Raw genomic sequence first — 113,520 nt, forward strand, 5'->3', positions numbered from 1 at the left:
ACTTCTTCCTGAAGATAAAAGCAGCGTTTCCCGGTAAAGCGCGATGAACCAAAAAATAGCCCAAAGTAACAATGGCGACGGAGGCAGAAGCATAAGTCACAAAGAAAATGACTCCGCGCCATGCTTCCGGCGCGACCAACCAGGCTATAGCCAGTAGCAGGAAGTAAATGCCGTAGAGAATGAGGTAAATCCGATCAGGCTTCATGATTCAGACAGTTCCCGATCATCTGATTCATCGCTTCCAGGGCCATCTCCTCACTACGTTCGTATGGTCCTTCGACCGGCACCACCGCCCGAAAGAACTGAAAGTCCTCCCCGTCCCACTGACCATAGATTGCCCGTAGATCCCTGTGATCACCAAAGACGGTATCGAAGGTGGTAACCAGGCGGCCACCCAGCTCATGGAACCTAATATCGGACATGGCGTCGTAAGGCATCTGCTCTTCCAGATGGGCCATGAAGGAACGGGTAAATTGCTCAGACAACGCCTTCCCCTGGAGGGAGGGTGAGATATCCTCAAGCAGGGTATTGGTGGGCGCTGTCCCGAAGAACTCAAAAACGATTCCAATCCATTGGTTGTCGCTGTCGACTGGAGTGAATTCGAATCTTGAGTACTCGTTCGTGTCTGAGTAAGAAATGGACACCTCAGTCTCGGTCCCCTCAGACTGCTGGCACATTAGCGCTGCCGTGGCGGCCTGTGAACAGGCCAGGCATGCGACAGCAAGTAGGGGGTAGAGGGCGCCTGTCCGATTGATAGCCATCCTGGGGCTTACCTTTTCAACGAGAAATAACGAAAGGCGAGGTGTCCGCCATAGAACATCCCAGCGATCCAGGCTCCCCAGAACAGGAAGGCCCGAGTCTCATTACTGGAGACAACCCAGGCCCAGACCACAAAACCGGTGATAACAAGCTGAACCAGAGTGTTGATGGCGGCTATAGATCTCATTGGTAAAACGGCGAATCCCGAAGTTCGGATCGACGATCCAATTCTGCCTCGAGTTTGTTGAGGCGGGAGTAACTGGACGCAAAAGATAGCCATATCACTATGGTGGCCATCCCGCCTTTGGTGATGCGTCGGTTTCTTCCGACCTCACGCACGAAGTCTTTCAGACTTGAAGCAGAGAAAGTCACGCCAATAAGGGCGCCAATTTCCTGGAACAGTTCGAGGAATTCCTGATCTTCAAGCAGCTCCTCGTTGGTCATGGACCAGACACCCCAGCGCTTGTTCACCAGTGCGGTATCAACAGCCTTTGTCTGTAGCCGATTTACCAGATCCTTATTGTCCAGCGAGTGAATCACCTGCATGGCATCGTATCGCTGTCGCCTGTCGAGGTGCCGGTACATGATGGTCACGGACATCGCGGCCAGGCCCTTTTCGCCGGTGGGTTCTACCATGGCGAACGGCAGGTCCAGAATTTTGGCAAGTTCGCGAAGTTGTTCGGTCGTAGTGGTAGGAAGGCGGTACGGCAGGTCTTTTGTAGCGGGCATTCCGGTCATGATGAATATCCTTATCCATGTTAGGGAAACTGAAACCTATCAGTTTTGGTCATGTTAAAACAGTTCGCAGCATACGACGTAAAACCAGTTAGCAGTTTAACGCATAGCTAACCGGCGCGAGGTACGAGCGTCCGGTTGAGCGCCGTGTTACATCGGTCATTTCGAGTGCTGTGCCAGCTGAGAGCCATCACGAAATTGCCTCGATGATCAAATGAGAGGCGTTGCCGTTGCCCCGGACGGCGGCTAGGGCAGTTCCGCACGAACACCGGACATTCCCGACGAGCGTTTCCGCGAGTGGGCCTGTCACCGCAAGCGTGACCGTCAGCGGCCCATCGTGACACGGCGACACGTTGGCGTGTCCTGACTCCAAAATCTCCGCGACAGCAGCTTCGATCGCGCGTATGTCAGGCTCCGCAGTGCATTCATCCCAAGTGAATTCATACTTCATGTAGATCTCCCTTGGCCATGTAACCAAGCATGAACAGACACTCTCAACAGAATCGTCCTGGTACTACTTACTGGTTTCCCACCCGCGACGCCCAGACCGGATGCTCAGCAAGCCGCTCCTCCAGAAACGCGACGAACGCCCTTACCCTGGGCGGCACCAGTCGCCGCTGGGGCATCACTGCGTGGATACCGGTTTCCATTAGCCGGTAGTCCGGCAGCACCACTCTCAGTCGACCGCTGCTCAGGTGCTCGTGGATATGCCACACCGAGTGCTGGGCGATACCCAGACCACCGAGTACCGCCTCGGTGAGCATTTCACCCTGGTTACTGCGTACGCGGCCGCCTACCTGTACCGCCTCGCTTTTCCCCCGCCTGTCAGTGAGATGCCAGACGTCCTGCCGCTGCCGGCTGCTGGAGAGCACCAGGCATTGGTGGTCGGCGAGGTCGGCGGGACGTTGCGGGGTGCCCTGGCGATCCAGATAGTCAGGGGCGGCGCACAATACCCGCCGGTCGTCGGCGATACGCCGGGCTACCAGGCTGGAATCCTCCAGAACACCGACACGAATGCCCAGGTCATAGCCATCACCGACCAGATCCACTATCTGGTCGGTGAGGCTGACGTGCACATCGAGCCGGGGATAGCGGTTAAGGAAGTCCGGCAGTAATGGCGAGATGTACTGCCGCCCGAAGGAGTGGGGCATGGTGACACGCAGGGTGCCGGTGACGTTTTCGGCGCTTCCGCGCAGGTCCTGGGTGAGCGCTTCCAGGCCCTCCACCAGGTCGCGGCCCTGATCCGCCAGTGCCAGGCCTTCCGGGGTCGGGTGGAGGCGTCGGGTGGTACGGTGCAGCAGCCGGACGTTGAGGCCTTTTTCAAGGCGCTGCAGGCGCTGGCTGGCCACCGCCACCGACAGATCAAGGCTGCGGGCGGCGGCGCTGATGGAGCCCAGATCCACCACGCGCAGGAACAGGGCGATGTCGCTCAGACGGTCCATGGCGGATACATTATCAATAAAATCTTGAAAATGCTTAAAGATAATAAAGGTATCACGGAAAGAAGGCCGGGCCTAGTATGCGGGTCATCACTCTCTGATGGACGTTACGATGACTGCTTCAACCTCTTCGCGCCCGGTGCCCTGGGCACTGTATGCGCTGACCATCGGTGCCTTCGGCATCGGCACCACCGAATTCGTGATCATGGGTGTGCTGGAGCAAGTGGCCACCGATCTGAACGTGAGCATCGGCCGCGCCGGCCTGCTGATTTCCGGCTATGCCCTGGGCGTGTTCGTTGGCGCACCGCTGCTCACCATCGCCAGTGCCCGCTGGCCGCGTAAGACGGTGCTGGTGGCGCTGATGATCATTTTCACCCTGGGTAATCTGGCCTGCGCCCTGGCGCTGAACTATCCCATGCTGATGGCCGCCCGGGTGGTGACCTCCCTGGCACACGGGACCTTTTTCGGCGTTGGTTCGGTGGTCGCCACCGGTCTGGTGGCGCCGGACAAACGGGCCGGCGCCATCGCCATCATGTTCACCGGCCTGACCGTGGCGACGCTTCTGGGCGTGCCCGCCGGTGCCTGGCTGGGGCATGAATACGGCTGGCGCACCACTTTCTGGGCGGTCACTGGCGTGGGTGTGCTGGCGACCCTGGTGATCGCTCTCATGGTGCCCCGCGATAGTGGCGCCGGTGAGGAAATGGGCTGGCGCGACAGCCTGGGGGTGATCGGCCGGCCGCCGGTGCTGTTGGGGCTGCTGATGACGGTGCTTGGCTTCGCCGGGGTGTTCACCGTGTTCACCTATATCCAGCCGATCCTGACCGGCATCGCCGGCTTCTCCCAGGATGCAGTGTCGTTGATTCTGCTGGTGTTCGGGGTCGGCATGATCGCAGGGAACCTGCTCGGCGGTCGTCTGGCCGACCGTGGCCTGGCGCCGGCGCTGCTGATAACCCTGTCGGGGCTGGCCGCCGTTCTCGGTCTGTTCTCTTTCGTGCTTGATCATCAATGGGCGACGGTAGCCTTCGTGGGTCTGTTGGGTGTAGCCAGCTTTGCCACGGTGGCGCCCTTGCAGCTGTGGGTGCTGAACCGGGCAACGGGCGCCGCCAGCCTGGCGTCGAGCTTCAATATCGGGGCGTTCAACCTGGGCAACGCCCTGGGCGCCGGATTGGGCGGTGTGGTGATCGAGCAGGGTGGCGGCTTTACCGCCGTACCCGGCGCCGCCGCCCTGGTGACCCTGGCCGGGCTGGCAGTGGCCGCCTGGGCCATAAAGCGAGAGCGGGGCGAGGCCATGGGGCCCCTCCCGCCAATGGTCTGCGAACAGGAGCAAGTGTGATGGAATATCGTTATTTGGGACGGTCCGGTTTCAAGGTACCGGCACTGGGTTTCGGGGCCGGCACCTTCGGTGGCAAGGGGCCGCTGTTCAGTGCCTGGGGCAATACCGACGTGGCGCAAGCGAAGCGGCTTATCGACATCTGCCTGGACGCTGGCGTCAATCTGTTTGATTCTGCGGATGTCTATTCCGACGGCGCCTCGGAAACGATTCTTGGCGAGGCGATCAAGGGCCGCCGCGACCGGGTGATTGTGTCCACCAAGATGTCGCTACGCACTGGAGAGGACGCCAATGAGGCTGGTAGCTCCCGCCATCACCTGATCCGCGCCACCGACCGCGCACTGAAACGGCTGGGAACCGACTATATCGATGTACTGCAACTGCATCACTTCGACGCCATGACGCCGGTGGAAGATGTCATGTCGGCTCTGGATGATCTGGTACGGGCCGGCAAGGTACGCTACCTGGGTGCTTCCAATTTCTCTGGCTGGCAGTTGATGAAGTCCCAGAGCGTCGCGGAGCGTTATGGCTATGCGCGCTTCGTGGCGAACCAGACGTACTACTCCCTGGTGGGCAGGGATTACGAGTGGGAACTGATGCCCCTGGGGCAGGACCAGGGCCTGGGCGCCCTGGTGTGGAGTCCCCTGGGCTGGGGCCGCCTGACCGGCAAGATCCGTCGTGACCAGCCGTTACCCGCCGGCAGCCGTCTTCATGAGACGGAAGGATTCGCGCCGCCGGTACCGAACGAGCGACTGTATCGGGTGCTGGATGTTCTTTTCGAGATCGCCGAAGAAGTCGGCAAGACCGTGCCACAGGTGGCGATAAACTGGTTGCTGCGACGTCCGACCGTGTCGTCGGTTCTGATTGGTGCGCGGGACGAAACCCAGTTAAGGCAGAATCTCGGCGCGGTCGGCTGGTGCCTCGACGAATCCCAGGTCGCACGTCTGGACGTGGCGAGTGCAGTAACCCCGCCCTATCCCTATTATCCCTATTGGAATGGCCAGTTCGCCGAACGCAATCCACCACCGGTATGACTGACGGGCTCGAAAACCCACCTGCACTCAAACGACGCCCGGGATCTCTGACATCAGACACTGTGCCGTGGCTTCCGTCAGCCATTCCTCAGGACCGAGACAGGGACAATCACTTTCAACTGACACCGGGCAGTCTGTCGATCAGGCATAGCTCCATGCGACTACAGGGTATAAGTAAGCAAGCAGGAGGATAAGCCCATGAGAAAAGTGATAGTCGGTGCCATGGTTTCACTGGATGGCGTTATGCAAGCACCCGGCGGCCCCCAGGAAGACCCGACAGGCGGTTTCAGCTACGGCGGCTGGGTGGCGCCGATGGTGGATGAGGTGTTCGGCGAGGAAATCGACAGGCTGTTCAGTCCGCCATTCGACCTGCTGCTCGGACGGAAGACCTATGAGATCTTTGCGGCACACTGGCCGTATGCGGAAGGCGGGCCGGATGACGCCATCGCCAGAACGTTCAATTCCATCCGCAAGTATGTTCCGACCCGGAAGGGGCTGGAGTTGACCTGGAACGGCTCGGTGGCCCTCCGGGATGCGGCGTCGGATGTGGCCAGGCTGAAGCAGGAGGATGGGCCGACACTGGTCACACAGGGCAGCACTGACCTGATCCATACGCTGCTTGCGAGTGATCTTGTCGACGAGATCAACCTGTTCATGTTTCCGGTGGTGCTCGGGGCGGGCAAGAAACTGTTTGATGATGGCGCGAAGGCGACGGCGTTCAGACTGACCACCAGTCGGGTGTCACCCAACGGTGTTGTGATCGCGCATTATGTGCGGGATGGCGCGGTAAAAACCGGCGACTTCGCCATGGATCCTCCCACGCCGGCGGAGCTGGCGCGGCGTGAGAAGATGCAGCGGGAAGCAGACAACGACGGAATCCGTTCACGCTGAGCCCGGTAGCCAAGCAGATTACTCCGCCATGCTGACACCGGATCCACCGATGTCTTCAGGCACATCCCGAAACTTCGGCAGTCCGTCCCGGATTTTCAGCACTGTCTCCTGGTAATGCACATGCACGCCCGGGTTGAACGGAAGTCCGGGCAGAATTGCCACATAGACATCCGTCAGGCCGAGGTCCGGGTGTTCGGTGAGAACGTGTCCGCCACAGGTTCTGCACCATTTTCTAAGGCTTTGGGGTGTTTTCCGATAGGTGCCGATGTTGTCCTCACCCCTGGTGATCCGGACGGCTTCCGGTTGCCATAGTGAAAAGGCGTTGACCGGCCCGGCTGACCAGTGCCTGCAATCATTGCAGTGGCAGTAACCCATCACCTCCGGTTCGCCGCTGACAATCAGTTCCACGGCGCCACAGAAGCAGTGTCCCCTGTAGACTCTGGTGCTGTTCATGTCTCCTCCTACAACGCGGATTGTTGCGCGTTGGATCCAGTGTTACCCAGGCAGGTCTTTTCGCGTAGTGGCGGAGGCGACACAATACAGGGGTGATACAGACACCGGAGGTGGGGCATGATCGATGTCACCGTTATCCTGGTAGAGGGCGGGATGCCATCCACGGCCGTTGCGCCGCTGGAGGTATTCAGTACGGCGGGCGTGCTTTGGAACAGTATGCGTGGAGAGCCGGCGACGCCGCATTTCCGGGTGCGCACGGCGTCCCGCGATGGCCGCCGGGTTTCCACGGCGGTAAACCTGAACCTGGAGCCTACCTGCGCCTCCGACGACGTGGAATCCACCGATCTGATTATCGTATCGGCGGTGGGTGCGGACTTGGAATCCGCCTGTCCGGCCAACACGGGCCTTTACCCGTGGCTTAGGAAATGGCACCAGCGTGGCGTGACCATTGCCGGTGTTTGTGCCGGCGTGGCGCTGGTGGCCGAAGCCGGCCTCCTGGATGACCGCCCTGCAACAACCCACTGGGGCGTAGTGGACGCATGCAGGCGCCGGTATCCGCGGGTTCGCTGGCAGCCAGAGCGGTTTCTGACGGAAAGCGGCAATGTGTTGTGCAGCGGCGGTGTCTATGCCTCCGTGGACCTCAGCCTATACCTGGTCGAGAAATTCTGTGGCCACAAAGTGGCCATGGAGACGGCGAGGGCGTTGTTGCTGGAGACACCGCGTGTCTGGCAGGCGGGGTACGCGGCGGCTCCCCCGGAGGTATCCCACGAGGACCGGCAGATCCGCCAGGCCCAGGACTGGCTGTTTCACCATTTCAGTGAACCGGTCCGACTGGATGAACTCGCCGGGCACATCGGTATGAGTCCAAGGAACTTTGCCAGGCGCTTCAAGCTGGCCACCGGGGAAACACCGACAACCTACCTCCAGCGCCTGCGAGTCAATGCGGCCCGCCACCTGCTGGAGAACGAGCAGAAGACGGTTCAGCAGGTAAGCCGCGCCGTTGGCTACGATGACCTGGCCTTTTTCCGGCGGCTGTTCAAACGCCATGTGGGTACGCCACCACAGGTATATAGCGAGCGTTTTGGTATCCATCCATCGGAGAACGTCGCAATCGCCGGGCGTGCTCCGCATCGGTGAATCGGGGGTGAACATCCTTATTCACTTGCAGGAAGCTAAAAACTATCAGCTTTGGCCTTCCTTGAGCAGGCTTCAGACTCTTCAGGCAGGCGAAGCCCGGCACGAACGACCTCGCTGGTTGAGCGGTATCGGCCACTTTTGAGCTGTTCTGCAACGAACGCATCATGAAGTTGGCTCAGAGTGATGGTGGTGTTCTTTCTCACGTCGTCCACTCCAGCGGCGCGCGGGGATCGGGCTCGTACGCGAAGTAGGTGCCGGTCCGTATGGTCCGTGTCAGGTGTTCGCCCAGACGGGGGTGGTGCCGGGCGATTCGGTCAAGGGCGTAGCGCAGCGAGCGGGTTGCGCCGGTGCGGGCCCGCTCCACGCCGTCGCCGACGGTCCGGGCCCGGTGGTTCAGGCCAACGCCGCGGCGTAGCTCGTCCACCAGGAACTCGCGATCGGCACGGGCAAGTTCGGCGCGGCGGAAATCGTTCTGGCTCTCGGCGTCCGCGATGTCCTCTTCCACCTCCGCCAGCCGCTGCCGGTAAGCCTCGCGGGCCTTTGAGTCGAACACTTCCAGGCCACACTGCGCCGCCATACGGGGCGCGTCCGATGTGGTCTTGGAAGGAAGTGCACCGCGTTCCACCGCCACCAGGTCCAGCACGTGGAACTCCCGCCCCGGCTCCGCCAGCAGTCGTTCCAGGTAACGCATGCCCTTGAGGTCTTTCAGGCGCACGGTGGCGCCGCCGAAAGTCACCGTCCGCATCTCTCCCTCGCAACGGAAGACGCCATGCCCGGTGTCGGTGGACGCTGGTTTCGATGTCGATGGTTCCTGCTGGCGGGCCAGTTCCGCCCAGGGTTTTGCGTTGAGGTCCTCAAGCGTCCGGCAGGCAGCCTCCAGCTCCATGTCCGCTGTCTGCTCGTCGCCGACGTGCCGGTGCGCTGCGGCCAGCACAACACGCAGGCTTGCGGCGTCGTAGGGCATTCGCAGTTCGGCCCATTCCATGACGGCTTCGGTGAGCAGCCGGATAGCGTCGTTCGCTCGACCGTCGCTAAGCGCCAGTCGTCCCAATGCGGCCAGCGAGGAGTTCTGTAATGTGCGGCTTTGGTATTTCCCGGCGATGTCGGCCAGCTCGGTGGCGGCGGCGCGAGCGTCGTCGTCCTTGCCGGCCGCCAGCGCGATGACCACCTGGGCTTCGAGCAGGGGGGCCCGCTGGAGGCTGCCCGAGGGCGGACGTTCCTTGGATGGGATATCGAAGGGGTGCTCAAGGGCCGTGTTGATCATCGCGGCTGCTTCGTCGACCCGTCCCTGTGCCAACCGGAGTAGGGCGAGCCCGGGCTGCGGCAGCCAGGCATTCTGGTGGGCGGCGAGGAAGGCTTCTTCGGCGCCGGCGAAATCGCCCTTGCGCAGCCGCGCGTTGCCCAGCTCGGTCAGTGGCCAACCGAATTCCCGCCGCATCCAGGGGCGCAGCTCCTCACAGGCCTGCAGCGCCTCTTCCTCGGCGGCGTCACAGGGCCCCCGCAACCGCATGATTTCCGCCCGGTGTACCCGGCAGCGGCCATTGAGTCCCCCGAATGCCGCCCCCTGGCGCCATCGTTCCATGGCTTCGGTCCATTCCTCTGCGCGGTCGTGGTGGCCGATCCACTGCATCGCGCAGATCACCTCGCACCACATCTGCCCGGTGGTCAGGGGATCGAGATGACCGGCGCTCAGTTCCACGGCGACATCGTCGAGTGAGCTCAGACCCTCATCGACGTCGCCGTTGTAGATGCAAACCCTTGCCAGGGCCACCTGGCCAATGATGGCAGGCGGTGCCACACCGTGCCGGTGCCCTTCATCCATGGCCCGACGGGCCCACTGGCCAGTGCCCGGCATATCGCCACACATCAGGCGTTCGTAGGTCCGCACGGCGGCGAGCCATGCCCACACCGGGCTGTCCGGCGCATCGCCCACCAGGCGTTCCGCCCGCGACAGCCAGGCACGTACGGTGGCCATCAACCCGGTATCCATCATCAGGTACATGCCCACCATAACCGCAGCGAACGCCGCCGCGTGGGTGTCACCCCCATCCAGTTGAAAGCGGTAGAGGTCACCATACGCCGTCAGCGTGCCTTCCAGGTCACCGTTCCCGTAGGCCGCCTGGGCCCGCAGCTCCAACAGCTCGGCGGACGGCGCAACGGACAGAGCAGCGAGCCTGTCCCTCGCCCCGGCGAAGTCGCCGGCGTCGAGCGCGGCCTGTATCGGAGAAAGGTCCGCATCCTCCATCACTCAACCCTCCCTGTTCCAATGTAACAAGGATTGTTACGCCCATCAGGGTAGGTGCCCGGAGCACCTGTCCAAAACCCCAAGGAAAAGGAGTAACTGCCATGAGCGAAACCCTTTATGACAGACTCGGCGGCCAAGCCGGTATCGACAAGCTTGTAAACCGCATTGTCGACCTGCACCTCCAGAATAATGTTGCCGGCCCCAGGTACCAGGCCCTGACCGAGGAGGCAACGGACCATGCCCGCGAAAAGGTCAAGGAGTTCCTCGCGGCTGGTTCCGGCGGCCCCGTGGAGTACACGGGCCGGTCAATGCTGGAGACACACACCGGGATGAACGTCAGTGCGGCCGAATTCGTGGCCGTGGTCGACGATATCATGCAGGCCATGAACGAGATGGACTACCCGGGCCCGGTCTGCGATGAAGTCCTGGGTATTGCCTATTCCCTGAAAGGCGAAATCATTCACAAGTAGGGAAACGGCGCCTGTCCGTTTGCAGCACAGTCGGGAGTGGGCACGGGGAGTTGCGTTGTCCCCCGGAGCCCCATTCCCGTTTCCAACACTCATCCCGGCACAATTATCATAGTCGACATTCCGTAGGGGCAAACGTTACTTGCGGTTTTTACGTTCTCCACCCTCGTCCCAGGCTCGTCACTCCAGCAACGACACCCCCAGCTTCATCGCCGTTTCCGTCACCACCTCCACCGGCTGCGCGTAGCCGTTCGCCATCCAGTGCAGGGCAATATGGATAACGCCGCCGAGTATGCCCGCCTGTAGCATCCCGTCGAAGTGCTGGCCCGGCTGGGCGAGGGCGCGGGTCATGTCTTCGCTGCTGGCATGGAGGGCACGCCCGATGGCCCGGTCCACCTGGGGGCTGATGCCGCGGATGTCGATCAGCATCAGGCGCGCCAGGTTGGGCTCATCCTTCAGGAACTGGAAGTAGGCCCGCAGCATCGCGCGGCTGCGCTCCATGGGGTCACTGCCGGCGGCTTCCGCAGCTGCCATGTTGATGTCGCGCACCCGTTGGGCGGTCTGCTCGTAGCAGGCGATCAGCAGCTCGTCGCTGTGGCTGAAGGATTCGTAGAAGTAGCGTTGCGTCAGCCCGGCCGCGTCACATACCTGCTTGACCCCGGAATGCCGGTAGCCGTTGCGGCCGTATACCTCGGTGGCGGCCTCGATCAGCAGGCGCCGGCGTTCTGCCCGGCGCTCCTCCACATCGGCACCACGATATCGTCTTCTGGTACTGGTCGGTGTAGTCATGGATATCATTCTGACAACAGGGATTGCCAAATCCTACCTGACAATCTAGATTGTCACTATTACCCCAGTCACGGGATGACAACATGAACCGCACACAAGAACAATTCCAGCCCTCACCGCTGGACGTCCTGATCATTGGCGCCGGCCTGTCCGGTATCGGCGCGGCCCACGCCCTGACAGATCAGTGCCCCGACAAGCGCTACCTGATCCTCGAGCGTCGCCAGGCCATCGGCGGCACCTGGGACCTGTTCCGGTACCCGGGCATCCGGTCCGACTCGGACATGTACACCCTCAGCTACAGCTACAAACCCTGGACGGGGCGCAAGGCCATTGCCGACGGCCCGGACATCAAACGCTATATCGAGGAGTTGGCCGAAGAGTCCGGCGCCATCCACAACATCCGCTTCCAGCGCCGCGTGGTGTCCGCCAGTTGGTCGAGCGAGGACGCGCTGTGGACCGTCACCGCCATGGCCACCGACGACGCCGGCCATGAGCACGAGGAGCAGTACCAGGCCCGCTTCCTGTCCTCCTGCTCCGGTTACTACAGCTATGACGAAGGCCATCGCCCCTCTTTCCCGGAGGAAGAGTCGTTCGAGGGACAGATCGTCCACCCTCAGTTCTGGCCGGAAGACCTGGATTACTCGGGCAAGCGGGTGGTGGTCATCGGCAGCGGTGCCACCGCCGTCACCCTGGTGCCCGCCATGACGGAGAAGGCCGCCCATGTGACCATGCTGCAGCGCTCGCCCAGCTACGTGGTGTCACGCCCGCAGACCGATGGTATCGCCCAATCCCTGCAAACCGTGCTGCCCCTGCCGCTCGCCCACCGGGCCACCCGCTGGAAAAACGTGCTGTTGGGCTCGTTCTTCTATGGGATTGCCCGCAAAAAGCCGGAGATGTTCAAACAGCGGCTGATCCACATGGCGCAGACCCAGGCCGGCAGTGACGTCGACATGAAACACTTCACCCCCAGCTACAAGCCCTGGGACCAGCGCCTGTGTGCGGTGCCGGACGGGGACCTGTTCCACGACCTGCGGGCCCGGCGGGCCTCCGTGGTGACCGATACCATCGAGCGCTTTACCCCCAGGGGTATCCTGCTCAGTTCCGGGGAGGAACTGGAAGCCGATATCATCGTGACCGCCACCGGCCTGAAGCTCAATGCCCTGGGCGACGTGACGCTGACCGTGGACGGTGAACCCATCGTCTTTGGCGATTGCATGTCCTACAAGGGCATGATGCTCAGCGACATTCCCAACATGATCGTGACCTTCGGCTATACCAACGCCTCCTGGACCCTCAAGGCGGAGCTGACGTCCGGCTATACCTGCCGGCTGCTGCGTTACATGGACCGGAAAGGCTACCGTATGGCCGTCCCACGCCGCGAACCCGCAGTGGGCGAAAAGCCGTTTCTCGATTTCACGTCCGGCTATGTGCTTCGGGCCGCTGACCTCCTGCCCAAGCAGGGCGACCGGGCACCATGGCAGGTGCACCAGAATTACCTGAAGGACAAGCTCACCATCCAGTACAGCCGTATCGATGACGGCGTCCTGCAGTTCAGATAGAACCGGAACCAGCATGCAAATCAACGAGAGTGTTGCCGTACTCACCGGCGCCGGCAGTGGCATCGGTCGCGCCCTGGCCCTGCTGATGGCGGAGCAGGGCTGTCACCTGGCCCTGGTGGACATTAATCCCGCCCTGCTGGAGGAAACCGCTATCCTGGCCCGTGCCCATAATGTCCGGGTCAGCGAACATCCGATGGACGTCTCCCGGCGGGAGGCCATCGCGGCCCTGCCGGACTCGGTCATGGCTGAGCATGGCCGGGTGGACCTGCTGATCAACAATGCCGGCGTCGCCCTGGGCGGGCACTTCGATCAGGTCACCACCGAGGACTTCGACTGGCTGATGGCCATCAATTTTGATGCGGTGGTGTGCATGACCCGCGCGTTCCTGCCCCTGCTCAGACAGCGCCCGGCGGCACGGATTGTCAACGTGTCCAGCCTGTTCGGCCTGGTCACGCCCGCCGGTCAGACCGCCTACTGCGCCAGCAAGTTTGCCGTGCGCGGCTTCTCCAACGCCCTGCGCCTGGAGCTTCAGGACACCCCGGTGGGTGTCACGGTGGTACACCCGGGCGGCGTTGCCACGGGCATCGCCACCAGTGCGCGATTGCCGGCAGGCGTCAGCGATGCCGAAAAGGCGCGGGAGCTGGACAGGGCAAGCAAGTTGCTGCGCATGCCACCGACCCGTGCGGCGGAGATCATTCTCGCTGGCATCTGCAACGACAGGGCCCGCGTACTGGTGGGTAACGATGCCCGCATCCTCGCCTGGCTTGAGCGCCTGATGCCAGTCAACTACTGGCGTCTGATTCCGGGTCTGGCCAGAAAGCCAGGCTGATTCCGACCCACTGACCAAGGACTTCCACCGTGAGTTATCTGTTCAGTATTGTACTGATCGTCGTGTTGGCCCTCGTGATCGGTCTGTCTCTGTACACGCTGTTCATCGCCAAACGCGTCGAGCTTGGCATGCCCCCGGAAGGTCGATTCATCACCGTCATGGGCAACCGCATCCACTACATTGAGCAGGGCAGTGGGGACCAGACCATCCTGCTCATCCATGGCCTCAGCGGCGTGGCCCAGCACTTCGGCTACAGCGTTATGGGCCAGCTGGCGCGCCACTACCGGGTAGTCGCCATCGACCGGCCCGGCAGCGGCTATTCGGTACGCCCGGGGCGCGCTTCCGCCTCGCTGGCCGTACAGGCGGACGTGGTCGCCGGCGTTATCGACGCGCTCAACCTGGGCAAACCCATGTTGGTGGGCCACTCGCTGGGGGGTGCGGTTTCCCTGGCCACCGCCCTGCGCCACCCGGACAAGGTCAGTCGCCTCGCCCTGATTGCGCCTTTGACTCACCTGCCTGAACGTCCATCCGAGGCCTTTGCCGCACTGAACATCCGCCATCCCTGGCTGCGCAAGCTGGTCGGCTGGACGCTGGCAATCCCGCTGTCCGTCCGGCGCAGCGACCAGGTACTGGACATCGTGTTCGGGCCCGAGGACGTCCCCCATGACTTCGCCGTGCGCGGTGGTGGCTACCTGAGTATGCGCCCCAGCCACTTCATCGCCGCGTCGACGGACATGCACGCGCTGGAAGACATCCTGCCCGCCATGCAGCAGCGCTATGACGATCTGAAGCTGCCCATTGGCATCCTTTACGGTCGTGATGACCGCATCCTGGAGCCACAGGAACAGGGGCAGGCCATGGCCGACCGGGTGCCTGGTGTTGAACTGGAGATGATTGAGGGTGGCCACATGCTGCCGATTACCCAGCCGGATATCACTGCCGGATTCATTGAGCGGCAGATGCGGCGGGGAGGCCATCAGGCTTAACTGACGGCATACTGCACCATGAGGAAAGCAGGAGCTTTCGCGCAGTACCCGGCATCCCTGTCAGGACACCGTCTCCGCCACCTCCCACGCACTGGTCAGCGGGTCAGTTTGTTCAGCCAGGCCAGCACATCCTCCTGCACCTGCTCACGGTTGGTCTCGTTGAGCAGTTCATGGCGGGCATCGTCGTAGAAGTGGTGTTCAATCCGGGTCAGTCCCCGCGCTTTGTATCGCTCCAGCAGGGCGTTGGTGGCCTCCAGATTGTTGCCAACCGGGTCCAGCTCTCCCTGGATAACCAGAACAGGCAGGTCCTCGGGAATCTCCTGCTCACGGGCGGGATCCCGCAGGTCCGCCATGCCGTAGAAGAAATCCTTGACCAGATCGTTGCTGAACGCGAACCCGGACTGGGGATCGTCCACATACTTCTGGACCTCGGCCTCATCACGACTCAGCCACTGAAAGCCGGGCTCATCACTGAACGGTTTGTTGAAGTCCATGAAAATGCCGGCCCAGATCTGGGAGTCCGCCAGGGGAGCCTCCCCGGCGGCCGCATCCACGGCGTCCAGCAGGTCCTGGGGTGGTGGCGGGCCATAGGCAGTGCCGGATAGAACCAGACCGTCGATCAATCCCGGTTGGCGGGTGATGTAATCCTGCGCGATGAATGAGCCCATACTGTGACCGAACAGCACCAGGTCCGCATCGGGGTGTTCGTCATGAATGATGGTGCTCAGTTGCATCTCGTCCATGACGAAGTGGTTCCAGGCATCGGGGCCGGCGTCGCCCAACTCTCCGGAGCGCACGCGGGTGCGGCCGTGACCGCGATGGTCCGTGGCATAAACCGCATAGCCATGCTGATTCAGGAACCGGGCAAAACGATCATAACGCCCACTGTGCTCCGCCGCCCCATGAATCACCTGGACCACGGCATGGGGGTCGGAATCTGCCGACCAGTACCGGTAGTGAACCTCCGCACCATCAGAGGCTTCCATCACACGCCATTCACTGGCATCCGCCATTGCCATTCCTCCCGACAGCACTATGCTGATTACAGCCATGAAACACCTTCCAGCGAGGCTGTTGCCCCTGGGAAACCCTGTACCTTGCATCGTCGTTCTCCGGTTATTGTTGTTAGCGTTACCGAGCCGAATGCTTTCGATTATTTTCGTTTTTCTGTACTCGTATTCGATATCGAATATAGCAGGGGGCGTCATGAAATCAACGCGGCTATCGATAAGGACGCCAAACCTCAGGCCATCCTACGAAGACAAGCCAATTCCTCCTTGCCTTCGTACAGACGTCCAATAGACTGAGAACAACTGTCGTCAAAATCACTTACGGTCTTGCGGCAGCATAGAAACAGCGAAACTCCCCAACGACCAAGAGGAATGGCCGTGTCCCCACTCTCCTGCTTACGCCGCACCGCGACTGTCATCCTTATGCTGATTACCGCGCCGGCCATGGCCGCCGATCCGGTGGTGGTGTCGTCCAAGATCGATACGGAAGGCGCCGTGCTGGGCCAGATGATTCTGCAGTCCCTGGAAGACGCCGGCATTCCGGTGGAGAATCGCCTGCAACTGGGCGGCACCAGCATCGTACGCAATGCCATCAAGGCCGGTGAGATCGACCTCTACCCGGAATACACCGGCAACGCGGCCTTCTTCCATGACCAGGCCGACCGGGATATCTGGAAGGACGCCGACAAGGCCTATGAGCAGGCTGCAAGCCTGGACAAGGAAGCACACAACATCATCTGGCTGACGCCCGCCGAGGCCAACAACACCTGGGCCATGAGTGTGCGGGGGGATCTGGCGCGGGAAAACAACCTGAAGACACTGGAAGACCTGGCGACCTATATCAACGATGGTGGCGCCTTCAAGTTTGCGGCCAGTGCGGAGTTCGTCGAATCCGAGAGCGCCCTGCCTGCCTTCCAGGAGGCCTACGGTTTCACCCTGGGGTCCGACCAGCTGCTTATCCTCTCCGGCGGCAACACCGCCGCGACACTGCGGGCGGCGGCACTGAACGACAACGACGTCAATGGCGCCATGACCTACGGTACCGATGGCGGCCTTGATGCCCTGGACCTGAAGGTGATGGAGGACACCCTGGGCGTACAGCCGGTCTACCAGCCGGCCCCCATTGCGCGCGCCGAGGTGCTGGAGACCTACCCGGAGATCCGTGAGGTCCTGGCACCCATCTTCGAATCCCTGGACCTGGAGACCCTGCAGCGCCTGAACGGGCAGGTGGCGGTAAATGGCGTACCCGCCAAAACCGTGGCCCGGGATTACCTGGATTCCCTGGCCAGGGACTGAGGTTTGTCGGTTATCCGGCCTGATTCAATCCGGACGCTGCCCAACCGGGTCATTCCGGCACTCGGCCTGTTGGCGCTGGCACTCGTCTGGCTGCTGGACTTTGGTACCATCCAGCCGAACCGAATCGTGTCCGGCACCGGCCACGGTCTGTTGTCAGCCGTGGGCTGGGCCGGGGCTGTGGGTGTCACCGGGAGTCTATCGGCCTGCGTTGTGCTGTCCGTCCTGCCGATGCGTCAGCGTTACGGGATGCTTCTCGGTCTGGTGGGCCTTTCACTGGCGATGCTGCCGTTACTGCTGGACGTGTTTGCTACCCGGCATCTGCCAGAGGGCTCACCCTATGCCCGTTCGTCCATCGGGCCAGGGTTCTGGTGCCTGTTGTTCCTGCTGTCCCTGATGATGATCGAAATACTGGGTCGCCTTCGCGCCGATCGGTGGCTGCAATTCCTGCTGCTGGCGGTGATCGTGGGCAGCTGGCTGGTCCTTTTCCGCAGCGATGGCCTGGAGAGCCTGTCGCTGGTACGGGAATACAATGCCCGGCCCGATGCATTTGCGCAGGCCCTCCGGGCCCACCTGGCGCTGGCATTCGGGGCCGTGGGCATCGGTGCGGGGCTGGCCTTCGTGCTGGCCCTGAAGATGATCCGCAGCCCGGCCTGGCAACGCCCGATCCTCGGGGCCGTGAGTTTTCTGCAGACCATTCCCAGTCTGGCGGTATTCGGGCTACTCATTGCGCCGCTGAGCGCGCTGTCTTCAGCGTTCCCACTATTGCAATCGCTGGGTATCCGCGGCATTGGCTGGACACCGGCCCTGCTGGCGCTGATCGCCTACAGCCTGCTGCCCATGGTGCGCAACACCTTCGTGGCGATTACCGACGTGCCGGAGCATCTGGTGGACGCGGGCCGGGGCATGGGCATGACCGAGCGTCAGCTGTTCTTCCAGGTAAAGCTGCCACTGGCGCTGCCGGTGATGATCGAGGGTGTGCGTATCACCACCATCCAGGCCATCGGCCTGACAGCGGTCGCGGCCCTGATTGGCGCCGGCGGGTTCGGGAGTTTCATCTTCCAGGGCCTGGGGCAGGCGGCCATGGATCTGGTATTGCTCGGCGCCCTGCCGACCATCGCCCTCGCGCTGCTGGCCGATGCCTTGCTGACGATGCTGGCCGCCAGCCTACGACCGACCCCGGCAACGGCCTGACATGGAAAAGGAAACGTCCGGATGATCGAACTGAAGAATGTCACCCGACGCTTTGGCGATGCCGTTGCGGTGGATAACATCAACCTGACCATCGAGACGGGGGAGGTCTGCGTACTGGTGGGCAGCTCCGGCTGTGGCAAGTCCACCACACTTCGCATGATCAACCGCCTGTTGCCCCGCAGCTCCGGTGAGATCCTGGTGGATGGCGAGGACATCGCCACCATGAATCCCCAGCAGTTACGCCTGAACATGGGTTACGTCATCCAGGGTACCGGGCTGTTCCCCCACTGGACCGTGGCCCACAACATCGCCATGGTGCCCCGGCTGTTGAAGTGGCCGAAAGAACGGATCGATGCACGGGTTGAAGAGCTGATGACCCTGCTGGATCTTGATCCGGCCACCCACGCCGGTAAATATCCCCAGCAACTGTCCGGCGGCCAGGCCCAGCGGGTAGGCGTCGCCCGGGCCCTGGCGGCGGACCCCAACATCCTGTTGATGGATGAGCCCTTCGGCGCGCTGGACGCGATCACCCGGGAGAACCTGCAACTGGAGATGCTGCGGATACAACAACAGGTCCGCAAGACCACGGTGTTCGTCACCCACGATATCGATGAGGCCCTGAAGCTGGCCACCCGGATTGCGGTGATGGATCAGGGCCGCATTCTCCAGCATGACACGCCGGAGAGTATCCTCCGCCGACCCGCGTCCGGGTTCGTGGAGAACCTCGTCGGCAAGCAGGATCGCGGCCTGAAGCTGATGAGCCTGCGACCGGTGCGCGACCTGATGACCCGCCATGGCTCACCAAAGCCATCGGAGACCGGGACAGAGGGGGTCAGGGAAGACGACAACCTGCGCCTCGCCCTGTCCATCATGCTCTGGCAGGACCTGCCACAGGTGGCGGTGTTCAATGCCCAGGGTCAGGAGACCGGTGTGATCAGCCGCGAACGCATTATACAGGAAGGTACCTGATGCGCGTCTGGCTACCCTCCATACTGCTCGCCCTGGTGCTGTGCGGGCTCAGCGCCGCCATGCCGGTACTGGAGCCGCTCTTTCACTGGGTGGAGCCGGACAGGCAGCGATTGATCTATGACCGGGAAAGCTTCCTGTTCCTGCTGCAGAATCACCTGACGCTGGTGGTTATCTCAGCGGCTATCGGCAGTCTTGTTGCGGTAGCCGGCGGTATCTTCGCCACCCGCCCGTCGGGCCGGGATTTCCTGCCCCTGGTCAGTCAGGTGGCATCCATTGGCCAGACCTTCCCACCCGTTGCTGTCCTGGCCCTGGCGGTGCCGGTGCTGGGCTTTGGCGAGGCGCCGATCCTCGTGGCCTTGGTCCTCTATGGCCTGCTGCCCATCCTGCGCAATACCCTGGCGGGCCTGGAAGGCATCGACCCGGCGGTACGGGAGGCGGCCAGGGGTATGGGCATGTCACCGATGCAGGTCCTGGTCCGGGTGGAACTGCCCCTGGCCGGTCGGGTCATCCTGGCGGGCATTCGTACCTCGGTGACCATCAACATCGCTACCGCCGCCATCGGCTCCACCATCGGTGCCCGCACACTGGGCGACCCGGTCATTGCCGGGCTGGTGAATGGCAATACCGCCTACGTGCTACAGGGCGCGATCCTGATCGGGTTGCTGGCACTGACCACCGACAGCCTGTTCGAGGCACTGGAACGTACCTGGGACCGTCGGTTTTCGCCACAACCCGCCATGACCTGAATCCCCGTCGCCACTCACCTGTTACAGTACCGGTCTGGCGCTTCGGTCGAATGCCAGATGGATACTCACAAGCTGAAGGCACGCACGGCGGTAGATTCATGACGATTCCCCTAAAAGACGTAAGCCTGCCGGAAGTCTCCTGCTCCAATTGCCGGGCCTGTTGCTGCCGTCTGGAGGTCCTGCTGATTACCGACACCGGCGTTCCCGAGCGGCATATCGCCCGGGATGAGTGGGGTGGTGAGACCATGCGGCGCCTGGAAGATGGATGGTGCTCCGCGCTGGATCGGGATACATTCCTGTGTACCATCTATGAGAATCGCCCCTGGATCTGCCGGGAGTTCGAGATGGGCTCCGATGAATGTCTGGATGAAAGGGCGGAGATGCTGTGAGTCAGCAAGGAGAGCCAAATGCTGGAACTAAGACCCAACTGTGAGTGCTGCGACAGGGATCTACCGCCCGAGTCCACCGAGGCCGTGATCTGCACCTTCGAGTGCACCTTTTGCCGGTCCTGTGCCTCGGGCGTCCTGAACAACCAGTGCCCCAACTGCGGCGGTAATTTCGTGCCCCGGCCGATTCGTCCAGCCGCGCATCTGGAGAAATTTCCGGCTTCCACCAGGCGTGTCCTGAAAGCCGGTGGTTGTGCTGAAGGCACATAACCGATTCCAGCAGCCCTTGGTTAATGGGCTCCTCCAATCAATGGATGAACAACGGAGAACAGGTAGTAGCGTGGATAATCGGGCAGAGGCGGTTTGGATTCGGGGTGCTGCCAAGGCAGATGCCGAGGCCGTTGCAGAGTGCGTAGCGGATGCCTACGGACACTATGAAGAGCGCATTGGCCGTCCACCGGGACCAATGGTGCAGGATTATCACAAGGTCGTCCGAGAGTGCGATGTCTTTGTCGCGGTCGCAGACCAGGAGATTCAGGGAGTTCTGGTTCTGGCCCAGACCCGGGAAGGGTTCTTGCTGGACAACATTGCCGTGAATCCAGGGATGCAAGGCAAGGGTGTCGGTCGGGCGCTTCTGGAATTCGCCGAGCAGCGTGCCCGGTCTGCGGGTTACGATTCGATCTACCTGTACACCAACGCACTGATGTCGGAGAACCGGGAGCTGTACGCCCGGATTGGCTATAAGGAATACGACCGCCGCAGCGAACAGGGGCTGGATCGGGTATACATGCGAAAGTCCTTACCTCGTGGAACAGTTGATGAAACCGCACCAGATAAATGACCTCTGACTGCCAGAAAGGAGCCGGTACCAATGTACGTGCCTGAACATTTTAAAGAAGCCAGCAACCAGCAGCTTCACCAGTATATCCGCGAGTATGGTTTTGGCCTGTTAGTTGTCGCAGACGGGGAAGGCATTGAGGCAAACCACGTTCCTTTCCACCTGAGCGATACGGACAACGGATCTCTCGGCCTTTTACAGTGCCATGTAGCACGTAAGAATCCGGTCTGGCAGCGCCTGCAACACGGCGCCCGGGTCCTTGTCGTATTCCAGGGACCTGATGCATACGTTTCGCCGTCATGGTACCCAACCAAGGAGGAGACCGGCCGGGTTGTACCAACCTGGAACTATCTGGCTGTCCATGCGGAGGGGCGTGCCCGGAGCGTCGAAGACCCGGCATGGCTGCATCAGCACCTTCGACAGCTCACAAAGCAGCACGAGGCGGAGATGGACGAGCCTTGGGCGGTGGACGACGCGCCTTCAGATTTCACCGAGCGCCTGGTTCAGGCGATTGTAGGCATCGAAATCGAGATTGAGACGTTGACCGGCAAGCTGAAGGCTAGCCAGAACCAGCCGGAGCGAAACAGGCAGGGAGTGAAGGCTGGCCTAGAAACGGAGGACAAGGCCCACAGCCGCGCCATGTCCGATTTCATAGGCTGATCACAATGGGGTGTGCCAGAGATTCACGAAGAAAAGGGCAGATCCATCCAACCTGAAATCGATTCTTCATCCGTACGAACGCCAGACGCAGGGAGGTCAGAAGGTGATATTGGACTTACCGGCACCAGATACACAGGGCGACCATTCGCTGGTCGAGTGCACCAGAACCCGCCAAAGCATTCGCGAATACTCAGACTCACCCATCCCCTTACAACACCTGTCTCGGTTACTGTGGTCCGCACAGGGAGTGACGCGATCGGACGGCAAGCGGACAACGCCGTCCGCCGGTGGTCTGTATCCCCTGCAACTCCGCGTACTGGTCCGTCGTGTTGAGGGGCTGGAACCAGGAGTCTATGACTACCTTGGCGACAGCCATTCGTTGCGCCTTGTGGGCAGACTGCCATCGGATGAAACCATGCAGTCCGTGGGTATTGGCGATCAGCCATGGCTGGCGGAGTCCGCTATCGTGATAGGCGTTGTCGCCGATCTGGCCGGTACCGTTCGACACTTCGAATCCCAGCCACCTGTAGGGGAACGGGGCAAACGATACGTTTATATGGAAACCGGCGCATTGACCCAGAATGTTCACCTCCATGCCACCGACCTTGAGCTCGGCTGTGTTCTGGTTGCGGGATTCGATAACACCAGGGCCACGGAGGTATTCAAGCTATCTCCGAAACTGGAACCCATGGCCTTGCTTTGCCTTGGGCATGGGCCATCCAAATGCCAGGAATAGTTCTGAGAGGGCACATCGTTGTCCCGCTTCATGATCTCGAACCAGTCCTTCAGGAGCTGCCAGTCCACATTGAGTTGACCCGGAAGGAGCCAGGATGCCTGATCTTTGACGTCAACCAGGACTCTGAAGTATCGACAATTTTCCACGTCTACGAGGAGTTTATTGACCGTCAGGCGTTTGAAGCTCACCAACATCGGGTACAGAATTCGAATTGGGGGCGAGCCGCAGCCAGCATAGAAAGGCACTACACCATTCATGAAATCGACTGAAACCAATGGTATAACCCACACATAGAGGTGTCCGACACAGCCGACACGTACACCGGAGTTCGCTATACAAAGGAGGTAACACCGTGGCAAAACAGTTCGAGGAACTGCTCCCGGAGCATACGGATTTTATCAATGCCCAGCACCTGTTCTTTGTCGGGTCCGCTGGCGCCGAGGGGTTTGTGAACGTCTCGCCAAAGGGCATGGACAGCCTGAGGATACTGGGCCCCGACCGGCTGATCTGGCTGAACCTGACCGGCAGCGGCAATGAAACCGCTGCCCATGTGCTGGAGAATGGCCGCATGACGATCATGTTCTGCTCCTTTGACAAGCAGCCCCTGATTCTCAGGGTCTATGGCAGGACGGATGTGATTCACCCGAGAGACGATAGCTGGGACGAGCTTGTCGACCAGTTCCCGGACTATCTCGGGGCGCGGCAGATTTTTGATCTGGATATCGAGCTTGTGCAGACCTCCTGCGGATTCGGCGTTCCCTATTATGACTTCCAGGGCGAGCGGGACACCCTGACCAACTGGGCCAGCAAAAAGGGAGAGGAAGGCCTGCAGGCATACTGGACGGAGAAGAACCAGTTGAGTCTGGATGGGAAAGCCACAGGCATCCGCTAAACTGGAACTATCGCCCCTTCCAGACACCCGAAGGATCAGCCAATGAAATACTCTGCCAAGGGAACCCTGTTGTGGGCCGGACTGTTCCTCGCCTCTGCCACCGGCTGTGCGGTTGGCAATGGTGACGATCGTTCGGCATCGGATTCGACCGCACTGTGCAGCGAGGCCTGGTATGAAACCGTCGAGGCGGAAGTCCCCACCGGCGACGGTCATGGACATGGTCCAGATGTCGGCTCGGAGGAATGGAAGTCGGTAGTCGAGTTCAAACTCGGTATTCGTGGACAACCGGATGTGCCGGCAAGGGACAGCGACGCCTGGTGTCGTCATATCGATCAGGTTATTTCAGAATAACCTGGCGGGGCAGCCGAATGAAAAGATCGAGTTGCCTCGACAGAAGATCATTGTCTGGTCACGGTGTTCATACGCGGTGACATAACCGCTGAGTCAGCGTCCGACGGTCTCTCACAACGCATTAACCAACATCCGCCCCGCCACCACCAGCAGCAACCCGCCAAAACACCGTTTCAGGGTTGGCGCCGGGATCTTGTGGCTCAGGGACACACCCACCGGGGCCAGCAGCACCGTGAACACGGCAATCAGTGCCACCGCCGGCAGGTAGACGTAACCCAGGGACCAGTCCGCCGGGGACTGGCCCCAGCCGGAGATGACGTAGCCCAGCGTGCCCACCACTGCCAGCGGGAAGCCCAGGGTGCTGGAGGTGGCCACGGCCCGTTGCATGGGGACGTTGAAGAACACCATTAGCGGCACCATCACATTGCCGCCACCGATGCCGGCGAGGCCGGATAGCACGCCGCTGAACAGACCCAGGCCGGTGGTGCCGGCCCTGCCGGGCATGGTGCGGGCCGGGTCCGGTACCCAGCGGCTGAGCATGATCAGGGAGATCACCAGCAGGAACACCGCGATACCGATCTCCAATACGACCGCTGGCAGGCGGGCGGCGATAAAGCCGCTGAGGAAACTGCCCACCACCACCGTGGGCGCCCATAGTTTGAAAATGGTCCAGTCCACCGCTTTGCGTTTGATCTGGGCCCGGGCGGCTGAAACCGAGGTGAAGATGATGGTGCACAGGGAGGTGGCCACCGCCGTGATCACGATGAATTCCGGCGGGAATCCCTGGGCCGAGAGTATCAGCACCAGGGCTGGCACGATGACGACGCCGCCGCCTATCCCCAGCATGCCGGCCAGTATGCCGGCGACGATTCCCAGGGCGGAGCAGGCGATGATCATGTCCATGGTGTTTCCTTTTAACGGTTGCTTTTCAATGAGAGTGAGTGATTACTGACCCAGCGCGGTGCCTTCCCCGCGGGGGTCGTGCATGGCTTCCCGGCAGCCGTCCGGGTATACCGCAATGGCGCCGGCCAGACCGGTGAAGGGGCTGAGCTCGGGGATCCATTCTATAGCGTGGCCCTTTTGCATCAGCACCTCGCCGACGGCGGGCGGAATGTTCCGTTCCAGCTTGAGGTTTTCGCTGCTGCCGAAGAAGCTGCGCCCCTGCAGGAAGCGGGGCACCTTCAGTGCACGGTCAATGGGCTGCCGGTAGTCCACCAGTTGGGTGGCCAGAACCATCTGGGTCTGGGGCTGGCCGTCGCCACCCTGGGTGCCGAAGTAAAACTGTCGACCATCGTCCGCCAGGTAAGCCGAAGGGTTAAGGGTGTGGGCCGGTCGCTTCCCCGGAGCCCAGGCGTTGGCATGGGCCGGGTCCGGGTGGAAGCCGGCGGCCCGGTTAAGCCAGAGGATGCCGGTATCGCCCACCATGCAGCCGGAGCCAAAATCGTGGAACAGGCTCTGCATCAGGCAGGCGGTACGGCCTTCGGCGTCGGTGGCCGCCAGCCAGACGGTATCGGCTGGTCGGCCTTCCTCCTGCCAGGGCACCGCCACCTGCGGATCAATGGCGGCGTAGTTTACCGCTGCCCGTTCGCGGCTGAGCAGGCGACGGGTGTCCAGGGTACCACCGGCAGGGTCGCAGAGCTGACGGTTTCGTTGCTTGAGTTGGGCCTTGATGGCCTCCACCAGGTAATGGACGTAGTCCGGGCCACCATTCTCCAACGCAGGCAAATCCACAAAGTTGAGGGCGTTCAGGGCACTAAGGGTGTACAGGCCCTGGCTGGGCGGCGGGAAGTTGTACAGGGTGCCACTCCGGTAGCGGATGCTCAGGGGCTCACTGTGCCAGGCCTCCGTGCGGATCAGGTCGTCCCGGGTCAGGCCGTTGCCGAGTCGTGCGAACCCTTCCGCCAGCGAGGTGGCCAGTTCGCCTTCGTAAAAGTCTTCGATACCGGCCCGGGCCAGGTGTTCCAGGGTGCCAGCCAGTTCACGCCGGGTTACCCGGGTACCTTCCGGCAGGAGTTCACCCCGGGCGTCACAGCACAGGGCGGTCAGGTCCGGCAGGTCGCGGATCAGATCACGGCGCTGATGCTGCCAGAAGGCCTGGTTGCCGGAAACCTCGTAGCCATCCCGGGCCAGGACAATGGCCGGCGCCAGCAGATCCGGCCAGGTCATGGCGGAACCCCAGCGATGTTGGCTCCACTCATGGGCCAGGGACCAGCCCCTCAGCGCACCGGCGGTAGTGGCCGCCGAAGCCGGTCCCCGGGTGGCAATGGCGCCGTCGTCCGGCAGCCGCCGGCCGGCCTGTCCCAGCCCCAGCAGGGTATCCACCTGTCGACCATCGCTGAGCAACCACAGGGCATCGCCACCGAGTCCGGTCATATGGGGGCATACCACGGACAGCACCGCTCCGGCAGTGGTGGCGGCATCGATGGCAGTGCCACCGGCATTGAGGATTGCCATACCCGCTTCGGTGGCGCGGGCGTCCGGTGTGCAGATCACACCAGCGGTGGACTGGGCCTTCATGGGCTGGTCTCTCCCCGGGTACCCATTGGCAACTGGTGCTCTGCCACAAATTCAGCGGACATGGCGCTGACGGTCTGCACATGCAGGCGCATCAGGCGGGCCACGCCGTCGGCGTCACCGGCCAGGATGGCTCGGACAATGGCGTCGTGTTCCTCCCAGGACTTGCTGACCCGGTTGGTGAGGCGGAACTGGGCCCGGCGGAACGGCGCCAGCCGGTGCCGGGTGGCTTCCGCCAGCTGCTGGAGTTGACTGCTCTGGGCACCTTCGAAAATCAGGGCGTGGAAACGCTGATTGTAACGGGCATAGTCATCGGCAGTGCCATCCCGTACCAGGTGAACGGACTCCTGGTGCAGTTCAAGCAGGGCCTGGCGTTGGTCGCTATTCATGCGCAGGGCCGCCAGCCGGGCCAGCGCCGCTTCCAGTTCGGCCATGGCTTCATAGAGATCACTGAGGGCATCGGGTGACAGGGTGGCGACAATCACTCCCCGGTTGGGGCGGTGGGTCACCAGCCCCATGGCCGCCAGATGACCGAAGGTTTCCCGGATCGGTGTGCGGGACACGCCGAACCGCTGGGCCATGGCCTGGGCATCCAGTTTGGTGCCCGGCGTCAGGCGACCACTGATGATGTCGTCCGCCAGGGTCTGCACGATACTGTCCACCACGGTGCCCTTGCCGGCACGCTCCGGTTGCAGGGGAAGCCGGGTCATAGCCTGCCTTCCTCAACGACCGGGATGGTTTCCGGTGGGTGGGGAATCGCCGCCAGCAGGGTACGGGTGTAATCGGTGGCAGGGGCGTCCAGCAGTTGGCCGGCGTCGCCTTCCTCCACCACCTCGCCGTTCTGCATCACCATGATGCGATCACACAGCAGGCGCACCACGTTGAGATCGTGGCTGATGAACAGGTAGCTCATCCCCAGACGATGTTTCAGGTCCTCCAGCAGGTTGAGCACCACCGCCTGCACCGAGACATCCAGGGCGGCGGTGGGTTCATCCAGGATCAGCAGCTTGGGCTCCAGGGCAATGGCCCGGGCGATGCCCACGCGGGCCTTCTGGCCCCCGGAGAGCTGGTGGGGGAAGCGGTCCAGCAGGTGCACCGGCAGACCCACCAGGCCGGCCAGTTCGATCACCCGCTGATCCCGGTCCCTGCGGCCCATGGCCGGCGTGAGCCGACGAATGGGATCACCGATGGACTGGGCCGCGCTCCAGCGGGGATTCAGGCTGTCGGTGGGGTCCTGGAACACCATCTGCAGTTTCCCCCGCAGCGGATGGGCGGCGAATTTCGACGCCGGGACGGGCGCGATATCCTCACCAAGGAATTCGATGCGGCCACCACTGGTATCCAGCAGTCGCATGATCATGGCGGAAGTGGTGGACTTACCGCAGCCACTTTCCCCCACCAGCCCCAGACTCTCGCCTTCGCGGATCTGGAACGACAGGTCCCTGACCGCCAGATGGCTACCGTCGGACCCGGGCTTACCAAACTGCTTGCGCAGATTGCTGACCGTGAGAATCGGCTCACCGGTCCTGTGTTCCTCCGGCAGCGGCATGGCCTGGGCCTTCATCGCCGGCGGCAACAGGTCGCGCACGTGGGAGTCCCGGTGGGGCGTCGCCTGCAGCAATTGTCGGGTGTAGTCCTGGCGGGGCCCGTGGAACAGTTCCGCCGAGACGTTAGCCTCGATAATCCTGCCGGTCTGCATCACCACCAGCCGGTCGCAGTAGGCCGCCGCCAGTCCCAGGTCATGGGTGATCAGGATGGTGGACATGTCGTACTCGCGGGTGAGCTCGACAATCAGGTCCATCACCGCCTTCTGGGTGGTCACATCCAGCCCGGTGGTGGGCTCGTCGGCAATCAGCAGGCGAGGCCGACAGGCCAGTGCGATGGCGATGACCACCCGCTGGCACATGCCGCCGGACAGTTCGAAGGGGTAGGCGTTGTAGCGCTGCTCCGGGTCGCGGATTTTCACCGCCTGGAGCATTTCGATGGCTTTTTCCCGGGCGTTACCCCGGGTGGCCTGGTTGTGCTCGATCAGTACGTCCGCCACCTGCTGACCGATACGTCGGATCGGGTTCAGGGCCGCCCGTGGGTTCTGGAAGATCATCGAGATTTCGCGACCACGAATGTCCCGCATGTCTTTTTCCCGGGCCTTGTGCAGCGGCATACCGCCGTAGGTGATGCTGCCGCCGGCGATGCATCCGGCCCGGTCAAGGATGCGCATTACGGCGTAGGAGGTGACCGACTTGCCGGAGCCGGACTCACCGACAATACCCAGTGTCTCACCCTTGCCCACGGCCACGGAGATGTCGTCGACAGCACGAATCGTGCCCTTGCGGGTGACGAAATCCACGCTCAGGTGCCGGACATCCAGCAATGGTATGGTTGAAGTGTCTCTCATAGCCGGGATCCTCAGGTACGGCGCTGGGGATCCACCAGATCCCGCAGACCATCACCGATCAGGTTGAAGGTAAACACCGCCAGCATCAGGGCCATGCCCGGGAAGATCACCAGCCACCACTCGCCGGAGATAATGAAGTTGGCCCCTTCGGCCACCATGATGCCCCACTCCGGGGCCGGCGGTTGCACGCCCAGACCGATGAATGACAGGCCGGCGGCATTGAGGATGGCCCACCCCATGTTCAGGGAAATCTGCACCATCATCGGCGGCAGGGTGTTGGGGAAGATATGGCCGAACAGCACCCGCAGCTCGGAGTTACCGGACAGCCGCGCCGCCTGCACGAAACCGGCATTACGGCGAATGCTCACCTCCGCCCTCGCCATGCGGGCGTAGAAAGGCAGGTTGATGATGGCGGTGGCGTAGACAATGTTCTCCACCGTGTTGCCCGCCGCTGCCACAATACCCATGGCCAGCACGAACAGCGGAAAGGCCATGATGGTGTCCACCACCCGGCCGGTGATGCGGTCGGTCCAGCCACCGAAGTAGCCGGCGAACGACCCCATGATGGAGCCCAGCACAAAGGAGATGGCCACCGCCGATACCGAAATCATCAGATCCAGTCGGGTGGCGACCACCACCCGGGAGAAGACATCCCGCCCAAGCTGGTCGGTACCGAACCAGTGGGCGGTGCTCGGCGCCTGCAGCGCCGGCCCCACGCCGGTATTCAATGGATCGTAGGGCACCAGGTAGGGGCCAAACAGGGCCATGCCGATGAACAGGGCGAACAGCCCGAAGGCCAGCCCGGTCACGGGGTTTTCCGAGGCCACGTGGCGCAGGTGCTGCCAGTAGCTGGTGCGGGGCGGGCCTTCCAGTGTCGGGGAGGCGGGTGTGCTCATACTGGTCATCTCAGGCCTCCTCGCCCACGCGGGGATCAATCAGGGTATAGATCACATCAATCAGCAGGTTCAGGGCCACGAACAGCAAGGCCATGGACAGCACAAAGCCCTGCACCGCGGCGTAGTCCGAGACCACCAGCGCCTCCACCGCGAAGGAGCCAATGCCGGGCCAGGCAAAGACCTTCTCCACCAGTACATTCGCCCCAAGGACAAAGGAAAACACCATGCCCAGGGTGGTCACCACCGGCAGCAGGGCGTTGCGGAAGGCGTAGGTCACCAGCACCCGGCGCCCGCTGAGGCCGGCCGCCCGGGCGGTACGCACGAAGTCACTGGACAGGGTCTGCAGCATGGCGGCCCGGGTCATGCGGGCGATGGGCGCCAGGGTGAACAGGGCCAGGGTGATCAGCGGCAGCGCCAGTTGCGCCAGGGCCGCCCCCAGAATCTCCCACTCACCGGCGATGATGGCGTCAATGGTGAGGAACCCGGTCACCGGCTCCGGTGGCAGGTACATCATATCCAGCCGGCCCATGGGGGCGGGGGCCCAGCTCAGCAGGTAATAGAACACATACATCAGCGCCAGCCCGGTAAAGAACGTGGGCAGCGAGACCCCGGCGGTCACCAGGAACCGGCAAAGATGGTCGATCCAGGTATTGGGCCGGGTGGCCGCCAGCACCCCTAGTGGCACGGCAATGATGAATGACAGCAGCAGCGCCCCCAGGGTCAGCTCCAGGGACGCCGGCAGGCGATTGGCCAGCTCCGACATTACCGGCTGTCCGGTGGACACCGCCATGCCCAGGTCTCCCTGGGCGAGGTCTTTCACATAGGTGAGAAACTGCATGGGCAGCGGCTGGTCGAGCCCCAGGTTGCGGCGCACCTCTTCAATAGAGGCCTCATCCGCCATGGGGCCGGCGAAGTACGCCGCCGGATCCCCCGGCAGCGCGCGGGTCAGCAGGAAGCACACCACCAGGATACCGAATACGGTGGGTACCGCCTGCAACAGGCGCAGAACAACGCTGCGCACTTTCAGCCATATGGGTGACAAGGGAACGCTCCTGTGGATCCAGTCAGACGGGCTTCAGGGCACGGATGTCCATCTGGCGATGGAACCAGTACTCGTAGCCCCCCACCGATTCGTTGAGCGCCACATTCAGGGTCGGCTGCCACAGCGGGATCCGCGGGATCTCGTCGAAGGCCAGCTCGATCATGCGCTTCACATTGGGGGCGTAATCCGGGTGGTCCATGGCCATATCCAGGGTGTTGTCCACCAGCTTGGCCATTTCCGGATTGTCGTAGTTGTAGGAGTTGAACAGGTTGCCCTTGATATAGGCCCAGTAGAAGTAATAGTCCGGGGTGTTCAGCCAGCCGCCGAAGTTCTCCAGGTGCAGGGGCAGTTTCTTCTCCACCAGGGCGATGGTGCGCCAGTTGGCACCGGGGATCTTCTCGATGGTGGCATTGATGCCAATGTCCGCCAGCCCCTGCTGGATCAGCAGTGCTGCCGGTTCCGCCCAGTCGGCGTGGGACAGGTTGAAGGACAGCGGCACATCGAAGCCATCCTCGTAGCCCGCTTCCGCCAGCAGGACCTTTGCCTTCTCTACATTCCGGGAGTAGGGAGACTTCTGCGGCCAGCTGATTTCGTCCACGGTGGGGGTACCGCCCCACATGGGCACACCCTGCTCATAGGCGGCCTGCTCGAAGATTTTCTCGTAGGGGATCGACCAGGCCACGGCCTGACGCACCCGCTTGTCCTTGAACGGCTCGAAGTCAACGTTGGTGCACAGGGAGAAGATGCAGTTCTCAATCGGTGTGCTGACCACTTTCACTCCCGGCTTGCTGGCCAGTTCCTTGGCATCCTTGTTGGGAATGTTCTGGGACACGCTGACACTGCCCCGTTCGATCAGCGCGCGCCGGGTGGACTGGGCGGGCACTTCCCGCAGGATAACCCGCGCATACCCCGGTACCGGACCACCGGCCCAGTTGTCGTTGCGCTCATACACCAGTTGCTGACCGGCATCCCAGCGGGCCACCTTATAGGCGCCGGAACCGGCCGGAGTTCGGTGCAGGTACTCGGTGGCCCAGGGATCGTCCCCGGTGGCATTCGCTTTCGCCACTTCCGAGTTGATGATGATGGGGATGGGCGTGGCCAGGTCCGGCAGTGCCAGTTTGGAAGAGAACGGCAGGGTGATACGGAAGGTGCGGTCGTCCACCGCCTCGAACTGCTCCGGCGAGGACAGGCGACCCGCCTTCATCTGGACCGTCGGGAAGCCACCCAGGGAGACCGCCCGGTCCAGGGACCACTTTACGTCATGGGCGGTAACCGGCTTACCGTCCCAGAACGTGGCGCCTTCGCGAATGATAAAGGTCATCACCGTACCGTCATCGCTGATTTCCCAGGATTCCGCCAGTTCCGGCTGCACATTGCTGTAGTCATAGCTCAGGGAGCCGTCCGGCATCTGCTTGGTACCGAAGGACACCAGCCGGTCGTAGCAGTTGATCGCCACCTGGTAGCTGTCGCGGTTGGTCCCGCTGCGGTGGATATCCAGGCTGTTGATGGTACCGCCCATCACCACCACAGCGGTCTCCTGACTGGCGGCGGAAGCCGGCAGTACCTTGAACAGTGGCAGTATGCTGGCCCCGACGGAAAGCGATGTGGCGCCCTTGAGAAAGTCCCGACGATTCATTTTGCATGCTCCATGGTATGAATAGTTACCAAAGTGCATGCAATCGATAAGCCAAGGATATGTCGCCTTTTCAAAGTCCAAAAAACCCTATTTAAATCATAAATATAAAGGTTCCATGCAGAGCCATGACCGGTCTATAGCCGGCGTCATGATCAGGTCCTTCACTTATGCATGCACTATCAGGAAGCAGTCGTGCCCCAGGGAGGGCCGGGGGTTTGCGCTTGAGCCGTCGGGGGAAGATAATACGAAGCAGATAGATTGCTAGCGATAATGCGGCACGCACGCCGATCCTTTTATTCCAACGGACCAGTGAACCAACAACCCATGGGCACCCCGCTACACACCCGTAAACAGAAGGAAGTCGAACGGATTATCGAATCCCTGTCCCGGGCCATTGCCCAGCACCTGCTGCCCCCCGGCACCCGTCTGGTGGAAGCCCAGATCGTCGATTCCCTCAAGGCCAACCGCAACCACGTACAGGCCGCGCTACAGCGCCTGGCCCTGCAGAAGATCGTCACCATCGAGCCCAACCGTGGCGCCCATGTGTCCCAGCCCACAGCCCGTGAGGCCCGGGAGATCTTCGTGGCCCGTCGTGCCATCGAAGGGGCGATTGTGGCGTCAATCACCCCGGAGCGCATGCGCAGGTTCGCCCGCCAGGTGGATGCCCACATGAAGGCTGAAGCAAAGGCCACCCGGGACAGTGACCGCCGGGCTATCGTGGGGGAATTGAGTGCCTTTCATCGCTTATTGGCAAAGATCAGTGGCAACAGTGTACTGGCGGACATCCTGGAAAACCTGATGGTACGCAGTTCGCTGATTGTCGCCCTCTACCAGCGCAACGACGAGCCCACCTGCCAGCACGATGAGCACCGTCATATCCTGGAGGCCCTGAAGACGGGCGATGGGGAGCGGGCGGTGAAACTGATGGAACACCATCTGGATCATCTGGAGGCGGAGCTGGCCCTGGATGACGACCAGCAGCGGGAAATAGACCTCAAGGCGGTGCTTGCCAGCGTCTGACGCCAGCCGTAGATAGCCGGTCTTTCGGTTCAGGGGCGTAACAGCATGGCCGGGGAACGCTCGAAGGTCTGTCGCCCGGCCTTGAACCCCATCAGCGGTTGACCCAGCTCACTAATTACATGCGCCGGCGTACGGACATCCACCACCAGGAAGTCAGCATGGCAGCCCGGCGCCAGTCCATAGTCTGGCAGGCGGATCATCCTCGCGGATTCCTCCGACACCCAGGCCAGGCAACGGGCCAGCTCCGCCGGTGTTCCCAGGTGACAGACGTTGGCCAGCAGGTTGGCCTGTCGGATCAGCGAGGCGTCGCCGAACGGGGTGAACGGGTTGCCCACATTGTTGGTGGACAGGGAACAGGTGACACCGCACTCATGGAGTTTCGGCAGTGGCGCCACACCCCGGGGCACGTTATGGCTGGCGTCACGTCCGGTCAGGAACAGGTCGGTGGCGGGCAAGGCCGTAACCTGAACGCCGGCGTCGGCCAGGGCCAGGGCGGTTTCCAGGAAGGTCTCCGATGGTAACGCCGACAGCTTGGTGACGTGGCCAATGGTGACACGGTGCTGCCAGCCATATTCACAGGTGCAGCGGATCACCTCCGGAATCGTCATGCCCTCCGGGTTCAGGTCGAAATCCAGGTGCAGGTCCAGGTCACAGTCATAGTGCCGGGCCAGTTCGAACAGCCGGCGGATCTGACCCAGGGGATCGCTGTCCATATAGGGGCAGCCCCCCAGCACGGTCGCACCACTCTCCAGGGCCTCACACAAAAGCGCCTCGGTGCCCGGATTGTTCAGCAGCCCTTCCTGGGGAAACACGCAGATCTCCAGGCCGATGGCCCAGGCATAGTCTTTCTGCAGCCGTCGAATGGCGTGGAAACCGGTCAGGCCGATGCCCGGGTCCAGTTCCACATGGGTGCGCATATGGGTGGTGCCCTGGGTGATGGCCTGTTCCAGGATCCTGGCCCCCCGCTGGTAGACATCAGACTCGGTAAACCCGGCCTTGGCCTGACTGGTGCTGGACACTGCTTCTTCCAGAGTGCCTTCGCTGAGCCGACAGCGATCCATGATGCAGGCCTTGTCCAGATGGATGTGGGTCTCGATCAGCCCCGGCAGCACCAGGTGGCCCGCCAGGTCGACGGTTTCAGGTGACGCCCCTGGACTGAAATCACTGACGAACCGGCCATCTTCCACCTTCAGTCCAGCGAGCTGTTGCGGGCGCTCCGGCAGGCGCAGGTTGATGAATTGGATCGCTGTCACGCCACATTCTCTCCCAGGTAGGCGGCTTCCAGTTCGGGGTCGTTACGCAGGTCTTCGGCGCTGCCGGAGTGCACCACGCGTCCGGTCTCCAGCACATAGGCCCGGTCCGCCACCTGCAAGGCCAGGTTGGCCATCTGGTCCACCAGCAGCAGGGTAACCCCCTCATCCCGCAGTGCCGCCAGCGCATCGTAGAGTTCCGCCACCATGGCCGGCGCCAGCCCCAGGGAGGGTTCGTCCAGCAGCAGGATCGACGGCTTCGCCATCAGGCCACGGCCGATGGCCACCATCTGCTGCTCGCCACCGGACAACAGCCCGGCAGGACTGTCGATACGGTCCCTCAGGCGTGGGAAACGTTCCAGGATACGTTCGATATCCTGGTTCAGGTTGCCCTGATCCGTCCGGGTATAGGCCCCCATCAGCAGGTTGTCCCGCACGCTCAGCTCCGGGAATACCTGGCGGCCCTCCGGTACCAGGGCCAGGCCTTTACCCGCGATACGGGCCGCATCGAGGCTTTCGATACTCTCGTTATTGAGCACCACCGAGCCACCGGAGGCCGGATGCAGGCCGGCGATGGCCTGCAGGATGCTGGACTTGCCGGCGCCATTGGCGCCAAGGATGGCGATCAGCTCCCCGGGATTCACCACCAGGCTGACACCCTCCACCACCGGCGCGGCGCCGTAGTCGATCACCAGACCCTTGACGAACAGGGTGGCATCGCGGCTGCCGTCCCAGGGTTCCGGTCGGGGCGGTGCCTGGTAATCGGTACTGCCCAGGTAGGCCCGCACCACATCGGGGTTGGCGCGCACCTCCTCCGGTGCACCCCAGGCAATGGGACGGCCGGAGTCCAGCACCAGGATGCGATCGGACACCGACATCACCATGGTCATGTCGTGCTCCACCAGGATCACGGCGATGCCATAACCAGCAATGGTCCTCAGCAGGTCGGACACCCGATCGGTGTCGGCACGGCTCAGTCCCGCCGCCGGCTCATCCAGCAAAAGCACCCGGGGCGCAAGGGCCAGGGCCCGGGCAATCTCCACCAGACGGCGGTCCACATGGGGCAGGGCCTCAGCCGGTGTGTGCACCGGGCCCCGGTAACCCACCAGGGCCAGCAGGTCCATGGCCAGGGCCACCTGGTCCGGATCCGGTCGGCGCCAGCACCCCCCCAGCCGTCCCTGCTGCATACCGGCCAGCAGGTTCTCCAGCACGGTCATTCCGGCAAACAGCTGGGTGGTCTGATAGGTCCGGCCAATGCCCGCCCGGGCGATTTTCCAGGCCGGCAGGCCAGCCAGGTCCGCGTCCAGGGTGATCCGGCCGGTGTCCGGGGCATAGAAGCCACTGACCATATTCAGCACGGTGGTCTTGCCGGCGCCATTGGGGCCGATAATGCTGGTGACCGACCCGGGCGGGGCGCTGAAGCTCACCCTGTCCGCAGCCTGCACGCCACCAAAACGGATACCGATGTCTTCCACCACCAGACCGGCATCCGGCCCGTGACGGGTGAGGAAATCCGCAAGGCGTTGCTGGTCTGGCCGCTCAGATGGGGTGAGCCTGGCGGGTCGGGCAAACCGGGCCTGCAACACACCCAACACCCCGGTAGGCGCGATCCACAACACCGCCAGCAAGACACCGGAGAACAGCAGCAGCCGCATCTCCGCCATACTGGACAGCAGTTCCGGCACCAGCACGATCAGGATGGCCCCCAGCAACGGTCCGAACACCGTACCGGCACCCCCTACAATCACTGCCAGTACAAACAGGATCGACTGGGTGAAGGGAAAGGACTCCGGGTTAATGAACATCATCAGCGGCGACAGCAAGGACCCGGCCACGCCGGCAAACAGGGCCGACAGGGCAAAAGCCAGGGTCTTGGTCTGCAACGGGCTGAAGCCCAGGGAGCGGGCCGCGATCTCCGTGGCCTTGACCGAACGGATGGCGCGTCCCCAGCCACTGCCCGCCAGACGATGAAAGAACACCAGCGACATCACCATCAATGCGCAGGCCATCACTGCCAGACCGGTATCCGCCGGTAGCGGCCCGGTCTCCGGCATGGGGACGCCGGCCAGACCATTGGCACCGCCGGTCACGGATCGCCATTCGATCAGGCCGTGGTGAATGATAAAGCCAAAGGCGATGGTCACCATCGCCAGGTAGGGCCCACTGACCCTCACCGCGGGCAATGCCAGCAGCGCGCCGACAATCGCGGTCGCCATGGCGGCGGTGACCATGGCCAGGGGAAGGGGCAGGCCAGCCATGGTCATCAGTGCCGAGATGTAGGCACCAATGGCGTAGAAAGCCACGTGACCAAACGAGATCTGACCACTGAGACCAATCAGGATATTGAGGCCACTGCATACGGTAGTGGTCAGGGCAATCAGTGTCAGCACCAGCAGCCCGTATCCACCGAGGGTGAACGACAGTACGGTGGTCACCAGCGCCAGCAACATCAGCAGCCCCGGCGCCAGCCAGGGTCTTGTCGAAACCGTCATACTTTCACCAGCGTTCTGGTCCCGAACAGACCGTTGGGCCGGATGGCCAGGGCAACGATCACCAGGGAAAAGGTCACAATCTGGGCCACCGTCGAGCCCAGATAGACTATGATCAGCGCTTCCGCCAGACCGAACAGCAGGCCGGCCATCACCACGCCATTGGCACTGGCAATACCGCCCAGGATGGCGACCGCGAAGGCCTTGAGGCCAAACAGCGTACCCATCTCGGAATGCACGCTCACCAGCGGGGCGATCAACAGTCCGGCGATACCGGCAAACACCGTGGAGATGGCAAACGACACCGCCACGACCCGGTTCACATGGATACCCATCATTCGAGCCGCCGACGGGTTCTGGACCGTGGCGCCCAACACCTTGCCCAGTCGCGTGTAGCGTCGGATCAGAATCAGTGCCACCACGATGACTGCGACCACCGCCGGAATGATCAGCTGCATCAGGTCGACCCCGGTGCCGAACAGCTCCAGGCGGATATCCACCGGCTCCAGCAGGAAGCGGCGCGGCTCCTTGCCGAAGGTGAACATGACCAGGTTATCCACCAGCAGACCACCCGCCACGGTGGCCATCAGCCAGGCTTCGGAGTCCCGGCTATGGAAAGGACGCACGAGGAAACGCTCGATGGCCAGGCCGTAGATCGCACACAGGCCCAGGGCGAGGGCAGCCGCGACAATCCAGGGCAAGCCAAGCGTGATGCAGAAGGTGTATCCCAGCACGGCACCCACCATCATCGCGCTGCCCTGGGCGAAGTTGACGGTGCGGGACACAATAAACGTGATGTGGAAACCCAGGGCCAGCAGGGCATACATGCTGCCCATGCCCAGGCCACTGATGATGCTTGCGGTAATCATGTGGTGTCCTCCGCCGGCCGGGTCAGGCCCGACCGGCTACGGGGCCTATCGATCAGGGGTGTTACAGGTCGAGGGGTACGATCTGACCATCCACAAAATGCGTGAACACATAGTCTTCCGGACCCACGGCGTCGTGCTGATCCGGTGAGAAGGGCGACTGGTAGGTCTTGATCAGCCCCTCGTAGGACTCGATGTCGTAGTAACCCTGACGGATGGCAGGACCCTCGGTGCTGCCGGCATTCTCGATGGCCAGCGCGGTCAGGTGCATGGCGTCATAGGCGTTGGCGATGCCCACCGCCGGGGTAACGTCCGCCAGGCTCTGGATCTCGGGATACTTTTCCTTCAACGCCGCCAGGACATCGGCACCCTTGCCCTGCTGGTTCTCCACAAAAGTGAAGGTCTGAATAAAGTGGACCCTGTCAGCGTTCTCGCCGGCCAGTTCACTGAAACGACCGCCGGCCGGGCCCCAGTGGGAAACAATGGGCACGTCCCAGCCCATACGGTCCAGGGACTTCACCACCTGGGCGGAGGGAGACACATTGGCCACCATCAGCAGGGCATCGGCACCGGCGTCCTTCAGACGGCTGAGCTGTGGCACGACATCGGTATCGCCACTCTCAAAGCGTTCGATACCAGCCCATTCCATATCCCGGGATTCCAGCGCCTTGCGGAAGCCCTTCTCATTGGACTCGCCCCAGGGATTGTTGATCAGGATCATGCCCGGCTTCTGCATGTCATAATGGTCAATGCCGTATTGCACCAGGGCTTCGTCCACCAGTTCATCCACGGCGGATACCCGGAACACATAGTTCTCCTCGGCGCCGTTGTGGGTGATGGGGGTACCTGCCGCCCAGACGCCCATGAACGGAAACTCCATACGGTTGGCAAGCGGCACGATGGCCAGGGACACGGGGGTATCCAGGCCACCGAACAGTACCGCCACCTCTTCCTTCTGAACCAGTTCCCGGGCAGCGAGCAGGCCCTTGTTGGGATTGCTTTCGTCATCCCGACGCAGCAGTTCCACCTGTTGGCCGAGGATGCCGCCGTTGGCATTGATCTCATCGATGGCAATGGTCAGTCCTCGGGTAATGGCCTCGCCGGACTTGGCCGACTGGCCCGACAAGGCGGCCACCAGGCCCACCTTGAGGGTTTCCTGCGCCTGGGCCAGACCGGCCAGGGAAACCAGACCGGCGGTGGCCAGGGCCAGGATCCCGTGTTTAATACGTGTTTTCACACCCATCGTCTTTCTCCAGTTTGCTAGCGTTTGTATGAATGTTGCTAGCAACATGGATGCCAGTAAAATGGGGCCTATCTCGAAGGAAAATCGATAAACTGGCACCCTGAAGGCGCTTCAGGTGTTTTTATGCACCGAAAAAGAGCAATTAACAACCAATCCCAAGCCATTACCCTGGAGAAAAGTGTATGTCTGATAAAGAAGAAGCCATATCGATTGTTAGCAATTTTCTGGAAGCATCCATGGCGCCGGACCCAGAGCTTGCCGCCACCTATATGGCGGCGGACGTGCGTATTACTTTTACCGGTGGACGTGCGATGGCCAGCCCCCAGGCAATCACCGATTTCAACAGCAGTCGCTACGGGTGGGTGAAGAAGGCCCTCGGGCCCTTTGACTGGACCGAACATGAGGACCATACCGTGGTCTACTCCAACGGCACCCTCTACGGGGAGTGGCCCGATGGCCGCCCCTTCACCGGCAACCGCTACCTGGACCGGTTCGAGGTGCGCAACGGCAGGATCACCCGGATGGATGTCTGGAACGACAGTGCCGAATGGCTGCTGACGCCGGAACTGAACCGGGAATCATAAGCCGATAGGCCCACCAGACCCGGAGACTGGTACCCGCCGTGACCGGTCCCCGGTTTCCGTCTCCGGACACCAAATTTACACCGACCCCGTGTTATCATCAGATGCAATTCGAACGCGCCACAGGGTCCGCTCCATGACCGAACAGACATCCTCCATCCCCGACCACAAACCCCGCCCCTGGGTCGACCTGCTGGTCAGCATCGTAATCCCGTCTCTGATCCTGATGAAGCTCAGTGGCGACAACTATCTGGGCAGCACCTGGGCCCTGCTGATCGGGCTGGCGTTTCCCCTGGGGTGGGGCCTGTTCGAGCTGATCCGCTATCGCAAGAAGAATTTTATCGCGGTACTGGGTGTCATCAGCGTGGGGCTCACCGGGGGTATTGGCCTGATGGAGATCGACGCCCGCTGGCTGGCCATCAAGGAAGCCGCCGTGCCACTGGTCATTGGTCTGGCGGTACTGATCTCCACCCGTACAAAATATCCGCTGGTACGGACCCTGCTGTATAACCCCGCTGTGCTGGATGTCCACAAGATCCAGCAATCCCTCAAGGAAAGAAACTGCGAGGATGAGTTCGAAAGCCGCCTGATGAAGGCCAGTTATTTCTTCGCCGGCACCTTCCTGTTCTCCGCCATCATGAATTACATCCTGGCCCGCTGGATCGTCACCAGCCCCTCCGGCACCCAGGCGTTCAACGAGGAGCTGGGGCGCATGACCCTGGTGAGTTACCCGATGATCGCCATTCCCTCCATGGTGATGATGATCGCCATTTTCTTTTATCTGTGGCGCAGCATCCGCCGCCTGACCGGCCATACCCTGGAAGAAGTGATAGCGCCCGGCGCCGGCGGACAGGGCAAGGGCAATAGCTGAGAAGGCTTTTGCCCGGCGCGACGCATCTTCGACCAAGGTCTAAAAGTGAACACTCACTGACCCCTCATCCCCTCCAGGAAAAGACTTCGGGTATTTTTCTTTTTTTCCTGGAGCTCTTCATAGCAAAAATCAATGGCGTTCTCATTTGAATATGTCGAACGCTCGCTCTACGTTCTTTTAAGCCCAGACAACAAAAACACGTAGGGGCCAGCCCAACACAGACAATAACGGTTACACCCATGAACAAATACAATGAACTGGGTAAAACCGTGGCCAACTACGCCCCCCTGAGCCCGGTAAGCTTCCTCAGGCGTTCGGCCACTGTCTATCCCTATAAAACCGCTGTCATCGACGAGGACATGACCCTCAGCTATCGCCAGTTCCTGGAGCGGAGCTGCCGTCTGGCCAATGCCCTGACCGATGCCGGCATCGGTCGGGACGACACCGTGGCCATGCTGTGTCCCAACAGTCATGAGATGCTTGAAGCCCACTACGGCGTGCCCATGGCCGGCGCCGTGCTCAACACGCTCAATATCCGCCTGGACGCCGCCACCCTGGGATTTATCCTCAACCATGGCGAGGCCCGGGTGCTGGTCTATGACACCGGGTTCGAGTCCCTGGTACGGGACACCCTGGCGTCGGTGGACGAGCGACCGATGCTGATCGCCGTGGAGCGGGACGCCGGCGCCAGCGACGGCCTCGCCGACCAGGGTTATGAAGGCTGGCTGGCCGCTGCCGATACCGGGGACAATGGGCCGGGACCCGGGGATGAATGGGACGCCATCAGCCTCAACTACACCTCCGGCACCACCGGTAACCCCAAGGGCGTGGTCTACCACCATCGGGGCGCCTACCTGGCGGCCATGAGCGATGCCATGGCCTTCAATATGAACGATCGCACCGTCTACCTCTGGACCCTGCCCATGTTCCACTGCAACGGCTGGGGCTACACCTGGGCCATCACCGCGGTGGGTGGTACCCATGTCTGCCTGCGGCAGGTGGACGCGGAGGAGATCTACCAGCGCATTGAGCGATATGGCGTCACCCACCTGTGTGGAGCACCCATTGTGCTGAACATGGTGCTGACCGAACTGGGCCGGCAGGGCAGGCGGCTGTCCTCACCGGCACAGTTTGCCCTCGGCGGTGCGGCGCCCCCCAGCGCGGTGATCCGCAAGGCCGGGGAAATCGGTTTCCAGATCACCCACCTCTACGGCCTCACCGAGTCCTACGGCCCCGCCAGCCTGTGCGTGCCGCAACCGGAATGGGCGGATCTGCCGCTGGAGAAGAAGGCGCTGAAGATGGCCCGCCAGGGGGTGCAGACCCTGTCGGTGGACGACATCACCGTGCTCGACCGAAACACCGGCGAGCCCGTGCCCCACGACGGCCAGACCCTTGGCGAAATCTGCATCCGTGGCAACACCATCATGAAGGGTTACCTGAAGAACCCGGATGCCACCGACCGGGCATTCCACCGGGGCTGGTTCAATTCCGGGGACCTGGCCGTGGTGCACCCGGACCATTACATCGAGATCCGCGACCGGGCCAAGGACATCATCATCTCCGGGGGCGAGAACATCTCCAGCCTGGAGGTGGAGGAAGCCCTCTACCTGCACCCGGCGGTCTCCGAAGCCGCGGTGGTGGCCATGGCCGACGAGACCTGGGGCGAGGTGCCCTGCGCGTTCGTGGCCCCGGTTCACGACGACGGCTCGCTCACCGAGGCGATGATCATCGACCACTGCCGGGAACGACTCGCCCGGTTCAAGGTGCCCAGACACGTGGTGATAGGCGAGTTGCCGAAGACCGCCACCGGCAAGATCCGCAAGAACATCCTGCGGGACCAGTTGGCCCCGTAGCATCAGACGGGGAGACCCCGTTACAGGAATACAGGGAAGGCCATAACAAAACCACAGGGACGGAGTATCCGGAAAAACGGCTTCCAGTAACAACAAAGACAACAATGTCAGGAGCGATCGAACATGAGACAGTTCAGTGCCAAGAACCTGCTGGTTTCAGCGGCCACTGCCATCACCCTGTCCCTTGGGGCAGGCAATGCCACCGCGGAGGATCCGATCCGCCTCGGCGGCATCTATATTCTGTCCGGCAGTGCCGCCACCTATGGTGAGTTTGCCCAGCGGGGCATCAACCTGGCCGTGGAGGAGATCAACGCCTCCGGCGGCATCCTCGGGCGCCAGGTGGAAGTGATCTACGAGGATAGTCAGGCCAAGGCGGCCACCGCCATCCAGGCGGCCCGCAAGCTGGTCTACCAGGATGGCGTCGACGCCCTGGTCGGGCTGGACAGCTCCGGGGTGGCCCAGGGGATGGTGCCCACCGTGCCCGAGCTGCAGAAGCCGCTGATCATTACCCACGCTGCCACCCCGGATGTCACCGGCTCGCTGTGCAATGAATTCACCTATCGCATCAGCGTCAACGTGGCCCAGAACCAGAAGGCGGCGGCGATGATCGCCTCGGAGCTGGACGCCACCCGCTGGACCACCATCGGCCCGGACTACGCCTTCGGCCATCAGACCTGGGAGTACTTTGGCAACTACCTCAAGGAAATGAAACCAGAGGTGGAGCTGATGGAATACACCGCTTTCCCACGCTTCGGGGCCGAGGACTTCACCCCATTTATCAACGGTGTCATGGACGCCGAGCCGGAAGGCATCATCATTTCCACCTGGGGCGGCGACCTGGTCAACTTTATCCGCCAGGCCAATAACCTGGGCTTCTTCGACCAGGGCTATGAGGTGATGTTCACCGTCGGGGCGGCCACCGAGGTGCTTGACGCCCTGGGCGACCAGATGCCGGAAGGCGTATGGCTGTCCACCCGCTACTGGTACGACGCTTACGACAACGATATCAACCGGGCGTTCGTCAAAGCCTACCTCGACAAATACGGCAGTGCCCCGAGCTACAACGCCGAAGGCGCCTACGCCGCGGTCTATGCCTACAAGCAGGCCATGGAAGCCGCCGGCACCACCGATGGCAAGGCGGTGGCCAGTGCGTTGTCCGGCATGACCATGGACGCCCCCAACGGCCAGGTGACGTTCCGCAAGGGCGACAACCAGGCCATGGTCAGTCCCAACTGGGGTGTCTCCGGCCCCATGCACCCTGAGCATGGCATCCGCACCCTGTCCGACGTCAGGGTATTTGACGGCGAGCAGGTGGCCCGCCCCGTGTCCGAAACCGGCTGCTCCCTGTAACCGGGTGCGGACCAGGGGATGGTCAGCAGGGCAGGGAAGCCGGCTGATCCGACAATCACTGAATCGAGGTGTCTATGTCTGGCCTGGGAGCGGCGTTACTCAATAGCCTGGAGATGGGCCTGCTGCTGTTTGTGATTGCAGTGGGACTGAACATCGTCTTTGGCGTGCTCAATATCATCAACTTTGCCCACGGGGCCCTGTACATGCTGGGGGCGTATTTCGGGTACACCCTGATTGCCCTGATCGGCCTGCCGTTCTGGATGGCATTGCTGATCGCGCCCCTGGGCGTCGCCGTGATCGCCGTGGTGATCGACCGCCTGATGCTGCGTTTCATCTACGGCCGGGACGTGGCGGACAGTCTGTTGCTGACCTTCGCCATCCTGCTGATTATCAGCGAGAGCGTGCGCAGCATCTACGGCTCCAACATACAGACCGTTTACCCGCCGACGCTGCTGGAAGGCACGGTGTCGCTGCTGGGCAGTCCCTACCCGGTCTACAGCCTGTTCGTGATCGCCATGGGCCTGATCATCGTGGCGGGGCTGTGGTACCTGTTCAACCGTACCCGAATTGGCAAGATCATGCGTGCCGCGGCCCTCGACCGGGACATGGCCGAGGCCCTGTGCATCAACACCCGGCTGGTGGTCACCGGCGTGTTTGCCTTTGGCGCCTGGCTGGCTGGCGTCGGCGGTGTGATCGCGGCCCCCATGCGTACCATCGATCCCGGCATGGGTGACAAGATCATTATCGAGTCCTTCATTGTGGTGGTCATCGGGGGCCTGGGCAGCTTCCCGGGCGCACTGATCGGGGCCCTGATCCTCGGCGCCATCTACGGTTTTGGCGGACGTTACCTGCCCGACTTCAACCTGTTACTGCCGTTCCTTGGCATGGCCCTGGTGCTGCTGTTCAAACCCACGGGCATCATGGGCAAGGGGGCAAGCGCATGAGACAGACCATCGTGATGGGGGCACTACTGCTTGCCGTGGCACTGCTGATCGCCTTGCCCTGGTTCGCCCCGTATTTTTATCTCTTTATCTTCACCGAGATCCTGATCCTCGGGCTGTTTGCGGTCAGCTTCAACCTGGTGTTTGGCTTTACCGGCATGCTCAGTTTCGGCCACGCGGCCTATTTCGGCATGGGTGCCTACACCACCGCCATGCTCCTGCTGCACCTGGACTGGCCGCTGGTCTATACCCTGGTGGCGGCCATGGCGTTCTCCGGACTGCTGGCCCTGGTGATCGGATTCTTCTGCGTGCGGCTCAGTGAGGTGTATTTCGCCATGCTGACCCTGGCCTTCGGCATGATGGTATTCACCATCGCCCATTCCTGGCGGGATGTGACCAACGGCAGTGACGGCATTGCCGGCTTCCGGATCAGCGAGTTCGGTCTCGGGCTGGACCTGACCCTGGGCAATCCGGCGGTCTACTACCACGTCACCCTCGCCATTGTGGGTATCGCCTTGCTGGTGCTCTACCTCATCAGCCGCAGCTCCTTCGGGCTGATCCTCAGGGCGATCCGCCAGAATCCGGAGCGGGTGGCTTTCTGTGGCCTGAACGTGCGCAGCTATCGTCTGGCCTCATTCACCATTGCCGGCACCTTCGCCGGACTGGCCGGCGCCCTGATCGCGCCGTTCCTGCGGGTGGCCAGTCCGGAGCTGATGCACTGGTCGATGTCGGCGGAACCGGTGCTGATGTCCATCCTCGGCGGCACCGGGTATTTCCTGGGGCCCTTCGCGGGCGCCGCCATCTTCGTGTTGCTGGAAACCTGGATCACCAGCTTTACCGAGGCCTGGATGCTGTTCCTGGGCATCGTGCTCGCGTTAATGGTGATGTTCTTTCGCCAGGGTGCCCTCGGAACCCTGCTGGACTGGTGGACCAACAAACATGACTGATCCAATACTTACTATAAGTAACCTTACAAAACGTTTTGGGGGTAATACCGCCGTCTCGGGAATAGATCTGGAGCTGCAACCCCGGGAAACCATTGCCATTATTGGCCCCAACGGCGCCGGCAAGACCACCTTCTACAACATGGTGTCGGGGCGCATGACACCCAGTGACGGCCGTATCCTGCTGGAAGGCCGGGATATCACCGGGCTGGCGCCACACCGGATCAGCCGTATGGGGGTGTCCCGGTCGTTCCAGATCAACAATATCTTTCCGGAGATGACAGTACAGGAAAATGTGGAGGTGGCCCTGACCGCCTTCCACGGCCACAGCCGCAAGCTGTTCAACCTGGCCAGCCGCAACCGCGCCGTCCAGGAGGAAGCCCGGGGCCTGCTGGAGCGACTGCAGATCCTGGACCTGGCGGAGCGGCGGGCGGAAGTAATCAGCTACGGCGATAAACGACTGCTGGAAATTGCGGTGGTCCTGGCCACTCGCCCCCACCTGGTACTGCTGGACGAACCCACCGCCGGCATGACCCCGGACGAGACCCGTCGCACCACCGCCCTGATCCGGAAGCTGGCGGAATCCGGCGATTACACCTTCCTGATCACCGAGCATGACATGGACGTGGTCTTCGGCCTGGCCGACCGGATCCTGGTCATGCACCGGGGGGAGAACCTGTTCTTCGGCACCCCGGAGGAGGTCAGGGCCCACCCTGAAGTGCGGCGGGCATACCTGGGAGAGGAAGAAGAGCAAGAGGAGGCCGAAGCGTGATGCTCGAGGTTGATGATATCCACACCTATTATGGCGAGAGCCTGGCATTGCAGGGTCTCAACTTCTCGGTTAACGAAGGGGAGACCGTCTGTTTGCTCGGACGCAATGGAGCGGGAAAAAGCACCACGCTCAAGAGCATCATGGGACTGACACCCCCAAGATACGGCCGTATCACCTTTGATGGCCATTCCATTGCCGGTACTCCCGCTCACCGTATCGCCCGCCTGGGTATCGGCTATGTGCCGGAGGACCGGCGGATTTTTCCCGGCCTGACGGTGCGGGAGAACCTGGAGGTGGCCGAATACCGGCGCCCCGGAGAACCACAGGCCTGGACCATAGAAAGGATCTTTGACGAGTACACCATGCTGGCGGAACTCGCACACCAGGACGGCGCCACCCTGTCCGGTGGCCAGCAGCAGATGCTGACCGTGGCCAGATCCCTGATGATTCAGCCAAGGCTGTTGTTGCTGGATGAGCCGAACGAAGGCCTGGCCCCGGTCATCGTACAGCAAATTGGTCGTCTGATAGATGAGTTGGGCCGGAACACCACGATCGTGTTTACCGACCAGAGTGTGCATTTTGCCCTCAGGCACGCGCAGCGAGCGTTCATTCTGGAGAAAGGCAAGGTGGTTCACGAGGCCAGCAGCGAGACCCTGCGTAACGACCCGGAGACCCAGGATCGCTACCTGTCGGTGGCCTGATATCAGTAGCGTCCCGGCCGTTGTATCGGGGCGTGATCAACCCCTACAACCTGCGAAGCCGGCCTCGGCATGGCAATAGGACATGGCGTATACTGCTCACTTCGCAAGCAGGCAAGTAAACTATGATTCAGGATTACGAGACATTCAAAGCGGAACTGGCGTTGTCCAAGGAAGAAATCTGCAGGGAACTCTACCAGGAGAATACCGACCGGATCCGCATAAAGAAGGAAGGCACGGCGACCCGGAACCTTGCCCGGATTATCGACTCCACCCTCAGGCTGGCCAACTCCAAGGGTTTCCACGCCATGACCCTGAGAGACCTGTGCGCGGACTCCGGCCTCAGCATGGGCGGGCTTTACGCCTACATCCGCAACAAGGATGACCTGATTCACCTGATCCAGAGCCACGGCTTCAAGCTGACCCGCCGTACCGTCCTCCACTATATCAACGGTATTGACGACCCGATGAGCAAGCTGTCCCAGGCGATCAGGGCCCATGTGTTCCTGAGTGAGCTGATCCGCCCCTGGTTCTATTTTTCCTTCATGGAAGCCAAGAGTCTGCCAGCGGTAGAGAAACAGAATGCGATCGCCACCGAGCGGGAGATAGAGACCATCTTCTGCAATGTCATCTCGGAAGGCATCGAGCGGGGGGTGTTCCGGGAGATTAACGCCAGGCTATTGTCCTCGCTGATCAAGGCAATGCTGCAGGACTGGTACCTCAAACGGCGTAAGTATCGTGATCAGGGCGTCTCGGTGGAGGACTACGCCAACCAGTTGAACGATCTGCTGAAGACCTACCTGTTGCCCGTATCGGAGGGTGCCGGTATCAATGTCAGCCGGACCGCAACCACCGCCTCCTGAGCCTGTTGACCAGGTACAAAAAAGCCCCGCTGGCATCACCGCCACCGGGGCTTTTTTGTCGGGGACTTAGACGTCCAGGTTGGTTACCGACAGGGCGTTGGTCTGTATAAAGTCCCGACGGGGTTCCACATCGTCCCCCATCAGTGTGGTGAAGATCTGATCCGCGGCAATCGCGTCCTCGATGGTTACCTTCATCATGCGACGGGTTTCCGGGTCCATGGTGGTTTCCCACAGCTGCTCCGGGTTCATTTCACCAAGCCCCTTGTAGCGGGAGATGTTCAGGCCCCGCTGGGCTTCCTTCATCAGCCACTCCAGGGCGCCTTCGAAGCTCAGTACCGCCTGCTTGCGCTCGCCCCGCTGGATGTAGGCGCCGTCCTCGATCAGCCCGTCCAGGGTTTCGCCCAGGCGGGCAATGGCCTTGTAGGACGATGATTCGAAGAAATCATGGCTGAAGACATGAGTATAGGGAATGCCATGGACGTAGGTGGTGACCTTCGGCAGGAACAGGTTGCGCTCGGTATCCCGCTCCACGGAGAAGGTGTACTTGGTACCGGTACGGGTATCCAGATCCAGCCCTTCGCCCAGTCGGCCCACCCAGCGGGTCACGGCTTTCTCGGAGGGCAGGTCATCCGGCGTCAGCGTGCTGTTATAGACCATCTGCTTGAGCACCAGCTCCGGATAGGCCCGGGACAACCGGTCGATCATGGCCATCACCGCCTGGTAGTCCTTCACCATGGTTTCCAGGGCGGTGTCCTTGATGGCCGGCGCATCCGGATTGACGAACAGTTGGGCGTTCTCCAGGGCAGTCTGCGTCAGGTAGGCTTCCTTGGCCCGCTCATCCTTCAGGTACTGCTCCTGCTTGCCGCGCTTGACCTTGTACAGCGGCGGCATGGCGATAAACACATGACCACGCTCGATAATCTCCTTCATCTGCCGGAACAGGAAGGTCAGCAGCAGGGTACGGATGTGGGAGCCATCCACATCGGCGTCGGTCATGATGATGATGGAGTGGTAACGCAGCTTGTCGGGATCGAATTCCTCCCGACCGATACCACAGCCCAGGGCGGTGATCAGCGTGCCCACTTCCGCGGAGGACAGCATCTTGTCGAACCGGGCCTTCTCCACGTTCAGGATCTTGCCCTTCAGAGGCAGGATCGCCTGGGTGCGTCGTTCGCGGCCCTGCTTGGCGGAACCGCCGGCGGAGTCACCCTCCACAATGAACAGTTCTGACAGGGCGGGATCCTTTTCCTGGCAGTCCGCCAGTTTGCCGGGCAGACCGGCGATATCCAGGGCACCCTTGCGACGGGTCATGTCCCGGGCCTTGCGAGCCGCTTCCCGGGCACGGGCCGCGTCAATCATCTTGTTGACGATGGCCTTGGCTTCGTTGGGCTGTTCCTGCAGGTAGTCGGAGAAAGACTGGTAGAGCTCCTGTTCCACCGCCGTCTTCACTTCCGAGGACACCAGCTTGTCCTTGGTCTGGGAGGAGAACTTCGGATCCGGCACCTTCACACTGATGATGGCGGTCAGGCCCTCCCGGGCGTCGTCGCCGGACGTATTCACCTTGGTCTTCTTGCCCAGGCCTTCCTGCTCGATGTAATTGTTCAGTGAACGGGTCAGGGCGGCACGGAAGCCCGCCAGGTGGGTACCGCCATCACGCTGGGGGATGTTGTTGGTAAAGGTGTAGATATTCTCCTGGAAGGCGTCGTTCCACTGCATCGCCACTTCCACCACAATGCCGTCTTCCCGCTCCCGGGTGAAATGGAAGACCCGGTTCAGGGGCGTCTTGTTGGTGTTCAGGTGCTCCACGAACGCCCGCAGGCCACCTTCGTATTCGAAGACCTCTTCCTTGCCACTGCGCTCGTCCTGCAGACGGATACGAACCCCGGAATTCAGGAACGCCAGCTCCCGAAGACGCTTGGCCAGGATGTCGTAATGGAATTCGATGCCGGTGAAGGTATCCGGGGAGGGGATAAACGTTACATCGGTGCCGCTACGATCGGTATCGCCGACAACACCGAGGGGACCGTTGGGCACGCCATGGGTGTAGGTTTGCTCGTAGACCTTATTATCCCGGCGGATAGTCAGCTTGAGTGTGGACGACAGGGCGTTGACCACCGATACCCCAACACCGTGCAGACCGCCGGAGACCTTGTAGGAATTGTCGTCGAACTTACCGCCGGCGTGTAGCACCGTCATGATAACCTCGGCGGCGGAGACACCTTCTTCCTCGTGGATATCCACCGGAATGCCCCGCCCATTATCCCTGACCGTCACCGATTCGTCGGCATGAATCACTACGCCAATTTCGGAACAGTATCCGGCCAACGCCTCATCAATCGAGTTGTCCACCAGTTCAAACACCATGTGATGAAGACCGGTGCCGTCGTCGGTATCGCCGATGTACATGCCAGGGCGTTTACGCACGGCATCCAGGCCTTTGAGAACCTTGATACTGGAGGAGTTATAACTCTGTTCACTCATTCGGACGCTCCTGAAGCGCTGGTTTGTTCTTCCATTAGCTGCCCATGTTCCACGTGGAACATTTTGTATTCCGGCAGCGGACTCTCCCACAACTGAGTGGGGTCGGGTCGTTCAATCGCCGTTAAAAACACCTGGCTACCCAACCGGATCAGTCGTTCGGCCAACAGCCTGCGGTGGCCCTGATCCAGCTCTGCATTGATATCGTCGAGCAGGAAGGTAACCTGTTTTCCCCGGTCAGCAAGCACCTTTCCCTGAGTCAGCTTCATCAGGATGACCAGTGTCTTCTGTTGTCCACGGGAAAAGATCTCAGCGACGGCCCGATTGTGATAGCGGAGCCTGATATCGGCACGATTGGGACCGTACAAAGTGTGCCCAACCTTCCTTTCCTGTTCTCGGTGTTCCAGCAGGGTGTTATACAGTCCCTTTTTCCGGTCCCAGCCCGGGTAATAGTCCACCTTCAGAGCTTCTGACCACTCGCTGTGACTGTCAGCGAGCGTAGCCCTGAATTCCTCCTGGAATGTTCGGAAGACCGATTCCCGAAGCCGATCGACCTGCTCCGACAATTCGACAAACTGCCGGTCCCAGACCTGCAGCAAGTGATCATCTATTGTACCACTTCTGAGGATACGATTCCGCTGGGAGATACTTCGCTGGCACTGTTGCCACAGGGCTCCGAAGGAAGGTTCCACGTGGAACACCAGCCAGTCAAGAAACTGCCTTCGCTTGCCCGGACCACCCGCGACAATGTCGAAAACCCCGGGATCAATCACCGATACCGGAAACAGGGAAGCGAGTACCGACAGGCTGTAGACATTCTCCCCGTCGACCCGGAGCCTGGTCTCCTGGGCCTGCACATTCCGGGAAAACCCCAGCCTGGAGATACCACCGTGATTCTCATTAAGGTGGGCGGATTTTACCTGACCGAAGATCACGAACTGCTGGTCACCCTGGTGACAAACCACCTTGTGGCGATGCTGGCGAAACGAGCGACCGAGCCCCAGATAACCAATGGCCTCCAACAGGCTGGTCTTACCGCTGCCGTTCTCACCATAGATCAGGTTGACCGATGGCGAGAACTCAAGTCGGGAAGGGGAAAGATTTCTGAACTTATCGGTTTGAAGGGACAGCAGCGCCATCAGTGCAACATGGTCAGACGATCATCCATGAACACATCCATCTCCGGCGCCAGAATGTGGACGTAGCGATCAAAGTACAGGAACTGTTTCAACAGCAGGGCAAACTCCCGGGGGAAATGAAGGCCGTGGTCTTCACCGATACGGACCACTTCCATAAGGATGTTGTTCACCTCGTCATCGGTATCCGCTCCCTGCCACTCACTGGCGGAATCATCCGGCACCATGCGATCCATGCTCTGGTAGAGATTACGCAGATCCCGGGCGAGGGCGGTGACCTCCACCGATTCGCGGGTAATACCAATGCGCACCATGGCATCCGCCATGCCGTCGAAATTGCCGGCCATGACCGCCCCGATAAAGTCCGACACCGCCTGCCAGGTCTGGGGGCGGATGCGCCCCACAATACCGAAGTCGATAAACCCGATGCGTCCATCATCCAGCACCATCAGGTTGCCGGCATGAACATCCGCATGGAAGAACTCGCACTGGGTCAGGCTGGCAAACCAGGTGTTCATGGCGGTTATCAGCGTCCGCTCCGGGTCCTGGGTCACCCGGCAGATGGTCTCCAGGTCCGTCAGGGAAACGCCGTGGAAGCGTTCCATGGTCAGCACCCTGCGGGTGCTGCACTGGTGGTACACCTTGGGAACCACCACCTCTTCATTATGGGTGTCCTGGAGAAAGCGGCGGAAGGTATCCAGGTTCCGGGCTTCCTGGATAAAGTCGCACTCCTCCATCATGGTCTGCTGTATTTCCTCGACGATACCCGACAGCGACGTCCACGACAGTTTCGGTGCCAGGGTTTCCACCAGCCTGGAGGACAGGTAGAGAAAGTTCAGGTCCGTCAGCAACACGGTTTCCACACCGGGCTTCTGCACCTTGATCACGACTTCCTCACCGGTCACCAGCCTTGCCGCATGAACCTGGGCAATGGAGGCGGAGGCCAGGGCAACCGGGTCGATCTCGCTGTACACCTCTTCCAGCGGACGCCCCAGCTCTTCCCGCAGAATGCGACGGATTGCGGTATAGGGAATGCTGGAGGTCCGGTCCAGGCAGCCCTGGAACTCATCCACGTACTCCCGGGGAAAGAAGGTAGGGGAACTGGCTATAAACTGTCCCAGCTTGATGTAAGTGGCCCCCAGGGACTCGAAGGTTTCCCGCAGCATCCGGGGTGCCGGCGGACGATGGCCCCGCACCCAGCCCAGGCCGGTGCGGCCGAGTACCGTCATGGTCTGACCAATACGCAGGGCGCCTTTCAGACCCTGGCTTACCGTTACCCGTGCCATCGCGTGCTTCTCCTTTCAGAGTCCGTTACCCCTTCCGGATTATCCATCCGGGGAGGATCAACCTTCGGTTACAGCCTCATGGGCATCACCACATAGAGACTGCGGCTTTCAGTTTCCGATTCGATCAGGGCGCTGCTGTTGGGATTGGACAGGGTCATCCGGACCTGATCATCATCCAGTGCGTTCATGACATCCACAAGATAGCCCACGTTGAAACCGATCTGCAGTGCCTCGCCCTGGTAGTCCACCGACAGGGCATCTTCCGCCTGTTCCTGGTCCGGGTTATTGGCGAATACCTCAAGCTTGCCGGAGGACAGGTGCAGGCGGACGCCGCGGATGTTCTCGTGGGACAGGATACCGGCCCGCTGCAGGGTATTCTTCAGTGTCGACCGATCGGCCATCACCACCTTGTCACCGCCCCTGGGGATAACCCGATTATAATCCGGGAACTTACCTTCAATAAGTTTGGAAGTGAACGTGTAGGAACCGACCGTTACCCGCAGGTGATTGTCACCAATCACCAACGTCGCCGGGTTTTCCACATCATCCAGCAGCCGGGACAGCTCCAGCACGCCCTTGCGGGGCACGATCACCTGGCGGACGTCCTCTACGCCGGTAGGCATGTCGAAGTGAGCCATGGCCAGACGGTGCCCATCCGTTGCCACGGTGCGCAGGTAATCCGGCGCTACTTCCAGCAGCAGTCCGTTGAGGTAATAACGCACGTCCTGCTGAGCCATGGCGAAAGCCGTCGCTTCCAGCATGCGGCCCATTTCCTTCTGCGGAACTTCCAGTCGGATACTGGCTTCCTCGTCCTCAACGTTGGGGAAATGCTGGGCCGGCAGTGTGGACAGGGTGAAATGACTGGCCCCGCAGCGCAGGTGCAGGCGATCCCCTTCCAGGCCCAGTTCGATGGGGGCTTCATCCCCGAGGGCGCGGCAGATATCCGCCAGCTTGCGGGCCGGTACCGTGATCTCTCCAGGCTGATCCACATGAACCGGCGACACCCGCGCCACCAGTTCCACCTCCATATTGGTACCAGTCAGCGTCAGGTGGTTATCTTCCGCCACCAGAAGTACGTTGGACAGGACAGGCATGGTCTGCTTCCGCTCCACCACACCGGCAATGGACTGTAGCGGCGTGAGCAGTGATTCTCGGCTGATAGTCAGTTTCATGTCACTCGACGTTCCTGTGGATGTGTTCTTATCGGCTTCTCAACGTCAGCTCGTCAGCAGACGCATGAAATTCTGGTAGTCCTCCCGGATCCCCGGGTCACTCTCCTGCAATTCGACGATCTTCTTGCACGCATGCAGTACGGTGGTGTGGTCCCGTCCGCCAAAGGCGTCGCCAATCTCCGGCAGGCTGTGATTGGTCAGTTCCTTGGACAGGGCCATGGCCATCTGCCGGGGCCGCGTCACCGTGCGGGTGCGGCGTTTCGACAGCAGGTCCGCCACCTTGATCTTGTAGTACTCCGCCACCGTGCGCTGGATATTGTCGATACTCACCTGCTTTTCATGCAGCGCCAGCAGGTCCTTCAGACTTTCGCGGATAAACGGTGGCGTGATCTCCGACCCGGTGAAATGGGCGTTGGCAATCACCAGCCTCAGGGCACCTTCCAGTTCCCGCACATTGGAGCGGATCTTCTGGGCAATGAAGAACGCCGCCTCGCTGCTCAGCCGGACACCCGCCTGATCCGCCTTCTTCATCAGGATGGCGACCCGGGTCTCGAGTTCGGGTGGCTCCACCATCACCGTCAGGCCCCAGCCAAAGCGGGACTTCAGCCGCTCCTCCATATCGGTGATTTCCTTCGGGAAGCGGTCACAGGTAACAATAACCTGCTGCCCCCCCTCCAACAAGGCGTTGAAGGTGTGGAAAAACTCCTCCTGGGAGCGCTCCTTGCGGGCAAAGAACTGGATATCATCGATCAGCAGCGCATCCACCGAGCGATAGTAGCGCTTGAACTCATTGATGGCGTTGAGCTGCAGGGCCTTGACCATATCCGCCACGAACCGCTCCGACCGCAGGTAGGCCACCTTGGCGTTGGGATTCCGAGCCACGATCTCATTACCGATGGCGTGCATCAGGTGGGTTTTACCCAGGCCCACACCACCGTAGAGGAACAACGGGTTATAGGCCCCACCGGGGTTTTCCGCCACCTGCATGGATGCCGCCCGGGCCAGCTGGTTGGACTTGCCCTCCACGAACGTGTTGAAGGTGAACCCCTCATTGAGGAAGGACTGGTGCTTGATATCCCCTTCAACCTGTACCGAGGAACGCTTGGGTCCCCCGGAGGGCACCGACGCCGCCACCCCTTTCTCTTCCTCGGTGACATGGCCCGAATCGTCGGATACCGGAGCGCGGGGCGCCCCCCGGCCGCGTTCCGACGTGGCCGGGCCATGGCCATTCATCTTTCGCGAGGAGGACTGATCCGGGGAAGACCCGGCCTGAGGTTGACCATCCGCCTTCGGTCGGGAGGCCGTACCCACCTTCATATTGACCCGTGGGGCCTGCCCACCTTCCAGGTCCTTGATCACTTCCTCGATCCGGCGCAGGTATTTCTGGTTGACCCAGTCCATAACGAACCGGTTGGGCGCGAACAGCACCAGGTAGCCATCATCCAGTTCAGGCTGAAGGGGCCGTAGCCAGGTGTTGAACTGCTGCGCCGGAAACTCATCCCGGAGTACTTCTAGACACTGATGCCAGATCTGCTGCGGCACGTCCGCTTGCCTCCGATGCTGATGAAATTCGTAACCCGTTCGGTTAACCCCGGCCTGCCGGACGGCAGACCACAAGACCGGAAATTGTACTCCCCGCTGGCCCTGAGAAAAAGCCTGAAAAGCGACACCGTGAACAGCCTGTGGAAATATTTTCTCTTTTTTATCAAATTTTTACAATTTTACACACACGGTTGTGTACAGAAAATCAATCTCAAAAACTTATCCACAGGACCCTGTCGACAATCTGTCAGCAAGCCTGTTCATGAAACCTTGACGGATCGGGGATAACCGCCCTGTTTTGAAAATTACCGACTTCTCCCCATTTCCTACCGCCCCTTTCCACAGGGCTTACCCGCACTTCACAACAACCTTACCCCAAGGCCAATATCCTGTTTTTACTGACGATAGATCGCTTTTCCACAGAAATGCGGCAGCCTAATAACAGTAATAATAGAAAAGATTTAAAAGAATCAGAAAAACCTATTGATACAGTTATTGCCACCGGGCACGACTCTTTCGGGCACCTCTCGGTAATCCCTGCACCAGCGCTCCCCGTACCCTCACAGAAACCATTGAAATCACCCCCCGATTTGCTTAGAATGCCGCTCCTGTTTTGACTGTTCATTTTGCAGCCAATCAAGGCGCTGCAAACCACCCTCACGATCAACGAGAGCGTAATCATGAAAAGAACGTTTCAACCAAGCGTACTGAAGCGTAAGCGCGTTCACGGCTTCCGTGCCCGCATGGCAACTGCCAACGGTCGCAAGGTTATCGCGCGTCGTCGCGCCAAAGGTCGCGCACGTCTGTCCGCCTGATCCGGATTTCAGTGTGGGGGATCACTCGTTTCCCAAATCGTCACGCTTGTTGCGCCCCGCCGACTATTCGGGCGTTTTCAACAACGTGCGGGTACGGGTTCCCCACCGGCACTTCCTGATTCTGGCAGCGCCCAATACCCTTGGGCAGCCCAGGCTTGGCCTGATTTTCTCAAAACGCAACCTGAAACACGCTGTCCAGCGCAACCGCGTGAAACGGCTGGTTCGGGAAAGTTTTCGCCACCGCAATGACCTGGGGTCCCTGGATATTGTTGTCCTGGGCCGGCAGAACCTGGCCACGCAGGATAACCAGGCACTGCACCGGGCCCTGGACTCGCTCTGGCAGAAACTGGCCGGCAAGTCCCGTGAATCCGATATCGGTAGTGGCCCTTCTGGATAGGCACCATGCGATCTCTCCTGGTAGTTCCCATCCAAGTCTATCGCTACGCCATCAGTCCAATGATGGCCAGCCACTGCCGTCATACTCCCAGCTGCTCCGCCTACGCCCTGGAAGCCATCAACACCCATGGCGCTATCAGGGGATCATGGCTTGCGGCGCGACGCCTGTCCCGTTGTCATCGCTGGGGAACTCACGGATACGATCCGGTGCCCGGTACTGACCGGTCAGATACCCGAGCAAACGCCAACCCAACTGCAGACTAAGTTTATGGACATTCAGCGCATCGTATTATTTGCCGGTCTTGCCATAGTCAGTTACCTGATGGTCCTGGCCTGGAACGAGGACTATAACCAGCCTGTGGAAACCCCCACGGTCCAGGAACAGTCTGCGGATTTTGAGGCCCCCTCCAGCGACGACGAACTGTCCCTGCCTGACAGCGGGCAACCGGTATCCGAATCATCCGGTGACCTGGACGCACCGGGTGAACAGACCACCCCCGGGGATGCCAATCTCTCCACAGCGGATCGACTGGTAACGGTTCGCACCGATGTCCTGGAACTGAAAATTGACCGGGTGGGCGGCAACCTGGTGGAAGCCTCGCTACTGGACTACGATCGGACCCTGGATGGCGAAGAGCCCCTGCGCCTGCTCCAGACCACCGAGAATCGCACCTATTTCCTGGAAAGCGGAATGATCGGTCGCGACGGTTTTGACAGTCGCAAGAACAGCGAAACCCCGGTGTACCAGGTAGCGGATCCGGAAGTAACCCTCGACGAAGGTGAAGATAGCCTGCAGGTGGATCTCACCTTCCAGTCCAGCCAGGGGATAAACGTCACCAAACGCTATGTCCTGGAAAGGAACAGTTACGAGATTGATGTCCGCTACCTGATCGACAACCAGTCCGACAATACCTGGCAGGGTAATTTCACCGGCAAGATTCTCCGTGACGAGGCTCCTGACCCCACGGCCCAGAACAGCATGGGTATCCGGGCCTTCCTGGGACTGGTAATCAGTTCTCCGGAGGATCCCTACGAGAAGTTCGATTTCTCCGACCTTGAGGACAGCAACGTTAACCGCTCGGTGACCAATGGCTGGCTGGCTTTCCTCCAGCACTATTTCATTTCCGCCTGGATCCCGCCGCGGGACCAGGCTCACCAGTACCAGACCACGACCCGGGGCAACCTCAATGTGATGGGCTTTGTCAGCCCCGCCACCGTGGTGGAACCGGGTGAGTCCGTCGAGACTGGAGCCCGCGTCTACGTAGGCCCGAAGATCATCGAACGGCTGGAGACCGTGGCCCCTAATCTGGACCGCACCGTTGACTTTGGCTTCCTGTTCTTCATCTCACTGCCGCTGTTCCTGTTCATGGACTGGATCCATGGCCTGGTTGGCAACTGGGGTGTGTCCATCATTCTGCTGACGGTGGTCGTGAAGGCCGTGTTCTTCAAGCTGTCCGCCACCAGTTACCGCTCCATGGCCCGCATGCGGGCAGTGGCACCGCAGCTGACCCGTCTGAAGGAACTCTACGGTGATGATCGCCAGCGCATGTCCCAGGAGATGATGGCGCTGTACAAGAAGGAAAAGATCAATCCGCTCGGGGGCTGCCTGCCGATCCTGGTGCAGATGCCGGTGTTCATCGCCCTGTACTGGGTGCTGTTCGAGAGTGTGCAGTTGCGCCATGCGCCGTTCATGCTTTGGATCCAGGATCTGTCCCAGATGGACCCGTACTTCATCCTGCCGATCCTCATGGGCGCCAGCATGATGCTGCAGATGCACCTGAACCCGACACCGCCGGATCCCATGCAGGCCAAGATCATGAAGCTGATGCCGATCGTGTTTACGGTATTCTTCCTGTGGTTCCCGGCCGGTCTGGTGCTGTACTGGCTGACCAACAACATTCTGTCCATCGCCCAGCAGTGGTACATTACCCGCAAGATCGAGCAGGAAATGGCCACCCGGAAAGGCTAGCGTGAAAGCTGCCTTTCCCTGTTGAATCAAAGGGCCTCGTCACGAGGCCCTTTGTATTTCAGGGTCGCCGCCCTCGCCCATACCGGAGTATCCGATGCAGCCGACCACCGATACCATTGCCGCTATCGCCACCGCACCAGGACAGGCCGGCGTCGGCATTGTGCGGGTGTCCGGTCCCTCCGCTGCCACCATTGCCCGGGCGGTACTGGGTTTTGAACCCAGGCCCCGGTATGCCCACTTCGGCCCTTTCCTGGAGGACGATGGCAGCCTGATCGATGAGGGCATCGGACTGTTCTTCCCCAACCCCCACTCCTTCACCGGCGAGGATGTGCTCGAACTACAGGGCCATGGCGGCACCGTCATCCTTGATCTTCTGTTGCGCCGGGTCTGTGAACTGGGGGCCCGGCTGGCCCGGCCGGGGGAATTCTCCGAGCGCGCCTTCCTCAACGACAAGCTCGACCTGACCCAGGCTGAGGCCATTGCCGACCTTATCGAGAGTAGTTCCGAGCAGGCCGCCCGCTCCGCGGTCCAGTCCCTGCAGGGGGTATTCTCGAAACGGATCAACGAGCTGGTGGAATCGGTTACCCACCTGAGGATATACGTGGAGGCCGCCATCGACTTTCCCGAGGAGGAAATCGACTTCCTGGCGGACGGCAAGGTCGCTGAGGACCTTGATCGCATTGTCACCGACCTGGACCGGATCCTTGTGGAAGCCCATCAGGGCAGTCTGCTGCGGGATGGCATGAAGGTGGTGATCGCCGGCCGCCCCAATGCCGGCAAGTCCAGCCTGCTCAATGCCCTGGCCGGCCGCGAGGCTGCGATCGTCACCGCCATCGAAGGAACCACCCGGGATGTGCTGCGGGAACATATCCACATCGACGGCATGCCCCTGCACATTATCGACACCGCCGGTCTGCGGGACAGCCCGGACGAAGTGGAACAGATCGGTATCGCCCGGGCCTGGGACGAGATCCGCCAGGCCGACCGTATCCTGCTGATGGTGGACGCCACCACCACTCCGGAAACCGAACCCCATGCCATCTGGCCGGATTTCATCGATCAGTTGCCGGATCAGGCCCCAGTCACCGTGGTCCGCAACAAGGTGGACCTGTCCGGTGAAACCGTCGGCATCACCGCCGAGCCCCACCAGGCGGCGCCGGTGATACGCCTGGTGGCCAAATCCGCCGACGGCCTGGAAATACTGCGGGATCACCTGAAGGAATGCATGGGCTTCGCCGCCACCACTGAAGGCGGCTTCCTGGCCCGCCGCCGCCACCTGGATGCCCTCAACCGGGCCCTGGACTCCCTCCACCAGGGGCAGGACCAGCTCCAGGGCTATGGCGCCGGCGAACTGCTGGCCGAAGACCTGAGAGCTGCCCAGGACGCCCTGGGTGAGATCACCGGTGCGATGACCTCCGATGACCTGCTGGGCAAGATTTTCAGCAGTTTCTGCATCGGTAAGTAAACCCTCACTGCACAGGCGGGGTTCCATTCCATCAGCAATGCAGACTAGGATGAGCTGCTCAACGCCTTGTCACGGAGTCCACCGATGGCCTTCTCGCTACGACATTCCCCATTGCTGAAGCCGGTTCTCGCACTGGTCGTTGTCATACTCCTCGCCGGTTGCAGTACCCTGTATTACAACACCATGGAAAAGCTGGGTTTCGAGAAACGGGATATCCTGGTGGACCGGGTGGAGGACGCCCGGGATTCCCAGAATGGTGCCCAGGAAACCTTCCGTTCGTCCCTCGAGCGTTTCCAGAGTGTGGTGGACACTCCGGAAACGCCCTTGCAGGACAAGTACGAGGAAGTCCGGGACGCCTACGAGGACAGCGAGGCTGCTGCCGAGGATGTCCGAGAGCGTATCGATGAAGTGGAAGATGTGGCCGAAGCCCTGTTCGAGGAGTGGGAGGAAGAGCTGGACCTGTACGAGAACCAGTCCCTGCGCCAGTCCAGCCAGCGGAAACTGCGGGACACCCAGCACCATTATGAACAGTTGATCAGCCGCATGCATGAGGCAGAGAGCCGGATGGAACCGGTGCTCCGGGCCTTCCAGGACCAGATGCTGTTCCTCAAGCATAACCTCAATGCCCAGGCCATCGCCTCCCTGGAAAGCGAGCTGGGCCGGCTCCGCCAGGACGTGGACACCCTGATCCGGCAGATGGAAGACTCCATTGCCGAGTCCGATGCCTTTATCCAGCGGTTCCAGGCATCGGAATAGCTTCCCGGGGCAGGTGTTGTGGGACGTTATGGCTCGTCGCCCGGCGGCGTTTCGGTAAGGTAAGTCCCGGAAAGTAAAAGGGGAAGCCGGCAGGCTTCCCCTTTCTTATCCATGGCTCCCGGGACGTCAGCCGGTGCGGCGCCAGTCCTCCTGTTCCAGCGGCTTCAGGGCGGATGTGTTGGTGCGGTTGCCCAGGAAATCCGGCCGTGGCTTGTTGCCACAGTACGGGTCCACTAGCTGGTTCTCCACACTGTTGAACACGAAGAACAGGTTGCTCCGGGGCCAGGGGGACATGTTGGCGTTGGACGCATGCAGCGTATTGCACTCGAAAATGATCAGCGAGCCCGCCGGCCCGGTGGGGGCCTGGATGCCGCCCTGGTCCGCCAGTTCCGCCAGGTCCTGGTCGTTGGGCACCCCCAGCTCCTGTTTTTTCAGGGAGGACTGGTAGTTGTCCTCCGGAGTGCGGCCGACACAGGGCACGAACCGCTTGTGGGAGCCGGGGATCAGCATCAGTGGTCCGTTGAACGGGGTGTTGTCGGTTAGGGCAATGGAGAAGCTCACCGCCCGCATGCGCGGCATGCCGTCCTCCGCGTGCCAGGTCTCGAAATCCGAATGCCAGTCAAAACCCTTGCCATGGAAGCCGGGCTTGAAGTTGATACGGGACTGGTGGATGTAGGCATCACTGCCCAGCAACTGGTGCACCATGGCCAGGATTTTGGGGTCCCGGGTTAGCCGATCAAAGCGTTCGGATAACTCGTGCACACCAAAAACCGACCGGATTTCCTGCTTGCCAGGCTCGGTAATGGTGCCCTCTGCCCTGAGAATATTGCTGTCGTTTTCATAGTCCCGCAGATCCTGACGGAACCGCGCCACGGTCTCCTGGTCAAGGAAGTTCGGGAAGGCCAGGAAACCGTCCCGTTCATACCGGGCCAGGTCGGTCTCGCTCAGCGGACCGTCGGTGCGGTCGGAGCCGGTGCTGTGGACAACCGGGTCCAGGCGATCAAAGGATGGGGTTGGGCGTTCAAGACGACTGGGGTAAAGATCTTCAGTACGAGTATCCATATTCGAACCTCCTTCCAGTAGCACTCGATGACTCAACGCATTACTTGGGTGACAAATATTTCCTTTTAAAATATAAAGTTATGGCCTGTTTCTTCAGGCGTAAAGGATGTAGGGGCGGCCGGTATGGTTTTCAAGGCCCATGCTGAAGACAGAACCGGGTACCGGTGCCAGGCGTATCCTACAGTCCACGGATTAAAGGAGTGTAAAGGTTATGCAAACGCCTGCTTCAGCGATGGTTTACGCTGGTTCCGCTCAATGGATATGGGTATTTTTGTCAGTACTGTTGCTGGCTGGTTGCGCCAGCCCTTCCCTGGAGGATTACCGGGACAGGACACCGGCACTGGTACCTGACCAGTTTTTCCAGGGCTCCCTGACGGCCCGGGGGGTGGTCAAGGACTGGTCAGGGGAAGTCATCCGTACTTTTGACGCCGAAATCGAAGCCCGCTGGGCGCCGGATGGCACCGGCACGCTGGATGAGGTATTCCGCTACGACGATGGTGAGGTGGATACGCGGGTCTGGACCCTGACACCGGAAGATGGTGGTTATCGTGCGGAGGCCGGTGATGTGGTGGAGCCCGGCTTTATGGAGTGGCGTGGTAACGCCATCAGCATGAATTACGTGCTGGAGGTACCCTATGGTGACGGCACCATTAATGTGCGCATGGATGACTGGATGTACCTGATTACGCCGGACACCCTGATCAACGAGACCGCCATGAGCAAGTGGGGCATTCCGGTGGGTGAGGTCGTGCTGGTGATACAGCGGCAGGACGGTCAGTGAACTCGGAATCATAGCGAAAACAGGTAGCAGTTCCTATGTGGAAACAATGGCTTACGGCGGCCCTTCTGGTGGTTGTCGCAGTGGGCGGTGCCATCATGTGGCGCCACCTGGACACCGCATCCGCCCAGCAGGAGGGCCGGCGTGCCTCCGTCAGTGCCGTGGACACGGTAACCCCCCGGCTGGATACCGTGCGGGACGCGGTAACGGCCGTAGGCAGCCTCAAGGCGCTGGAGGCGGTGGAGTTGACTGCGGAGGTCAGTGGCCGGGTGGTGGAAGTGAACCTGCATGCCGGTGAAAGGGTGGAACAGGGCGACCTTCTGGTCCGCCTGGATGATCGTCAGGCCGCGGCGGACCTGAGGGTGATCGAATCCCAGTTGGCCGACGCCCGTCGTCAGCTGGAGCGGGCCAACCGCCTGCGCTCCAAAAACAGCATTTCCCAGGCCCAGGTGGATGAACTGCGCACGGCGGTGGATGTGGCGGCCGCCCAGCGCCAGGCGGCACGGATTCGCCTGGAGAATCATCGCATCCTGGCCCCGTTCTCCGGGGTTGTCGGTCTGTCCGATATCAGCGTCGGGGCGTACGTGACTCCCGGCGATACCCTGGCCACCCTGGATGCGACCGACCCCATGGAGCTGTCCTTCTCCGTGCCCGAGCGTTTCCTGGGCCAGGTGTCCCTGGGCCAACGGGTCAGCGGCACCTCGCCGGCCTACACCGGGGAGACGTTTGACGGTGAACTGGTTGAGCTGGGCACCCGCATCAGTGAGCTGAGCCGCTCCCTGCCGGTACGGGCCCTGATCGACAACCCGGAGGGACGACTCCGGCCGGGCCAGTTCATGTCCGCCAGCCTGACCCTGCGAGAGCGGCAAGCCCTGGTGATCCCTGAACAGGCGGTGCTGATCCGGGGTGACAGCAAGTACGTGTTCATCGCCGAGGACGGGGTTGCCGAACGCACCTCTGTCACGCTGGGTACCCGTATGCCCGGCCTGGTGGAGGTGGTGGAGGGGATCAGTGAGTCCGATCAGGTCATTACCACCGGGCAGGACCGGCTGAGCAGCGGTGACCGGGTGGAAGTGAAGGATAGCGAGGGCGCGGTCCCGGAGAACCGCTTTGTACAGTCCCTGGAGTCCTGACCATGGTGCTGTCCGATGTTTCCATCAAGCGACCGGTCTTCGCCACGGTCCTGAGCCTGCTCATCGTTGTCTTTGGCATTGCCGCCCTGCTGGACCTGCCGGTCCGTGAGTACCCGGACATCGACCCGCCCGAGGTCTCCATCGCCACGGATTACACCGGCGCTGCCGCGGAAGTGGTGGACAGCCAGATCACCCAGGTGATTGAAGGGGCCATCAGCGGCATCGAGGGTATCCGCTCCATTGAATCCTCCACCGAGCAGGGGGAGTCCCGCACCAGTATCGAGTTCAATATCTCCCGGGACGTGGACATTGCCGCCAACGACGTGCGGGACGCTGTCTCGCGGGTGGCGGACCAGCTACCGGAAGAGGCCGACGCACCGGTGGTGCAGAAGGCGGATTCCGACGCCCGGCCGATGATGTGGATCACCCTGCGCAGCGATGTCTGGGACAGCGCCGAACTGACGGACTACGCCGACCGGGTACTGGTGGACCGCCTCTCGGTGCTGGACGGTGTCGCCGATGTACGGATCGGCGGTGAGCGTCGCTATGCCATTCGCGTCTGGCTGGATCGGGACCGGCTTGCTGCCCGGAATATCACCGTGGCGGAAGTGGAGCAGGCGCTGCGTGCCAACAACGTGGAGCTGCCGGCGGGGTCGGTGGATTCTTCCACCCGCAACTTCACCGTCCGCGCCGAGGGCCGGCTGAGCAACGTGGAGCAGTTCCGTAACCTGGTGGTGCGCCGGGACGGCAATGACCTGCTGCGCCTGGGCGAGGTGGCCGATGTGCAGATGGGCGTGGAGTCCGATGTTGGCCGGTTGCGGGCCAATGGCAAGACCGCCATCGGCATGGGCGTGATCCGTCAGTCCAAGGCCAATACGGTAGCGGTGTCCGATGCCGTGCAGGCGGAACTGGACGAGATCCGCAAGACCCTGCCACCGGAAGTGAGCATTGCCGAGAGCTACGACGAGTCCATCTTCATCCGGGCCTCCATCAAGGAGGTGGTCACCACCCTGGCCATTGCCGTGTCCCTGGTGATCCTGGTGATCTTCCTGTTCCTGCGCTCCTGGCGGGCCACCCTGATTCCGGCGGTGACCATTCCGGTGGCGGTGATCGGCGCGTTCATCGGGCTGGGCTTCCTGGGCTTTTCCATCAACGTGCTGACCCTGCTGGCCATTATCCTGGCCATCGGCCTGGTGGTGGATGATGCCATCGTTATGCTGGAGAACATCCAGCGCCGCATCGACAACGGCGAACCGCCCCTGCTGGCCGCCTACCGGGGTGCCCGCCAGGTGGCCTTTGCGGTGGTGGCCACCACCCTCACCCTGGTGGCGGTATTCGTGCCCATCTCCTTCATGGGAGGCAATATCGGCCGCCTCTTTGCCGAGTTCGGGTTCACCCTGGCGGCAGCGGTGATTTTCTCCAGCTTCGTGGCGCTGACCCTGGCCCCCATGCTGTGTTCCAAGTGGCTCAGACACAGTCCGGAAACCGTGGAGGGCCACCGCCTGTGGGCGGCCAGTGAAAAGATCCTCAACGGCATGGCCAATGGCTACGGGCGTGCCCTGGATTTCTCCCTGCGTCAGCCCGGGCTGCTGATTGGCCTGGGTATTGTCGGGCTGGTGATCGCCGTGGTGATCTTCCCCAAACTGCCCCAGGAGCTGGCACCCATCGAGGACCGGGGGGTGATCATCATGCCAACCAGTGCGCCCCGGGGTTCCACCGTGGAATTCACCGACCACTACGTCAGGCAGGCGGAGGAGAAGCTGCTGCCCTACCTGGAAGACGGCGTGGCCAACCGCATGCTGTCCATCGTCGGTTTCCGGGATGAGGAGGACAACGCCTTCATGATCCTGGGCCTGAACGAATGGGACCAGCGGGACGTCAAGCAACAGCAGATCACCAGCGAGATCCGCGGAAAGCTGGCGGACATTTCCGGTGTGCGGGTGATCGCGGTGAACCCACCGGGCCTGGGCCAGGGCGGTTTCGACCAGCCGGTGGAATTCGTGGTGGCCGGGTCGGACTACGAGACCGTCCAGCGCTGGAGCGAGATGCTGGTGGAGAAGGCGAAGGACAATCCGAACCTGCTGAATGTGGACACCGACTTCGAACTGACCCGGCCGGAATTGCGGGTAACCATCGACCGGGAGCGGGCGGCGGACCTGGACATCACCGTTCAGGACGTGGGCCTGACCCTGCAGACCATGCTGGCCTCGCGTCAGGTCACCACCTACCTGGACCGGGGGCAGGAGTATGATGTCATCGTCCAGGCCCGTGACCGGGACCGGGCCACACCATCGGACCTGAGCCAGATCTTCCTGCGCCCGCGACAGGGTGGCGAGCTGATTCCCCTGGCGGCCCTGGTCAGCCTGGAGGAGATCGGCGCCAACCCGGACCTGCGGCGGATCGATCGCCTGCCGGCGGTAGTGATCAGCGCCTCCCTGGCGGATGGCTATGACCTGGGGGCGGCCCTGACCTACCTCAATAACCTGGCGGCGGACAACCTGCCACCGGAGGCCCGCATCAGCTACAAGGGCATGAGCCAGGAGTTCCAGGAGTCCACCAACGCCATCTACATCACCTTCGGCCTGGCCTTTGTCATCGTGTTCCTGGTGCTGGCGGCCCAGTTCGAGAGCTGGATCCACCCGCTGATCATCATGCTTACGGTGCCGCTGGCAGTCACCGGGGCATTGATGGCGCTGTTGTGGTCGGGCATCAGCCTCAATATCTACAGTCAGATCGGCATTGTCATGCTACTGGGGCTGATGGCCAAGAACGGCATCCTGATCGTGGAGTTCGCCAACCAGCTTCGGGACCAGGGCTACAGCGTGCGGGATGCCATCCTGGAGGGGGCTGTCCTGCGTTTCCGGCCGGTACTGATGACCACCATTTCCACGGTGTTCGGTGCCGTTCCCCTGGTGATCGCCACCGGTGCGGGGGCCGAGAGCCGCGCCGCCATCGGCATGGTGATCCTGGGCGGTCTGGTGTTCGCCACCACCCTGACCCTGTTCCTGATACCGGTGCTCTACAACCTGCTGGCCCGCTTCGCCAAATCCGCCAATGCGGTGGAAAAGGAACTGGAACGGGAAGCCCTGGCGGAGGGTGGTAGCGGCGGTTTAGCCTCGGTGCAGAGCGCGGAGCGCACGGTTGACTGAATGTGGGGCCGGATGATCCTCCGGCCTCATATCGGACCCGTGTCCCGGTTTTCCCCCAAGCCTGTGGATAAAATGAGGGATAATTTGGGAATGATCTCTGGGTAAAGGATTCCGGATTTATACAAAACAATCAGTTATAGAGATATTTAGGGTCCGGAATCGCTTCGTTATCTGTGGATAACTTTCTTGAAAAGTTTTCTGAACAGTTTTTATCAAGCCTATGAAATCACGACAGAATTAGGTATTTCTCCCTAGTTCTGTCGCGTCAGTCTCTACAAACGCTCCCTGTCTGGTTAAAATTTGCTCACTGGCACTGCAAAGTCCCCGCTGTGACAGGTATACTGCCGTGTCAATTTTTCCTGCTCCTTTCCTTGAGGTGATTCCGTGGATTTTCCGACCCGTTTCGACGTGATTGTCATTGGTGGTGGCCATGCCGGTACCGAGGCCGCGCTGGCAGCCGCGCGTATGGGCTCGCAGACCCTGCTGCTGACCCACAATATCGAGACCCTGGGCCAGATGTCCTGTAACCCGGCCATTGGCGGCATCGGCAAGAGTCACCTGGTCAAGGAAATCGACGCGCTTGGTGGCGCCATGGCCAAGGCGACCGACCAGGCCGGCATCCAGTTCAGGGTGCTCAACAGCCGCAAGGGTCCGGCGGTGCGGGCCACCCGTGCCCAGGCGGACCGGGTACTGTACAAGGCCGCCATCCGCGAGATCCTGGAGAACCAGCCCAACCTGATGCTGTTCCAGCAGGCGGCGGATGACCTGATTGTGGAAAACGACCGGGTCACCGGTGTGGTCACCAACACTGGCATCCGTTTCAACGCCAGGACCGTGGTGTTGACCACCGGCACCTTCCTGGGTGGGGTTATCCACATCGGCATGCAGAACCATGCCGGTGGCCGCGCCGGTGATGCGCCGGCCAACGCCCTGGCGAAGCGATTAAGGGAGCTGCCCTTCAATGTCGGTCGCCTGAAGACCGGTACCCCGCCCCGTATCGACGCCCGCTCCGTGGACTTCTCGGTGATGGAGCAGCAGTGGGGTGACAACCCCACGCCGGTGATGTCCTTCATGGGATCCCGGGACCAGCATCCGGAGCAGGTGTGCTGCTACGTAACCCGCACCACCGCCGAGACCCACGACATCATCCGCAGCGGCTTTGACCGCTCGCCCATGTTTGCCGGGGACATTGAAGGTATTGGTCCGCGCTACTGCCCGTCCATCGAGGACAAGGTGAACCGTTTCGCCGACAAGGACTCCCACCAGATCTTCGTGGAGCCGGAGGGGCTGAACACCCATGAACTGTACCCCAATGGCATCTCCACCAGCCTGCCATTCGATATCCAGATCGCGGCGGTGCGCTCGATTCCGGGGTTCGAGAACGCCCATATCACCCGGCCGGGCTATGCCATTGAGTACGACTACCTGAACCCCCAGGACCTGCGGCACACGCTGGAGACCAAGTTTATCGACGGGCTCTACTTCGCCGGCCAGATCAATGGCACCACCGGCTACGAAGAGGCCGGTGCCCAGGGGCTGCTGGCGGGGCTGAATGCCTCCCTGCAGGCTCAGGACAGGGAACCCTGGTATCCGCGCCGGGACGAGGCCTATATCGGGGTGCTGGTGGACGACCTGATTACCATGGGCACCTCCGAGCCCTACCGCATGTTCACCAGTCGCGCCGAGTACCGGCTGATCCTGCGGGAAGACAATGCCGACCTGCGCCTGACCGAGGCCGGCCATCACCTGGGCCTGGTGGACGACGAGCGTTGGGCACGGTTCAACGACAAGCGTGAGGCCATTGCCACCGAGCGGCAGCGCCTGGAGAAAACCCGTATCCACCCGAAGACGGACCAGTCCGCCATTGCCGACGGTTACCTGAAGCAGCCCATGGCCCGGGACAACACCCTGGCGGAACTGCTGCGCCGTCCGGAAATCTCCTACGCAGAGATCGCGGAGATCGGTGGCGAGCGTGCCGGCGCCGACGAGGTCGAGCAGCAGGTGGAGATCGAGATCAAGTACGAGGGCTACATCTCCCGCCAGGAGGACGAGATCGAGCGCCTGCGTCGCAACGAGGAAACCCGGCTGCCGGACGACTTCGACTTTGACGCGGTGGGTGGCCTGTCCAACGAGATCCGCCAGAAGCTCAAGGAGGTGCGGCCGGAAACCATTGCCCAGGCTTCCCGCATCCAGGGCGTGACCCCGGCGGCGGTGTCCCAGTTGCTGGTGCACCTCAAGAAGCGGGACCTGCTCCGCAAGCAATCCGCCTGACGGGGCCGGCCAATGAGCGAATCACTCTGGCGGCGGCAGCTGTCCGACGGCCTTGGGGCCATGGGTATCGAGTTATCCACAGACCGGCAGGAACCATTGCTGGCCTTCCTGGGACTGCTCAACAAGTGGAACCGGGCCTACAACCTCACCGCAGTGCGTGAGCCCCGGCAGATGGTGCCCCGGCAGTTGCTGGACAGCCTGACCCTGCTGCCCTGGGTCACCGCTGACCGGGTGCTGGATGCGGGCGCCGGCGGTGGCCTGCCGGGTATTCCCCTGGCCATTGCCCGGCCCGATATCCATTTCACCCTGCTGGACAGCAACAGCAAGAAGACCCGGTTCCTGACCCAGTGCCAACTGGAACTTCGACTGGATAATGTCGAGGTGATCCATGGCCGTGCCGAGGACTGCCGGCCGGACCGGCCCTTTGAACAGGTCACCAGCCGGGCTTTCACCGCCCTGCCCAACCTGGTGGACTGGTGTGGCGCCCTGCTGGCGGATGAGGGGCAGTTCCTTGCCATGAAAGGTCAGTTCCCGGATGATGAAGTGTCTCAACTGCCGTCAGACTGGCAGGTCGGTGCCCGCCACCGGCTCGACTACCCCGGCTGTGACGGTGAGCGGCATCTGCTGATCATCAACCGGGTTTCTCCGCGACAGGATTCCACAACAGGAGGCTAGCCATGGCTCGCGTCATTGCCGTGACCAACCAGAAAGGCGGAGTGGGCAAGACCACCACCTGCGTCAACCTGGCGGCATCCCTATCGGCCACCAAGCGCCGTGTCCTGCTGGTGGATATGGATCCCCAGGGCAATGCCACCATGGGCAGTGGTGTGGACAAGAACGGCGTTGAGCGGTCCGGCTTCGATGTGCTCACCAAGCGTTCCGGCGCCGATGTGGTGATCATGCCGGTGGAGAGCGCCGGCTTCGACCTGCTGCCGGCCAACGGCGACCTCACCGCCGCGGAAGTGGAGCTGATGAACGAGATTGGTCGCGAGCACCGGCTGCGGCTGTGCCTGAACGCGGTGCGGGAAAACTACGACTACATCCTGATCGACTGCCCGCCCTCCCTCAACCTGCTCACCGTCAACGCCCTGTCCGCCGCAGACACCGTGTTGATCCCCATGCAGTGCGAGTACTACGCCCTGGAAGGTCTGGCGGCACTGATGAACACCATCGAGCAGATCAAGGAATCGGTGAACCCCGACCTGCAGATCGAGGGCATCCTGCGCACCATGTACGACCCCCGCAACAGCCTGACCCTGGATGTCTCCGGCCAGCTGTCCGAGTATTTCGGCGACAAGGTCTACAAGGCGGTGATCCCCCGTAATGTGCGGCTGGCGGAGGCGCCCAGTTATGGTCTGCCGGCCCTGAAATACGACCGGGCCTCCAAGGGGGCCGTGGCCTACCTGGCCCTGGCCGGGGAGATGGTGCGTCGCCACGGCAGCCAGAAGGCCCAGGGCACGGTGGCGGTGTGATGCGTTTGTGGTAAGGCATCAGCGATGTAACATAGGCGCGTTAATGCAAGACGATTTCTTCACTGTGGATAAATGACAACGACCATGGCGGCAAAAAAACGAGGATTGGGTGAACGGGGCCTTGGTGCCCTGCTGGCAAACTCCCGGGTCAACCTGGATGAGGAGCCCAGCAACCACGACGGTGAACTGCGGGATATCCCCATCGACCTGATCCAGCGTGGTCGTTACCAGCCCCGCCGTGACATGGACCCCGCAGCGCTGCAGGAACTGGCCGACTCCATCCGGCAGCAGGGCGTGATGCAGCCGGTGGTGGTGCGCCCGATCGAGGAAGGCCGCTTCGAGCTGATCGCCGGTGAGCGCCGCTGGCGTGCGGCCCAGATGGCCGAGTTGGACTCCCTGCCCGCCATCATCCGGGCGGTGTCGGACGAAGCCGCCATCGCCATGGCGCTGATCGAGAATATCCAGCGGGAGAACCTCAATCCCATCGAGGAAGCCTTCGCCCTCCAGCGCCTGCAGGACGAGTTCGGCCTCACCCAGGCCCAGGTGGCCGAGGCCGTGGGCAAGTCCCGCACCACCATCACCAACCTGCTGCGGCTGATCGGCCTGTCGGAAGACGTGCGCATCATGCTGGAACATGGCGACCTGGAAATGGGCCATGGTCGCGCCATGCTGTCCCTGCCCCCGGAACTGCAGCTGCAGGTGGCCCGCCAGGTGGTGGCCAAATCCCTGTCGGTGCGCCAGACGGAAGCCCTGGTGCGCCGGGTGCAGAACGAGAATCCCCAGAAGAAAAAGAAGAACCAGGGCGAGGTGGACCCCAATATCCGCGCCCTGCAGGATGACCTGGCCGAGCGCCTGGGCGCCCGCGTGTCCATCGATCATGGTCAGCGGGGCAAGGGCAAGCTTGTCATCGAGTACAGTTCCCTGGACGAACTGGACGGAATCCTCGGTCATATCCGCTGATCTGGTATCTCCGTCAGATTTCCCGAGTGAAACAGGATTTCATCGGATCTACCACATATCGTGATGTGATCCAGAATGAGGCACAACTTGTGTATATCGCGCCAGTTTGGTGCCTGAAGTGGCCAAAAAACCGCCAGAATTTCGCAGTACGTGAGTTGAACAGCTTTCGGTTAACACATATAATTCCCGCGCTTGGAATGGCGGCAGGTTTTTCGTGATGGCAAGGTCCGGACATCGTCTCAACCGGGTGCCGCTGCTCCGCTGGCTGGTTATCGAGAGTACAGCCATCGTTGTTATGGCCCTGTTATGGGCCACGCAGGGTCGTTTGGCCGGTTATTCCGCTCTGGTGGGTGGTCTTATTTTTCTGGTGCCAAACACTTGGTTTGCCTACCAGGTCTACAAGGTGGAAGGGGCACGGCACATGTCCCGGATGGTAGGTAACCTGTTCAGGGCGGAATCTATAAAGATGGCCCTTACCGCAGTGTTTTTTGCGGCCGTTTTCAACTTGATGGAGCCGATCCATGTACCGGCTCTGTTATTCACTTTTGCTGTGATGGTTGTGATGGGAGCAGCCCTGCGCTGGTTCATGCGGCCAACACCACAGCGATGACTGGACGAGACGCAGTATGGCAGCTGATACCCCAGTAGAATATATACGACACCATCTGACGAACCTGACCTATGGCAAGTTGCCGGCAGGTTACGAGCGCGCCGATGGCACCGTGGTGGAAGAAGCCACCTGGACAATGGCCCGCACCGCTCAGGAAGCCGGCGATATGGGCTTCATGGCGGTGCATGTGGACACCATGGGCTGGTCCATCGCCATGGGCGTCCTGTTCCTGGGTCTGTTCCGCTTGGCGGCAAAGAAGGCGACATCCGGTCAGCCCGGCGGTCTCCAGAATATGGTGGAGATGACCTTCGAGTTCGTTCAGGGCATTGTTCGCGACGTCTTCCATGGCAAGAATCCGCTGATTGCACCGCTGGCCCTGACGATGTTCGTGTGGATCTTCCTCATGAACAGCCTGAAGCTGATCCCGGTCGACTACATTCCCACCGTTGCCCATGCCATGGGTCTCGAGTACTTCAAGATTGTCCCCACCACCGATCCCAACGGTACCTTCGGGATTTCCATTGGTGTGTTCCTGCTGATCCTGTTCTACAGCTTCAAGGTCAAGGGGGCCGGCGGCTTCCTCAAGGAGCTGTCGTTCACACCGTTCAACCACTGGGCGCTGGTGCCCTTCAACCTGATCCTGGAAATACTGCAGCTGATCGTCAAACCCGTCAGCCTGGCACTGCGGCTTTTCGGCAACATGTACGCGGGCGAGGTTGTGTTCATCCTGATCGCTCTGTTACCACTGTGGGCCCAATGGACATTGAACGTGCCCTGGGCGATCTTCCATATCCTGGTGGTCACCCTGCAGGCCTTTATCTTTACAACGCTGGCTGTGGTTTACCTCAGCGCGGCACACGAAGATCACTGATAACGAAACTCAAACACCCTTAACCATCTGAAAAACTGAGGAGTCATCAATGGAAATGGTATTTATCGCAGCTGCACTGATCATCGGTCTGGGCGCCCTGGGTGCCGGCATCGGCTTTGGTCTGCTGGGTGGCAAGCTGCTCGAGTCCACCGCACGTCAGCCGGAAATGGCTAACCAGCTGCAAACCAAGACCTTCATCATGGCCGGTCTGCTGGACGCGGTTCCCATGATCGGCGTTGGTATTGCGATGTACCTGATCTTCGTTGTTGCTGGTTAATCCGGTCGCTAAGGGCGGGCGCCCCGAGAACGGCGCCCGGTTTTACGGACACCAGGACGCAACGAATAGCTAGAGGTATATCGCCGTGAATATAAACCTTACGTTGATAGGGCAATCGATAGCCTTCGCTATTTTCGTCTGGTTCTGCGTCAAGTACGTCTGGCCTCCCATTACCGAGGCCATGAACGCACGCCAGAAAAAAATAGCCGATGGGCTGTCTGCTGCAGACCGCGCTTCCCTGGACCTTGAGCTGGCACAGGAAAAAGCCGCCCAGGAACTGCGTACCGCGAAGGAAGAGGCCGCTGCCCTGATCGAACAGGCCAACAAGCGGGCCACCCAGATCGTGGAAGACTCCAAGGGCGAAGCCCGGCAGGAGGGTCAGAAACTGATCGACCAGGCCCACGCCGAAATCGAGCAGGAGCGCGTCAAGGCGCGTGATGCCCTGCGTGCCGAAGTGGCTGCCCTGGCGGTCGCCGGCGCCGAGAAGATCCTGGAGAAATCTGTCGATGCCAACGCGCACAGCGAGATGCTGGAAAAGCTCGCTGCCGAACTTTAAGCGAGGTTCATCATGGCAGAACTGACAACGCTGGCACGCCCCTACGCCCGGGCAGCCTTCGAGACCGCCCAGAGCCAGGATACCCTGGCCCAGTGGTCTGAAGTGCTGACTCTGTCGGGCCAGGTGGCGGCCAACAGCGACGTGAAAGAACTTCTCGCGCATCCCGGTGTCGGCCGGTCAACCAAGGCAGACATTATTCTGGAGTTTGCCGGTACCGAGGTTTCCGAACCGGTCCGCAACTTCTTTGCCATTCTCGCTGAAAGAGGCCGTCTGGCACTGCTTCCACAGATTTCTGAACTGTTCCGCAAGTTCCGTGCGGATCTGGAACGCACTGTCGAGATTGACGTCACCGCAGCCTTCGAGCTGACGGAAGAACAGCAACAGAAGCTGGCCGAGGCCCTGTCGAAGAAACTGGAACGGCAGGTAACGCTTTCCACCCAGGCGGATCAGGCCCTGATTGGCGGTGTGGTTGTACGCACCGGCGACATGGTGATCGACGCCTCTGTACGCGGAAAGCTGAATAAACTCGCCGACACACTGGGCGCCTGATTTCAGCACAAGGTTTGAGGACTAAGGCATGCAGCAACTGAATCCATCCGAGATCAGTGACATCATCAAGAAGAGGATCGAAAAGCTCGATATCTCTTCCGAAGCCAAGAACGAAGGCACCATCCTGTCGGTTTCCGACGGTATCGTGCTGATCCACGGTCTCGCCGACGTCATGTACGGTGAGATGATTGAATTTGCCAATGGCACCTTTGGTATGGCTCTGAACCTGGAGCGTGATTCCGTTGGTGCGGTTGTGCTGGGTGATTATGAAGATCTGGCGGAAGGCCAGAAGGTCCGTTGCACCGGCCGTATCCTGGAAGTCCCGGTCGGTCCGGAACTGATGGGCCGCGTGGTCGACGGTCTGGGTAACCCCATCGACGGCAAGGGTGATCTGGGTACGTCCCTGACCTCCCCCGTCGAGAAGGTGGCGCCCGGCGTTATCGCCCGTCAGTCCGTTGACGAGCCGGTACAGACCGGTCTGAAAGCCATCGATACCATGGTTCCCATCGGCCGCGGCCAGCGGGAGCTGATCATCGGTGACCGTCAGATCGGTAAGACCGCCGTCGCCATCGACGCGATCATCAACCAGAAGAACACCGGCATCAAGTGTATCTACGTGGCGGTCGGCCAGAAGCAGTCGTCCATCGCCGCCGTGGTTCGCAAGCTGGAAGAGCACGGTGCCATGGACCACACCATCGTGGTTGCGGCCGGCGCCGCTGATCCGGCAGCCATGCAGTTCCTGGCGCCGTACTCCGGTACCTCCATGGGTGAATACTTCCGGGATCGCGGCGAAGACGCCCTGATCATTTACGACGACCTGTCCAAGCAGGCGGTGGCCTATCGCCAGATCTCCCTGCTGCTGCGTCGTCCGCCGGGCCGTGAAGCCTTCCCGGGTGACGTATTCTACCTGCACTCCCGTCTGCTGGAGCGTGCGTCCCGGATCAACGCCGATGAAGTTGAAAAGCTGACCAACGGCGAAGTGAAAGGCCAGACCGGTTCCCTGACCGCGCTGCCGATCATCGAGACCCAGGCCGGTGACGTTTCCGCCTTCGTACCGACCAACGTGATCTCCATCACCGACGGTCAGATCTTCCTGGAGACCAACCTGTTCAACTCCGGTATCCGTCCGGCAATGAACGCCGGTATCTCGGTATCCCGGGTTGGTGGTTCCGCCCAGACCAAGATCATGAAGAAGCTCGGCGGTAACATCCGTCTGGCCCTGGCCCAGTACCGGGAACTGGCAGCATTCGCCCAGTTCGCTTCCGATCTTGACGAAGCAACCCGTAAGCAGCTGGAGCACGGTCAGCGCGTTACCGAGCTGATGAAGCAGAACCAGTACAGCCCCATGACCGTCGCGGAAATGGGTACCGTACTGTTCGCAGCGAACGAAGGCTTCCTGGATGACGTCGACGTGGACAAGGTCGTGAAGTTCGAAGCACAGCTCCTGGACTGGATGCGTGCCGAACAGAAGGAACTCCTCGACAAGATCGGCGCTGAAGGCAAATACGACGACGATATCATCGCCGGCCTGAAAGCTGCTCTGGAGAAATTCAAGACCACTCAAAGCTGGTAAATCCCCTGGCCCGCCCCGTTGCGGGCCAGCTGGTTCACATGAGTGTCTAACTTGAAAAGGCAGTGACTTATGGCCGTCGGAAAAGAAATACGTAACCAGATCGGAAGCATCAAGAGCACGCAGAAGATCACCTCCGCCATGGAAATGGTGGCGGCGAGCAAGATGCGCAAGGCTCAGGAACGTATGCAGGCGACCCGCCCGTATGCGGAGAAGATGCGTCAGGTTATTGGGCATATCGCGCTGGCCAACCAGGACTACCGCCACAGCTTCATGCTGGAGCGGGAGGTCAACCGGGTTGGTTACATCGTGATTTCCTCTGACCGTGGACTGTGTGGTGGCCTGAACAGCAACCTGTTCCGGCAACTGGTCCGTGACATGCGTGACTGGAAAAACAAGGGTGTCGAAGCCGACATCTGTGCAATCGGTCAGAAAGGCGCCTCGTTTTTCCGCAACTATGGCGGCAATGTTGTCGCGGCACTGACCCACCTGGGTGACAACCCCAGCGCGGAACAGCTCATCGGTAACGTCAAGGTGATGCTGAACGCGTTTGAGGAAGGTCGCATCGACCGGCTGTACGTGGTGCACAACGAGTTTGTGAACACCATGACCCAACAGCCGAAGGTGGAGCAATTGCTGCCCCTGCCGCCGAGCGAAGACGAAGAGATCAGAAATCAGTGGGATTATCTCTACGAGCCGGCCGCGGCACCCATCCTGGATGGTCTCCTGCCACGTTACATCGAATCCCAGGTGTACCAGGGCGTGGTGGAAAACCTCGCCTGTGAGCAGGCTGCCCGGATGATTGCCATGAAGAGCGCGACCGACAACGCGGGCAATATCATCGATGAGCTACAGCTGGCCTACAACAAGGCCCGTCAGGCAGCCATCACCCAGGAAATTTCCGAGATTGTGAGCGGCGCGGCTTCGGTCTGATGCGGATCATGATCCAACTGGTTTTAGAGACTATTGAGATAACGAGGAACCGAGCATGAGTAGCGGACACATCGTTCAGATCATTGGCGCGGTTATCGACGTGGAATTCCCACGTGAATCCGTACCCAACGTATATGACGCACTGCTGCTTGAAGGTGGCGAAACAACTCTGGAAGTCCAGCAGCAGCTGGGTGACGGCATTGTTCGTACCATCGCCATGGGCAGCACCGAAGGCCTCAAGCGGGGCCTGAAAGCAGAAAATACCGGCAACCCGATTTCCGTTCCGGTTGGTACCGCCACACTGGGCCGTATCATGGACGTTCTGGGTCGTCCCATCGACGAACAGGGCGAGATCGGCGAGGAAGAGCGCTGGGGTATCCACCGCAAGGCACCGGGCTATGCCGACCAGGCAGCGTCTGCGGACCTGCTGGAAACCGGCATCAAGGTTATCGACTTGATCTGCCCGTTCGCCAAGGGTGGTAAGGTTGGCCTGTTCGGCGGCGCCGGTGTGGGCAAGACCGTTAACATGATGGAGCTGATCAACAACATCGCGAAAGAGCACTCCGGTCTCTCCGTATTCGCCGGTGTTGGTGAGCGTACCCGGGAAGGTAACGACTTCTACTACGAAATGAAGGACTCCAACGTCCTTGATAAAGTTGCCATGGTTTACGGCCAGATGAACGAGCCCCCCGGGAACCGCCTGCGTGTGGCCCTGACCGGTCTCACCATGGCCGAGAAGTTCCGTGACGAAGGCCGTGACGTACTGTTGTTCGTTGACAACATCTACCGTTACACCCTGGCGGGTACCGAGGTATCGGCACTGCTGGGCCGGATGCCTTCCGCGGTAGGTTACCAGCCGACCCTGGCCCAGGAGATGGGTGAACTGCAGGAGCGGATCACGTCCACCAAGACCGGCTCCATCACCTCTATCCAGGCGGTTTACGTACCGGCGGACGACCTGACTGACCCGTCCCCCGCCACCACGTTCTCCCACCTGGACGCGACCGTGGTACTGAGCCGTGACATCGCCTCCAAGGGTATCTACCCGGCGATCGACCCGCTGGACTCCACCTCCCGTCAGCTGGATCCGCTGGTCATTGGTGAAGAGCACTATGAAGTAGCCCGTGGCGTACAGACCAACCTGCAGCGCTACAAGGAACTGAAGGACATCATCGCCATCCTGGGTATGGACGAACTGTCGGAAGACGACAAGCTGACCGTTGCCCGGGCCCGTAAGATCGAACGTTTCCTGTCCCAGCCGTTCCATGTGGCCGAGGTATTCACCGGTTCTCCCGGTAAGTACGTCTCCCTGAAGGAAACCATTAGCAGCTTCAAGGGTATCCTCAATGGTGACTATGACGACCTGCCTGAGCAGGCCTTCTATATGTGTGGCACCATTGAGGAAGCGGTCGAAAAAGCGAAGGAACTGAAGTCCAAGGGTGACAAGTAAGTCACCCTCCCTTCGCTGACCGACCTGAGAGGCAACTGAGATGGCTATGACCGTACATTGTGACGTCGTAAGTGCCGAAGAAAAGATCTACTCCGGTCTGGTGGAAATGCTGATTGCCACCGGGTCCGAGGGCGAGCTGGGCATACAGCCCGGCCACGCCCCGCTGCTGACTGCCCTGAAGCCCGGCGCTGTCCGGATTTTCAAGCAGGGTGGCGAAGAGGAGATCCTGTATGTCTCGGGTGGCTATCTGGAGGTTCAGCCCTCCATTGTCACCCTGCTGGCCGACACCGCTGTCCGGGCCAAGGACGTGGACGAAGCCGCAGCGCTGGAAGCCCAGCGGGAGGCCGAGAAGGCACTGGCAAATAAGACCGGTGAGTTTGAGTACTCCAGGGCCGCTGCCGAACTGGCAGAAGCCATGGCGCAACTCCGTACCCTGCAGAAACTGCGCAACAAGGTACGCTAAGACGTTCCGGTGGAACGTGCTCACCAGGGCCGCATCCGAAGTGGTGGCGATAGCAGACGCTCAGTCTGGATAATCGCCAGCGCAATGGCTGCGGCTTTTTTGTTGAAGAGACCCCGCAAAGGGATTTCCGTATCAACCAGAGGAATCAGGAACCCGCCATGACCGCCCCCCTTCATGTCATCATCCTGGCCGCCGGTCAGGGCTCACGCATGAAATCCTCCCTGCCCAAGGTGCTCCACAAAGTGGCCGGCAGGCCCATGTTGCACCATGTCATGGACACCGCCAGGACCCTGGGGGCTGAGGGTATCCACGGGGTGATCGGCCATGGCGCCGACCAGGTCAGGGCGATAACTCCGGCGGAGGACGTGGTCTGGGCCCTGCAGGAACAGCAACTGGGTACCGGCCACGCGGTGGCCCAGGCCCTGCCGGGCGTACCGGATGGCGCGGTGGTCCTGGTGCTCTACGGTGACGTACCGCTGATCAATCCGGAAACCCTGGTGGCCCTGGTCTCCCGGGTCAATGACCGTAGTCTGGGCCTGCTCACCGTCGACCTGGGCAATCCGGATGGCTATGGCCGTATCCTGCGCAACGATCAGGGCCAGGTAACGGCGATTGTGGAACAGAAGGACGCCACCGAGTCACAGAAGGCGATCCAGGAAGTGAATACGGGTATCCTCGCGGTAACCTCGGACCACCTCAAGCGGTGGTTGCCCCAGCTCTCCAACCGCAATGCCCAGGGCGAATATTACCTCACCGACATCATCGCCATGGCATCGGACGAAGGACTTACCATCGAAGTGGCCCAGCCGTCCCATGAGGAGGAAGTGCAGGGGGTGAACAACCGCCTGCAACTGGCGGAGCTGGAGCGCTGGTACCAGCAATGCGAGGCCCGCCGCCTGATGACCGAAGGCGCCACCCTGGCGGATCCGGCGCGGATCGACGTGCGCGGCGAGCTGACTATCGGTCAGGACGTGCTGATCGATGTGAATGTGGTGTTCGAGGGTGACGTTACCCTCGGCAATAACGTCTCCATCGGCCCCAATTGCGTGATTCGCGATGCCCGGTTGGCGGATAATGTCACCGTGCATGCCAACTCGGTGATCGAAGGTGCCGTGGTGGCCGAACAGTGCCAGATCGGCCCCTTCGCGCGCCTGCGGCCGGGCACCCGCCTGGCCCGCAGCGCCAAGGTGGGCAACTTTGTGGAAACCAAGAAGGCGGACGTGGGCGAGGGCAGCAAGATCAACCACCTGAGCTACGTGGGTGACGCCATACTGGGCCGTAATGTGAATGTAGGTGCAGGGACCATCACCTGTAATTATGATGGCGTAAACAAGTTCCAGACGGTGTTGGGCGATAATGTGTTCGTGGGCTCCAATACCGCCCTGGTGGCGCCCGTCACGGTGGACGAAGACGCCGTTATCGGCGCCGGATCCACCATTACCAGCCATGTGGATGCGAAGGAACTGGCCGTTGCCCGCGGCCGCCAGCGCAATATCAAGGGCTGGAAACGGCCGGAAAAGAAAGACTGACCCCCAGTAACAGGACAACATCAATATGTGTGGCATCGTTGGAGCAGTTTCCCAGAGGGACGTGGAAGGTATCCTGCTGGAAGGTTTGAGGCGGCTGGAATACCGGGGCTACGACTCCGCCGGCCTGGCAACCCTGGACGGCAGCGGCCAGATCAACCGCGCCCGTGAACTGGGCAAGGTCGCCGCCCTGGCCGATGCGGTAGCCGCCCATCCGGCTCCTGGCCATGTGGGCATTGCCCATACCCGCTGGGCCACCCACGGTGAACCGTCCCGCATCAACGCCCATCCGCACATGTCCGGCGAACGGCTGGCCATTGTCCACAACGGCATTATCGAGAACTACCAGGCCCTGCGGGACCAGCTCCGGGAGGAGGGCTACAGCTTCACCTCCCAGACCGACACCGAGGTCATTGCCCACCTGATCGAAAAGCATTACCAGGAGGAGCGTCACCTGTTCAGGGCGGTCAAGGCCGCTATCAGCCAGTTGCGGGGTGCCTATGCCCTGGCCGTGGTGCATGCGGACGAACCGGACCATCTTGTGGTTTGCCGTGAGGGCAGCCCGCTGGTGATCGGTGTTGGGATCGGCGAGAACTTTATTGCCTCCGACCAGCTTGCCCTGCTTCCGGTCACCGACCGATTCATGTTCCTGGAGGAAGGGGACCTGGCGGATGTATATCGGGACCGGGTGACGGTCACCGACCGCAGCGGCGAGACGGTGGAGCGGGAAGTGACCCGTTTCGAGCACGGCCACGATGCCGCCGACAAGGGGGACTATCGCCATTTCATGCTCAAGGAGATCCACGAGCAGCCGGCGGTGATCAAGGCCACCCTGGAAGGGCGCCTGAGCGACAGCCGGGTGCTGGAACAGGCCCTGGGCACCGAGGCGGGCAAGCTCCTGAAGGACATCCGCCATGTGCAGATCATTGCCTGTGGCACCAGCTACCACGCCGGCATGGTGGCCCGTTACTGGATCGAGGAACTGGCCGGGGTGCCCTGTTCCGTGGAGGTGGCGTCGGAGTTCCGCTACCGCAAGCATGTGATCCAGCCGGACACCCTGTTCCTGTGCATTTCCCAGTCCGGCGAGACTGCCGACACCCTGGCCGCCCTGCGCCAGGCCAAGAAGGCCGGCTTCCGTGCCGCCCTGGCGATCTGCAACGTGCCGGGCAGTTCCCTGGTGCGGGAATCGGACATGGTGGTCATGACCCAGGCCGGACCGGAAATCGGGGTCGCCTCCACCAAGGCCTTCACCACCCAGCTCACCGCCCTGCTGATCTTCACCCTCGCCCTGGCCCGCCACAATGGCCTGCCGGAGGAGAAGGAAGCGGAAATCGTCCAGGCCCTGAAATTGGTGCCTGGCCAGGTCGCCGATGTGCTAGCTCTTGATGAGTCCATCGCGGAACTCGGTGAAGCCTTTGTGGACAAGCACCACAGCCTGTTCCTGGGCCGCGGCTCCCAGTTCCCGGTGGCCCTGGAAGGGGCGCTGAAACTCAAGGAAATCTCCTACATCCACGCCGAAGCCTACCCGGCTGGTGAACTCAAGCACGGCCCCCTGGCCCTGGTGGACAGCGAGATGCCGGTGGTCACCGTGGCCCCCAACAACGACCTGGTGGAAAAACTCAAGTCCAACCTGGAGGAAGTCCGGGCCCGGGGCGGTGAACTGTTCGTGTTCGCCGACCGTGATGCCGATGTGAAGTCCGAAGACGGTATCCACGTCATGCAGATTCCATCGGTCCACCCGATCACCGCGCCGATCGTCTACACGGTGCCGCTGCAGTTGCTGTCATACCACGTGGCGGTACTCAAGGGCACCGATGTGGATCAGCCACGGAATCTCGCCAAGAGCGTTACTGTCGAATAATCTGATAGCCGGGGCCCCGCAACGGGCCCCTTGAAATCCGGCTCCCCCGACCCCTAGATTGCCAGTGGAGGCTGCAGTAGCTCAGGCGGTAGAGCAACTGACTCGTAATCAGTAGGTCGGGGGTTCGACTCCCCCCTGCAGCTCCATCCGATGGCTTTCGGCCCTTGTCCGTTTCATTCACCTGATGGCTGATGAGGCTGTGGGAGCCGTCTGTCTGATCCCGGAAGTGCCCCGGCGATAACCGACGCCATCAGGGCGGTGACGATCAAGGCGAGTACCACCGCCGGTCCCGCCGGCAGGTCGTGGAACGCGGACAGGCCAAGCCCGATGGTCTGGCCTGCAGCGGCCGCCATTATCGCCTGCCAGAGTGGCCCACCGCCGTGATGGCAGATCATCAGCGGTGTGGCAATCAGGCTGGCAAACACCACGTAGATGCCTGCCGTCTCCACTGTCAGGGTGACCGACAGGGCGAACAGCACGAAGAATAGCCTGTCCCTCCCCTTTTCACCCGGTAACAGCTTCCAGGCCAACACCGCCAGGGTGATGATCGCCAGAGGCACCAGTGATTGCCAGGTCACCCACAGCAGATCCCCGTCCAGGGTCCGGGCCAGGGCCTGGGCCCCGTGGGGATCGCTGCTGACCAGCAGGGTCGCCAGGCTGGCGCCGGACACATAGAGCAGGCCGATGGTGGCCTCCCGGTGGCATGGCAGGTACCGGAGGATCAGGTGGACCAGGGCAACGGCCAGCAGCGCCAGGATCAGGCTGCTCACCGGAATGCCCAGCACCACATGGCTGGGCATCAGCCTGCCGCCGGCCAGTGATCCCAGGGCCGCCCACTGGGCGATGGCCAGGTCGGCGAACACCATGCCCCGGGCCAGCACCCGGTGCCCCAGGGGCACCAGGCACAGGGCCATCAGCAGTCCGGCCGCAAGGGGAGCGGCCAGCCAGGACCAGCTATCAGGTGTCATTGGACAGGTTACCCAACTGCCGGATGATATGGTCTATCAGGTCCGGCAGGGTCTGCGTTGGAGCTTCGCCGGTGACAGTAGCAGGTAGCACCAGCACGGGTAATGCCGATTGCTTTGATAACCACTGTGCGGGCCGGTCATCCTGATAGGTGGCCACCAGGATGCCGTCAGCCTGGTCCAGCCGGTCATTGGCCAGTACCTTGCTCAGGTGTGACGCACTGGGCGGTAGCCCCGGCTTGGGTTCCAGGTCGATCACCGGCTCCACGCCCAGCCAGCGCAGCAGGTAGTTGAAGCTGGTATGCTGGACCACCAGTTCCCGGCCTTCGAGTCGCTGGGCGGCTTCACGCCACTGGTCCCGGCGAAGGTTCCAGTCCACCCGCCAGGACAGGTAACGCCGCTGGATATCAGAGGTGCTTTCCGGCGCCAGTTGGCCCATGCGACTGGCCAGGGCTTCGGCTATCACCGGCATCGCCTCCGGATCCAGGTGCACATGGGGATCCCCCTCCGGGTGCACGTCACCCATGCTGCGATCCACGTGGTCGTGGGGCTGGTGCAACGGCACCTGCTCCGCAGCATAGAACAGGCCGGGCTCGCCTTCCTGGACCTCCCGATTGGCGGACTTCTGCAGCAGTGCCGGCAGCCAGCCCACTTCCAGGGACGCCCCGGTGCAGACCACCAGGTCGGCCCGACGCACGGCAGCGATCAGGCTGGGCCGGGCCTCGACGTAGTGGGGATCCTGCCAGGCGGTGGTGGCCACGGTGATGTCGGCCTCCGGCGCCAGGGACCGGGCCAGGTCGCCCCATTCCGGTTCACAGGCGAAGACGTTCAGGCTGGCCTGGGCAACGGGCGTGACCAGCGCCAGCACAAGCCCGGCAAACAGGGTTCTAGAAACCATGGGCACCATGCTCCCCGAAGGACATCACGTACTGCAGGGTGACGGTGTTATCCGCTTCCTCAAAGCCGTAGGCATCCTGGAAGGTGTACTGCAGCCGCAGGGTCGAGAAGTGAGAATGGGACCAGGCCAGCATGACGTCGGTCTCCTCCAGTTCCTGGTCGTGGAAGTGGTCGCCATGGGCTTCCTTCAGGTCCACCTCGCCATACCGCACACCGGCGGACCACTGGGGGGCAAACTGGTAGACGGCGGACGCGTACCAGCCCTCGTGCACGTGGTCGGAGCTGGCGTACTCGTTCAGATCATCGGCGTAGAGGTATTCACCGCTAAGAGTCAACTGTTGCTGGCGGGTGTTGCCCCGGGGGGACCACTTCCACACCAGGTCGGCGATGTAGAGGTTCTCGCCGGTGTAGGCGGCAGCATGGCTGTGATCGTGCCCTTCCTCTTCATGGTCGTGATCGTGGGCTTCCTCGCCTGCGTGGGTCTGGCGGTTGCGCAGCCAGGACAGGCCAGCCTGCCAGCTCTGGCTGTTGGAGATATCACCGCCGAAACGGGTATTCACGGTGTATACCCCGATATCCTCTTCACCTTCGGAGAGGCGATTGCCGTCGAAGGCTTCCGCACCGATCTGCCAGTAGAAGGGCGTGGGCAGCAGCATGTTGAGGCGCACACCGTCGTCGAAGTAGTGGCTGCCGAGCAGGGCGCGGTAGGCCGCCGGGCGTTCCACGAAATCATCCTCATGCAGGTGCCGGCCGTTGAGGTAACCCACCTGGGACAGGAAACGGCCACCACGCATGCTCAGGTTCCAGGGCATGCCGGTGGTCTGGATGAAGGCTTCCTCCATCTCCAGTTCGGTTTCGCCGTCATGGCTTTCCAGGACAGCGGTGAGACGCCCCTCGAACAGATCGTCGATGGGGGACGACAGGGACAGCTCGGTATGACCCAGCCCGAAACCCTCGTCCCGGTGGGACAGGGCGGTGGTGTTCTGCTTGTAGTAGCCATCCAGCACCGCGCTGATATCCGGGTTCAGTTCGTTGGCTGAGGTGGCCAGGGGCGAGACGGCCAGCGCAAGTGCGCTGGCAATCGGGGACATGCGTTTCATAGTGGTTCCTTACTGCTTGTCGACGTTAGTCGTCATGGTTGTCAGGGTTGCGGCCAGGGCAATGGCCAGGCGCAGCGGGGTGTGGGCGAATGGTTGGTCCAGCGCTGTCATGGAAAACTCCTTTTACGTTATAACGTTACTTTTATTGGGTGAGGTGAAGGCCAGCCGAGGCGGACATCCAACGGTGGTTCACCGACAGGGGCAGTGAATCGGCTTGTTCCTCCCTGTGATGGATTAACGTCTTGTCTGATTGGCGGTAAATGTTATGTTATAACATAAAAAACGTAAAGCCCGATTCGGGAACTTTGGTGGGAGAGGAGTCTGAAAACAGGCAGGAAAAGAGCGTTCTGACCTCTGGTGCGCGGACGAGGTGTGCTGGTGGGATTCGGGGAGAACAGGGTAAGATCATTACCCTCGCCGCACCGAAGGTTGTGGCCCCCCTGGCGATCAGGAGTTCTGTGGCATGGCCGGTAAGGGAAAATCGATCCTGTTTCTGATCAACCGCCTGCGGGAACGGCTCTGGTTCAGGCCGGCACTGTTCAGTGTTGGTTCCGTGATCGCCATATTCGCGGCGGGTCTGGTGGACGGTTCCGGTCTCGGCGTCTGGTTGCCTGACATTGACCGGGGAACCGTGGAAACCCTGCTGTCGATCCTGGCCGCCAGCATGCTGGTGATTGCCACTTTCGCGGTTGGCTCCATGGTGTCGGCGTATACGTCCGCCACCCAGAGCGGCACGCCGCGCAGCTTCAAGCTGGTGCTGCGGGATGACATCTCGCAGCTGGCCCATTCCACCTTTGTGGCCGCTTTCATCTTCAGTGTGATTGCCCGTGTCACGCTGGATGAAGGCTATTTCGAGGACTCCGGCTACTTCACGATTTTTGCGGAAGCCATGGGGATGTTTGCCCTGGTGGTTCTGGTGTTCGTCTACTGGGTGGACAGCATTGCCCGGCTGGGTCTGTTGGGCCCGGTGATTGACCGTGCCGAGCGGGCAACCCGGCTGGTGCTTCAGCAGAATCGACGCCAGCCTTACCTGGGCGGCATACCGGTCGCAGGCCCGTTGCCCGAAGGGCTGTCCGTCACCTCGGAAATCGTCGGCTGCGTCCAGGAAATTAACGTGGAGGACCTGCACAAGTGGGCGCAAACGCATGATGCCCGGGTGCGGGTTCTGGCGCTGCCGGGATCCTTCCTGGCGCCGCGGGCGGAAATGGCCCGGGTCTGGTTCCGCGAGCCACCGCCGGCTGACGTTGACCTGAGCAGCGCGGCGGCCTGCTTTACGGTCGACAACGATCGGGTCTTCGATCAGGATCCCCGCTTCGGTTTCGTGGTGCTCTCCGAGATTGCAATGCGGGCACTGTCCCCGGCTGTCAACGACCCGGGCACGGCCATCAAGGTGTTACAGACGATGGTGCGACTGCTCGATGAATGGCGACAGCCCATACCTCCGGGCTATATTGAAACGCCCTGGGACCGGGTAGAGGTGCCGGCGGTGGGTGTGGCCAAGCTGTTTGACGATGCTTTTACCGGTATTGGGCGCGACGGCGCCGGCATGGTTGAAGTGGGCGTGGACCTGCAGCGCTCACTGGCCGCCCTGGCGGACAGTCATGACCGGGCAATGGCGGATGCCGCGCGCTATCACAGTACTCTGGCGCTGGCACGGGCCGAGCAGGCGCTGACTGTGTCCCGGGATGTGGAGAGGGTACGCAAGGCCAGTGGTCAGTAAACGGCTCGCGTTACACGGCCCCATCCCGCACATTCTCCATCACCACAAAGGTACTGGTCTGCAGCACGTGGGGCAGCGCCGAGATCTGTTCCCCCAGTACCTGCCGGTATTCCGCCATGTTGCGGGTGCGCACCTTCAGCAGGTAGTCGAAATTGCCAGCAATCATATGGCACTGCTCCACGGCGGCGATTTCCCGGACGGCCTCGTTGAAGGCCGCCAGGGCCTTGCTGCTGGTGTCATTGAGGGTGACCTGGGCGAAGGCAATGTGGCTCAGGCCCATACGGGTCTGGTTCAGCAGCGCGGTGTAGCCGGTGATGTAGCCCTGTTCCTCCAGCCGGCGCATGCGCACCTGGCACGGGGTCTTCGACAGCCCCACCCGGGAGGCCAGTTCAGTGATGGTGATGCGGGCGTTCTTCTGCAGCTCTCGCATGATGGAATGGTCGATGCGGTCCGGCTCTGTCATACGGCCTCATTGGTGGTTGATGAGGGACACCCGATGGAAACCGGAGGCCGATTCCCTGCGTACCTCCTGATAGCGTTCTAGACTGAAGTCAGTACAGGTTCCATGGCAGGCAGCCCCGGATCGACAACCCGGTTGTCGGGTGTCACCAGATCATTTTTCCTGTTTTCCCGGAAACTGAAGTCTTTATTGTAATTCATGTTCGGTAAAAACGGGATATTTAACTGCTGTATAAAATTAATACAGGAAAATGGTCTGACGCCCTATCGGTAGAATGCCTGCAAGAGAGACAGATGACGATGAGGTTACCGTTATGAAACCGCAGCAGTCAGACAAACCGACACTGGCCGAAAGCCGCCAGGCTGTCCGCAACTACTACCTCGCTGATGAGTACGAGGTCATTCGTGAACTGATTGCGGACGCCGGCCTGTCGCCGGAGGAACGCCGTGCCATCTCCGACCGGGCCGCGGACCTGGTACGGGATGTGCGGTCCAACGCCCGCTCCACCATCATGGAAAAATTCCTGGCGGAATACGGCCTGACCACCAAGGAGGGCGTGGCGCTGATGTGCCTGGCGGAAGCCCTGCTGCGGGTGCCGGACAACATGACCATCCACGCCCTGATCGAGGACAAGATTACCTCCGGCAACTGGAGTGCCCATGTGGGCAAGGCGTCGTCCTCGTTTATCAACTCCACCACCGTGGCGTTGCTGATGACCAGCAACCTGCTGAAGGATTCCGAACGCCAGAGCGTGGGTGACACCCTGCGCAAGATGGTCAAGCGTATGGGCGAGCCGGTGGTGCGCACCGTCGCCGGCCAGGCCATGAAGGAAATGGGTCGCCAGTTCGTGCTGGGCCGGGATATTGAGGAAGCCCAGCGGGAAGGCAAGGAGTACGTGGCCCGTGGCTACACCTACTCCTATGACATGCTGGGTGAGGCGGCCAGAACCGATGCGGACGCCGTGCGGTACTACGAGGCCTACGAGCATGCCATCGACCACCTTGCCAAATCCTGCGATGGCGATGTGCGCAAGAACCCCGGTATCTCGGTGAAGCTGTCCGCCCTGCTGGCCCGCTATGAATACGGCCAGCGTGACCGGATCATGAAGGAACTGATGCCCCGGGCCCTGAAGCTGGCGAAGAAGGCGGCGGCGGCCAATATGGGCTTCAATATCGACGCGGAAGAGCAGGACCGGCTGGACCCATCCCTGGACGTTATTGAGGCTATCCTGTCCGACCCTGAGCTGGCGGGCTGGGAAGGTTTCGGTGTGGTGGTGCAGGCATTCGGCAAGCGTTCCGCACAGACCCTTGATTGGCTCTATGCCCTGGCGGAGAAGCTGGATCGCCGCATCATGGTGCGGCTGGTGAAGGGCGCCTATTGGGACGCCGAGATCAAGCGGGCCCAGGTGATGGGCCTGACCGATTTCCCGGTGTTCACCCGCAAGGCCTGCAGCGACGTGGCCTACCTGTCCTGTGCCCGCAAGCTGGTGAACATGGCGGATCGTATCTACCCGCAGTTCGCCACCCACAACGCCCACTCGGTATCCGCCGTGCTGGAGATGACCCGCACCGCCGGGCTCGACAACTACGAATTCCAGCGCCTGCATGGCATGGGGGAATCCCTCCACAACCAGGTGATGAAGGACAGCGGCGTGCCCTGCCGGATCTACGCGCCGGTGGGCAAGCACAGCGACCTGCTGGCCTACCTGGTGCGCCGGCTGCTGGAGAACGGCGCCAACAGCTCGTTCGTCAACCAGATTGTCGACACCAGTATCACCCCGGAAGAAATCGCGCGGGATCCCATCGACACGGTGGAATCCCTGGGTCGCGAACTCTCCAGCAAGGCCATCGTCAAACCGGCCAATCTGTTTGGCGAGAAACGCCGCAACTCCAAGGGTTGGGACATCACCGATCCGGTGACCATCGGGGAGATCGACCGTGGCCGCGGGCAATACCGGGAGCACCGCTGGAAGGGCGGCCCGGTGGTGGTCTCGGACGTGATCGGTACGGAAGTGCAGGTGGTGCGCAACCCGGCCAACCCGGAGGATCTGGTGGGCTACGTGACCCAGGCGTCGCCGGAAGATATCGACGGGGCCATCGACGCCGCGCAGGCCGAATTCAGCCGCTGGTCCGCACTGTCTGCCGCTGAGCGTGCCGCCCGGGTCCGCCGGGTGGGGGACCTGTACGAGGAACACGCCCACGAGCTGTTCGCCCTCACCACCCGGGAGGCGGGCAAGTCCCTGCTGGATGCCGTTGCCGAGATCCGGGAAGCGGTGGACTTCGCCCAGTACTACGCCAATGAGGCGGAGCGTTATGAAGGCAGCGGTAATCCCAATGGGGTGATGTGCTGCATCTCGCCCTGGAACTTCCCGCTGGCAATCTTCACCGGCCAGATCATGGCCAACCTGGCGGCGGGCAATACCGTGGTGGCCAAGCCGGCGGAGCAGACCTCGCTGCTGGCCAGCCGGGCCGTGGAGCTGATGCATGAGGCGGGGATCCCGAAGGCGGCAATCCAGTTGCTGCCGGGCACCGGCGCCACCGTGGGGGCGGCGCTGACCTCCGACGCCCGCATCGCCGGTGTCTGCTTTACCGGTTCCACCGCCACCGCCCAGCGCATCAACCAGGCGATGACCGACAACATGGCACCGGACGCCCCCCTGGTGGCGGAAACCGGCGGCCTCAACGCCATGATCGTGGACTCCACCGCCCTGCCGGAGCAGGTGGTGCGGGACGTGCTGGCGTCTTCCTTCCAGAGTGCGGGCCAGCGCTGTTCCGCCCTGCGCATGCTCTATGTGCAGAAGGACATTGCCGATCACCTGCTGGAGATGCTCTACGGCGCCATGGACGAACTGGGCATCGGCGACCCCTGGCTGCTGTCCACGGATGTGGGCCCGGTGATTGATGAGAAATCCCGCAAGAAGATCCAGGACCATTGCGACAAATTCGAGCGGGACGGCAAGCTCCTGAAGAAAGTGCCGGTACCGGACGGCGGGCTGTTCGTATCCCCTGCCGTGCTCAAGGTCAGCGGTATCGAGGAGATGGAAGAGGAAATCTTCGGGCCGGTGCTCCATGTGGCCACCTTCGAGGCGAAGGACATGGACAAAGTGGTGGATGCCATCAACGCCAAGGGCTACGGCCTGACCTTCGGTATCCACAGCCGGGTGGACCACCGGGTGGAGCGGATCGCCAACCGCATCCACGTGGGCAATACCTACGTCAACCGCAACCAGATCGGTGCCATTGTCGGCTCCCAGCCCTTTGGCGGCGAGGGGCTGTCCGGCACCGGGCCCAAGGCCGGGGGGCCGCAGTATGTTCGCCGGTTCCTGCAGGGGGCGGTCAAACAGGTGCCGGCGGATACCAGCGCCACCCTTGTGGACGCCAAAACCCTGCAGAAGCTGATCGCTTCACTGGATAAAAAGCCTGTGCCGGGGCCCAGCGAACGGATGGCCCACCTGGTGCCAATCCTGGGTGAGGCGCCGGCTCCCCTGGATGACCAGCCCGAGGAGCTGCCCGGGCCTACCGGGGAACTGAATCGCCTGTCCAACCATCCCCGGGGACTGGTGCTGTGCCTGGGGCCGGACCGGCCGACGGCCCTGGAGCAGGCGGCAACCGCCCTGTCCCAGGGCAACCAGGTGGTGGTGATCGCCCCGGGGGTTGAGGAAACCATGAAACAGGCCGCCGATGCCGGTCTGCCGGTGGTGGGGTGTGACGGCCTTCTGGACCCGGATGCCCTGGCCACGGTGGACGGTTTCCACGCGGTGGTAAGCTGCGGGGAAACGGACCTGCTGAAGCAGTACCGCCAGGCCCTGGCCAAACGGGACGGCGCGCTGCTGCCACTGATCACCGAGCATACCCTGGACCAGCGCTATGTGATCGAGCGGCACCTGTGTGTGGATACCACCGCTGCCGGGGGTAATGCCAGCCTGATTGCGGCCTCGGAATAGGCTCGGAGCGAGAGCAGGGAGTGCTCCTGGCTTTCCGCGGCCTTCGCCATTATGGTGAAGGCCGGTTTCCCGGACCCGGAGCATGCGAATATCGGATCCCTGATGGCCTATTTCAGTCTGTTCTCTGCTGCCTTCGCCGCGGCCACCTTCTTTCCGTTCCAGTCTGAAGCGCTGCTGGTGGGGTTGCTGGTGGCGGATACCTATTCCGTTGTTGGTCTGTTGCTGGTCGCCACCGCAGGCAATGTGCTGGGTTCGGTGGTGAACTGGTACCTGGGCCTGTACATCGAAAAGTTCCGCTACCGCAAGTGGTTCCCGTTCAAGGCCCACACCCTGGAAAAAGCCCAGGTCCACTACCACCGCTGGGGTCACTGGTCCCTGCTGATGAGCTGGGCACCGTTCATCGGCGATCCCCTCACCCTCATTGCCGGCATCATGCGGGAGCCCTTCTGGCGTTTCCTGGCTATTGTCACCCTGGCCAAGGGCGGGCGTTACCTGATCACCGCCATGCTGACCTTTGGCTGGCTGAACAGCTGATCCCGGGATCTGGCCATGACCGGCAATGATCCATTCTGGTGCACCATGACGCCGTAATGAGAAAGAACCCGCACGGAATTTCATCAATATCAAGCACATTTGAAATTGCTTCTGGTAATATGCCCCCGCCTCGTAAAAGATCCTTTCTATAGAAGTGATAGACAAATGCCATCGACCGTATTCGGCGGTTTCGCCGCCAATTTCCTGGGCAAGGCGCCCGTCTGGTACAAGCAGCTGATCCTGCTGTTCCTGGTGATCAACCCCATTGTGGTGGTGATGTTCGGGCCGGCGGTGGCGGGCTGGCTTCTGGTCGGAGAGTTCATCTTTACCCTGGCGATGGCGCTGAAGTGTTACCCGCTGCTGCCCGGCGGCCTGCTGGCGGTGGAAGCGATCCTGGTGGGCATGACCTCGCCGGAGGCGGTTTACCACGAGCTGCTCACCAACTTCCCGGTAATCCTGCTGCTGATGTTCATGGTGGCGGGCATCTACTTCATGAAGGAACTGCTGCTGGTCACCTTTACCCAGATCCTGGTGGGAGTAAGGTCCAAGTCGGCGCTGTCGATCCTGTTCTGTGCCGCTGCCGCATTGCTGTCGGCCTTTCTGGATGCGCTGACGGTAACCGCAGTGATTATCAGCGTCGCAGTGGGCTTCTATTCGGTCTATCACAAGGTGGCCTCGGGCAAGGGTTACCAGCACAGCGATCACAACGCCAACAGCGACGCGGAGGTGATCGAGCTGCACCGGGAGGACCTGGAGCAGTTCCGGGGTTTCCTGCGCAGCCTGCTGATGCACGGCGCCATCGGTACCGCCCTGGGGGGTGTGGCCACCATGGTGGGCGAACCCCAGAACCTGCTGATCGCCAAGACCGTGGGCTGGGACTTCAAGAGCTTCTTCGAGCACATGGCACCGGTGAGCCTGCCGGTGCTGGGTGCCGGCCTGTTCACCTGCTGGGCGCTGGAGAAGCTGCGCTGGTTCGGTTACGGCACCCGGCTGCCCAAGCCGGTGCGCCGGGTGCTGGAGGAGTTTGCCGACAACGAGAAAGCCAAGCGCACCAAATCCGACCAGGCGGCCCTCTGGATCCAGGCCTTTGCCGCCGGCGTGCTGGTGGTGGGCTTGGCCTTTCACCTGGCTGAAGTGGGCCTGATCGGCCTGCTGGTGATCATCATCATTACCTCCTTTACCGGGGTGACCGACGAGCACCAGATCGGCAAGGCCTTCCAGGAATCCCTGCCGTTCACTTCCCTGCTGGTGGTGTTCTTCGCCGTGGTGGCGGTGATCCATGACCAGCACCTGTTCAAGCCGGTGATCGAATTCGTGCTGGACCTGCCGGAGAGCCAGCAACCGGGCATGTTCTTCATCGCCAATGGCCTGCTGTCCATGATCAGCGACAATGTGTTCGTGGCCACGGTCTACATCAGTGAGATCAAGCAGGCCCTGGAGGCCGGCGCCATCAGCCAGGCGCATTTCGAAACCCTGGCGATTTCCATCAACACCGGCACCAACCTGCCCAGCGTGGCCACCCCCAACGGCCAGGCGGCGTTCCTGTTCCTGCTCACCTCTGCGATTGCGCCGCTGGTGCGGTTGTCCTATGGGCGCATGGTTGTGATGGCGTTCCCTTACACCATCGTGATGGGAACCGTGGGCCTGATCAGTGTGATCTATCTGGTCTGACGACCATCAGAGGGCCGATCCGAAGGGAGGCACCTTAACTTAACCCTCGGTTCCGGGGGTTACGGCAAGGCAGCACCATTCCGAGTGATCAGGAAACGCCCCGCCATCATCTCCGCAAGATTCGGGTCGGCCGCCGCATGGAGACTCCCTATCATCGATTCTGAACCGGCTATCCGCCGACGATTCCGCCATCGATGAAAGGAGCTCCAGCCATGAATATCCTGTCCAACAAAGTGGCCATTGTTACCGGTGCCAGCGCCGGCATAGGCTATGCGTCAGCCCGCCTGTTCGCCCGGGAAGGGGCCTCGGTGGTTGTCGGCGCCCGCCGTCAGCAGGAACTGGAGGTCCTGGTCCGGGAGATTGAGGCGGAAGGCGGCCAAGCCGTGGCGCTGGCGGGGGATGTGAGGGATGAAGCCTATGCCCGGACCCTGGTGGAGGTGGCCACCGAGGCCTTTGGCGGCCTTGATATCGCCTTCAATAACGCCGGTGTGCTCGGTGCCATGGGGCCGGCCTCCGATATGTCCCGGGATGACTGGGATGAGGTGCTGGCCACCAACCTGACCGGGGCCTGGCTGGGGGCCAAGTATCAGCTACCGGCCATGGTCGCCCGGGGCGGTGGCTCGCTGTTATTCACCTCGTCTTTTGTGGGCCATACTGCGGGAATGCCGGGCATGGCCGCCTACGCTGCCAGCAAGGCCGGCCTGGTCGGACTGACCCAGGTGCTGGCTGTGGAGCACGGCGCCCAAGGCATCCGGGTGAACGCCCTGCTGCCGGGGGGCACGGATACCGATGCGGCACGCACCTTTGCCGATTCACCGGAGGCCATGGCCATGGTGCGGGGGCTGCACGCCCTGAAACGGATTGCATCGCCGGAAGAAATTGCCAGATCAGCGCTGTATCTGGCATCGGACGCCGCCTCGTTCACCACCGGCTCGGCCATGCTGGTGGACGGTGGCGTCTCCGTGAACAGAATGTGAGGGACGTGATGATGTCGGACTACGAGCGTATCGAACAGGCCATTACCTATCTGGTTGAGCAGGCCGGCAGTCAACCCACGCTGGAACAGGTGGCGGCACACGTAAACCTGAGCCCCTACCACTTTCAGCGGCTGTTCACCCGTTGGGCCGGGACCTCGCCGAAGCGCTTCCTGCAGGTGCTGACCCTGGAGCACAGCAAGGCGTTACTGGCGGAATCCCGCTCGCTGCTGGACACGGCGCTCGACATCGGCCTCAGTGGCGGGTCGCGGCTGCACGACCATTTTGTCCAGTTGGAAGCGGTAACTCCCGGCGAGTTCAAAACCAGGGGCGAGGGGGTGCGCATCAGCTACGGTGTCCATGAGTCGCCTTTCGGAGAACTGCTGGTGGCGCGCACCGACCGGGGTGTGTGCCGGGCCGCCTTCCTCGGCTACTCCGACCTGGAGACTGAACTGGCACAACTCAGGACGGACTGGCCCGCAAGCACCCTGGTAGAGGACGCCGCCGCCACCGAGCCGGTGGTGGCCCGCATGCTGGGCCGGCCGGAGGAGCGGGCGGAAGGCCCCATCTCCATCCGGGTGTCCGGCACCAATTTCCAGATTGCCGTCTGGCGTGCGCTGATGAACATTCCCTACGGCGCGGTGGTCAGCTATGGGGATATCGCCCGCTCCCTGGGATACCCCCGGGCATCACGGGCGGTGGGCAATGCTGTTGGGGTGAACCCGGTGGCCCTGCTGATTCCCTGCCATCGGGTGATCCAGCAAAGTGGCGCCCTCGGTGGTTACCGGTGGGGGCCGAACCGCAAGCGGGTAATCCAGGCCTGGGAGCGTTTGCGGGCCGAGCCGGAGGCCGTAACGGCCTGAGGTGTGGACCGCCCTGAAGACAGGGTGGCCCACCCGTTGATCAGCCGTCAGTGCTTTGCCAGCCCCTTCGAGGCTGTGGACCTGTGCACTACGGTCGGACGGAGTCGCATGCCGAGCAGCGCCGCCAGGGCAACGAAGCCCACACCCAGCAGGATGGCCAGCCATTGCCGGCTATCGGCGGTGGTCAGGGTGGCCTTGCCACCGAACAGGCTGTTGAACAGCATGCTGTCCTGTATCGCACCAAAGCCCAGGGTGAAGATGGCTGCCCCCACCAAACCGCCCAGCACGAAGAACAGGCCGTCCAGGCGACCGGAGCCCATGCCCACCAGTCCGGTGCCCGGGCAGTAGCCGGCCACGGCCCAGCCGATGCCGAGGATGGCACCGCCCACCAGTACCCCGGTATAGGCGCTCTTGATGGACAGGTGACTGGCGTCGATCAGCCCCAGCCAAAGGCCGGCGAACAGGACAATCGAAGACACCCCGATACCCAGCAGGATGGCCTTGGCCAGGTGCATGTCGGTCAGTGTCAGCATGCCCACGATCTTCTGTGGATCGGCGGCACCGACCCGCTGCAGTACGAAGCCAAACAGCAGGCCCAGGATAATCGCAAGAAACAGAGTCATCATGTGTTCCCTCCATCACGGTAGAGCAACAGCGCGGTGGGTACCGCAAAGGCAAAGGCGGCCAGGGCGAACAGGTAACCGCTGACGGCGGTCTGCATCATGCCGCTCATCATATGGCCACTGGTACAGCCACCGGCCAGCCTTGCCCCCCAGAGCACCAGGATGCCGCCAGCAAAGGCCAGCCCGTAGCGCATTGCCGGGGTCTGTCCGAAGCGGGCGCGGTGGAACGGCGGTACCGGATCCTGCCCACGGCTCTGGAAGCGCCGGCCCAGGAAACCGCCCACCACCATGGCGATCACGAACACAAAGCTGTAGTTCAGCGGGTTGGCAATGGCTTCGGCGTACTTGCCGCCGGATTTGTTCAGGTAGGCGTTGCTACTGGCGTAACCGCTGGCGGAGGTAGCGTCCTCAACAACCAGGGTCGGATTGAACCAGGACGCCACCAGCCCGTCGAAGATCACGAACTGCGTGGACACGCCAATGGGTTTGACCAGCACGACAGCCAGCAGGAAGACGCCGGCCAGCGCCAGGCCGCTGATTTTCCAGTTCCAGTACATGATATGCCTCCTACCGGCTCTTCACCGGACAGGTGCTGATGCCCAGTACCCGGTACAGCGGGCAGAAGCCCACCAGGCCGGTCAGCAGCGGTACGATACCGATAAGTCCCCACAGGCTCTGCGGGCCGACAACCGTGAGACTCAGCAGTGCCAGGCCAGCAAGTACCCGCAGGGTGCGATCAATGGCGCCTTCGTTCTTGGACATGGTGTAACCCTCCCCGTGTGTTGATGGGGATATTCTGGGCGGGCGGTTGGTGCCGGTCTGTAACTAAGTCACCGAGGGATGGAAAAGTTCGATCGAATTTGATTCAGGTCAGTTTGGCCAGCGCATCCGGGTCGAGTATGCGGATGGCGCCCCGTTCCGGCTGGATCATGCCCTTGTCCGCCAGTTGCTTCAGGTGGCGGCTGACCACTTCCCGGGCGGTGCCCACTTCGGAGGCAACCAGTTGATGGGTGGTTTGTATCAGCGCCGTATCGAAGGACAGCAGGTATTTGGCGATACGAACGTCAATGGGCTCCAGGGCCAGTTTCTCGATAGTCTGGATCAGGCTGTCCATACGCTGGGCAAGGCTCTGGAATACAGCGTCGCGAAAGCTTGGGGCGGTCTCCATCAGGTCATCGAAGCGGGCCTTGGGCATCATCCGGACCCTGAGGTCGGTGTCGGCCACCGCCTCGGCGGGAAAGCGCCGGCCTCCCAGCAGGCAACTGGTGGTGAGCACGCAGATGCTGTCTGGTCGCACGTGATAGAGGGTGACTTCCCGGCCGCGGGCAGAGCGGGTGAATAGCCGCACCGACCCTGCCGTCAGCAGAAAATAGTTAAGGCACTCGTCGCCCTGATGGAGCACCGGCTGACCCGCCGGAATGCGGATATCGTGATAGCCATTGAAATAATGCGCGATGGACAAGGTAGTCTCCTGCTGAACTCGGCCCTTCCAGGGCATGAGAATAGACGGTTCCGCGTGATTGTCATCCGTTGTCCCGCCGGGGTAAACAGGGCCGCCCCCAATACGATAGGGAGGGTGGTGGCGCCAGCCCCCCATCGATTGGCTTTGGTAATTTGTTAAGGATAAAAATCCCGTATATAGTGATGGTGTCCTTGGCTGCATACCAAATGTAGTGATCAAAGTGTCACCACCTGGTATCGGGAATCCGGTGAGAATCCGGAACTGACGCGCAGCGGTATTGGGGAACGAACGGGCACCATGACACTGGCAAACGCCGGGAAGTCGTCCGTAAGGCTGAACCGACAGGTTCCTGCCCCTGAGTCCGAAGACCTGCCCTGGACAGAATGTCGAGCCTTCGCGTTTATAAGGTGAGCAGACAGATTCTTGCGGCCACGACGGCCAAATGTCGTTGGCGGCAGCTTGCGGGCAACTCTTTTTATCCCCTCTCCCCTGGTGGGGTGAAGGCGGGAAAAACGAAGCATCGCTTCGTCCGCCTGAACGCCATTTGGCTCTGGCAAATGGCCGGGGCGCGGAGCGGGGTTAGGGAGAGGGGGAAAGCGGCGGACTCCGGAGTTAATCTCTCCCCCCTCTCCCTCCAGGGGAGAGGGGGCAAAACCCGCAGGTTCCGGTGATCGGTTATCCGATCCTGCCTCTGAATCTCCTGCAACGCGAAGTCTCGTAATCCCAACGCGTTGTAAAGGAGAACACCCATGTCCACCGCCCTGGCCGAAGCCCCGCAGGCCGCCACCGAATCCCTTCAGGTTATCAAGCGCAATGGCACCCTGGTCAGCTTCAATGCGTCCAAGATCAGTGTCGCCGTCACCAAGGCCTTCCTGGCCGTGGAAGGTGACCAGGCCGCCGGTTCCGCCCATATCAACCATGCCGTCCAGGATGTCACCGACCAGGTGACCCAGGCCATCAGCCGACGCCTGAAGGCCGGCGGCAAGGTCCATATCGAGGACATTCAGGACCAAGTGGAACTGGCCCTGATGCGCGGTGGCGAACAGAAAGTGGCCCGGGCCTACGTGCTCTACCGGGAAGAACACGCCCGCCAGCGCGCTATCGACGAGCCTGTGGAGGCCCACCCGCACCTGACCGTGAAAAAGGCCAGCGGCGAGATCGCCCCCCTGGACCTGGGCCTGATGAAACTGCAGGTGGAACAGGCGGCCACCGGTCTGGAAGGCATCAACGGCGACTCCCTGGTGGAAGACGCCCTGCGCAACCTCTATGACGGCATCGACGAAACCGAGGTACTCTCCGCCCTGGTGATGACCGCCCGTGGCCGCATCGAGCAGGAGCCGGACTACAGCGCCGTCACCGCCCGCCTGCTGCTGGAGCAACTTCGCCTGGAAACCACCGGCGCCCTGGGGCTGTCGACCCAGCAGAGTCTCGCCGAGGTCTATCCCCAGGCCCTGACCGCCTTTATCCACGAAGGCATCCGTTACGAACTGCTGGACGAAGCGCTGGCCGCCTTCGACCTGGAACGCCTGGGCGAGGCCCTGCAGCCGGAGCGGGACCAGCAGTTCGGCTTCCTGGGCCTGCAGACCCTGTACGACCGCTACTTCCTGCACTGGGACAAGGCTCGGCTGGAACTGCCCCAGGTGTTCTTCATGCGCGTGGCCATGGGCCTGGCCCTGCGGGAGGACGACCCCAACGCCCGCGCCATCGAGTTCTATGACCTGCTGTCCAGCTTCGACTACATGGCGTCCACGCCGACCCTGTTCAACAGCGGCACCCGCCACTCGCAACTGTCCTCCTGCTACCTGACCACCGTGCAGGACGACCTGGAAAGCATCTACGGCGCCATCCGCGACAACGCCATGCTGTCCAAGTGGGCCGGCGGCCTGGGCAACGACTGGACCCCGGTGCGCGCCCTGGGCTCCCACATCAAGGGCACCAACGGCCAGAGCCAGGGCGTGGTGCCCTTCCTGAAAGTGGTCAACGACACCGCTGTCGCTGTCAACCAGGGTGGCAAGCGCAAGGGCGCGGTGTGCGCCTACCTGGAAAGCTGGCACCTGGACATCGAGGAATTCCTGGAGCTGCGCAAGAACACCGGGGACGAACGCCGCCGCACCCACGACATGAACACCGCCAACTGGGTGCCGGACCTGCTGATCGAGCGCATGCGCAACGACCAGGACTGGACCCTGTTCTCCCCCAGCGACGTGGGCGACCTGCACGACCTGTACGGTAACGAGTTCCGCGAGCGCTACGAGCACTACGAGGCGCTGGCGGAGCAGGGCCGGATCAAACTGTCCAAGAAAGTCTCCGCCAAGCAGCTCTGGCGCAAGATGCTCACCGTGCTGTTCGAAACCGGCCACCCGTGGATCACCTTCAAGGACCCCTGCAACCTGCGCTCGCCCCAGCAGCACCGGGGCGTGGTCCACAGCTCCAACCTGTGCACCGAGATCACCCTCAACACCAGCGAGGACGAAATCGCCGTGTGCAACCTGGGCTCCGTCAACCTGGCCGCCCACGTGAAAGATAGCGAACTGGACGTGCAGCGCCTGGAACGCACCGTCAGCCGCGCGGTCCGCATGCTGGATAACGTCATCGACATCAACTACTACGCCGTGCCGCAGGCCCGCAACTCCAACCTGCGCCACCGCCCGGTGGGCCTCGGCCTGATGGGCTTCCAGGACGCCCTGTACAAACTCGGCGTACCCTACGCCAGCCCGGAAGCCGTGGAATTCGCCGACGTGGCCATGGAGCAGATCAGCTACTTCGCCATCCGCTCCTCCGCCGAACTGGCTGGCGAGCGCGGCGCCTACGAAAGCTACGAAGGCTCCCTGTGGCACCAGGGCATCCTGCCCATCGACTCCGTCAACCGCCTGAAGGAAAACCGCCGGGAAGGCGACCTCAGCGTGGACACCAGCGTCCGCCTGGACTGGACCCCGGTGCGCGAGCTGATCGCGAAGAACGGCATGCGCAACAGCAACGTCATGGCCATCGCGCCCACGGCCACCATCTCCAACATCGTGGGCGTCTCCCAGTCCATCGAACCGGCGTACCAGAACCTGTTCGTCAAATCGAACCTGTCCGGCGAATTCACCGTAGTGAATCCCTCCCTGGTCCGCGACCTCAAGGCCGAGGGCCTTTGGGACAACGTCATGGTCAACGACCTCAAGTACTTCGACGGCAGCGTTCAGCAGATCGACCGCATCCCGGACGAACTTAAGGCCCGCTACGCCACCGCCTTCGAAATCGACGCCCGCTGGCTGGTGGAGGCCGCCTCCCGACGCCAGAAATGGCTGGACCAGGCCCAGAGCCTGAACCTGTACATGGCCGAACCCAACGGCAGGAAACTGGATGCGCTCTACCAGCTCGCCTGGGAACGCGGCCTGAAAACCACCTACTACCTGCGCTCCCTGGGTGCCACGGGCGCTGAGAAGACCGCACCGGTCGCCGCGCCACAGCCACAGGTATGCAGCATTGACGACCCCGACTGCGAGGCGTGTCAGTAAACATCCACTAGCGCTAGAAGCCACTGATAAGTCCGGCCTGTACATCCCCTCTCCCCTGGAGGGAGAGGGGCTAACACCAGCATTCTGGTAGCCCGTTTTCCAAAGGAGATCCCCATGCTGAACTGGGACGACGAACCAAAACCCGAAAGCAAACCCACCAACACCGAAGGCCCGGCCCCGGTCAACGTCGACGACAAACGCGTCATCAACGGCGAAACCGACATCAACCAGCTGGCCCCGTTCAAGTACCCCTGGGCCTGGGAGTACTTCATGAACGCCAACAAGAACCACTGGACCCCCCTGGACGTCAACATGGCCCAGGACGTCCACGACTACCACCACCGCCTCAACCCGGCGGAAAAACACGTCTACGAGAACGTACTGGCCTACCTCACCACCTCCGACATCCTCGCCATGCGCAACATCGGCCTGGCGGTGATGGAAAAGATGAGCGCCCCGGAACTGCAGATCTACCAGGCCCGCCAGGTCTACGAGGAAGCCATGCACACCTGGGCCTACCAGCACTGCATCGAAACCCTCAACCTCGATCAGAGCGAAATCTACAACCGCTACCGCGTGGTGCCGGCGATCAACGGCAAGATCCAGATGGCCAACCGCCGCCTGGACGCCGCCATGCGCTCCGACATGAACCTGCGTAACCGCGACGACCTGCAGGAATTCATCATGTCCTACCTGTTCTTCGCCGCCGTGTTCGAGGGTGCCTGGTTCTACAACGGCTTCAGCCCCATCTTCGCCCTGCAGCGCCGGGGCCTGATGCGCGGCACCGGTGAACAGCTCCAGTACATCCTGCGGGACGAGGCCATGCACTTCTCCTTCGGCCTGAAAGTGGTCAACCAGATCCTGGAGGAAGAAAATATCACCCTCGACCCCAAAGCCGTGCGCGACATGTGGGACGAGTCCGAAGCCGCCGAGCGGGACTACGCCAACTACATCCTGCGGGACCCGATCCTGGGCTATTCCGCCGAATACCACCACGAGCAGTTCCGCTTCGTCGCCAACCGCCGCGCACGGACGGTCGGGCTGGAAGAACCCTTCCCCGGAGCGAAGAACGTCTCCCCCTGGCTGGACGAACAGGCCACCATGCGCAAGGAGAAGAACTTCTTCGAGACCCGGGTGATCGAGTACCAGACCGGGGCGCAACTGGAGTGGTAAGCAGGGACCATCGGGCGTCGGAGGAATAGCACCGACACCCGATGGCGGCATGGCTTCTGGTGCAGGGGCTCTGTGGTTACACTGTGCCTGGAAACCACAGCGTGAGGCCCCATGCCAAGAACCTTCTACCGCCGCGGCCCTGACCACCGCGGCGGCGCCACCGTTACCTTCCTGCACGTCCGGCGACGGTTCCAGTTCCGCACCGTCGAGATCGGCCGCTGGGTCACCGAACCGGAAAAACAGCGCAGCGCGGCCCTGTTCTACGACGCCCTGTGCGACCTGATGACCATCCTCGGCGGCACCGAAAGCCTCATCTCCCTGCGTGGCACTCTGGCCCTGCAATACGGCATCGGCGGCCAGCCCGGCGTGTCCGCCCACTACACCCCCGCCACCCGCAGCTTCGCCCTGGCCAAGAACGCCGGCCCCGGCAGCATCGCCCACGAATGGTTCCACGCCTTCGACCACTACATTGCCGACAAACTGTTCGAGCGCAGCGGCAAGGGCGCCTTCGGCTCCACCCTCTGGCTGACCCGCGACGACGCCATCCAGCACCCCCTCAACCAACGGCTGGAAGCCTGCTACCAGGCCATCCTGCTCAACGACGCAGGCACCGAGCCCAGCGAGCTCTTTCAAAAGTCCGCTGTCGCGGACAAAGCCGCCGGCGTCCACTATTTCAGCAAACCCGAAGAACTCTGCGCCCGGGCCTTCGAAGCCTTCGTGCAGGACGCGGACTGCAAGAACGACTTCCTGGTAAAAGGCACCCGGGAAACTGACGAGGCAAGAATGGGCCTGTATCCGCAGGGGCCCCAACGGGAGACCATCAACGCCGCCTTCCGGGATTACTTCTCAAACCTTGGGCGGGCATTGCAGCGCACGGATGCCTGAAGGCTGGAGTTCAGCGAACGTGTTCGTAAAACTCCGTAAATTGCGCAGGCAATGCCGATAACCATCTGATAGGGTTGAAAGTAAAAGGTGGATTGGTGGAGTTATGCGCCCGTAAGCGAACTCCGGGAGTGATTCGTACAGGGGCATATAACTCCGGCAGAATCCGTGGGGCGAGTCTTAATCTTATGAATTACAAGCGTTTTCCGGGATCCATGGCTTGCCGATTTTTTGGAATTATACGAACGGGTGGTATGTGAAGGCGTTCGTAAAACTAGCTGTTATGATCAAGGAGCCAATGCATGGAGCTAACGAAAACTAAGATGGCAACCCCGATAGCCAGATCGATTTTTTGGTTCCTCAAAGAAGCCCATAATTTATACGGGGAGCATCGTGTAAATACTTTCTTGACGACTATTGATTCAGAAATTGATAATTTAACAGCTGAGCGTCAGGCTGAGATTAATGAATTTCTTAGCCAAGAACGTTCAAAAAGGTGCTGGCCGACTATGCTGCTGCTATAACAAACACATCGAGTGAAATAGTTTTGCGAGCCTTGGCTTTTTTGTTTATAGATGATCGTCAGTTTGATTTCTCAACAAAAGAAAAATCTCGTTTTATCACCTGCGCTAACGGCCTAGACGACTTGAAGGTTGATCTTTTTATCAAGTTGTCTAGCTTGCAGAAGGTAGAAGTTAATACTATTTATCCAACTTATAATATAAATCATGAAAATTTCAGAAAATTAAGCCTTGGTGTCGAAATTGATGAACTCTTCGCTTACATGGAAGACTTTCTCAAGCGTGGTTTGGTTCTGAGAGATCCCAGAGGAGACCTTGGCTCTAACTTTTATGCTCCCAAGGATAGTGAGTGGTCAATTTGCTTTGGTATAAGTTCCACGTTAAAAAGATATGCAGCTCTACTCGGTAAGGCGAAACTTTTAACCGGTGAGCCATCATCATAACAAGGCTAGGCACGGCGACGTCTACTCCATTGCGGCTTCGCGTCCATTCCGTAGCCGCGCGTGCTGAGCGGCGCTATGCGCTTCTACGACGCAATCTGTCGCCTAGATGGCGCAAGCTGAAAGAATAACGAGTAAAAGGAAAAAATATGCCAAATTTTGATCAAGCTTTTGAAGCTACCCGTCTTGCTATGCTTGCCAAGCAGTATCCTGAGATTGTTAAAGCAAACGGTAAAGTGGTTTTCTGTGCGGAAGATAATGAATCTCGCTTGAGCGGCACTCGTTGGACGGTTGAAGACGACACTTTTGTGAAGGCTACTGAGTCAGGGTTCAAAGTGCACCTGATCGAATTGCTTGATAATTTTATTGAGTATCGAGGCCAATGTAATGAACTACCAAAAAGGGAGGGTGTTGTACGTTTTGGTGAGGGTGGCTTAAATATCGAATGGTTGCCTGACGGATCTACTAGTTTATATAATTGATTTTTCTAAAAGCTAACTCGAGTGTCTTTATGGATAATAAAGAAATTTCTGGAATAGACTGTCTTGATGAGTTAATGGATGCTTGGGAAGAGGAGTTTCCTGAAGGCCGGCACTTCAACCATGATGGAGTGATCTCAAAAGATAACTGGGATAGTAGCAGAAAAAAGGTTTTGTTTGTTTTAAAGGAAACAAATAAAGCAAATCAGAATGTTGTTGCTGCGATTAATAGAGCTATTGAAGTGAAGAAAAGCGGATGGTGGCGAGGGAAAGTTCTTCGTCGGGTGGGGCGTTGGGCTTACGGGCTTCAAAATTATGATGGGGTTGTGCCGTCGCTCAAAGATGCTAAGTTAAATGAAAGAAGTGCAGTTAAGAGCATTGCATATATAAATATAAGGAAGACTGCAGGAAAAGCCAGAACTAACCGAAAGACGTTTGATGCCCATGCGAGTGAGTATGCTTATTTTGTTAGAAGGCAGGTTGAGTTGATAAAGCCAGATATAGTTGTGCTTTGCGGTACATATAATCAAGTAAAACGTTATGTTTTTCCTGAGATTAAAAAAGTTAGCGAGAGAGTTCATTTGAATGAGGGTGTCGTCTTCATCAATGCTTTTCATCCGGCTGCCAGGAGAAAATCATCAATGCTGTATCATCAAGTACTCGACAGTTATCACGCCTACAAAAATCTGTAAAATTTGAAAGTTGTGCATAACAAGTGACTGTGGCGTCAAACCCATCACCTGAATGCTCGCATGTTTGCTGATAATCACAAATCCATCGAATCCGTTATTGCGCATATTTCCACAGAATTGGTCAAGGTATAGATTTCAGGGTAGGATCAGTCAGATCGAATTTATAAGAAGGTTCTCCGGCGGCGGCTATGGCGGATACTATTAACCACGGGGCCACTGAAGTGGCTAACCCTCGCTACAGCGTAAATCAGAGGTCAATGTTGTTAATTGGCCTTTTTTTTCTATCCATTTCGGCGTTCTTCTTTATTTACACGCCAGCCAAGATTTCAGAAAATAGCAGCGCCTACATTAGGCTAACGACCATTAAGCCAGAATTTATTTTGCAAGATACGGGATTTCTCCTTTACTACGGCGGATGGTTGATACTGGCGACACTTTTGGTTATGGGGCTTTATAGCCTATTTTTAGCTTATAAAGGCGAGAGGCCTCGATCCTTCGATAAAAAGATCACCAGGGCAATGGGTTACTCTATTGTCCTGGGGTTTATCTTGATGATATCGGGTAAGTTCGTAGCTCAAATGTATTGGAGTAATACCTTTGAACAAGCCGGTTACGTTGAGTGTGAAAACAGCTTTGGTATGACCCAGAGCTGGTCAACCAAAGTCTGGGCGTTCAACGCAGAGTCATGCAGGACGCCGTTCGATCAGGACGCCATCAGACAAAAACAGGCTGAGATCGCTGTCGTTCCGGAGTCTTAGCCGGGAAGGCAAGCAGGTACAGTCACTTTCAACTCTGACGTTGCTCCAATTCGCTCTCAGTGTCGGCTGTCAAATACCAGTAACAGCAAGATCCAGCGCACCAACAATCTCATCCCTGAAATGCGCAAGGGAGCCAATGGGGTTCTTGAGATGCTTTTCAGGTACCGAGGAAACCTGCGGGGTTAACAGCAGCAGTTCCTGATCGGCAAAGCTGATTTCCGGGGTGAGTCCTTGCATGGCTTCGCCACCAAAGGCGGACCGTTTGCCCAGCGGTATAACAATGCGGGTTGCCAGGTCGCTCAGGAGGCTACTCTGAGTATCGACAAGGTAAGGGTAATGCGCTTTGCTGACTTTGCTAAGGTTGGGGTATACATCGAACTGCGCTTTCAGAACGCCCTGAATTCGTCGCCGAAGCATCCATGCTGTTCGACGAAATCATTGTAACTTTTGATCGCGGCGCGATTTTCTTCAACCCATTGCGCAGCTTCGCGCCTGGATAGCTCTTCCCTCAAGGCTCGTTCCAGGGTGGCAGACAGGTTGATGTTCAGTTCCCGGGTTTTACGCAGCAGATCGCTATTGATTGAGAGGTTCGCTGCCTTTTTGGGTGCGGCTGCATTGTAAAGTTTGGCCATCGGAGCCCCCAAGTGGCTATAAATGTGCTGTTTCAGTATATGTGCATGCAAGTGCTCAACCAATGGCTGATGTTCGATGCACCTACGCTACGCTTCGGAATGCCGCAAAACCAAAGCGTTGAACAGGAGGATTTGCGTGAAGGTTATTGGCCTGCTGGCGGTGGCGTGCCTTCTGGCCGTTCTTTTCCCGGTTGGTTGCCTCTACCTCGAGAGCCCGAACCGCTACTATGAGAGCCACGAGGATGCTCTCTATGATGGGATGTGGGTGCCACGCCTCTTTCCTTCGGACATCAGGGAGATACACGAGCAGCATAACCTGGATGGCAATGAAGTCTGGTTACGGTTTCGGCCAGGTCCCGGCGGATTTCATCCACGCGGCCATGGCTTTGACGAAGTTCGTTTTTCGGAGTTACAGGCAATCCGCTCCAGCGATCCATTTATGGTCGGGTGGTGGTTCAATAGGGATCAGAAGCGTCCTTCTCACAAGCTCTACAAGGGTAGTTGCTACCCCAGACGCGATGCGGGCGGAAAGATCGCGTTTATCCTCGAAACGCCAGAGTATTTCTACTGGTGGTGCCAACACCCGTAGTTCACCCAGCGTCACCCTCAAGAGGCAAAGACTATGGAAATTGTTCCCCTAGCTGACAAAAAGGCGTTCATTCCGGAGTTGGCGGAGCTTCACCACGGCGAGTGGAGTCATTTGAATCCGTTACTTACCCTGGAAAAGCGGGCTGAAGCCATTGCTAAAGCCGCGGGACGAGAGGGGGTTCCGTCGATATTCGTCGCAATGTCAGGAGATCAATTGGTTGGTTCAGCGGCCCTGGTTCAGCATGACATGGACACCAGGCCTGATTTATCCCCTTGGCTAGCTGCCGTTTATGTCAAAGAAGGCTTCCGGCACCAAGGAATCGCCACGGAACTGATCGCCCGATGCGAAAGGGAAGCCGTTAAATCAAAGGCTGAGTCCTGGTACCTCTACACGGAATTTGCGTCCAGGCTCTATGAGAAACTTGGCTGGCGTCATATGGAACGCTGCGAATATAGGGGTGTAATGGTCAGCGTCATGTGTAAACAGATTGCCTGCTAGCAAGCGACGCCGGTTGGATTTGGACTTTTCCCCAGTACCGCCCGGTAGGGGATGAAACGATTTGCCCAGATTGATTCCTTTCAGTTCAGTAGTGATACCGAAGCTGGGCGATAAGTAAAGCGTCGTCCGTGACCTTGTAAACGATTCGGTGTTCGTCGTTGATCCGGCGAGACCAGTATCCGGCGAGGGTGTGTTTGAGGGGCTCAGGTTTGCCAATACCGTCGAACGGTTCTCGCTTGATCTCTTTGATCAGCTTGTTGATTCGGTTAAGAATCTTTTTGTCGGTTTTCTGCCAGTACAGATAGTCTTCCCAGGCATTCTCGGAGAAGAGGAGTTTCATTCAAGGAGGTCCTTTTCCTGACCACCGCCCTGTTCCAGTTCAGCGACGGATTCCAGCAGACGCCGGGCGTTTTTGGGGGCGCGTAGAAGGTATGCGGTTTCTTGCAGCGCCTCGTAGTCCTCAAGGGAGATCATGACCACGGACGGCGACTTGCTCCGGGTGATGATCACAGGGGAATGGTCTTCACAGACCTGCTCCATGGTTTTTGCCAGATTGGTCCTGGCGGCTGTGTAGCTGATGGCATCCATAAGGTTTCTCCTGTACAGGATGTTGATCGTGTACAGGATATCGTACGAAAAAGGATTTAACAATCGGCGGCTGGCAACCGGTTCTCCGCCACTCAACCCGTCCTTTGCTCGTTGTGTTAACCAGGAACAAAAGCAGATCAATGTGGACTTCCCTGCCTGGATCGTGAAGCGGCGTGCATTGGCCGGAGCATCTAAAATCACTAATCGTCCTATGAAAGTGCTCAGCTAGTGGCTCCTTGCGACTCAGTTTCAGGCGATATATGATTCGTATACGTTTCATATACAAAGAGTCTGTTATGGGTATCGTCAAGATCAACGATGAGTTACACGAAGAGGTCCGCAAGGCCAGTTCGGTGATGGTGCGCTCCATCAACGCTCAGGCGGAGTACTGGATGAAGATCGGCATGCTCGCCGAGGCCAACCCGGGCCTGTCTTATCGCCAGATCGTGGATGAGCAGTTGAAGCAGGCGGATGTGGATATAGGGAAGATCGTCAGTGCCTGAGGTCGTGCTGAAAAATGCCGTGGAACTGCAGGTGATGCGGGAGGCCGGACGACTGCTTGCATCGGTTTTCAGCTACCTTGATGAGCGCATCGTGCCGGGTATCTCCACCATGGAGATCAATGATCTGGCCGAGCGCTATATCGTTGACCAGTTAAAGGCCCGCCCGGCCAGCAAGGGCCAGTATGGTTACCAGTATGTGCTGAACAGCTCGATCAACCAGGTGGTATGCCACGGCGTTCCCTCAGAGACCCAGAAGCTGAAATCCGGCGATATCGTCAATGTCGATATCACGCTGGAAAAGGGCGGGTTCATCGCTGATTCCAGCAAGATGTACATGATTGGTGAGGTGTCACCTCTCGCGAAGCGACTGGTTGATAAGACCTACGAAGCCATGTGGGAAGGCATACGGGCTGTCAGGCCCGGCGCGACCCTGGGCGATGTTGGTCACGCGATCCAGAGACATGCGAGGCAGAACGGCTACTCTGTGGTCCGTGAATACTGTGGTCATGGTATCGGCAGGGAAATGCATGAAGATCCCCAGGTGCTGCATTTTGGCCAGCCAGGAAAGGGCCTCACCTTGCGGGAAGGCATGACGTTCACGATCGAGCCGATGATTAACCAGGGCAAGGCAAAGGTTAAATTGAAGAAAGATGGATGGATCGTTGTCACCAGTGATAAGAAACTGTCTGCACAATGGGAGCATACGATTGCCGTCACATCGGATGGCTATGAGGTCCTTACACTCCGCGAGGAGGAGTGTATCCATTAATGACAGGAGTCTGTTCATGCAGCCGAAAGACATCGTGGCGCAGTTCATCGCTCATATCCATGACCAGCGTTTTGACGAGGCGAAGACCTTGCTGGGCGCTGAGGGATTTGAGTATGTGGGCCCGAATATGCGTTTCCTCAGTGCGGATGACATGCTGTCGTACCAGTTTGGTATGGCCGCCATCCAGAAGGACCTGATCGTCCGTCAGCTCAGTGCCGACGGGGAGCACGTGTTTGCCATCCTGGATTACCGAACCCACTTTGAACCGATCGGGGATGTGCGGCTCGCCGTCTGGTTCCGGGTCCAGAATGACAAGATCCAGACCGTTGAAGCCTTCTACAACGCGGCCGTGGTTGAAAACATGCTGGGGGGCAATCTGCCGTCAGCCAAATGAAAAAGGGGCGACTGGCTATACCCGGGATACGAGAATGACGGCCCGTCCACAACCTGCTGCAGGCTTTTATGGATAATGAAATGTTGCCTCCGTGGATTCAGTATCCAGACATACCATTGGGTTCCATGGGTTGGCGAATGGGACCGGGCGAAGCGTACTGGTATCGGTTCGTTGACTGGTACAGCGAGCTCGGTGCGAAAGAGCAGGAAGCATACAGGAAGCGATATCCCAAACCGGCAAGCTGGGACGTTTTCTGGCCTTATGTTCCCTCGAAACTTGAGGCCTATGTGGGTAAGGGATGTAACCGATGATGCAGGTTTTTCACCTTAACCCACCTGACATCCATTCGAGGGACCGTGAAACGGGTTATTGAACTGGAACTCTGGTCCACGCCAGGGCGGTGTCTGGATCCGGAACTGGGCAAGGATCTCGACGCCGAGGCGGTTCGGGAGGCCGATCTGCCAAGGGACGTTGTTCTGGGCCTGTCCTTCATTCCAGACCAGGCGCATGTCGAGTTTCTGCGCGTGGCCCTTGCGGAGCGTGAAATCGCCGAGCGGGATTTCCGGGTGTTCTGTGACTTCAGGGGCCTTGATCCAGATCCCGGGTTGCCGTTCAGCGCCGCGAGGTTTCTGGAATTTATGTATGGACGACCGCTGGCCTGGGTGCATCTGCCGGAATCGGAAGAGGGCGCTGTGTACTTTATGCGTCTCAATCGCTGGGCCAGGGCTCGTGATTTATGTCTTCAGGAACCCCATGCCGGATATTGCTTTGTTCCGCATGCGGATTTCAGAATTTGAACTTGGTTTGCCATATTGATGATTCTGGCTGATCTATTACAACGCTGACCACCCTGGTACACGGAGAAAGCAACGATGATCAAGAGAATCTGGCACGGCTGGACAACCCACGACAATGCCGATAAATACGAAACCCTTCTCAGGGAGGAGATATTTCCGGGCATTGCAGCAAAGCACATCCCGGGCTATCGGGAGATCCAGTTGTTGCGTCGGGCACATGACGATGAAGTGGAGTTTATTACGATCATGACGTTTGACTCCCTGGATTCGGTCAAGGCGTTTGTCGGTGAGGACCCGACGGCATCCTACATTCCTGCAAAGGCAAAAGAAGTGCTCTCAAGATACGACGACCGGTCGCAGCATTATGAAGTCCGGGAGTCTCTTTCGTACTGAAGATGTCGGTGTCCACATAAGGAGATAGAAAGTCATGGAAGCAAAAGTCGCCGTTTTCGGCCACCTTCGGTTCCCGCCGGAATCCATGGATGCGGTTCGGTCTCACCTGCTGGAATTTGTTGAGGCTACCCGCCGCCATGATGGCTGTATTGCCTATGACGTGGCCGAGGACCTTACCGATCCGGGGTTGATCCGCTTTTCCGAGTTATGGCCAAGCCAGGAATCCCTGGATGCCCACCTTGTGGCACCTCATATCGGCCCCTGGAGAGAGGCGGCGAAAGGGCTGGGTCTGATGGACCGGGTGTTTATGGCCTACGAGGTAAGCGCTTCACGCGCTGTTTAAGTCTGACACCGGACCAGGAGAGCCCGGCCCGGTGTCTTCACACACTGGATAGGCCAATCAGAAGCGCCGACCGAAGCCCAGGTCCAGTTCCACATCCACCTGGAAGACCGTCGTGGTGCCGCTCACCTCATTGCCCACCACCAGCAGGGGGCGACGGTTCGGGCTTTGGTAAGCCGGAATGAACACCAGGTCTTCCGGCCCCAGGTCACCCACCAGCGGGTTCACGCTGTCGTCCGGCAGTTGCGCGTCAACGCTGAAATCACGGTTGTTGATGTAGTTGACGAAGCGGACCCGGTAGGGGTTGGTGATGTCGTACACCATGATGCCGCCGACCCGTTCCAGGCCGATAAAGGCGTAGGTATGGCCCCAGATCCGGCCCAGGGTCACGCCTTCCGGCTCCGGGCCCTTGTCGTCGGAGCGGGCATCGAAGGAGTCGTTTTCGTCGTTGTTGCTGTTGAAGTCATCCTCCAGCAGCTCCGCCGTGATCATCTCGAAGTCGGCACCGGAATCGAACACCAGGTTGCCCCGGGCATCGCGAATGGAGAACGAGCGGGCACCGTAGCTGTAAATCACGTCCACATCACCGTCGCCATCGGTATCGCCGTTGGCGGTGGTGGTGTTCAGCCGGCCCAGGTTCGCGTCATCCTGGAGCTCTTCGGCGTTGGGGAAGGCCTCCGGGTCCAGGGTCAGGTCCTTGACCCGCGTCTCTTCGCTGTAACCGTCATAGTCCCGGGCGTCACCCTCGTTGGCGGTCACGACATAGGTCTGGCCGAAGAAGCGGTAGCTGTCGATGGCGTCCGGCATGTACATGCCCTGGACGGGCCAGTTGGTGATGTTGATGCCATCGTCCCGGTTGCTGGCGTCCAGTTCGTTGCCATGCAGGCTGTGGTCCTTGGTGCCCAGCGGCTGGATTTCCAGTACCCGGGCCCGTCGGATGTCCACCAGGGCCAGGGCGTTGGCTTCCTGCAGGCTGACCCAGGCGAAGCGTGAGTTGCCGGACACGGTAATGTATTCCGGCTCCAGGTCCTGGGCCGTGCTGGCGTTGGGGCCAAAGAGGCGTACACCCCGGGCCCGCAGTTCGTCTTCCATGCCGTTGAAGCGGGTGAAGTCGGCGGTGCGCACGGAGGCATTGGCCACACCGTGGCGCAGGTCGATGACGCTCACCGAGCCTTCCGGGTCGACGGTATAGTCGTCGTTGGGCTCGCCTTCGTTGGCCACCAGCACGTAGCGGCCGTTCGGGGTAAAGGTCACCATGTCCGGCAGGGCGCCCACGGTCACGGTGTTGATCAGGGACAGGTCCACGGCGTCGTAGAAGGCAACCAGGCCGGGGGCCTGCGAATCTTCCGCCTCGATGGCCACCGCGACAATGCCTTTGTGCACGGCCACGCTGTTGGCACTGGCGCCCAGGGTGGAGGCATCAATGGTGCTCATCAGGGTGGGGTTGGTGGGGTCGTTGATATCCAGCACGTCCACCGTCGTGGCGGCGGCATTGACCTTGAAGATGCGCTGGTTGCGGGGATCGTGGGCGACCACCTCGGCGGCGCCCTCGTCGAATACGCCGGTCTGGTGCTGGCCAATAGGTTCCAGGGTCAGGTTGGGCTGAAAGAACGGTATGGCGTGAGCACCGGTGGACACTGCCAGGCCGAGGCCCAGGGTTAGGGCGGACAACTTCATGGATCCCTCCTGCTTAACGTTATCGAGTGTGATGTTATGTAACGTTAGGTAAGTTCCATGACGGTCTGATGACCCTTGGGTGTCAGCGGCATAGTGGGGTAGGCGGGGCCGGGTTCGTGGTATGGTTTGAGCGCGATACAGGCGTTGGCGGCAGTTCAGCGGGTAACCGATTTGATATCAAGACTTCCAAAATGGATTGAGTACGGGGCCTTTGTGCTGGCC

Annotated in this window: 118 protein-coding genes, 1 tRNA gene, 1 pseudogene and 1 riboswitch (1 of these 121 only partly in view); of the genes and pseudogenes, 79 read left to right on the plus strand and 41 right to left on the minus strand. The window is 60.8% G+C overall.

Annotated features, from left to right (window positions below; translation table 11 throughout):
- The 5 genes from RO069_RS20950 to RO069_RS20970 all read right to left on the minus strand — a co-directional run.
- Nucleotides 1–205, minus strand: a 205-nt coding sequence (locus RO069_RS20950) for a hypothetical protein (RefSeq protein WP_328190113.1), incomplete at its 3' end; no start/stop codon positions are given.
- Entirely contained in the window at nt 195–644 is a 450-nt protein-coding gene (locus tag RO069_RS20955; RefSeq protein WP_328190114.1) for a hypothetical protein, read from the minus strand. The genes RO069_RS20955 and RO069_RS20950, both read right to left, overlap by 11 nt.
- A gap of 298 nt (nt 645–942) precedes the next feature.
- Nucleotides 943–1,497, minus strand: coding sequence for a hypothetical protein (locus RO069_RS20960; protein WP_328190115.1), 555 nt, complete (start codon nt 1,495–1,497; stop codon nt 943–945).
- 187 nt (nt 1,498–1,684) lie between these two features.
- Nucleotides 1,685–1,945 (minus strand): hypothetical protein, encoded by a 261-nt coding sequence (locus RO069_RS20965; protein WP_328190117.1) that lies wholly within the window; start codon nt 1,943–1,945, stop codon nt 1,685–1,687.
- Nucleotides 1,946–2,012: 67 nt separating this feature from the next.
- Nucleotides 2,013–2,936: a LysR family transcriptional regulator gene (locus tag RO069_RS20970; protein WP_328190118.1), complete on the minus strand. Its 924-nt coding sequence runs from the start codon at nt 2,934–2,936 to the stop codon at nt 2,013–2,015.
- A 109-nt stretch (nt 2,937–3,045) separates the two neighbouring features.
- Here RO069_RS20970 and RO069_RS20975 point away from each other — a divergent pair, with 109 nt between their 5' ends.
- From RO069_RS20975 to RO069_RS20985, 3 genes are all read left to right on the plus strand, one after another.
- Nucleotides 3,046–4,266, plus strand: a complete 1,221-nt coding sequence (locus tag RO069_RS20975) for an MFS transporter (RefSeq protein ID WP_328190119.1) — start codon at nt 3,046–3,048, stop codon at nt 4,264–4,266.
- The gene (locus tag RO069_RS20980) at nt 4,266–5,297 is read left to right on the plus strand and encodes an aldo/keto reductase (RefSeq protein WP_328190121.1); all 1,032 of its coding nucleotides are present in this window, start codon (nt 4,266–4,268) and stop codon (nt 5,295–5,297) included. Before RO069_RS20975 ends, RO069_RS20980 begins: the two co-directional genes overlap by 1 nt.
- A 198-nt stretch (nt 5,298–5,495) precedes the next feature.
- The gene (locus tag RO069_RS20985; protein ID WP_328190123.1) at nt 5,496–6,188 is read left to right on the plus strand and encodes a dihydrofolate reductase family protein; all 693 of its coding nucleotides are present in this window, start codon (nt 5,496–5,498) and stop codon (nt 6,186–6,188) included.
- A gap of 18 nt (nt 6,189–6,206) precedes the next feature.
- On the opposite strand, the gene RO069_RS20990 is transcribed toward RO069_RS20985, so the two are convergent.
- On the minus strand, nt 6,207–6,641 hold the full coding sequence (locus tag RO069_RS20990) for a GFA family protein (protein WP_328190124.1): 435 nt from the start codon (nt 6,639–6,641) through the stop codon (nt 6,207–6,209).
- A 117-nt stretch (nt 6,642–6,758) separates the two neighbouring features.
- Between RO069_RS20990 and RO069_RS20995 the strand changes: the two genes are divergently transcribed.
- Nucleotides 6,759–7,778, plus strand: coding sequence for a GlxA family transcriptional regulator (locus RO069_RS20995; protein WP_328190125.1), 1,020 nt, complete (start codon nt 6,759–6,761; stop codon nt 7,776–7,778).
- A 35-nt stretch (nt 7,779–7,813) separates the two neighbouring features.
- Here RO069_RS20995 and RO069_RS21000 read toward each other — a convergent pair whose 3' ends face one another.
- The gene (locus tag RO069_RS21000; RefSeq protein WP_328190126.1) at nt 7,814–7,981 is read right to left on the minus strand and encodes a type II toxin-antitoxin system ParD family antitoxin; all 168 of its coding nucleotides are present in this window, start codon (nt 7,979–7,981) and stop codon (nt 7,814–7,816) included.
- A complete protein-coding gene (locus tag RO069_RS21005; protein WP_328190128.1) occupies nt 7,978–10,026 on the minus strand; it encodes a tetratricopeptide repeat protein in 2,049 nt (682 codons plus the stop codon). The genes RO069_RS21000 and RO069_RS21005 overlap by 4 nt, the downstream gene beginning before the upstream one ends.
- 98 nt (nt 10,027–10,124) lie before the next feature.
- Between RO069_RS21005 and RO069_RS21010 the strand changes: the two genes are divergently transcribed.
- Entirely contained in the window at nt 10,125–10,493 is a 369-nt protein-coding gene (locus RO069_RS21010; protein ID WP_328190130.1) for a truncated hemoglobin, read from the plus strand.
- A gap of 177 nt (nt 10,494–10,670) precedes the next feature.
- Here the strand turns inward: RO069_RS21010 and RO069_RS21015 are convergent, their stop codons facing one another.
- On the minus strand, nt 10,671–11,279 hold the full coding sequence (locus RO069_RS21015) for a TetR/AcrR family transcriptional regulator (protein WP_328190132.1): 609 nt from the start codon (nt 11,277–11,279) through the stop codon (nt 10,671–10,673).
- Between the two features lie 83 nt (nt 11,280–11,362).
- On the opposite strand from RO069_RS21015, the gene RO069_RS21020 reads away from it, so the two are divergent.
- From RO069_RS21020 to RO069_RS21030, 3 genes are read left to right on the plus strand one after another with little or no spacing between them, the layout of a single operon-like run.
- Nucleotides 11,363–12,838 (plus strand): flavin-containing monooxygenase, encoded by a 1,476-nt coding sequence (locus tag RO069_RS21020; protein WP_328190133.1) that lies wholly within the window; start codon nt 11,363–11,365, stop codon nt 12,836–12,838.
- Between the two features lie 13 nt (nt 12,839–12,851).
- Nucleotides 12,852–13,667, plus strand: coding sequence for an SDR family NAD(P)-dependent oxidoreductase (locus tag RO069_RS21025; RefSeq protein ID WP_328190134.1), 816 nt, complete (start codon nt 12,852–12,854; stop codon nt 13,665–13,667).
- A 29-nt stretch (nt 13,668–13,696) separates the two neighbouring features.
- Nucleotides 13,697–14,653 (plus strand): alpha/beta fold hydrolase, encoded by a 957-nt coding sequence (locus tag RO069_RS21030; RefSeq protein WP_328190136.1) that lies wholly within the window; start codon nt 13,697–13,699, stop codon nt 14,651–14,653.
- Between the two features lie 95 nt (nt 14,654–14,748).
- On the opposite strand, the gene RO069_RS21035 is transcribed toward RO069_RS21030, so the two are convergent.
- Nucleotides 14,749–15,666, minus strand: coding sequence for an alpha/beta hydrolase (locus RO069_RS21035; protein ID WP_328190138.1), 918 nt, complete (start codon nt 15,664–15,666; stop codon nt 14,749–14,751).
- Nucleotides 15,667–16,035: 369 nt separating this feature from the next.
- On the opposite strand from RO069_RS21035, the gene osmF reads away from it, so the two are divergent.
- The 12 genes from osmF (at nt 16,036) to RO069_RS21095 (ending at nt 23,728) form a co-directional block, all read left to right on the plus strand.
- Nucleotides 16,036–16,959, plus strand: coding sequence for a glycine betaine ABC transporter substrate-binding protein OsmF (osmF, locus tag RO069_RS21040; RefSeq protein WP_328190140.1), 924 nt, complete (start codon nt 16,036–16,038; stop codon nt 16,957–16,959).
- A gap of 12 nt (nt 16,960–16,971) precedes the next feature.
- Nucleotides 16,972–18,150, plus strand: a complete 1,179-nt coding sequence (locus RO069_RS21045) for an ABC transporter permease (protein WP_328190290.1) — start codon at nt 16,972–16,974, stop codon at nt 18,148–18,150.
- Nucleotides 18,151–18,171: 21 nt separating this feature from the next.
- Complete coding sequence (locus RO069_RS21050) at nt 18,172–19,119, plus strand: ABC transporter ATP-binding protein (RefSeq protein WP_328190142.1); 948 nt, start codon at nt 18,172–18,174, stop codon at nt 19,117–19,119.
- Nucleotides 19,119–19,865: an ABC transporter permease gene (locus RO069_RS21055; RefSeq protein ID WP_328190144.1), complete on the plus strand. Its 747-nt coding sequence runs from the start codon at nt 19,119–19,121 to the stop codon at nt 19,863–19,865. The genes RO069_RS21050 and RO069_RS21055 overlap by 1 nt, the downstream gene beginning before the upstream one ends.
- A gap of 98 nt (nt 19,866–19,963) precedes the next feature.
- Nucleotides 19,964–20,254: a YkgJ family cysteine cluster protein gene (locus RO069_RS21060; protein ID WP_328190145.1), complete on the plus strand. Its 291-nt coding sequence runs from the start codon at nt 19,964–19,966 to the stop codon at nt 20,252–20,254.
- Between the two features lie 18 nt (nt 20,255–20,272).
- Nucleotides 20,273–20,521 (plus strand): DUF1272 domain-containing protein, encoded by a 249-nt coding sequence (locus RO069_RS21065; protein WP_328190147.1) that lies wholly within the window; start codon nt 20,273–20,275, stop codon nt 20,519–20,521.
- A gap of 70 nt (nt 20,522–20,591) precedes the next feature.
- Nucleotides 20,592–21,092, plus strand: coding sequence for a GNAT family N-acetyltransferase (locus RO069_RS21070; RefSeq protein ID WP_328190148.1), 501 nt, complete (start codon nt 20,592–20,594; stop codon nt 21,090–21,092).
- A gap of 30 nt (nt 21,093–21,122) precedes the next feature.
- Nucleotides 21,123–21,749 carry an FMN-binding negative transcriptional regulator gene (locus RO069_RS21075; protein ID WP_328190149.1) on the plus strand — a complete coding sequence of 209 codons (627 nt, stop codon included), beginning with the start codon at nt 21,123–21,125 and terminating at the stop codon, nt 21,747–21,749.
- A gap of 103 nt (nt 21,750–21,852) precedes the next feature.
- Nucleotides 21,853–22,485, plus strand: coding sequence for a SagB/ThcOx family dehydrogenase (locus RO069_RS21080; RefSeq protein ID WP_328190151.1), 633 nt, complete (start codon nt 21,853–21,855; stop codon nt 22,483–22,485).
- Nucleotides 22,473–22,754 (plus strand): putative quinol monooxygenase, encoded by a 282-nt coding sequence (locus RO069_RS21085; protein WP_328190152.1) that lies wholly within the window; start codon nt 22,473–22,475, stop codon nt 22,752–22,754. The genes RO069_RS21080 and RO069_RS21085 overlap by 13 nt, the downstream gene beginning before the upstream one ends.
- Before the next feature lie 83 nt (nt 22,755–22,837).
- Nucleotides 22,838–23,377: a pyridoxamine 5'-phosphate oxidase family protein gene (locus tag RO069_RS21090; protein WP_328190154.1), complete on the plus strand. Its 540-nt coding sequence runs from the start codon at nt 22,838–22,840 to the stop codon at nt 23,375–23,377.
- Nucleotides 23,378–23,419: 42 nt separating this feature from the next.
- The gene (locus RO069_RS21095; RefSeq protein WP_328190156.1) at nt 23,420–23,728 is read left to right on the plus strand and encodes a hypothetical protein; all 309 of its coding nucleotides are present in this window, start codon (nt 23,420–23,422) and stop codon (nt 23,726–23,728) included.
- 111 nt (nt 23,729–23,839) lie between these two features.
- Here the strand turns inward: RO069_RS21095 and RO069_RS21100 are convergent, their stop codons facing one another.
- From RO069_RS21100 to RO069_RS21130, 7 genes are read right to left on the minus strand one after another with little or no spacing between them, the layout of a single operon-like run.
- Entirely contained in the window at nt 23,840–24,631 is a 792-nt protein-coding gene (locus tag RO069_RS21100; protein ID WP_328190158.1) for a sulfite exporter TauE/SafE family protein, read from the minus strand.
- A 42-nt stretch (nt 24,632–24,673) separates the two neighbouring features.
- Complete coding sequence (locus RO069_RS21105; protein WP_328190159.1) at nt 24,674–26,245, minus strand: gamma-glutamyltransferase family protein; 1,572 nt, start codon at nt 26,243–26,245, stop codon at nt 24,674–24,676.
- Nucleotides 26,242–26,952: a GntR family transcriptional regulator gene (locus RO069_RS21110; protein ID WP_328190160.1), complete on the minus strand. Its 711-nt coding sequence runs from the start codon at nt 26,950–26,952 to the stop codon at nt 26,242–26,244. Before RO069_RS21110 ends, RO069_RS21105 begins: the two co-directional genes overlap by 4 nt.
- The gene (locus tag RO069_RS21115) at nt 26,949–28,637 is read right to left on the minus strand and encodes an ABC transporter ATP-binding protein (RefSeq protein ID WP_328190162.1); all 1,689 of its coding nucleotides are present in this window, start codon (nt 28,635–28,637) and stop codon (nt 26,949–26,951) included. The genes RO069_RS21110 and RO069_RS21115 overlap by 4 nt, the downstream gene beginning before the upstream one ends.
- Before the next feature lie 11 nt (nt 28,638–28,648).
- Nucleotides 28,649–29,542, minus strand: coding sequence for an ABC transporter permease (locus RO069_RS21120; protein WP_328190164.1), 894 nt, complete (start codon nt 29,540–29,542; stop codon nt 28,649–28,651).
- 1 nt (nt 29,543) lies between these two features.
- Nucleotides 29,544–30,575, minus strand: coding sequence for an ABC transporter permease (locus tag RO069_RS21125; RefSeq protein ID WP_328190165.1), 1,032 nt, complete (start codon nt 30,573–30,575; stop codon nt 29,544–29,546).
- Between the two features lie 22 nt (nt 30,576–30,597).
- Complete coding sequence (locus RO069_RS21130) at nt 30,598–32,211, minus strand: ABC transporter substrate-binding protein (protein WP_328190166.1); 1,614 nt, start codon at nt 32,209–32,211, stop codon at nt 30,598–30,600.
- A gap of 324 nt (nt 32,212–32,535) precedes the next feature.
- On the opposite strand from RO069_RS21130, the gene RO069_RS21135 reads away from it, so the two are divergent.
- Nucleotides 32,536–33,231, plus strand: a complete 696-nt coding sequence (locus RO069_RS21135) for a GntR family transcriptional regulator (protein WP_328190291.1) — start codon at nt 32,536–32,538, stop codon at nt 33,229–33,231.
- A 29-nt stretch (nt 33,232–33,260) separates the two neighbouring features.
- On the opposite strand, the gene RO069_RS21140 is transcribed toward RO069_RS21135, so the two are convergent.
- The 4 genes from RO069_RS21140 to RO069_RS21155 all read right to left on the minus strand — a co-directional run bounded on the left by RO069_RS21140 (nt 33,261) and on the right by RO069_RS21155 (nt 39,079).
- Complete coding sequence (locus tag RO069_RS21140) at nt 33,261–34,484, minus strand: amidohydrolase family protein (protein ID WP_328190168.1); 1,224 nt, start codon at nt 34,482–34,484, stop codon at nt 33,261–33,263.
- The gene (locus RO069_RS21145; RefSeq protein WP_328190169.1) at nt 34,481–36,973 is read right to left on the minus strand and encodes a branched-chain amino acid ABC transporter ATP-binding protein/permease; all 2,493 of its coding nucleotides are present in this window, start codon (nt 36,971–36,973) and stop codon (nt 34,481–34,483) included. The genes RO069_RS21140 and RO069_RS21145 overlap by 4 nt, the downstream gene beginning before the upstream one ends.
- Nucleotides 36,970–37,839, minus strand: coding sequence for a branched-chain amino acid ABC transporter permease (locus RO069_RS21150; RefSeq protein WP_328190170.1), 870 nt, complete (start codon nt 37,837–37,839; stop codon nt 36,970–36,972). Before RO069_RS21150 ends, RO069_RS21145 begins: the two co-directional genes overlap by 4 nt.
- 61 nt (nt 37,840–37,900) lie before the next feature.
- Complete coding sequence (locus tag RO069_RS21155; protein WP_328190171.1) at nt 37,901–39,079, minus strand: ABC transporter substrate-binding protein; 1,179 nt, start codon at nt 39,077–39,079, stop codon at nt 37,901–37,903.
- A 182-nt stretch (nt 39,080–39,261) separates the two neighbouring features.
- On the opposite strand from RO069_RS21155, the gene RO069_RS21160 reads away from it, so the two are divergent.
- From RO069_RS21160 to RO069_RS21200, 9 genes are all read left to right on the plus strand, one after another.
- Nucleotides 39,262–39,663, plus strand: coding sequence for a nuclear transport factor 2 family protein (locus tag RO069_RS21160; protein ID WP_328190173.1), 402 nt, complete (start codon nt 39,262–39,264; stop codon nt 39,661–39,663).
- A 133-nt stretch (nt 39,664–39,796) separates the two neighbouring features.
- Complete coding sequence (locus tag RO069_RS21165; RefSeq protein ID WP_328190175.1) at nt 39,797–40,531, plus strand: VC0807 family protein; 735 nt, start codon at nt 39,797–39,799, stop codon at nt 40,529–40,531.
- Nucleotides 40,532–40,770: 239 nt separating this feature from the next.
- On the plus strand, nt 40,771–42,384 hold the full coding sequence (locus RO069_RS21170; RefSeq protein WP_328190176.1) for a long-chain-fatty-acid--CoA ligase: 1,614 nt from the start codon (nt 40,771–40,773) through the stop codon (nt 42,382–42,384).
- Between the two features lie 123 nt (nt 42,385–42,507).
- The gene (locus RO069_RS21175; protein ID WP_328190178.1) at nt 42,508–43,734 is read left to right on the plus strand and encodes an ABC transporter substrate-binding protein; all 1,227 of its coding nucleotides are present in this window, start codon (nt 42,508–42,510) and stop codon (nt 43,732–43,734) included.
- Between the two features lie 74 nt (nt 43,735–43,808).
- Nucleotides 43,809–44,678, plus strand: a complete 870-nt coding sequence (locus RO069_RS21180) for a branched-chain amino acid ABC transporter permease (RefSeq protein WP_328190180.1) — start codon at nt 43,809–43,811, stop codon at nt 44,676–44,678.
- On the plus strand, nt 44,675–45,622 hold the full coding sequence (locus tag RO069_RS21185; RefSeq protein WP_328190181.1) for a branched-chain amino acid ABC transporter permease: 948 nt from the start codon (nt 44,675–44,677) through the stop codon (nt 45,620–45,622). Before RO069_RS21180 ends, RO069_RS21185 begins: the two co-directional genes overlap by 4 nt.
- Entirely contained in the window at nt 45,615–46,391 is a 777-nt protein-coding gene (locus RO069_RS21190) for an ABC transporter ATP-binding protein (protein WP_328190183.1), read from the plus strand. Before RO069_RS21185 ends, RO069_RS21190 begins: the two co-directional genes overlap by 8 nt.
- A complete protein-coding gene (locus RO069_RS21195) occupies nt 46,391–47,092 on the plus strand; it encodes an ABC transporter ATP-binding protein (RefSeq protein WP_328190185.1) in 702 nt (233 codons plus the stop codon). The genes RO069_RS21190 and RO069_RS21195 overlap by 1 nt, the downstream gene beginning before the upstream one ends.
- 122 nt (nt 47,093–47,214) lie before the next feature.
- Entirely contained in the window at nt 47,215–47,952 is a 738-nt protein-coding gene (locus RO069_RS21200; protein ID WP_328190187.1) for a TetR/AcrR family transcriptional regulator, read from the plus strand.
- 66 nt (nt 47,953–48,018) lie between these two features.
- On the opposite strand, the gene gyrB is transcribed toward RO069_RS21200, so the two are convergent.
- The 5 genes from gyrB to dnaA all read right to left on the minus strand — a co-directional run bounded on the left by gyrB (nt 48,019) and on the right by dnaA (nt 55,566).
- Complete coding sequence (gene gyrB, locus RO069_RS21205; protein ID WP_328190188.1) at nt 48,019–50,433, minus strand: DNA topoisomerase (ATP-hydrolyzing) subunit B; 2,415 nt, start codon at nt 50,431–50,433, stop codon at nt 48,019–48,021.
- Nucleotides 50,430–51,569 (minus strand): DNA replication/repair protein RecF, encoded by a 1,140-nt coding sequence (gene recF, locus RO069_RS21210; protein ID WP_328190189.1) that lies wholly within the window; start codon nt 51,567–51,569, stop codon nt 50,430–50,432. The genes gyrB and recF overlap by 4 nt, the downstream gene beginning before the upstream one ends.
- Entirely contained in the window at nt 51,569–52,852 is a 1,284-nt protein-coding gene (locus RO069_RS21215; protein WP_328190191.1) for an ABC1 kinase family protein, read from the minus strand. The genes recF and RO069_RS21215 overlap by 1 nt, the downstream gene beginning before the upstream one ends.
- A gap of 68 nt (nt 52,853–52,920) precedes the next feature.
- Nucleotides 52,921–54,024 (minus strand): DNA polymerase III subunit beta, encoded by a 1,104-nt coding sequence (gene dnaN / locus RO069_RS21220; RefSeq protein ID WP_328190192.1) that lies wholly within the window; start codon nt 54,022–54,024, stop codon nt 52,921–52,923.
- A 45-nt stretch (nt 54,025–54,069) separates the two neighbouring features.
- Nucleotides 54,070–55,566, minus strand: a complete 1,497-nt coding sequence (dnaA, locus tag RO069_RS21225) for a chromosomal replication initiator protein DnaA (RefSeq protein ID WP_328190193.1) — start codon at nt 55,564–55,566, stop codon at nt 54,070–54,072.
- Between dnaA and RO069_RS21230 the strand changes: the two genes are divergently transcribed.
- The 7 genes from RO069_RS21230 (at nt 55,546) to RO069_RS21260 (ending at nt 60,967) form a co-directional block, all read left to right on the plus strand.
- Nucleotides 55,546–55,854, plus strand: coding sequence for a hypothetical protein (locus RO069_RS21230; RefSeq protein ID WP_328190195.1), 309 nt, complete (start codon nt 55,546–55,548; stop codon nt 55,852–55,854). The genes dnaA and RO069_RS21230 overlap by 21 nt on opposite strands.
- A gap of 392 nt (nt 55,855–56,246) precedes the next feature.
- Nucleotides 56,247–56,381, plus strand: a complete 135-nt coding sequence (gene rpmH, locus RO069_RS21235; RefSeq protein ID WP_004579611.1) for a 50S ribosomal protein L34 — start codon at nt 56,247–56,249, stop codon at nt 56,379–56,381.
- A gap of 13 nt (nt 56,382–56,394) precedes the next feature.
- Nucleotides 56,395–56,778 carry a ribonuclease P protein component gene (gene rnpA, locus RO069_RS21240; RefSeq protein ID WP_328190196.1) on the plus strand — a complete coding sequence of 128 codons (384 nt, stop codon included), beginning with the start codon at nt 56,395–56,397 and terminating at the stop codon, nt 56,776–56,778.
- A 5-nt stretch (nt 56,779–56,783) separates the two neighbouring features.
- The gene (gene yidD, locus RO069_RS21245) at nt 56,784–57,041 is read left to right on the plus strand and encodes a membrane protein insertion efficiency factor YidD (protein ID WP_328190198.1); all 258 of its coding nucleotides are present in this window, start codon (nt 56,784–56,786) and stop codon (nt 57,039–57,041) included.
- Nucleotides 57,042–57,045: 4 nt separating this feature from the next.
- The gene (yidC, locus tag RO069_RS21250) at nt 57,046–58,746 is read left to right on the plus strand and encodes a membrane protein insertase YidC (RefSeq protein ID WP_328190199.1); all 1,701 of its coding nucleotides are present in this window, start codon (nt 57,046–57,048) and stop codon (nt 58,744–58,746) included.
- A 94-nt stretch (nt 58,747–58,840) separates the two neighbouring features.
- A complete protein-coding gene (mnmE, locus tag RO069_RS21255) occupies nt 58,841–60,211 on the plus strand; it encodes a tRNA uridine-5-carboxymethylaminomethyl(34) synthesis GTPase MnmE (protein ID WP_328190201.1) in 1,371 nt (456 codons plus the stop codon).
- Between the two features lie 84 nt (nt 60,212–60,295).
- Nucleotides 60,296–60,967 carry a DUF2959 domain-containing protein gene (locus RO069_RS21260; RefSeq protein WP_328190203.1) on the plus strand — a complete coding sequence of 224 codons (672 nt, stop codon included), beginning with the start codon at nt 60,296–60,298 and terminating at the stop codon, nt 60,965–60,967.
- A 126-nt stretch (nt 60,968–61,093) separates the two neighbouring features.
- Here the strand turns inward: RO069_RS21260 and thpD are convergent, their stop codons facing one another.
- A complete protein-coding gene (gene thpD / locus RO069_RS21265) occupies nt 61,094–62,029 on the minus strand; it encodes an ectoine hydroxylase (RefSeq protein ID WP_328190205.1) in 936 nt (311 codons plus the stop codon).
- Between the two features lie 271 nt (nt 62,030–62,300).
- On the opposite strand from thpD, the gene RO069_RS21270 reads away from it, so the two are divergent.
- The 19 genes from RO069_RS21270 to RO069_RS21360 all read left to right on the plus strand — a co-directional run bounded on the left by RO069_RS21270 (nt 62,301) and on the right by RO069_RS21360 (nt 82,604).
- Nucleotides 62,301–62,810, plus strand: coding sequence for a DUF3833 domain-containing protein (locus RO069_RS21270; protein ID WP_442915404.1), 510 nt, complete (start codon nt 62,301–62,303; stop codon nt 62,808–62,810).
- A gap of 35 nt (nt 62,811–62,845) precedes the next feature.
- Complete coding sequence (locus RO069_RS21275; protein ID WP_328190207.1) at nt 62,846–63,940, plus strand: efflux RND transporter periplasmic adaptor subunit; 1,095 nt, start codon at nt 62,846–62,848, stop codon at nt 63,938–63,940.
- Nucleotides 63,941–63,942: 2 nt separating this feature from the next.
- Nucleotides 63,943–67,089 (plus strand): efflux RND transporter permease subunit, encoded by a 3,147-nt coding sequence (locus RO069_RS21280; protein ID WP_328190209.1) that lies wholly within the window; start codon nt 63,943–63,945, stop codon nt 67,087–67,089.
- A 384-nt stretch (nt 67,090–67,473) separates the two neighbouring features.
- Nucleotides 67,474–69,360: a tRNA uridine-5-carboxymethylaminomethyl(34) synthesis enzyme MnmG gene (gene mnmG, locus RO069_RS21285; RefSeq protein ID WP_328190210.1), complete on the plus strand. Its 1,887-nt coding sequence runs from the start codon at nt 67,474–67,476 to the stop codon at nt 69,358–69,360.
- 12 nt (nt 69,361–69,372) lie between these two features.
- Nucleotides 69,373–70,035 carry a 16S rRNA (guanine(527)-N(7))-methyltransferase RsmG gene (gene rsmG, locus RO069_RS21290; protein ID WP_328190212.1) on the plus strand — a complete coding sequence of 221 codons (663 nt, stop codon included), beginning with the start codon at nt 69,373–69,375 and terminating at the stop codon, nt 70,033–70,035.
- Between the two features lie 2 nt (nt 70,036–70,037).
- Entirely contained in the window at nt 70,038–70,832 is a 795-nt protein-coding gene (locus tag RO069_RS21295; RefSeq protein WP_328190213.1) for a ParA family protein, read from the plus strand.
- Nucleotides 70,833–70,916: 84 nt separating this feature from the next.
- Complete coding sequence (locus RO069_RS21300; RefSeq protein WP_328190215.1) at nt 70,917–71,792, plus strand: ParB/RepB/Spo0J family partition protein; 876 nt, start codon at nt 70,917–70,919, stop codon at nt 71,790–71,792.
- A gap of 217 nt (nt 71,793–72,009) precedes the next feature.
- Nucleotides 72,010–72,402 carry an ATP synthase subunit I gene (locus tag RO069_RS21305; RefSeq protein ID WP_328190217.1) on the plus strand — a complete coding sequence of 131 codons (393 nt, stop codon included), beginning with the start codon at nt 72,010–72,012 and terminating at the stop codon, nt 72,400–72,402.
- A 16-nt stretch (nt 72,403–72,418) separates the two neighbouring features.
- Nucleotides 72,419–73,273, plus strand: a complete 855-nt coding sequence (atpB, locus tag RO069_RS21310) for a F0F1 ATP synthase subunit A (protein WP_328190219.1) — start codon at nt 72,419–72,421, stop codon at nt 73,271–73,273.
- Between the two features lie 49 nt (nt 73,274–73,322).
- Nucleotides 73,323–73,550 carry a F0F1 ATP synthase subunit C gene (gene atpE, locus RO069_RS21315; protein WP_091850834.1) on the plus strand — a complete coding sequence of 76 codons (228 nt, stop codon included), beginning with the start codon at nt 73,323–73,325 and terminating at the stop codon, nt 73,548–73,550.
- Nucleotides 73,551–73,635: 85 nt separating this feature from the next.
- Nucleotides 73,636–74,106 carry a F0F1 ATP synthase subunit B gene (locus RO069_RS21320; protein ID WP_328190221.1) on the plus strand — a complete coding sequence of 157 codons (471 nt, stop codon included), beginning with the start codon at nt 73,636–73,638 and terminating at the stop codon, nt 74,104–74,106.
- Nucleotides 74,107–74,118: 12 nt separating this feature from the next.
- Entirely contained in the window at nt 74,119–74,655 is a 537-nt protein-coding gene (locus RO069_RS21325) for a F0F1 ATP synthase subunit delta (protein ID WP_328190223.1), read from the plus strand.
- 28 nt (nt 74,656–74,683) lie between these two features.
- Complete coding sequence (gene atpA / locus RO069_RS21330) at nt 74,684–76,228, plus strand: F0F1 ATP synthase subunit alpha (RefSeq protein WP_328190224.1); 1,545 nt, start codon at nt 74,684–74,686, stop codon at nt 76,226–76,228.
- Nucleotides 76,229–76,297: 69 nt separating this feature from the next.
- The gene (atpG, locus tag RO069_RS21335; RefSeq protein ID WP_328190225.1) at nt 76,298–77,158 is read left to right on the plus strand and encodes a F0F1 ATP synthase subunit gamma; all 861 of its coding nucleotides are present in this window, start codon (nt 76,298–76,300) and stop codon (nt 77,156–77,158) included.
- A gap of 55 nt (nt 77,159–77,213) precedes the next feature.
- Nucleotides 77,214–78,608 carry a F0F1 ATP synthase subunit beta gene (atpD, locus tag RO069_RS21340; protein WP_328190227.1) on the plus strand — a complete coding sequence of 465 codons (1,395 nt, stop codon included), beginning with the start codon at nt 77,214–77,216 and terminating at the stop codon, nt 78,606–78,608.
- Between the two features lie 40 nt (nt 78,609–78,648).
- The gene (locus tag RO069_RS21345) at nt 78,649–79,071 is read left to right on the plus strand and encodes a F0F1 ATP synthase subunit epsilon (protein ID WP_328190229.1); all 423 of its coding nucleotides are present in this window, start codon (nt 78,649–78,651) and stop codon (nt 79,069–79,071) included.
- 158 nt (nt 79,072–79,229) lie between these two features.
- Complete coding sequence (gene glmU, locus RO069_RS21350; protein ID WP_328190231.1) at nt 79,230–80,600, plus strand: bifunctional UDP-N-acetylglucosamine diphosphorylase/glucosamine-1-phosphate N-acetyltransferase GlmU; 1,371 nt, start codon at nt 79,230–79,232, stop codon at nt 80,598–80,600.
- 25 nt (nt 80,601–80,625) lie between these two features.
- Entirely contained in the window at nt 80,626–82,458 is a 1,833-nt protein-coding gene (gene glmS / locus RO069_RS21355; protein ID WP_328190233.1) for a glutamine--fructose-6-phosphate transaminase (isomerizing), read from the plus strand.
- A gap of 70 nt (nt 82,459–82,528) precedes the next feature.
- Nucleotides 82,529–82,604: transfer RNA gene (locus RO069_RS21360), tRNA-Thr, on the plus strand.
- Nucleotides 82,605–82,631: 27 nt separating this feature from the next.
- On the opposite strand, the gene RO069_RS21365 is transcribed toward RO069_RS21360, so the two are convergent.
- Genes RO069_RS21365 through RO069_RS21375 form a run of 3 tightly spaced genes read right to left on the minus strand, consistent with a single transcriptional unit; the run spans nt 82,632 to nt 85,420 of the window.
- Entirely contained in the window at nt 82,632–83,426 is a 795-nt protein-coding gene (locus RO069_RS21365; protein WP_328190234.1) for a metal ABC transporter permease, read from the minus strand.
- Entirely contained in the window at nt 83,416–84,321 is a 906-nt protein-coding gene (locus RO069_RS21370; RefSeq protein WP_328190236.1) for a metal ABC transporter substrate-binding protein, read from the minus strand. The genes RO069_RS21365 and RO069_RS21370 overlap by 11 nt, the downstream gene beginning before the upstream one ends.
- Complete coding sequence (locus tag RO069_RS21375; RefSeq protein ID WP_328190237.1) at nt 84,311–85,420, minus strand: hypothetical protein; 1,110 nt, start codon at nt 85,418–85,420, stop codon at nt 84,311–84,313. Before RO069_RS21375 ends, RO069_RS21370 begins: the two co-directional genes overlap by 11 nt.
- Nucleotides 85,421–85,883: 463 nt before the next feature.
- Here RO069_RS21375 and RO069_RS21380 point away from each other — a divergent pair, with 463 nt between their 5' ends.
- On the plus strand, nt 85,884–87,140 hold the full coding sequence (locus tag RO069_RS21380; RefSeq protein ID WP_328190238.1) for a DUF2254 domain-containing protein: 1,257 nt from the start codon (nt 85,884–85,886) through the stop codon (nt 87,138–87,140).
- Between the two features lie 10 nt (nt 87,141–87,150).
- On the opposite strand, the gene RO069_RS21385 is transcribed toward RO069_RS21380, so the two are convergent.
- A complete protein-coding gene (locus RO069_RS21385; protein ID WP_328190239.1) occupies nt 87,151–87,603 on the minus strand; it encodes an Lrp/AsnC ligand binding domain-containing protein in 453 nt (150 codons plus the stop codon).
- Nucleotides 87,604–87,913: 310 nt separating this feature from the next.
- Between RO069_RS21385 and putA the strand changes: the two genes are divergently transcribed.
- The 5 genes from putA (at nt 87,914) to RO069_RS21410 (ending at nt 95,585) form a co-directional block, all read left to right on the plus strand.
- Complete coding sequence (gene putA / locus RO069_RS21390; protein ID WP_328190241.1) at nt 87,914–91,543, plus strand: bifunctional proline dehydrogenase/L-glutamate gamma-semialdehyde dehydrogenase PutA; 3,630 nt, start codon at nt 87,914–87,916, stop codon at nt 91,541–91,543.
- Nucleotides 91,544–91,645: 102 nt separating this feature from the next.
- On the plus strand, nt 91,646–92,077 hold the full coding sequence (locus RO069_RS21395; protein WP_328190243.1) for a YqaA family protein: 432 nt from the start codon (nt 91,646–91,648) through the stop codon (nt 92,075–92,077).
- A 165-nt stretch (nt 92,078–92,242) separates the two neighbouring features.
- Nucleotides 92,243–93,748 carry a sodium/proton antiporter NhaB gene (gene nhaB, locus RO069_RS21400; protein WP_328190245.1) on the plus strand — a complete coding sequence of 502 codons (1,506 nt, stop codon included), beginning with the start codon at nt 92,243–92,245 and terminating at the stop codon, nt 93,746–93,748.
- Between the two features lie 212 nt (nt 93,749–93,960).
- Nucleotides 93,961–94,725: an SDR family oxidoreductase gene (locus RO069_RS21405; RefSeq protein WP_328190247.1), complete on the plus strand. Its 765-nt coding sequence runs from the start codon at nt 93,961–93,963 to the stop codon at nt 94,723–94,725.
- 11 nt (nt 94,726–94,736) lie between these two features.
- Entirely contained in the window at nt 94,737–95,585 is an 849-nt protein-coding gene (locus tag RO069_RS21410) for a bifunctional helix-turn-helix domain-containing protein/methylated-DNA--[protein]-cysteine S-methyltransferase (RefSeq protein WP_328190249.1), read from the plus strand.
- 47 nt (nt 95,586–95,632) lie between these two features.
- On the opposite strand, the gene RO069_RS21415 is transcribed toward RO069_RS21410, so the two are convergent.
- The 4 genes from RO069_RS21415 to RO069_RS21430 form a co-directional block, all read right to left on the minus strand.
- Nucleotides 95,633–96,211, minus strand: a complete 579-nt coding sequence (locus tag RO069_RS21415; protein WP_328190251.1) for a DUF6691 family protein — start codon at nt 96,209–96,211, stop codon at nt 95,633–95,635.
- Nucleotides 96,208–96,765, minus strand: coding sequence for a YeeE/YedE thiosulfate transporter family protein (locus RO069_RS21420; RefSeq protein WP_328190252.1), 558 nt, complete (start codon nt 96,763–96,765; stop codon nt 96,208–96,210). Before RO069_RS21420 ends, RO069_RS21415 begins: the two co-directional genes overlap by 4 nt.
- A gap of 10 nt (nt 96,766–96,775) precedes the next feature.
- Nucleotides 96,776–96,970: a YgaP family membrane protein gene (locus RO069_RS21425; protein ID WP_328190254.1), complete on the minus strand. Its 195-nt coding sequence runs from the start codon at nt 96,968–96,970 to the stop codon at nt 96,776–96,778.
- Nucleotides 96,971–97,073: 103 nt separating this feature from the next.
- The gene (locus RO069_RS21430; protein ID WP_328190255.1) at nt 97,074–97,670 is read right to left on the minus strand and encodes a Crp/Fnr family transcriptional regulator; all 597 of its coding nucleotides are present in this window, start codon (nt 97,668–97,670) and stop codon (nt 97,074–97,076) included.
- A 175-nt stretch (nt 97,671–97,845) separates the two neighbouring features.
- A riboswitch (cobalamin riboswitch) is annotated at nt 97,846–98,061 on the plus strand.
- A 358-nt stretch (nt 98,062–98,419) separates the two neighbouring features.
- Between RO069_RS21430 and RO069_RS21435 the strand changes: the two genes are divergently transcribed.
- From RO069_RS21435 to RO069_RS21445, 3 genes are all read left to right on the plus strand, one after another.
- The gene (locus RO069_RS21435; RefSeq protein WP_328190257.1) at nt 98,420–101,173 is read left to right on the plus strand and encodes a ribonucleoside-diphosphate reductase subunit alpha; all 2,754 of its coding nucleotides are present in this window, start codon (nt 98,420–98,422) and stop codon (nt 101,171–101,173) included.
- Between the two features lie 114 nt (nt 101,174–101,287).
- On the plus strand, nt 101,288–102,346 hold the full coding sequence (locus tag RO069_RS21440; RefSeq protein WP_328190258.1) for a ribonucleotide-diphosphate reductase subunit beta: 1,059 nt from the start codon (nt 101,288–101,290) through the stop codon (nt 102,344–102,346).
- A 111-nt stretch (nt 102,347–102,457) separates the two neighbouring features.
- Entirely contained in the window at nt 102,458–103,231 is a 774-nt protein-coding gene (locus tag RO069_RS21445) for a CLCA_X family protein (RefSeq protein WP_328190260.1), read from the plus strand.
- On the opposite strand, the pseudogene RO069_RS22170 reads toward RO069_RS21445, so the two are convergent.
- Nucleotides 103,186–103,323 (minus strand): annotated as a pseudogene (locus RO069_RS22170) (hypothetical protein); the annotation flags it as partial. The gene RO069_RS21445 and the pseudogene RO069_RS22170 overlap by 46 nt on opposite strands.
- 207 nt (nt 103,324–103,530) lie before the next feature.
- On the opposite strand from RO069_RS22170, the gene RO069_RS21450 reads away from it, so the two are divergent.
- From RO069_RS21450 to RO069_RS21470, 5 genes are all read left to right on the plus strand, one after another.
- Nucleotides 103,531–103,752, plus strand: a complete 222-nt coding sequence (locus RO069_RS21450; protein ID WP_328190261.1) for a hypothetical protein — start codon at nt 103,531–103,533, stop codon at nt 103,750–103,752.
- Complete coding sequence (locus RO069_RS21455) at nt 103,725–104,192, plus strand: hypothetical protein (protein WP_328190263.1); 468 nt, start codon at nt 103,725–103,727, stop codon at nt 104,190–104,192. The genes RO069_RS21450 and RO069_RS21455 overlap by 28 nt, the downstream gene beginning before the upstream one ends.
- A 146-nt stretch (nt 104,193–104,338) precedes the next feature.
- Nucleotides 104,339–104,671 carry a hypothetical protein gene (locus tag RO069_RS21460; RefSeq protein ID WP_328190264.1) on the plus strand — a complete coding sequence of 111 codons (333 nt, stop codon included), beginning with the start codon at nt 104,339–104,341 and terminating at the stop codon, nt 104,669–104,671.
- Nucleotides 104,672–104,700: 29 nt separating this feature from the next.
- Nucleotides 104,701–105,360 carry a hypothetical protein gene (locus RO069_RS21465; RefSeq protein WP_328190265.1) on the plus strand — a complete coding sequence of 220 codons (660 nt, stop codon included), beginning with the start codon at nt 104,701–104,703 and terminating at the stop codon, nt 105,358–105,360.
- A 188-nt stretch (nt 105,361–105,548) separates the two neighbouring features.
- Complete coding sequence (locus RO069_RS21470) at nt 105,549–106,118, plus strand: hypothetical protein (RefSeq protein WP_328190267.1); 570 nt, start codon at nt 105,549–105,551, stop codon at nt 106,116–106,118.
- A 69-nt stretch (nt 106,119–106,187) separates the two neighbouring features.
- On the opposite strand, the gene RO069_RS21475 is transcribed toward RO069_RS21470, so the two are convergent.
- The gene (locus RO069_RS21475; protein WP_328190268.1) at nt 106,188–106,535 is read right to left on the minus strand and encodes a CcdB family protein; all 348 of its coding nucleotides are present in this window, start codon (nt 106,533–106,535) and stop codon (nt 106,188–106,190) included.
- Nucleotides 106,505–106,750, minus strand: a complete 246-nt coding sequence (locus RO069_RS21480) for a type II toxin-antitoxin system CcdA family antitoxin (RefSeq protein ID WP_328190270.1) — start codon at nt 106,748–106,750, stop codon at nt 106,505–106,507. Before RO069_RS21480 ends, RO069_RS21475 begins: the two co-directional genes overlap by 31 nt.
- A gap of 136 nt (nt 106,751–106,886) precedes the next feature.
- On the opposite strand from RO069_RS21480, the gene RO069_RS21485 reads away from it, so the two are divergent.
- Complete coding sequence (locus RO069_RS21485; RefSeq protein WP_328190271.1) at nt 106,887–107,339, plus strand: hypothetical protein; 453 nt, start codon at nt 106,887–106,889, stop codon at nt 107,337–107,339.
- A gap of 33 nt (nt 107,340–107,372) precedes the next feature.
- Complete coding sequence (locus tag RO069_RS21490; RefSeq protein ID WP_328190273.1) at nt 107,373–107,837, plus strand: GNAT family N-acetyltransferase; 465 nt, start codon at nt 107,373–107,375, stop codon at nt 107,835–107,837.
- An 85-nt stretch (nt 107,838–107,922) separates the two neighbouring features.
- Here RO069_RS21490 and RO069_RS21495 read toward each other — a convergent pair whose 3' ends face one another.
- Together RO069_RS21495 and RO069_RS21500 are read right to left on the minus strand one after the other, a co-directional pair.
- Nucleotides 107,923–108,177, minus strand: a complete 255-nt coding sequence (locus tag RO069_RS21495; protein WP_328190275.1) for a Txe/YoeB family addiction module toxin — start codon at nt 108,175–108,177, stop codon at nt 107,923–107,925.
- Nucleotides 108,174–108,425: a type II toxin-antitoxin system Phd/YefM family antitoxin gene (locus RO069_RS21500; RefSeq protein ID WP_328190294.1), complete on the minus strand. Its 252-nt coding sequence runs from the start codon at nt 108,423–108,425 to the stop codon at nt 108,174–108,176. The genes RO069_RS21495 and RO069_RS21500 overlap by 4 nt, the downstream gene beginning before the upstream one ends.
- Before the next feature lie 296 nt (nt 108,426–108,721).
- On the opposite strand from RO069_RS21500, the gene RO069_RS21505 reads away from it, so the two are divergent.
- The 6 genes from RO069_RS21505 to RO069_RS21530 all read left to right on the plus strand — a co-directional run bounded on the left by RO069_RS21505 (nt 108,722) and on the right by RO069_RS21530 (nt 111,624).
- On the plus strand, nt 108,722–108,928 hold the full coding sequence (locus tag RO069_RS21505; protein WP_328190277.1) for a ParD-like family protein: 207 nt from the start codon (nt 108,722–108,724) through the stop codon (nt 108,926–108,928).
- Entirely contained in the window at nt 108,921–109,697 is a 777-nt protein-coding gene (gene map, locus RO069_RS21510; protein WP_328190278.1) for a type I methionyl aminopeptidase, read from the plus strand. Before RO069_RS21505 ends, map begins: the two co-directional genes overlap by 8 nt.
- A gap of 16 nt (nt 109,698–109,713) precedes the next feature.
- A complete protein-coding gene (locus RO069_RS21515) occupies nt 109,714–110,091 on the plus strand; it encodes a nuclear transport factor 2 family protein (RefSeq protein WP_328190279.1) in 378 nt (125 codons plus the stop codon).
- A gap of 356 nt (nt 110,092–110,447) precedes the next feature.
- A complete protein-coding gene (locus RO069_RS21520) occupies nt 110,448–110,888 on the plus strand; it encodes a hypothetical protein (protein WP_328190281.1) in 441 nt (146 codons plus the stop codon).
- Between the two features lie 75 nt (nt 110,889–110,963).
- Nucleotides 110,964–111,281 carry an antibiotic biosynthesis monooxygenase gene (locus tag RO069_RS21525; protein ID WP_328190283.1) on the plus strand — a complete coding sequence of 106 codons (318 nt, stop codon included), beginning with the start codon at nt 110,964–110,966 and terminating at the stop codon, nt 111,279–111,281.
- Between the two features lie 34 nt (nt 111,282–111,315).
- Nucleotides 111,316–111,624 carry a putative quinol monooxygenase gene (locus tag RO069_RS21530; protein ID WP_328190284.1) on the plus strand — a complete coding sequence of 103 codons (309 nt, stop codon included), beginning with the start codon at nt 111,316–111,318 and terminating at the stop codon, nt 111,622–111,624.
- 57 nt (nt 111,625–111,681) lie between these two features.
- Here RO069_RS21530 and RO069_RS21535 read toward each other — a convergent pair whose 3' ends face one another.
- Nucleotides 111,682–113,298 carry a choice-of-anchor I family protein gene (locus RO069_RS21535; protein ID WP_328190286.1) on the minus strand — a complete coding sequence of 539 codons (1,617 nt, stop codon included), beginning with the start codon at nt 113,296–113,298 and terminating at the stop codon, nt 111,682–111,684.
- A gap of 171 nt (nt 113,299–113,469) precedes the next feature.
- Here RO069_RS21535 and RO069_RS21540 point away from each other — a divergent pair, with 171 nt between their 5' ends.
- Nucleotides 113,470–113,520: the 5' end (the start) of a YoaK family protein gene (locus RO069_RS21540; RefSeq protein WP_328190288.1), read on the plus strand. The gene runs 282 nt beyond the window's last position; the window shows 51 of its 333 coding nt (coding positions 1–51); it begins with the start codon at nt 113,470–113,472; the stop codon falls past the right edge of the window.

The sequence above is a fragment of the Marinobacter sp. OP 3.4 genome, assembly GCF_036224885.1.
Lineage (GTDB): Bacteria > Pseudomonadota > Gammaproteobacteria > Pseudomonadales > Oleiphilaceae > Marinobacter.

Coding starts and splice junctions, on each gene's coding strand:
- RO069_RS20960 (WP_328190115.1), bottom strand. CDS start 1,497: ATGACCGGAATGCCCGCTACAAAAGACCTGCCGTACCGCCTTCCTACC.
- RO069_RS20965 (WP_328190117.1), bottom strand. CDS start 1,945: ATGAAGTATGAATTCACTTGGGATGAATGCACTGCGGAGCCTGACATA.
- RO069_RS20970 (WP_328190118.1), bottom strand. CDS start 2,936: ATGGACCGTCTGAGCGACATCGCCCTGTTCCTGCGCGTGGTGGATCTG.
- RO069_RS20975 (WP_328190119.1), top strand. CDS start 3,046: ATGACTGCTTCAACCTCTTCGCGCCCGGTGCCCTGGGCACTGTATGCG.
- RO069_RS20980 (WP_328190121.1), top strand. CDS start 4,266: ATGGAATATCGTTATTTGGGACGGTCCGGTTTCAAGGTACCGGCACTG.
- RO069_RS20985 (WP_328190123.1), top strand. CDS start 5,496: ATGAGAAAAGTGATAGTCGGTGCCATGGTTTCACTGGATGGCGTTATG.
- RO069_RS20990 (WP_328190124.1), bottom strand. CDS start 6,641: ATGAACAGCACCAGAGTCTACAGGGGACACTGCTTCTGTGGCGCCGTG.
- RO069_RS20995 (WP_328190125.1), top strand. CDS start 6,759: ATGATCGATGTCACCGTTATCCTGGTAGAGGGCGGGATGCCATCCACG.
- RO069_RS21010 (WP_328190130.1), top strand. CDS start 10,125: ATGAGCGAAACCCTTTATGACAGACTCGGCGGCCAAGCCGGTATCGAC.
- RO069_RS21015 (WP_328190132.1), bottom strand. CDS start 11,279: ATGACTACACCGACCAGTACCAGAAGACGATATCGTGGTGCCGATGTG.
- RO069_RS21020 (WP_328190133.1), top strand. CDS start 11,363: ATGAACCGCACACAAGAACAATTCCAGCCCTCACCGCTGGACGTCCTG.
- RO069_RS21025 (WP_328190134.1), top strand. CDS start 12,852: ATGCAAATCAACGAGAGTGTTGCCGTACTCACCGGCGCCGGCAGTGGC.
- RO069_RS21035 (WP_328190138.1), bottom strand. CDS start 15,666: ATGGCGGATGCCAGTGAATGGCGTGTGATGGAAGCCTCTGATGGTGCG.
- osmF (WP_328190140.1), top strand. CDS start 16,036: ATGGCCGTGTCCCCACTCTCCTGCTTACGCCGCACCGCGACTGTCATC.
- RO069_RS21050 (WP_328190142.1), top strand. CDS start 18,172: ATGATCGAACTGAAGAATGTCACCCGACGCTTTGGCGATGCCGTTGCG.
- RO069_RS21055 (WP_328190144.1), top strand. CDS start 19,119: ATGCGCGTCTGGCTACCCTCCATACTGCTCGCCCTGGTGCTGTGCGGG.
- RO069_RS21060 (WP_328190145.1), top strand. CDS start 19,964: ATGACGATTCCCCTAAAAGACGTAAGCCTGCCGGAAGTCTCCTGCTCC.
- RO069_RS21065 (WP_328190147.1), top strand. CDS start 20,273: ATGCTGGAACTAAGACCCAACTGTGAGTGCTGCGACAGGGATCTACCG.
- RO069_RS21075 (WP_328190149.1), top strand. CDS start 21,123: ATGTACGTGCCTGAACATTTTAAAGAAGCCAGCAACCAGCAGCTTCAC.
- RO069_RS21085 (WP_328190152.1), top strand. CDS start 22,473: ATGCCAGGAATAGTTCTGAGAGGGCACATCGTTGTCCCGCTTCATGAT.
- RO069_RS21095 (WP_328190156.1), top strand. CDS start 23,420: ATGAAATACTCTGCCAAGGGAACCCTGTTGTGGGCCGGACTGTTCCTC.
- RO069_RS21100 (WP_328190158.1), bottom strand. CDS start 24,631: ATGGACATGATCATCGCCTGCTCCGCCCTGGGAATCGTCGCCGGCATA.
- RO069_RS21105 (WP_328190159.1), bottom strand. CDS start 26,245: ATGAAGGCCCAGTCCACCGCTGGTGTGATCTGCACACCGGACGCCCGC.
- RO069_RS21110 (WP_328190160.1), bottom strand. CDS start 26,952: ATGACCCGGCTTCCCCTGCAACCGGAGCGTGCCGGCAAGGGCACCGTG.
- RO069_RS21115 (WP_328190162.1), bottom strand. CDS start 28,637: ATGAGAGACACTTCAACCATACCATTGCTGGATGTCCGGCACCTGAGC.
- RO069_RS21120 (WP_328190164.1), bottom strand. CDS start 29,542: ATGACCAGTATGAGCACACCCGCCTCCCCGACACTGGAAGGCCCGCCC.
- RO069_RS21130 (WP_328190166.1), bottom strand. CDS start 32,211: ATGAATCGTCGGGACTTTCTCAAGGGCGCCACATCGCTTTCCGTCGGG.
- RO069_RS21135 (WP_328190291.1), top strand. CDS start 32,536: ATGGGCACCCCGCTACACACCCGTAAACAGAAGGAAGTCGAACGGATT.
- RO069_RS21145 (WP_328190169.1), bottom strand. CDS start 36,973: ATGACGGTTTCGACAAGACCCTGGCTGGCGCCGGGGCTGCTGATGTTG.
- RO069_RS21150 (WP_328190170.1), bottom strand. CDS start 37,839: ATGATTACCGCAAGCATCATCAGTGGCCTGGGCATGGGCAGCATGTAT.
- RO069_RS21155 (WP_328190171.1), bottom strand. CDS start 39,079: ATGGGTGTGAAAACACGTATTAAACACGGGATCCTGGCCCTGGCCACC.
- RO069_RS21160 (WP_328190173.1), top strand. CDS start 39,262: ATGTCTGATAAAGAAGAAGCCATATCGATTGTTAGCAATTTTCTGGAA.
- RO069_RS21165 (WP_328190175.1), top strand. CDS start 39,797: ATGACCGAACAGACATCCTCCATCCCCGACCACAAACCCCGCCCCTGG.
- RO069_RS21170 (WP_328190176.1), top strand. CDS start 40,771: ATGAACAAATACAATGAACTGGGTAAAACCGTGGCCAACTACGCCCCC.
- RO069_RS21175 (WP_328190178.1), top strand. CDS start 42,508: ATGAGACAGTTCAGTGCCAAGAACCTGCTGGTTTCAGCGGCCACTGCC.
- RO069_RS21180 (WP_328190180.1), top strand. CDS start 43,809: ATGTCTGGCCTGGGAGCGGCGTTACTCAATAGCCTGGAGATGGGCCTG.
- RO069_RS21185 (WP_328190181.1), top strand. CDS start 44,675: ATGAGACAGACCATCGTGATGGGGGCACTACTGCTTGCCGTGGCACTG.
- RO069_RS21190 (WP_328190183.1), top strand. CDS start 45,615: ATGACTGATCCAATACTTACTATAAGTAACCTTACAAAACGTTTTGGG.
- RO069_RS21195 (WP_328190185.1), top strand. CDS start 46,391: ATGCTCGAGGTTGATGATATCCACACCTATTATGGCGAGAGCCTGGCA.
- RO069_RS21200 (WP_328190187.1), top strand. CDS start 47,215: ATGATTCAGGATTACGAGACATTCAAAGCGGAACTGGCGTTGTCCAAG.
- gyrB (WP_328190188.1), bottom strand. CDS start 50,433: ATGAGTGAACAGAGTTATAACTCCTCCAGTATCAAGGTTCTCAAAGGC.
- recF (WP_328190189.1), bottom strand. CDS start 51,569: ATGGCGCTGCTGTCCCTTCAAACCGATAAGTTCAGAAATCTTTCCCCT.
- RO069_RS21215 (WP_328190191.1), bottom strand. CDS start 52,852: ATGGCACGGGTAACGGTAAGCCAGGGTCTGAAAGGCGCCCTGCGTATT.
- dnaN (WP_328190192.1), bottom strand. CDS start 54,024: ATGAAACTGACTATCAGCCGAGAATCACTGCTCACGCCGCTACAGTCC.
- RO069_RS21230 (WP_328190195.1), top strand. CDS start 55,546: ATGCCAGATCTGCTGCGGCACGTCCGCTTGCCTCCGATGCTGATGAAA.
- rpmH (WP_004579611.1), top strand. CDS start 56,247: ATGAAAAGAACGTTTCAACCAAGCGTACTGAAGCGTAAGCGCGTTCAC.
- yidD (WP_328190198.1), top strand. CDS start 56,784: ATGCGATCTCTCCTGGTAGTTCCCATCCAAGTCTATCGCTACGCCATC.
- yidC (WP_328190199.1), top strand. CDS start 57,046: ATGGACATTCAGCGCATCGTATTATTTGCCGGTCTTGCCATAGTCAGT.
- mnmE (WP_328190201.1), top strand. CDS start 58,841: ATGCAGCCGACCACCGATACCATTGCCGCTATCGCCACCGCACCAGGA.
- RO069_RS21260 (WP_328190203.1), top strand. CDS start 60,296: ATGGCCTTCTCGCTACGACATTCCCCATTGCTGAAGCCGGTTCTCGCA.
- thpD (WP_328190205.1), bottom strand. CDS start 62,029: ATGGATACTCGTACTGAAGATCTTTACCCCAGTCGTCTTGAACGCCCA.
- RO069_RS21275 (WP_328190207.1), top strand. CDS start 62,846: ATGTGGAAACAATGGCTTACGGCGGCCCTTCTGGTGGTTGTCGCAGTG.
- RO069_RS21280 (WP_328190209.1), top strand. CDS start 63,943: ATGGTGCTGTCCGATGTTTCCATCAAGCGACCGGTCTTCGCCACGGTC.
- rsmG (WP_328190212.1), top strand. CDS start 69,373: ATGAGCGAATCACTCTGGCGGCGGCAGCTGTCCGACGGCCTTGGGGCC.
- RO069_RS21295 (WP_328190213.1), top strand. CDS start 70,038: ATGGCTCGCGTCATTGCCGTGACCAACCAGAAAGGCGGAGTGGGCAAG.
- RO069_RS21300 (WP_328190215.1), top strand. CDS start 70,917: ATGGCGGCAAAAAAACGAGGATTGGGTGAACGGGGCCTTGGTGCCCTG.
- RO069_RS21305 (WP_328190217.1), top strand. CDS start 72,010: ATGGCAAGGTCCGGACATCGTCTCAACCGGGTGCCGCTGCTCCGCTGG.
- atpB (WP_328190219.1), top strand. CDS start 72,419: ATGGCAGCTGATACCCCAGTAGAATATATACGACACCATCTGACGAAC.
- atpE (WP_091850834.1), top strand. CDS start 73,323: ATGGAAATGGTATTTATCGCAGCTGCACTGATCATCGGTCTGGGCGCC.
- RO069_RS21325 (WP_328190223.1), top strand. CDS start 74,119: ATGGCAGAACTGACAACGCTGGCACGCCCCTACGCCCGGGCAGCCTTC.
- atpA (WP_328190224.1), top strand. CDS start 74,684: ATGCAGCAACTGAATCCATCCGAGATCAGTGACATCATCAAGAAGAGG.
- atpG (WP_328190225.1), top strand. CDS start 76,298: ATGGCCGTCGGAAAAGAAATACGTAACCAGATCGGAAGCATCAAGAGC.
- atpD (WP_328190227.1), top strand. CDS start 77,214: ATGAGTAGCGGACACATCGTTCAGATCATTGGCGCGGTTATCGACGTG.
- RO069_RS21345 (WP_328190229.1), top strand. CDS start 78,649: ATGGCTATGACCGTACATTGTGACGTCGTAAGTGCCGAAGAAAAGATC.
- glmU (WP_328190231.1), top strand. CDS start 79,230: ATGACCGCCCCCCTTCATGTCATCATCCTGGCCGCCGGTCAGGGCTCA.
- glmS (WP_328190233.1), top strand. CDS start 80,626: ATGTGTGGCATCGTTGGAGCAGTTTCCCAGAGGGACGTGGAAGGTATC.
- RO069_RS21365 (WP_328190234.1), bottom strand. CDS start 83,426: ATGACACCTGATAGCTGGTCCTGGCTGGCCGCTCCCCTTGCGGCCGGA.
- RO069_RS21370 (WP_328190236.1), bottom strand. CDS start 84,321: ATGGTTTCTAGAACCCTGTTTGCCGGGCTTGTGCTGGCGCTGGTCACG.
- RO069_RS21375 (WP_328190237.1), bottom strand. CDS start 85,420: ATGAAACGCATGTCCCCGATTGCCAGCGCACTTGCGCTGGCCGTCTCG.
- RO069_RS21380 (WP_328190238.1), top strand. CDS start 85,884: ATGGCCGGTAAGGGAAAATCGATCCTGTTTCTGATCAACCGCCTGCGG.
- RO069_RS21385 (WP_328190239.1), bottom strand. CDS start 87,603: ATGACAGAGCCGGACCGCATCGACCATTCCATCATGCGAGAGCTGCAG.
- putA (WP_328190241.1), top strand. CDS start 87,914: ATGAAACCGCAGCAGTCAGACAAACCGACACTGGCCGAAAGCCGCCAG.
- RO069_RS21395 (WP_328190243.1), top strand. CDS start 91,646: ATGGCCTATTTCAGTCTGTTCTCTGCTGCCTTCGCCGCGGCCACCTTC.
- nhaB (WP_328190245.1), top strand. CDS start 92,243: ATGCCATCGACCGTATTCGGCGGTTTCGCCGCCAATTTCCTGGGCAAG.
- RO069_RS21405 (WP_328190247.1), top strand. CDS start 93,961: ATGAATATCCTGTCCAACAAAGTGGCCATTGTTACCGGTGCCAGCGCC.
- RO069_RS21410 (WP_328190249.1), top strand. CDS start 94,737: ATGTCGGACTACGAGCGTATCGAACAGGCCATTACCTATCTGGTTGAG.
- RO069_RS21415 (WP_328190251.1), bottom strand. CDS start 96,211: ATGATGACTCTGTTTCTTGCGATTATCCTGGGCCTGCTGTTTGGCTTC.
- RO069_RS21420 (WP_328190252.1), bottom strand. CDS start 96,765: ATGTACTGGAACTGGAAAATCAGCGGCCTGGCGCTGGCCGGCGTCTTC.
- RO069_RS21425 (WP_328190254.1), bottom strand. CDS start 96,970: ATGTCCAAGAACGAAGGCGCCATTGATCGCACCCTGCGGGTACTTGCT.
- RO069_RS21435 (WP_328190257.1), top strand. CDS start 98,420: ATGTCCACCGCCCTGGCCGAAGCCCCGCAGGCCGCCACCGAATCCCTT.
- RO069_RS21440 (WP_328190258.1), top strand. CDS start 101,288: ATGCTGAACTGGGACGACGAACCAAAACCCGAAAGCAAACCCACCAAC.
- RO069_RS21445 (WP_328190260.1), top strand. CDS start 102,458: ATGCCAAGAACCTTCTACCGCCGCGGCCCTGACCACCGCGGCGGCGCC.
- RO069_RS21450 (WP_328190261.1), top strand. CDS start 103,531: ATGGAGCTAACGAAAACTAAGATGGCAACCCCGATAGCCAGATCGATT.
- RO069_RS21460 (WP_328190264.1), top strand. CDS start 104,339: ATGCCAAATTTTGATCAAGCTTTTGAAGCTACCCGTCTTGCTATGCTT.
- RO069_RS21465 (WP_328190265.1), top strand. CDS start 104,701: ATGGATAATAAAGAAATTTCTGGAATAGACTGTCTTGATGAGTTAATG.
- RO069_RS21470 (WP_328190267.1), top strand. CDS start 105,549: ATGGCGGATACTATTAACCACGGGGCCACTGAAGTGGCTAACCCTCGC.
- RO069_RS21475 (WP_328190268.1), bottom strand. CDS start 106,535: ATGCTTCGGCGACGAATTCAGGGCGTTCTGAAAGCGCAGTTCGATGTA.
- RO069_RS21480 (WP_328190270.1), bottom strand. CDS start 106,750: ATGGCCAAACTTTACAATGCAGCCGCACCCAAAAAGGCAGCGAACCTC.
- RO069_RS21490 (WP_328190273.1), top strand. CDS start 107,373: ATGGAAATTGTTCCCCTAGCTGACAAAAAGGCGTTCATTCCGGAGTTG.
- RO069_RS21495 (WP_328190275.1), bottom strand. CDS start 108,177: ATGAAACTCCTCTTCTCCGAGAATGCCTGGGAAGACTATCTGTACTGG.
- RO069_RS21500 (WP_328190294.1), bottom strand. CDS start 108,425: ATGGATGCCATCAGCTACACAGCCGCCAGGACCAATCTGGCAAAAACC.
- RO069_RS21505 (WP_328190277.1), top strand. CDS start 108,722: ATGGGTATCGTCAAGATCAACGATGAGTTACACGAAGAGGTCCGCAAG.
- RO069_RS21515 (WP_328190279.1), top strand. CDS start 109,714: ATGCAGCCGAAAGACATCGTGGCGCAGTTCATCGCTCATATCCATGAC.
- RO069_RS21525 (WP_328190283.1), top strand. CDS start 110,964: ATGATCAAGAGAATCTGGCACGGCTGGACAACCCACGACAATGCCGAT.
- RO069_RS21530 (WP_328190284.1), top strand. CDS start 111,316: ATGGAAGCAAAAGTCGCCGTTTTCGGCCACCTTCGGTTCCCGCCGGAA.
- RO069_RS21535 (WP_328190286.1), bottom strand. CDS start 113,298: ATGAAGTTGTCCGCCCTAACCCTGGGCCTCGGCCTGGCAGTGTCCACC.